Source organism: Marinobacter litoralis (assembly GCF_016427555.1).
In the GTDB taxonomy this organism is placed as follows: domain Bacteria; phylum Pseudomonadota; class Gammaproteobacteria; order Pseudomonadales; family Oleiphilaceae; genus Marinobacter; species Marinobacter litoralis_A.
Genome location: NZ_JAELVS010000001.1, coordinates 1035666 through 1151008, shown reverse-complemented (window position 1 = coordinate 1151008; position 115343 = coordinate 1035666). Strand labels below are relative to the sequence as shown.

Sequence of the window (115343 nt, the reverse complement as noted above, 5' to 3'; positions counted from 1 at the left end):
TGGAAGCTATCAAGAGCGGTAAGTACGACCTGATCGTGTGCAATTACGCCAACGGCGACATGGTTGGCCACACCGGCAAGCTGGATGCGGCCATCAAAGCGGCCGAATGCCTCGACCAGTGCGTTCAGCGCGTGGTTGAAGCCCTGGACGAAGTCGGTGGTGAAGCACTGATCACGGCCGACCATGGCAACTGCGAGCAGATGACTGACCCTAACTCCGGTCAGGTTCACACTTCTCACACCATTGGCCCCGTACCGCTGGTCTACACCGGCCCGCGCGCCATCACCCTGAAAGACGATGGCAGCCTGAGCGACATCGCGCCCACACTGCTGACGCTGATGGGCGATAAAGCGCCGGAAGAGATGACAGGCCAAAATCTGGCTGAAATAGGCTGATTGGTATAACGGCGAGTATTTTGAAACGTCTTATTGTATTGGCGCTGGCCCTCTCTTTGGGGGCTGCGCCTTTATCTGCCGAGCAAGACGTCACGCCCGAACAGGTTGAAGCGCTGAAGAAGCGCATCGCCAACATAGATGAGTGGCTGGCCGATGCCGAAGAAGACCGCTCCAAACTGGAACAGCAGCTCGCCAACACCGAGCGAAACATCAGTAAACTCACCCGGGAACGCCGGGAACTGCGCCAGCAAGCTGCCGAGCAGAAATCCCGCCTGCAGGCGTTAAAGAAGCAAGAAGCCGAACTCACCAACACCCTGAACGTTCAGCGCCAAGGCCTGATGAAACAAATCCGGGCCGCCTGGATGGAAGGCGAAGCCCCTGCCCTGAAGGTCTTACTGAACGAAACCGAGCCGGGCAATCTTGCCCGCACCATGACCTATTACGAGTATCTGAGCAAAGATACCGTTGAGCGACTGGAAGCCTTCCAGAAGAGTCTTCGTGAACTCAAAGCAGCGCGTGCGGAAGTACAGGCCACACGGGTAGAGCTGGCCAACACCGAAGCCAGCCTTGAACAGCGCCAAAACCGTCTTGCCGAGAGTCGCAAAGAGCGAAGCAAAACCCTGGTAGCCCTAAAAGCCGACATCAAAGAACGTCGCAGCGAAAAGAAGACCTTGGAAGCCGATCAGGAACGGCTCGAAAAACTGCTGAAGGAAGTGCAGGAGGCCATCGCCAACATCCCGTCTCCCAACGAGTCGCGACCGTTCGAGTCACAACGCAGCAAACTGGGCTGGCCCGTGCAGGGCACAGTCGCCAGCCAATACGGCGCCCTGTACGCCGATGGCAAACTGCGCCGCAACGGCATGATCATCAACACCCGGGAAGAAGCCGAAATAACCGCGGTACACCATGGCCGGGTTGTTTTTGCCAACTGGCTGCGCGGCTTTGGCTTGATGACCATCATCGATCACGGCGATGGTTACATGACTCTGTACGGGCACAGCAGTAGCTTGTTCACGTCCCCCGGTGACTGGGTTACCCCGGGCCAAACCATTGCTTTGGCGGGTCGTACCGGAGGCACCCAGGACCCGGCGCTTTATTTTGAAGTGCGTAAAAACGGTAAACCGGTCAATCCGCGCACCTGGCTGAACAAACTTTAAGCTGAGAACTGAAAGGCTGACAAACGTTCTTGTGAACGCCATACTGTGGCAAACAACTTTCCCGCCCAACTATTGGAAACAAAACAGGATATGTGAATGAAACGGGTCCCAAGCTCTCTCCAGATTTCACCATTACGCTCTCTCGCACTCGTGGCCACCTGTTTTTTTACCCTTCCCGGACTGGCGTTTGCTCAAGACAACGACACCCAGCCTCATGAGGTAATACAAGGGCTGCAAGACGGGCAACGAGTTGAACTGAAATTACCGGACCCGGAAAAACAGCTACCACTGGAAGATCTGCGCAAATTCACCGAAGTTTTTGCCCGTATCAAGGGCGCCTACGTTGAAGAAGTCTCCGACCGCGAGCTGCTTGAAAGCGCGATCAAAGGCATGCTTTCCGACCTGGACCCGCACTCAACCTATCTCGCCCCGAAAGACTACGAAGAGCTTGAAGAAAGCACCTCCGGCGAGTTTGGCGGATTGGGTATTGAAGTGGGCATGGAAAATGGCTTCGTCAAGGTGATCTCACCCATCGACGACACACCAGCCCAGAAGGCCGGGGTACAAGCTGGCGACTTAATCATCAAACTCGACGAAAAGCCGGTGAAAGGCATGTCGCTGGAAGAAGCCGTTAATCTGATGCGCGGCAAGCCCGGCACAGTACTCACCTTGACGATCATGCGTGACGGCCAGAGCGCACCGATCGAAATTGATGTCACCCGCAACATCATCAAAGTCACCAGCGTGAAATCCCGCATGCTGGAGAGCGGTTACGGCTACGTTCGCATTACCCAATTCCAGGCTGAAACCGGCCGCCAGTTCCGGCAGGCTCTAAGCAATCTGGAAGAGGATTTTGGCAGCGATCTTAAAGGCCTTGTCATCGACCTGCGCAACAACCCCGGCGGGGTACTCCAAGCCGCCGTTGAGGCCTCGGATGCTTTGCTCGACAGCGGCCTGATTGTCTACACAGAAGGCCGAATTCAAAGCTCCCGTCTGAGATTCAGCGCCAAGAAAGGCGACCTGATGGAAGGTACTCCGATTGTCGTTCTGATTAATGGCGGCTCCGCTTCAGCTTCGGAAATTTTGGCCGGCGCGCTGCAAGACCACAAACGCGCGGTTGTGATGGGCACCCAGTCCTTCGGCAAAGGCAGCGTGCAAACCATCATCCCATTGGATGAAACCCACGCCATCAAGATGACCACTGCGCGCTACTTCACACCAGACGGCCGCTCGATTCAGGCGAAAGGCATCACACCGGACATTGAAGTCCGGCCTGCAGAGCTGACCGAACTGGACAGCCGCCCGTTCTTTACCGAAGCGGACTTAAGTGGCCACTTGGAGGGCGAAGATGAAGGCAAAGCCCGCCAGCAGCGTGAGGAAAATGAGCAGGCACGGGCATCCTCGAAAAACCGGGATTACCAGCTACAGTCCGCTCTGAACCTGTTGAAAGGCATGAGCATTCTGTCTGACACCAGGGACAGCAAACAGTGAACAAGCGTGTCGTCAGCTTTTGGCTAGCAGCGGTATTGGCTCTCGGTTGCAGTACCGCATACAGCGCTGCACCCGCGGAAGCCTTGCCGCCAACCATCGCCATTATCATTGATGACGTAGGCCACAACCTGCATGAAGGCCAGCGATTGGTGCAGCTGGACCAGCCGCTGACCCTGGCGTTCCTGCCCTATCGCCGCCACACCGTGCGCCTTGCCAAAGAGGCCTTCTCTAATAACAAAGAAGTTATGCTGCACGCGCCCATGGCGAACACCCGCAATTTCGATCTGGGCCCGGGCGGACTAACCCCCGACATGGACGAAGCTGCAATAACCACCACACTCCGGCGCGCACTGCAGTCCATCCCCCATGTAACCGGTGTCAACAACCACATGGGCAGCCTGCTCACCCAGCAGATGCAGCCTATGGAATGGGTGATGAAAGAATTGAGCCGCTACCCGGTTTACTTTGTGGATAGTCGCACCATCGCCAGCTCCGTCGCCGGGAGCATGGCCAGCTCTTATCAAATCCCGAGCCTGACCCGCGACGTATTTCTGGACCACGAACAAACCGTAGAATTTGTGGATCAGCAATTCCAGCGGCTGATCGAAACCGCCAAGAGAAAAGGCACCGCTATCGGCATTGGCCATCCGCACACCGTCACTGTGGACTACCTGGAAAAGCATTTACCGGAACTGGATGAGCAAGGTATTGCTATTGCGACCGTCAGAGGTATTTGGGCAATTCGCAATAACAATCGGGAGATGTTTGCCGAAGGCGAAAAACAGGTCATTCGACCTGCTTACGCCAAGAGCAATTAATCGCGGACTTCGATGCCCTGAGCCTTCATAAAGGCTTTAGCTTCGGGAATGGTGTGCTGGCCAAAGTGGAAGATAGAGGCTGCCAATACGGCATCTGCGCCCCCCTGAGTAACGCCATCAGCCAAGTGCTGAAGCTCCCCCACTCCGCCCGAAGCAATCACCGGCACGGATACCGCATCGCTGATCGCACGAGTTAGACCTAGATCGAAACCGATCTTGGTGCCGTCACGATCCATACTGGTCAGCAACAGCTCACCCGCACCCATTTCGACCATCTTCACAGCCCATTCAACGGCATCCAAACCGGTCGGTTTGCGGCCACCGTGGGTGAAGATTTCCCAGCGAGGCTCTTCGCCTTCGCTACTGACCTGTTTGGCATCAATGGCAACCACTATGCACTGACGGCCGAATCGTTCTGCCGCTTCGCGCACAAACTCCGGATTGAACACCGCAGCCGTATTAATCGACACCTTGTCGGCACCGGCGTTCAGCAGGTTACGAATGTCATCAACGGTGCGAACGCCGCCACCCACGGTCAGCGGGATGAATACTTCAGCCGCCATCCGTTCTACAGTCTCGTAGGTGGTGTCGCGGCTTTCGTGACTGGCGGTGATATCCAGAAAGGTGATCTCGTCAGCACCCTGCTCGTTGTAGCGCCGTGCCACTTCAACCGGATCGCCGGCATCGCGGATATCCACAAAGTTCACGCCTTTAACCACGCGGCCTTTATCGACATCCAGGCAGGGAATGATGCGTTTTGCCAATGCCATGATGCTTCCTCAGTTGTTCAAGCTGTCGCAGTAGGCTTGGGCTTCTGCCACATCCAACGTGCCTTCGTAGATAGCACGGCCGGTGATGGCGCCCAGAATGCCTTTATCTGCCATAGGGGCCAAGCGCTTGAGGTCATCCATGTTGGTGACACCACCGGAGGCAATCACCGGAATGCCGCCCTGCTCTGCCAGTGCAGCCGTGGCTTCCACGTTCACACCCTGCATCATTCCGTCTCGGGCAATGTCGGTGTATACGATGGAGTCTACGCCGTCGTTGGCGAAACGCTTGGCCAGATCAACCGCCATGACCTCGGAAACTTCCGCCCAGCCATCCGTCGCTACGCGGCCGTCTTTGGCATCCAGCCCCACAATGATGTGGCCGGGGAAACGCTTGCACATTTCGGTAACAAACTCGGGTTCTTTCACCGCTTTGGTACCAATGATCACCCATTGAACGCCTGCTTTGAGATAGGCCTCGATGGTTTCGGCTGAACGGATGCCGCCACCAATCTGGATAGGCAGGTCCGGGTATTTCTTGGCAATGGCTTTAACGATCTCACCGTTAACCGGCTCGCCGGCAAAGGCGCCATTAAGGTCAACCAGATGCAAGCGACGGGCGCCGGCTTCCACCCATTTGGTGGCCATATCTACCGGATCGTCTCCGAACACGGTGGAGTCGTCCATGCGGCCCTGGCGCAGTCTTACGCATTTGCCGTCTTTCAGATCGATTGCGGGGATAATCAGCATGTCTCGTTCCCAGCCCGCTTTCAGCGGTTTCCAGTCCAATTTGTGAAGTTTTCAAGCAACTGCAGCCCCGCCCGTGCGCTTTTCTCGGGGTGGAACTGCACTGCAAAGATGTTGTCTTTCGCCACGGCAGCCGCCAGATCGACACCGTAATGGGTGCGGCCAGCCATGTGGGCATTGCCCTCGGCTTCGGCGTAGTAACTGTGCACGAAGTAGAAGCGGTCACCGTCCGGGATGTTGTGCCAAAGCGGGTGATCCATGGCCTGGTGTACCTGGTTCCAGCCCATATGAGGCACTTTCAGGCGCTCACCGTTTTCGGTCAGATTGTCACCGAAGTAACGCACCTCTGAAGGAAACAGGCCAATGCCTTCCACGCCACCGTTTTCTTCACTTCGAGCCATCAGCGCTTGCATACCCACGCAAATGCCCAGAAAAGGGCGATCCTGAGAGACTTCTTTCACCAGCTTATCCACTTCCAAGCGGCGAATTTCAGCCATGCAGTCACGAATGGCACCAACGCCGGGCAGGATCACCCGGTCGGCTTCGCGTATCTGGGCTGCATTGTCGGTAACCAATACGGTGCAATCCGGGGCAACGTGTTCCACGGCCTTGCGCGCAGAGTGCAGATTGCCCATGCCGTAGTCGATGATGGCGACGGTCTTCATGGTGGTTCAGATTCCTGTTGGCAACCGGATTACAGAGCGCCTTTGGTAGACGGCATGATGCCCGCCATGCGCTCGTCCATCTCAATGGTCATGCGCAAGGCACGGCCGAAAGCTTTGTACACGGTTTCAATCTGGTGGTGGGTGTTCTTACCCTTCAGATTGTCGATGTGCACGGTTGTCATGGAATGGTTCACGAATCCGCGGAAGAATTCTTCAAACAGATCTACGTCGAATCCACCCACCACCGCACGGGTGTAGGGAACGTTCATGCACAGGCCGGGGCGGCCTGACAGATCAATCACAACGCGGGACAAAGCTTCATCCAGCGGCACGTAGGCGTGGCCGTAACGGCGAATACCTTTTTTATCGCCTACAGCCTGCTTAAAGGCCTGCCCCAAGGTAATACCGATATCTTCCACAGTGTGGTGGTCGTCAATGTAGGTATCGCCTTTGCAGGTGATATCCAGGTCGATCAAGCCATGGCGAGCGATCTGGTCCATCATGTGTTCTAGGAAGGGCACGCCTGTGTCGAAACAAGCTTTGCCGGTACCGTCGAGATTGATCTCAACGGTGATCTGGGTTTCAAGGGTATTTCGCTCTACCCGAGCCTTACGTTCAGCCATGGAGACTCCGTTGTAAAAACTGGCTTGCTACCGAAAACTTTGATGTTTACGGATTATACCGATTTACACAACAGGAGTCCCGCAATGAGCTGTATCGCCAAAATCAGGCTTAGAACGCGTTTTTCAGGTTGTTCATGTAGGTGTCTACCAAGCTGTTAAATTCGTGCTTGATGACAGGGCTGATAGCAAGTTTTAGCAGGCTTGGCAGAGGGACAGTTAGCGCCGCGCTGGTTTGAAAACGAAGGCCAGTGGTATTCGCATCTTTGGCAGTAATCACCCAAGAGCCGCTCACAACACCATTGCCTTCACCCTTGACGGGCTCCCAGGTGATCTTGCCGGCATCTTTGTCCGCAAAATATTTACACGCGTAAACGGTTTGAATGGCGTGTTTATCCACACCGACTTTTTCCATTTCCCAACGATAGGCGTTGTCACCCAGATCGACCAGCTTTTCTACTTTCGGGAAATGACTGACCGATTCGGGAACATCTGCCAGCAGGTCGAATACTTCGTCATAGCTTGCCTGAATTTCCAGTTCACGGTTCAGCTCGATTGAAACAGTGATAGCCACATCCGACTCCTTGTTATGCTTATTTGCGTGACAGAGCATTTTCCCCGGCACGTTTGCGGTGTATTTTGAACCAAGACTACCGCTTTGTCATATTCCTGCACTGTTAATTTGCTAACCCTGCGTTATCCTTTGGGTAATTCATTCGTAATACATCAGGCAACTCCCTTGATCGGGGGAAAAGGAAATCATGCAATGAAAGTCATACGCTACGCGCTCTATGCCGTTATCGGCCTTGTCGTCCTAGCTGTCGCAGCCGTTGCTATCGCTGTGGCGGTCATTAACCCCAATGACTACAAGCCCCAAATCGAAGCGGCAGTCGAGAAGCAAACCAATCTGGACCTCATCCTTGAAGGCGATATTGGCTGGTCATTCATTCCCCTCGGCCTGGAACTGAATAAAGTAGAAGCGACACTCGAAGGTGAGCGCTTTGTTGCTCTGGAGCAGTTGATCGCCCAGATCGACTTTTGGTCGCTGATCACCATGTCGCCGCAAGTAAACACCTTCGTTCTAAATGGCCTCGACGCGCACTTCGAAGTGAATGAGCAAGGCGAAGGCAATTGGGCGCGGATCATGAAAGAGAAGCCCGTCGGCGCCGAAGCACCAGAACAAGCAGACACCCCGGAAACAACGGCAGCCTCTGAAGAAACTGCAGAGGACAGCGAAGGCGGCGAAGCGCTTAACTTCAATGTAGAGAATGTTGAGATCAGCGACGCACGCGTTCACTACAATGACCTGAGCACAGGGCAGTCCGTAGTTCTGGAGGACTTCTCGGTATTGGCCAGCAACATTACTTTAGGTTCCGAGTTCCCGCTGGACATTCAGTTCAAAGTGGAAACAGCACAACCAATACTGGCCGTAGATGGCAGCATCAGCGCCAAGCTGAAAGCAAACCAAGCGCTCAACGAATTCACCATGTCTGGCCTGAACGCCGTATTCGACATGAACGGCGAGCCATTTGGCGGCAAGTCTGTCACTGCGGAACTGGCTGGTTCTCTGGCGGCCAACCTTGAGGACGAAACCGCATCACTGAACGATTTCACCGCCTCCCTGGCCAACCTGAAATTAAGCACAAACCTCAACGTAAAAGGTTTTGATGACAAGCCGGCTTTGAACGGCAGCCTGGCCGTCTCAGAGTTTTCCCTGAAAGAACTCCTGAGCAATCTCGGCCAACCCGCCATTGCAACCACCGACCCGGATGTACTGGAAGCCATCGCGCTTTCGACCAATCTTGGCGGCAAGCCGGGCACGGTGGCATTGAGCGACCTGAAGATCACCCTGGACGACACGAATTTCAACGGTAACGGCAGCTACACCCTGAGTAACGGCGGCCTGGTATTTAATCTGAAAGGCGACAAACTGAATGCAGACCGCTATTTGCCGCCAGCCCCCGAGGGCGATGCTGCCGCCGAAGCGCAAAGCGAAACACCGGCCGCAGAAACCGCCTCAGTCAAACAACCGGAAACAGATCTTCTACCACTGGAAACCCTGCGCTCGTTGCTGCTGGACATCAATTTTGATTTGGGTGAACTGATTGTCAGCAACCTGACCATCAACGAAATCAAAGCCAGCACCACCGCGAAAGACGGTTTGCTGAAGGTCGATGAATTCAGCGGCAAACTGTATTACGGCTCCTTTGGCGCCAACGTCACCATTGACGCCCGCACAGACAACCCGAAGTGGAACATCCGCTCTGACGTTAACAACGTGCAAACGCTGCCCCTACTGACGGATTTGGCAGAGGTAGACATGCTGTCTGGTGGCGCCAACCTCAATCTCGCTGTAAATACGACTGGCAATCGCATCTCCGCATTGCGCAACAACGCCAAAGGTGAAATCAGCTTCAATCTGGCCGAAGGTGAATTCCGGCAAATGAACCTGACCCGCATGGCGTGCCAGGGCATCGCGCTGGTCAATCAGGAGCAGCTGTCCACGTCCGACTGGGGCTCAACTACGCCGTTCAACGACATGCACGGCACCCTGAAGATTGACGGCAACACGCTGAACAATACCGATCTGGTGGCCGAACTGGCAGGTATGCGCTTAGAAGGCGACGGGACCGTTGAACTGGAGCAAAGCGAACTCGATTACGAAGTCGGGCTCCGCATTGTGGGTGACATCCACCGCGACCAAGCGTGCCGTACCACCGAGTATGTTAAGGACGTCGTAATTCCGGTTGAATGCCGCGGCAATTTCGCCGAGGACCCGGCCGGTCTGTGCTCCTTTGACGGTTCTCGTTTCCGCGACGCTTTAAAAGACATTGCCGCCAACGCTGCCCGCGCGAAAGCGAAAGAAGAAATCGACCGGGCCAAGGAAAAGGCGCAAGAAAAAGTGGACGAAGCCAAGCAGAAAGCAAAGGACAAAGTTGACGAAAAACTTAAGGAAAAGCTGGGCGAAGAAGGCAGCAAAGTGAAAGATGCGCTCAAGGGTCTGTTCAACTAATGCCCGACCTTTTCGCCAACAAACTGCTCGATTGGTACGACAACCACGGCAGGCACAACCTGCCGTGGCACCACAACCGCAACGCTTACCGGGTCTGGGTTTCTGAAATCATGCTTCAGCAAACCCAGGTCGCGACCGTTATCCCCTACTTTGAAGCCTTCATGGCCAGCTTCCCTGACGTGCAGGCACTCGCCGCAGCCCCCGTTGACGACGTGCTCAGCCATTGGTCCGGCCTTGGCTACTACGCCCGCGCCCGGAACCTGCACAAAGCAGCCAAGCAGGTCGTTAGCGAGTTCGGTGGTGAGTTCCCTCAAGATCAGGAAACACTGGAATCCCTCACCGGCATCGGCCGCTCAACCGCCGCTGCCATTCTGGCCCAAGCTTTCGGCAAACGCGCCGCGATTCTGGACGGCAACGTAAAACGGGTGCTGGCCCGCTACCACGCCGTACCCGGCTGGCCGGGGCAAAGCGCTGTCCTCAAGCAACTGTGGGAGCACGCTGAAACCCACACACCCAACGAACGTGTGCGGGATTACACCCAGGGCATAATGGACCTAGGTGCCATGGTGTGCACCCGCAGCAAACCTAAGTGCGACAACTGCCCTCTCAACGGTGGGTGCGCTGCCTACGCAGAAAGCGAAACCCAACTATACCCCGGCTCCAAACCGAAAAAGCAGAAGCCGGAAAGAACCACGTGGATGCTGATCTTTGAAGATAGCGAAGGGCGCATTTTGCTGGAACGCCGCCCTCCCAGCGGCATCTGGGGCGGGCTATGGAGCCTTCCCGAGCTGGATCCGGCATACGGTGCAGAAGAACTGCAAGAAGCCTGCGAAAGGGAGCTAGGACTCGTGTGCCGCGACCCAGAGCTGATCAGCGGTTTTCGCCACACCTTCAGCCACTATCACCTCCACATACAGCCGGCCCGCTTGCCAGTATCTGGCAGCGCCGGAATCGCGGATTCAGAAAGCCAGCGCTGGCTACACCGCGACGAAGCACTCGCGCTAGGCCTGCCCGCGCCCATTCGCAGCCTGCTGACTGAGCCGGAGCAAAGCGCCCTGCTCTGACGCGATCTGGTATCATGCTCAAAGCCACACACTCGACACAGGAGCCATCATGAGCCGCACTGTATTCTGCCGAAAGTACCAGAAGGAAATGGAAGGCCTGTCTATGCCTCCAATGCCCGGCCCAAAGGGGCAGGATATCTTTGAAAACGTATCCAAAGCAGCCTGGGACGAATGGCAGAATCAGCAGACCATGCTGATCAACGAAAAGCACCTGAATCTGATGGACGTGAACAACCGCAAATACCTGCAAGCGCAGATGGACCACTTCTTTAATAACGAGCCTTTCGACAAGGCCGAAGGGTACGTACCGCCAGAAAAGTGAGGAATTTGGTCAAGGCCTGATCAACTGCGGAAATATTAAGAAATTTTTGCTCGCCGGCCTTGACTCCCAACCCCTAAACCGGTTTAATAGCGCCCCGTTGGAGCACATAGCTCAACACGCCCGGATAGCTCAGTCGGTAGAGCAGAGGATTGAAAATCCTCGTGTCGGTGGTTCGATTCCGCCTCCGGGCACCACTAATTTCAACGATCAAGCCCGCTTTTTAGCGGGCTTTTTCGTGTCTAGACAATAATTTTTGCCACGAAGTACGCTGCCCAACATCTATCCCATCAAAAAATGGCCCGGGATCCAATAGATGCCGAGCCGCCCGAAGAACCTGGTTCAAAATTATTACTTATGAGCTCTTCGCCTAGCCATACCAAGCCCTAACAACCCTAGGCCGACCAAAGCCAGCGTGCTTGGCTCCGGCACTTTAGTGGTCGGCTGCCCATTGTAGTAGATAGAGGCGTGAGACAAATTTTTATCTGTGGCCCATCTTCCGGAAAGCGGATCATTCACAGATAGATCAAGTAAAAACGCCCCGAATCCATTTCCCGCCTTGAGCGTAATCACAATATTGCTTAGACCTGCGAGCGTATCGATCGCCCAATTTCCAGATTTGCTACCGTTTACCGGTGCAGTTAAAAACTCAATCACACCATCACCGTCGGGGCCATCGTTTTTATCCGAGAGTACCCACCCTGTCATTCCAAAAAGTGAATAATTTGCATCAATTTGGTTGGTGTCATTGCCAGTAGTACAGGCTTTTGCCGCTGCGTCGGACAGCGAATAGCTAGTTCCGCTGGCGCTGCACGCCATCAACGCGGCCTGTGCTGGACTGCCTGCTATCAAAAGCCATGCAAGAGAACTTGCAGCCATTAGTCGAATTGTAGCTGTCATTATCGTTACCCCTTTATGAATCTAATGAAGATTCCTTCATTACGATTTGAGGCAATTATTGATCCACAGTGGGCAATATCACAGTAATACACGGGCTTAAAAAACAGCTCTATTGATTCACTTATACAAAGTGTAAAGTTTACTGACAAATTAGAGGCGAGGCGCGAAGCTCTTTATATCGGCTCACCCAACTCAGCCTTCGCCGGTGGTTACTGGAGCAAACAGGGAGATCGCGAGAACCCCTTTATCAGCATGCGCTCCTGTAGAAAACGGTCAGGCCGCAGAGCACACTCTATTACGCCCTCCGGTTTTCGCTTTATACAGTGCCTAGTCAGCCCGATTGGCGGCGTCTTCGACCGACTCCGTCGCGCTGCTGACTTGCGCGACACCCAGACTGACGGTCACTCGAATACTCACATCATCGCCGGCTTGAACGGCATGGTTTCCAACCCCCTCCCGAATACGCTCAGCACAACTCTCAGCTTCGCTGTGATCGGCGCCGGGCAACAGGATCATAAACTCCTCGCCGCCAAAACGCGCAATCAAATCTTTGGCTCTACTGAATTTCTGGAGGTTATCTGCGACAGCCTTCAAAACAAGGTCGCCGGCATGATGTCCGTACGTATCGTTCACTGATTTGAAGTGATCGATATCCAAGGCAATCACCGACAGCGGCTGCCCCAGAACAGTTGCTCGCTCGGCCATCGAATTGGCCTCAGCCATAAAGTACCGGCGATTATAAAGTTGGGTCAGTGGATCCGTAGCCGCCTGCCGTTTGAGCTCGTCCTGCTGGGCACGGATATCCTCCAGCACTTTGATTCGGTATGAAATGATGAATGCCAGCGTTATCGCTTCCAGCACAATACCAATTCCTACCCCATGGCTGTTGAGGTAATTTGGCTCGACACGGCAGCAAAGTATTCCGTTACGATTCAAGCAAAAAGGAAGGCTCCGGCAACCAACCCGCCAGCCCCAGAAAGTGAAACACAATGGTCAAGCTACCGAACACCAACACCAGCGCGATCGCCAGCTGGCCACCCGGAGCCATGAAGCCACTGCGACCGCCGTCGAGGGTTCTGGATTTTAGAGCCAGCAAAGCCGGAACAATGCAGGCCCAGACCGCCGCAGCCGCACCAGCATAGCCGATGGCCAGCACAAAACCGAACGGGAAAAACAGCGACAACAATAGTGGCGGAATGAAGGTGACGGCCCAGGTTTTGGTGCGACCCTTTCGGTCATTGCTGAAGCCCAGCAGATCGGCCATGTAATCAAAGGTCCCCAGACCGACACCAACGAATGAGGACAGAATGGCCGCCGTCGAGAAGGCACTGATGGTGGTCGCCACCCGTTCAGAATCGATGGCATAGCCAAGGGCCGCCAGCAGGACATCGACATCGCCACCCTGGGCGACAACCGGGCCGAAATCCGCCCTCGGCAGGTTACCGAAAATACTGAGCAGCCATACCAGGTAGAAAGTCAGGGCCACCAGGGTTCCTCCCAGAATCGCCTTCTGGGCTTTGCGCTCTTCACCGTAATAAGCTCGCATGGAGGCCACCGAATGGTGATAACCAAAGGAGGTCAGGGCAACCGGCAGCATGGCCATGGCGAAAGGCGCGTAGCGTCCATCGGGGTTAGCGGAATCGAACAAAACACCGAGATCAATGCGCACCGCCAGGCCCGACACCCCCAACACAAAGCTCACCAGCATGAAGGTCACCAGCACCACGGACAGCCGATCCACCGCTCGGGTTGAATGCCAGACCATCAGAGAAAACAGCAACACAAAAATGACCGACGCCAACTTGCTGCCGACACCCGTCATGCTTTGCAGAATCAGGCCAGACGAGGTGATGTAGGCATACAGCAGAATTCCACCCACAAAATAGACCGTCAGATTACTGAAGGCATTCACCCGCGTGCCCAGCAGAGATTTAGTCACCGTGTTAAACGACGCCCGCAGATCGAAGTGCTTGAACGCTTCCAGAAGCATCCAGCCGGAGAGGGTCATCACCAACATGGTCAGCACCAGGGCCAGACTGGACCAGATGGTCCAGGCTCCGGCACCGGAACTGGGCAAGCCCAGCATGCCAGCACCCACGCACACACTGGCGATAATACTTGCACCGCCAATAAGTGACGGTACTGGTTGTGATTTTACTTGCTTTGCCACTTAGCCCCCGCTATCAGGTAAAGGTTGCAAACGATTACTCGTGCACCGGTTTCGGTGCTACAAGCGGTGTCAGGAAACGGTCCAGATCATTCACCTCTTCCAGACACAGGCTGTGTTCCATGCCATAGTCTTGGTACTCGGGCTCGAAGCCTAACCCTTGCAAGGTCTGATAGGCCGCTTGTCCCAGTTGCTCCATCACGATCTGATCAAACCGGCCATGGCCGATAAAAATCGGCAGCTTGCGGTTTGCCTCGCTCAACTCGATGGAGTCTGCCGTGGCAAAGTAGGTGGATAGAGCAAACAATCCACCCAAACGCTCCGGATAACTCAGAGCCAATTCGTAGGCCACCGCACCGCCCTGAGAGAAGCCGCCCAGAATGATATTCTCACTGGCAACACCCCGCTCACGCTCGGCCTTGATCAGCTCGGCCACCCTATCCGCAGAGGCACGAAGCTGTTCGGCATCCACTTTTCGATCAACATCCATGGCAAGAATGTCGTACCAGGCGGGCATTACCATGCCACCGTTAATGGTGACCGGCAGTTCGGGCGCGTGGGGGAAGATAAAACGCACGGGGGTCTCACGGGCGAAGGCAAACTCCGGCACCACCGGCTCGAAGTCATGGCCACTGGCACCTAAGCCGTGTAGCCAAATAATGGTGTGTTTGGGCTCGGGACCGGTATCGATCTGCAATGCGCTCAACTTGGCCATGGGTTCTCCCGTCAAAATGGTAGATAAACCCTGCATCATACAGCTTCGATAATTTTCTACACCCGCAATCCGGTAGATTGGGCCGCCAAGCCGCTCTGGCGCTTCAGCTATCTGCGCGCTCATTAAGCCGGCGAGCGACCCAGCGATGATAAAGCGCCGCCAGGCAGGGACGAATTACAGGCAAGCCAATCAGCCAGGCCAGTGGCTTTAGCACCGGCACTCGGGACATCAGCAAGATGTAAGCATCCATTTCCTGATGGATGTTGCCCTCACTGTCTTTTACATGCAGTTCGCGCAGGGCCTTGTCCGGGTCTACACCCTGTGCTTTTAATTCCTCATCACGGCCGGTGATGTCCAGCCAACCCACGGAGTCGCCGCCCCGGCCGGCCAATTTTTCGTACCAGCGACGATCCCGAATACAGGTCGGGCAGGCACCGTCGTAAAACACCAACAACTTTTCTTTATCCTGAGCCATAGAACCCTCCTTTCGAGCGCACTTACTCAGTTAGTTGAAACTTCCAGCTCCCGTGCCACGGCTTTGGGCCCCCCCCAAGCTAGCATTACCGATCCTATCGAGCATACCAACATACTCGCCACGATGGGCAGCAGAGCCTCGCCGCTGACCGACGAAGACACCGCGCTGACGATGCCCGCAATGGTGAATTGCGAAGCTCCCAGCATCGCGGACGCCGTGCCACCAAGGTGCGGGAAGAACTCCAGCGCGTTGGCCATGTTATTGGGTACGATCCCGCCCTGGCAGCCAATGGCCGCAATAAAGCAGGCAGCCACCGCCCAGAACGGGCCATCGAGCACAACCACCGTCACCAGCAACAACAGCGCAGTGCATTGCAGCAGCACCTGAGCCCTGAGCAGAACCACCGAGGTGAATCGGCGAAGCAGCGGTCGGTTGGCTAAATTCATCATCGCCATCAGCACGATGTTGGCGGCGAACAACATGGCAAACGAGCTGTTCGATACACCAAACCATTCCTGATAGATGAAAGAGGAATGGGTAATAAACAGCATCATCGCACTGAAGCAAAGCACCTGAATCCCCACGAAACGCATGGTCGTTTTGTGGCGCAGCACCAGCATGTAATTAGTCACCAGCGTTTTAACCGGCGTAAACGTTCTTGGCCTTGGCTTGAGTCTCGGAAACAACGCCAGCTTCAACACCACCGCCAGGAACACGCTATACGCCGCCAGCACCAGGAAGATCCAGTTCCAATGCCCCAATGCCAGCATGGCAGCCCCCAGGGCCGGAGCCGCCGCAGGCGCTATAAACATGATCAAGCCGATCAAGCCGAACAATCGGGCCGCATCTTGCCCGCCAACCTGATCCCGCACGATTGCCGGTACGGATACCGCGCAGAAAGCGCCCCCAAAACCCTGCACCACCCGCCAGAACACCATCTCGCTCAAACCATCCGACAGCGCCACCATCACCGACGCCACGGCAAACACCGCCAAACCAAACAACAATATGTGCCGGCGACCGTACCGGTCTGACAAGGGCCCCCCCACCAGCTGCGCCAACCCCATGGTGGCGACGTAGGCACTCAGGGTTAGCCCCACACCCGCGTGGGGAACCGCAAAATCGCGGGCAATGCTTGGGAAAGCCGGCAAATACGCATCCAGAGCCAAGGGGCCCAGCGCGACCGTCATGCCAAGCAGTAAAGCGAGTTGAAAATGGGACAAGATCTATCTCCTTTTGTTAGGTAGATAGCTAATGACAACCGGCGATAAATCTCAATGCGCGCTTACCGAGGGGCGATCAGTCCAGCACGCAGTGGTTGCTGTATAACTGGCTGACCTTGCGCCGCTTTTGCCTCAGACTGTTGCCCCGATCATTACTGTATCCGGCTCTCAACTGCACCTGTATTCGATCGAGCTGAGCACGGTATTTGTCGCACTGGGAGGCTTTTATCTGCCCTTCTTTCGTTGCCTTGGCATAGCGTTGTTTGTTTTTAGTCTGCAACATACGTTCAACCGACTGCCGACTCTGGCGAACTTTTTCGGATTGGCGAATGTTCTCACTTAACGGCACGGTGACGGGCTTGCGCACCGTAATGGCAGAGTGACGCTCAAGATTCGGTGGTGTATCGGAGAAATGGATCGATCCGCGAGCATCGGTCCAGCGGTATATTTCAGCTTGGGCGGACATCGCCGCCAGCAGGCACAGCAATGCTACTGCAATCCTTGGCATGGTTTCACATCCTGTGAAGTTTGTAGTTGGATGCCCGGCTGCCTATCCAACCGGACCAAACTTGCAACAATACCGAAAAATACTTCCGAACTCCGGCACAGAGTTATCGATCCAGCAATTCAATCCAATGATTCACCGGCACCTGCGCTTTGGTCTCGAGGTGTAACTGGCACCCGATATTCGCCGTTACGATACGTTCCGGATTATCCACCGTCAGCGCCTTAAGCTTGTTGTCGAGCAGCTTCTGACTCATTTCCGGCTGGGTGATCGAGTAGGTGCCCGCCGAGCCACAGCACAAGTGCGTATCCTGAGTAGCGGCCAACTCAACACCCGCTTTTCTTAGCACTTGTTCAACCACTCCGCTTTGCTTCATCGCGTGTTGCAAGGTACAGGGACAATGGAACGCCACTTTCCCCTGCCCTGCCGGAACCCTCAAAAGATCCAGGTTTTCATTTAACAGAAACGCCCCAAGGTCTACGCACAACTCACTCACGCGCTCGGCTTTGCCAGCGTAGACAGGATCGTCTTTAAGCAGGTGGCCATAATCCTGAACCATAGCCCCGCAACCGGACGCGGTCATCACGATGGCTTCGGCGCCCGCCTCGATGGCTGGCCACCAGGCATCAATATTTCGGCGCATTTGTTCCAGCCCGCGTTCGTGTTCAGACAAATGATAATTCACCGCGCCACAGCAGCCTGCTTCCTGCGCCTCCACCAGCGACACGCCCAATCTATCCAGAACCCGAGCGGCAGCAGCATTGGTATTCGGTGCGGCAGCCGGTTGCGCACAGCCCGCCAGCGCCAACACCAATCGTGGATGGTTCGAAACCGGCCAAGGGCTTGGCGAGCGGCGCGGCGGTATTTTGGACCGCAACTTACCCGGCACTACGGGCCGAACGGCCTGCCCTAGGCGCAGCAATAGGCCAAACAGCCGACGTTCCGGTAATACACGAGTCAAAGCCCAACGCAGCCACCTCTGGCCAGGTGGGCGCGGCAATTCTTTTTCCAGCAAGCCACGGCTAATATCCACCAACCGGCCGTATTGAACGCCCGAGGGGCAGGTTGTTTCGCAGCTTCGGCAGGTCAGACAACGGTCGAGATGCTCACGGGTTTTTTCGGTAACTTCGGCCCCTTCCAGAAACATCTTCATCAGATAAATGCGGCCCCTGGGGCCGTCTCGCTCATCGTTGAGCTCCTGATAGGTTGGGCAGGTGGCGGTGCAGAAACCGCAATGCACGCAGGCCCGCAGAATCTCTTCGGCCTCCTGACCTTCGGAGGTATTGGCGAACTGTTGAACCAGATTTGTTTGCATAATTACAACCAACTGTAGAGGCGGCCGGGGTTGAACACCCCGTCGGGATCAAAAGATTGTTTCACGCGGCGCTGGATGACTTTTAATGCCGCCGGCTGGCTGTGAATTACCTCGCCGGCGCGATCACCACCTCGGAACAAACTGACTTGCCCGCCAGCTGCTTTGGCAATGGGCTCCAGATCGCCCAACTTTGCCTCCCCGCGATACCAGCGCTGCGCCCCCGCCCAATCAATCATCCATTGGCCTTCCATAACCGGCAAATTGGCGGCAGAACCTACCGAGAACCGCCACAGAGGAGCGTCCCTATCGGCAAAGAAAGCATGCCTCATATCCTGTAGCTGCCGCCAAAACTGCTCACCACCCTCCATGATGGAGCCTTGCCATTGCTCTGCAGTGGCCTCAACCGCAGAGCGGGCGCCCGCCAGTCTCAGATACACCTTGCCATCTAGCCAACAGGCGCCGGTAATGGGCTTGGGTTCGCCGGCTCGTCGGTTCATGTAACTCACGGCCTCCTCCATAGCCATGTCCTGAACCAAGGTGACGGTCTCAGCTGGTTTTGGCATCACCTTCATACTGATTTCCGTGATCACACCCAGAGTGCCCATGGCTCCGGCTTGCAGGCGCGAGACATCGTAGCCCGCAACATTTTTCATCACCTGCCCGCCGAACCGTAAATGCTCACCTTTGCCATTCAATAAGCGAACACCCAGCACCTGATCCCGCACGGAACCGGCCCAAGGCCGGGACGGGCCAGAAAGATTGCACGCCAGGGTGCCGCCAATGGTGGATGCCTCTCCGAAATGGGGTGGCTCAAAATGCAGGCACTGGCCTTGCTCGGCTAAGATCGCTTCTATTTCCGCCAAAGTGGTACCAGCCCGCACGGTGAGCACCAGTTCCACCGGATGGTATTCAACAAGGCCAGTGTGCTCAGCAAGACTCAGCGTGCCTGCATCCGGATCGGCGGTGCGGCCCATGAAGGCTTTGGTACCGCCACCGACAATATTGAGTTTCCGGTTATTGCTGCGGGCGTGCTGCACCTGCTCTTGAAGCAGGTCGATTTGATCAGCCATGATGCGCTCCCGCTTGCTCGTGCCTTTGTTGTTTGTGTTCAAGAGAGCGGTATTCCTGACAGAACTTAAGCGTGGGTACACCCTTGCCGGGGTTCAGAATACCCAGCGGATCAAATGCCGCTTTTACATCGTGGAATTGCTGCAACTCCTGGTCATTGAATTGCACGGCCATTTGCCGGATTTTCTCCACACCCACTCCATGCTCACCGGTAATGCAGCCACCCACGGCCACGCACAATTCCAGGATTTTGCTGCCGAAGGCTTCGGTTCTCTCAAATTCACCCGGCGCATTGGCATCGAAAAGAATCAACGGGTGAAGGTTGCCGTCACCGGCATGGAACACATTCGCTATCCGCAAACCGAACTCTTCCGACATCTTTTCCATTTCGAGCAGGACCTTGGCCAGATGCCGGCGCGGGATGGTGCCATCCATGCAGTAATAGTCCGGTGATATCCGGCCTACCGCCGGAAACGCGGATTTTCGACCTTTCCACAACAAGGCCCGTTCTTGTTCATTTTTGGAAGTGCGTATTGAGGTAGCACCTAACTCGCGGAATAGTGCCTCAGCCTCGGCAATGTGCTCACTCACCTCTTCCTCGGTGCCATCCACTTCGCACAACAACAGTGCCTTGGCCTCTCGGGGATACCCTGCACCGCAGAAGTCATCGGCGGCAATAATGGCGTGGCTGTCCATCATTTCCAGACCGCCCGGAATTATGCCGTGGTTGATTACGCCGCCAACTGCGTCGCCGGCTTTTGCGATACTGTCGAACCCGGCCATGATCACCCGAGCAACTTCGGGAACCGGCAACAGCTTCACTTTCACTTCGGTGACCACACCCAGCAAACCTTCAGAGCCGGTCAGTAAGGCCAGCAAATCCATACCGCAACTATCCAGGCTGTCGCTTCCCAGAGTTATACGCTCGCCTTCGGCGGTAATGACTTCCGCACTGAGCAGGTTGTGCACGGTTAGCCCGTATTTGAGGCAATGCACGCCGCCCGCGTTCTCCGCCACATTGCCGCCAATGGTGCACGCAATCTGCGAGGATGGGTCTGGCCCGTAATAAAGGCCATAAGGCGCAGCCTGTTCACTGATCGCCAGATTGCGCACACCGGGCTGCAAGCGTGCCGTGCGGCTGAGCGGATCAATGTCGAGAATCCGGTTAAACTTGGCCAGCGACAAAACCACGCCCTCTTTATGTGGCATGGCTCCGGCACTCAATCCTGTGCCCGCTCCACGAGCCACCACCGGCACCTCATGCTCATGGCAAATGCGCATCACCCGTTGAACCTGCTCGACGGTTTCGGGCAACACCACGATTAAAGGGAGCGTCCGGTACATCGCCAGACCATCGCATTCGTAGGGTTTGAGCGTTTCGTCATCAGTGATCACGAATTCGGGCTCTATAAAGGAACGAAACAGCTCCGCCAATTGCGCTTTGTTTGCCTTTGCTTTGCTCATCATCTGCTCTTTTATTGTTTTGCGCGCCAGCCTAAACAGTAGCCGAAACCTGTTCGGGTACAAGCCGACCAAAGCCCAAGACCACTACATACAAGCGACCCCGAACCGAAACACTTGCATTGATGAACGAATCCGCCAAAATGAACGACACGTTACAGCCTCAACTTTCACGAAAATCCAACAAAATGGTGTTGATTTCCGCGGCGACAGTCCGTAAAACATGCGCCTTTGAACGACAGCCCCCAGGAGTCACCCCATGGCGGATGCAGCGCCTCTGATTTGTAGGGACATTCACAAAACCTTTAACGACCTCGAAGTTCTCAAGGGTATTTCTCTTGAGACCCGTAAAGGCGACGTCGTGTCTCTGATTGGCAGCTCCGGCTCTGGCAAGAGCACTTTCCTGCGCTGCATCAACCTGCTGGAGACACCCACCTCGGGCGACATCATCGTTCATGGTGACCCCGTTCGATTCAAACACAATCGCAAAGGCGAGCGGATCCCTGCCAGTAACCGTCAGGTGGAGTTGATTCGTGCGCGTCTGTCGATGGTATTCCAGGGTTTTAATCTGTGGTCACACATGACGGTGCTGGAAAACATCATTGAAGCACCGGTCAACGTGCTTAAGGTGCCCAAGAAAGAAGCCATCGAGCGCGCCGAAGCGTATTTGAACAAGGTCGGCATTTACGAGCGCAAAGATTATTACCCGGCGCAGATGTCGGGTGGTCAGCAGCAGCGGGCCGCAATAGCCCGGGCCTTGGCAATGGAGCCAGAGGTGATGTTGTTTGACGAGCCTACGTCGGCCCTGGACCCGGAGTTGGTTGGCGAGGTACTGAAAGTAATGCAGAGCCTGGCCGAGGAAGGCCGAACCATGATCGTGGTCACTCACGAAATGGCGTTTGCGAGGGATGTGTCGAGCCAGGTGCTGTTTTTGCATCAGGGCGTGATTGAAGAGCAAGGTACGCCGGAGAAGGTGTTTGATCATCCGGAATCTGAACGTATGCAGCAATTTCTTGCTCCCAAGTTCTGAGCACCGATGCTATCTTGAAATCGGAACCAGAATCGAAAACTTCCATAAAAAATAAAGCCAGAATGGCAAACGAGTGGAGAAGTGACACATGAAAAAATTATTGATTGCAGCAAGTTGCGCTATGGCAATGTTCGCAGGCGGCGCACAGGCTCAAGATCTTCGCATTGCTTTTGACGTACCTTACGAGCCGTTTGAATACAAAGACGAAAACGGCGAACTGACCGGTTTTGAAGTAGAGCTGGCCAGCGCCATGTGTAAAGAGCTGGAAGCAAACTGCGAGTTCGTCATTCAGGCATGGGACGGTATGATCCCGGGCCTGCTCGCTCGTAAATTCGATTTGATCATGTCGTCCATGTCGATCACCGAAGAACGCGCCAAGCGCGTGTTGTTCTCGGACCCGTACTACATCACCCCGGGCGGATGGTTCGGACCTGAGTCGTTCAACACCGATGTGACCGACCTGGAAGCCATGGACGGTAAAACCGTGGGCGTTCAGCGCGGCACCACCATGGACACCTACGTTACTGAAAACATGCACAGCGCCGTCACCATCAAACGTTACACGACCGCTGAAGACATGGTTCTCGACCTGGAAGGTCAGCGTATTGATGTAGCCTTTGTTGATTACCCGGTTGGCGAGCAAACCATTCTGAACCGCGACGGTTACAAAGAAGTGGGCGAGCCTGTAAAGCTGGGTGAAGGTGTAGGTGTTGCCATGCGTAAGCGTGACGCCAAGCTGGCCAAAGAGATTAATGCCGCTCTGAAGACTCTGAAAGAGAACGGCACTTACGACTCCATCATGGCCAAGTACTTCAACTACGACATCAAGATTTAAACCACTCCGGGAGCGGCCTGCGGGCTGCTCCCAGCATTCCGGATTCTCTCATGCTTGACCTGAAAGGCTATGGCCCCGCCCTCGCAGAAGGTGCCGTGGTTACCATTGAGCTGGCATTCCTGTCGTTGGCACTGGCGGTCACCCTTGGCCTGCTGGGCGCCTCAGCCAAGCTGTCTGGCAACCGCGTACTGAACGGCATCGCAACCACTTACACCACTCTGATTCGCGGCGTGCCCGATTTGGTGATGATGCTGCTGTTTTATTATGGCGGCCAGGTGGCGGTAAATGCCCTTTCAGATTATTTGTGGGAAACCCGGGAAATCGATTTCTTTTTTCAGTTTGACCCGTTCATTTCAGGCGTGGTCACTATCGGCCTGATTTTCGGCGCTTACATGACGGAAACCTTCCGCGGTGCGTTTCTGGCGGTGAATGTGGGCCAGATTGAAGCGGCGAAGGCTTATGGCTTTACCCGCTGGCATACGTTTCGCCGGGTGATGATCCCGCAGATGATGCGCCATGCTCTGCCGGGCATCGGGAACAACTGGCAAGTGCTACTGAAGACCACGGCGCTGGTGTCCATCATCGGTCTTACCGACATGGTGCGTGTCGCCGAGGAAGCCGCCAAGGCGGAGCGGATGCCGTTCCATTTCTTTATTCCTGTTGCAGCGGTTTATCTGGCGCTGACGGCAGGCACTGAGTTGTTCATCCGGTGGCTTGATAAGCGAGCCAACGTCGGCGTGGTTCAGGGGAATTAAGCGATGCCTGATTTTATTGTCGAGTGGCTGAATTCCAACGAAATTTTCACTGCGCTGACGCTGATGGAATACTGGGACGGGTTGGTTACTACCGTTCACCTGGTGTTTTTGTCTTTGGTCATTGGGCTGATTGTGGCAGTGCCTTTGGCGATTCTTCGTACGGTGAAGAATCCGTTTGTTTCTGGCCCTATCTGGCTGTACACCTATTTGTTCCGGGGTACGCCGTTGCTGATTCAGCTGTATATTATTTACTACGGTGTGGCGCAGATTCCGGGTATTCAGGAAACGTTTTGGTGGGAGATTTTCAAGGAGCCGCTTTACCCTGCTCTGCTGGCGTTTACGTTGAATACGGCGGCCTATACTACTGAGATTATTCGCGGTGCCATTTTGTCTACGCCGAATGGCGAGATTGAGGCGGCGAAGGCATACGGTATGAATTGGTTCTTGCGGATGCGGCGGATTATTCTTCCGAGTGCTGCGCGCCGGGCGGTGCAGGCGTATTCGAATGAGGTTATTTTTATGCTTCATGCGAGTGCGATTGCGAGTATCGTGACGATTGTGGATCTTACCGGGGCGGCTCGAAATATTTACTCTCGGTTTTATGCGCCGTTTGATGCGTTTATTTTTGTGGCGCTGATTTATTTGGCTTTGACGTTCATTCTGGTTTTCGCGTTTCGTAAACTGGAAAACCATTTGTTGCGGCATCAGCGGCCGGCTAACTCTTAGCACCAAAACTTGGGTGCCCGGCCAGTTAGCATGAGGGCTCTTCCGGGAACCGCTACGAGCACATCCATGTGCGCTTCTCTCAGGCCATCCTTGGCCTTCGACATTCCCGAAAGAGCCCTCATGCTAACTGCCCCCGAACATTCTTCGGGGAGTCAGATTTCGCTAAGCCGGTAATGGAGGGGTTATGAGCACTCAGACACACCTTTTCGGCACTTCTCCCGACTGGCTTTCGCATACCCTTTCCCACGTTTCTTCCGGTCTTCCTGAAACCACCTCGAAACTTGCCGACGGCACCCACATCGCCCGAATCGCCAATGGCGTGCTTTGGCTTACACCGCCGGTTGAACGGGACAACCCGAACCGCGAGGCCTTGATTGTTTCGGCGGGGATTCATGGCAACGAGACGGCGCCGATTGAGGTGCTGAACGGGCTGGTGTCGGAGTTGCTCGCGGGTGTGTGGCGGCTGGCTTGTCCGTTATTGCTGATTCTCGGCAATCCCCCTGCCATGGTGGCAGGGAAACGGTTTTTGGATGTGAACATGAACCGGTTGTTTAATGGCGCGCACGGGAAGCCCGAGTATGCAGATTTGCCGGAAGCGAAGCGCGCCCGGTTTCTCGAGGAGGTTTGTCGGGCATTTGCCACCAAACACTCCGGCCTTGCGCTCAGCCACTATGATTTACACACCGCGATACGACCATCCAGACAGGAGCGGTTTGCTTTGTATCCGTTTGTGGCGGGGCGTTCGGTTTCGGCCGAGCAATGTGCCTTTTTGTTGGAGGCCGAGGTAGAGGCGCTGTTGCTGCAGCATAAAGAATCTACGGTGTTTTCTTCTTTTTCAGCCAGCCAGCTGAGCGCCGAGAGTTTTACGGTTGAGCTGGGGAAGGTTCGGCCTTTTGGTCAGAATGATCTGCAGCGTTTTAGCGGTATCGAGCAAGCGTTGCGGCGTCGGTTTTGCGGTGCGCCCGCGCCCGAGGCTCAGAACCCGACCCAGCTGACGGTGTTTGAGGTGGTGCATGAGGTGCTGAATACCGGCCCGGGGTTTAGGTTTTATGTGCAGGATGATGTGTCGAATTTCACCTTGTACCCGCCAAACACGATGATTTGGGAAGATGGCAAGACTTGTTACCGTGTTGGCGCGGAGCCCGAGGGGATTGTGTTTCCGAATCGGGATGTGCCGGTGGGGCAGCGAGTTGGTTTGATGGTTCGAGCACAGACGAAACGCCAGGCAGGGTAGCGGACCACCACCCTGCCTGATGTCATTATGCCGGGGCGTTTTCGGGTTCCGCTACCGGCAAGTAGATAAGTTTGGTGCAGACCGCGGGAATCACCAGCAAGGTCAGTACCGTCGAGGCCAGCAAGCCCGAGATGATCGCCCAGGCCATGGGTGGCCATAGCGTGGAGCTGGAGAGTGCCAGCGGCAGCAACCCGGCCACGGTGGTGGCGGTGGTCAGCAGGATTGGCCGGGTGCGGCGCTCTACGGCGGTTCGCACGGCATCTTTGATTGCCCTGCCCTTTTCCAGCTCGCGATCCATTACGTCCAGCAAAACGATGGCGTTGTTGACCACGATGCCTACCAAGGCAATAACCCCCAGCAGCGATTGAAAGCCGAAGGGCGAGCCAGACAATACCAACCCGGGGAATATTCCCACTGTTGCCAAGGGCACGGTCAGCAGGATGATGCCGACACGGCGGAACGAGTTGAACTGCAGCAGCAGGAAGAACAGCAGCAACAGCATGCCTATGGGTGCGGCAGTGAGTAGCGCGCTGTTGGCATCGTTGGACCCTTCAGCGTCACCGCCCATTTCCAGACGTGTTCCGGGTGGCAAGGGGTTATCCGCCAACGCAGCGTTCAATCCGTCCAGCGCCTGGCTGAAGCTGTAGCCTTTGGTGAGATTGGCCGTCACCGCGTTCACTCGGACGCCGTTGCGCAGGTATCGTGCGGCCGGCTCCCAGGTGGTTTCAACGGTTGCCACCGCAGACAACGGAATGGCATCGCCGCGATTGTTGTAGATGTTCACCGACAGCAATCTCGACAACGACAACAAGGTGCCTTCCCGTGAGCGCAGCACGATGGGGATTGGGTCTTCTTCCTGACGATAGCGTTCCGCCATGGCGCCAAAGCTCTGGCCGTACAGGCTTTGTGCAACGTCGGCACGGGTCAGGCCGTAGCGGGCTGCGGTGGCGTCGTCCACGTTTATCGCGATGCTCGGCACACCGATGTCCAGATCGTGGCGCACGTCTACAGTACCTTCAACATCCCGAAGAATTGAATAGATCTGTTCCGTTGCCAAAACTCGGGTATCGTCATCCGCGTGATAGACACGTACTTCAACCGGCGCGGTGCGTGGTGGTCCCTGCCCCAGAATCCCGACAGAGATATCCAGTTCAGGCAGGTTTTGGGCAACCTCGCTGCGAATTTTCCTAACCAAATCGGTAGTGTCTGCCAATGTAGGTGTGCGTACCACCAAGCGGGCGCGGTTCGGTGATTGCGGTGCGCGCTGCAGGTTGTAGTAGAAGCTTGGGCCGGTAAAGCCGACAAAGCGGTGTACTTCCAATGCTTCAGGCTGTGTGCGGATGGCCCGTTCGAGATTCTCGGCGACTTCCGCCGTGCGGGCCTGGTCGGTGCCTTCCGGCATGTACATCTCGACGATCACCCGAGGCCGGTCAGCATTCGGGAAAAACTGCTGAGCCATAAACGGCGTTAAGCCGACACTGATCGCAACGAGCACAGCGCCAAAAGCAATCAATTTTTTCGGGTGTTTGAACACCAAACCACCGAGGAAGCGAGCGAGCCCAACCAGTCGATCTTCACCTACATTCTTGCGAGCTTTGAGGAAGCGTATCGCCAGCAGAGGCACCGCCGAGATCGCCAGCAGATAACTGACCGACAACGTCAGCATAATCATAACGGGAACACCGCGGGTGAAGTCGGCCGCGCCGCCTTTCGCCATCAACAGCGGAGCAAAGGCTGCCAGCGTGGTACCAGTGGAGGCGCCCAGCGGCCCCGCCAGTTCACCAACCGCTTTCTTCAAGGCATCCAACCGGCGCATGCCGGCATCCAGATAGCCCTGAATGCTTTCAACAATGACGATGGCGTTATCGATGAGGATACCGAGCGAGATCACCATACCGATCACGGCAATCTGGTGCAGCACGCCGCCACCGAGATCGTATAGCCCAACACTGATCATGGCCACCATCGGCAGGATGGAGGCCACCAACAGCCCCATACGAATGCCCATGCCGGTAAACACCACCGCCACGATGATCAGCACCGAGAACACCAGGCTCCAGGCCAGATTATCCAAGCGGTCTGAAACCTTGTCGGGCTGGAAGAACATTTCCCGAAGCTCGTAAGGCTCAAAGTCAGGTTGAATCTCGCTCAGCCTGTCGCGAATTCGCTCACCGAAGCGAATGGCGTCTGTGTTGCCTTCTTCCATGATCAGCGACACCAGAACGACCCGCTCGCCATCAAACCAGGTTTCGGGCTGGCGCGGCTCAACCGGCCCACGCCAGACTTCGGCTGCAGCGGCGAGAGGCACCTGAGAACCGTCTGGCAGTTCAATAGGGGTCGCGCGGATGGCTTCGATGTCGCTGAATTCGGAATTCGGCAAAACAGACAGGCGCTTGCCATCCACCACCACAAAACCACCGGGCGTGGTCTGGTTACGCTGCGACAGAGTTTGCAGCACGCGTTGTGGTGAAATACCCAGCCGGAACAGTGCTGCGTCGTCTAATGCCAGTGTGATTTGCTCGTCCACATCGCCTTCAAGCTCGATGCGTGAAACACCCTGTATGTCCGAGAGGTTCTGCTTGAGGCGTTCCGCCGCTTTCGACAGTTCCGTTATAGAGGGGGATCCGCCTACCGCCAGCACCACGGCCGGGATATCAATCAGCCGGTCGTCCAGGCTCATCTGCCCCACGCCGTCGGGGAAATCCTGTTTGGCACGCTCCATCGCCTGACGTACGCGATCCCACGCGGCATCGGTGTCGTAGATACGGTCCAGCAGCTTGATTCTCGCCAAGGCTACACCGGTTCGGGCGGTGCCCTGACTGAAATCAACCTCTTCAACCTGCCGCAGTTCATCGGTCAACGGCCGTAGCACCAACCGCTCAACCGCTTCGGCGCTTGCTCCCGGGTAATTCACCGAAATCATACCGGCGCGATATGGAAAAGACGGATCTTCCTGGCGGGGCATGGTGCTGTAGGCAGCGATGCCCAACAGGCAAAGCATGGTAACCACCATGCCCAACAGCCGCTGATAGCTGAGAAGGCTACGAGTCATTAGCGCACCTCCACGGTGTCGCCATCCACCAATCGTGTCATGCCGGCATACACCACCTGGTCACCGGGCTGAAGCTCTCCGGGGTGCACCATCACTCGCTCACCGATCACACGATCTACTTTCACCGGTACCCGGTGCGCTACGCCATCGCTCACCCGATAAACACTGGTGCCGGTCGCATCACGTACCACCGCCAGCATGGGCACGGTTACGGCGGACTCCCGAACCGGTGTAACGCCCACTTCAACCGGTTCGCCGGATGACAACGAATTCGCGGGCAAACTAACCAATACCGGATGCAGCTCTCCACGAATTGAACTGCCTTGGGCGATTTCAATAACCGTACCGGTTTCCGGCGAGCGGTTACGATCCTGCACGGGCCAGACCGGCAGCTCCATGCCCACACGCACATGACTCAGCAAATGCGCTGGCACTCGTATCTCAACTTCGCGGCCCAATGGTGAAGACAATCGCATCACCGGCTGCCCCGCCGAGACAAATTCATCGCGCTCAACCAGTAACGCTTCCACCTGCCCGGCAAACGGTGCTTTCAACACACTTTCTTCAAGCAAATGGGTGGCTTCGGATAAAGCCGCCTGAGCTGTGGCCATGCTGGCTCGCAGCGAATCCCGGCGAGCTGCAATTTGTTCCAGATTTTGCTCGGACACCACACCGCGCTTGTGCAAGCGGGCTGAACGCTCCCACTCTCGCTGGGCTTGATTGAACTGGGTTTTGAGTTCTTGAAGCTTGGCTTTGGCAGAGTCCTGAGCCGGCTGCAAAGCAGGGTTGTACAGCTTGGCCAAGGTATCACCGGGCTCCACCATCTGGCCCAGCTCAACCGGCCGTTCTTTGAGTGTGCCGCTCACCTGAAACGTGAGCGTGGCGCGCTGGGCTGCACGAACAATGCCTGAAAAACGCAGCGGAATTTCCTCCACCTGACCACCGGTGACGTCTGCAACACGAACCGATACCACTGCGGATGTTTCTGCCGCTTCACTGCTCCCGCCACGACACCCGGTTAAAGACAGCATCACAAGCACGAGGGTAACAACGGTAAATGGGAGAGATCGTTTTATGGGAGACATGAACAGACAGCCCCTTTCCCTGAATGGTTAGTGGTGGGCTTGCCAATCCACGAGTTACAAGCAGCCCTACTTTCACGACATAATGTCATTCTTTGACAATTTGTCAATAATAGGTTTTCATCGATACTAAGCCACCGCACAGCCAGCCCCGAGGAATCCGTTAGCCATGAATGAGCCGTTGAAATCACGCCGGGAAAAGGAAAAACAGGCACGATACGACGCCATACTGGATGCAGCTGAAACCGTTTTCTCCGATAAAGGCTACGACCGCACGTCGATGGACGACATTGCCCGCAATGCCAACCTGAGCCGGGCACTTTTGTATGTGTATTTCAAAGATAAAGCGGCTATTCAAATGGGGATCATGCAGCGGGCGGGACAAAATCTGGTTGAGCGTTTCAAAGCTTCCCATTGCCCCAACGACACAGGGATAGCGCAGATTCGCGCCATGGGAGAAGCCTATTACCAATTCTACCGGGAAGAGCCGGAGTACTTTGCCGCGCTCACCAAAGCATCCACCGTGATTGCCGACGTGGATGAAGCCCAGGCAGCAGAAATGCTTTGTTCGCGGGATGAGCTGATCAGGCTCATGGTGGCCGCTCTTCATAAAGGCCTGGAAGACGGCACCATGAGTAAAGAGCGTATTACCGACCCGACCCAGACAGCTCTTTACTTACGCGGTGCCTTGCACGGCGTGATCATGCTATGCGAAGGCGAAAGCATGCCTTCCGACACGCTGATCCAGCACACCATGGACATGCTCTCTCACTCCATCGAAACCCCGTAAGGGGTTTCTCCTAACGCTGAAAATCGTAGATAGAGCCCAGCTGCAGAATACCGGTGAGTTCGTCCAGTGCCTGCCGGACTTCATTCAGTAACTGTGGGTCTGCGAGGTCTTGCTGAACCAGCCGATCGCGGTAATGGCTTTCCACCCAGGATGTCAGCCGGGCGTAGAGTTCGTCGGTTAGCACAGCCCCCTGATTGATTGCGTGGCGCTCTTCGTCATTAAGAACCACCCGCAAGCGCAGGCACGCGGGCCCACCACCGTTGCGCATGGACTGCTTCACATCCATCACTTCAACCGAAGTAATCGGGCCATCGGACGCCACCAGCTCATCCAGATACCGGCTAACCGAAGCAACCTCCCGACACTCTCCCGGCACCACCAGTAACATGCCGTCCGGACTGTTCAACAACTGGCTATTAAACAGATACGAAGACACAGCATCTTCCAGAGGCACTTGCTGAGCGCTTACTTTGATGGCTTCCAGCTCGGCGCCCAACAAACGCTCGCGAATCTCCGCTAATACCCGCTCTTCATTGAGAAACGCCAACTCGTGGTAAAACAAGCAGTTGCCATTCCCTACCGCGATTACATCGTTGTGGAACACCCCTGCATCAATCGCCGCCGGGTTTTGCTGAGCAAACACCAGATTCGCATCAGCCAAACCGTGCAACCGCGCGACCGCCTGAGAAGCTTCAAGCGTTTGCCGTGCCGGGTACTTTACCGGAGCTGGCGCTTGTTGATTAAACGCTTCCTGCCCGTATACGAACAATTCAACACCCGGTTCACCATAATGCCCACACAAACGCGAATGGTTGGCGGCGCCTTCATCGCCAAAGTGACTGACGGACGGCAATGCCGGATGATGCGCAAAATACTGCTCGTCCTGGAAAATGGCCTTCAAGGCACGCCCTGTAACGGCATGCTCGATTGAGCGATGGAACTTGGCACTGAGATTAGCCGGTGTGAAATGCACCCGATGGTCGGCGGCATCCGCGCTGGGTGAAACCGTAGCGGCATTTGCCGTCCACATGGTGGACGCCGACGACACCGCCGCTAAAATAGCCGGTGCCTGCTTGGCGGCTGCTCTCAGAATCTGGGCATCGCTGCCCTCGAAACCCAGCGAGCGTAAAGTAGGCAGATGAGGCCGCTCATGGGGCGGCAACACACCCTGCATATACCCTCGGTCAGCCAGCGCTTTCATTTTCGCCAACCCTTGCAGTGCCGCCTGTTTGGGGTTGGATTCCGCATTCACATTCGATTTGGACGCGACATTCCCCCAAGACAACCCGGCGTAGTTATGAGTTGGGCCAACCAGCCCGTCAAAATTCGCCTCAACTGCGTGTTTTGCCATCGTTAAGCCCTATCGAGTCTTCCAGGTGAATAGGAGAGAGGCCACCATCTTTTAGAGGCGCCAGGCGAGCGGTATCGCCGTTTTTAAGCTTCAAAGCGTCAGCCATCGCCTGCGGAATGGTGATGGTATCCTGCCCGATACAACTCATCGGCACAGTGGTCAACCGGAAGTCACTGAACGATCGATTGGACACCATTACCCGGTGTTCTGCAGGGACATCGAGCTCAAGAGGCGAGTTGTCCACAACCACTTCACGATTCAATGAATCCCGCACGGTTCGTATGGTATGAACAAAGGCTTCGACTACGGGGCCACCATCAAAAATATCGACCAAGCCATTAAAGTTGAACCCTTCGGCTTCGAGCATTTTCAGGGCCGGACGCGTGTTCTCGTGCACCTGACTGATCACCGCTCGGGCGGAATCCGGTAGCAATGACAGATAGATGGGGTACTGAGGCATCAATTCGGCAATAAACGATTTGTTACCCAGGCCGGACAGGCGATCAGCTTCGGCAAACTCCATGTCGAAAAACTTGCTGCCCAGCGCATTCCAGAGAGGGCTCTGCCCATCTTTATCAGACACGCCGCGCATTTCGGCAAATACCTTGTCCGAAAAAAACTCGCGAAAATCATCCAGAAACATGAAACGGCAGCGGGACAGCAACAAACCATTTCCGCCACCTTTGTAACCGTCCGCGAGCAATAGCGAACAGATTTCGGTGGTGTCGGTCATGTCGCTGGTAATGTGAAGGGTGGGCGTGCGAACGTGCACGCCCAGCTCGCGGGAAGCGTTAACCGTGAGGCTCAGACGGTAGTTATAGAACACTTCATCCAGCCCGACCCGGGCTTCAATACCACTGATGCCCACCATCCGTTGCGCTTCGGTATCCTCCAGCGCAAACAGATAAAGCGCCTCTTCCGGCTGACATCGCTTGCTAAACGAATCGACTGCCCTGTCGATTTTGCCTTGAAGCAATTCCCGATCGGCCGGCAGGGTGGTTAGCCCTTTGCCGGCGGTTTGAGCCATGGCGTACAGATCTTCAAGATCCGCTGGTTGCATCGGGCGAACAATCAGCATACTGCTCCCTCCCTCTGTTGTTCAGAGTGTGGGCGGCCCTGGCGTCAAGCCACCATTTATTGTTATTGCGCCAGCTTTTTCACTGCGGTTTCAAAACGCTCGAGCGCGTCATCAATGTCGGTCTCGGGAATGATCAGTGACGGAGCCAAACGCACAACGTCTGCGCCTGCCACCAGTACCATCACGCCCTCTTCCAGCCCGGCCGCCAAGAAGTCTTTGGCGCGACCTTTCCACTGATCGGTCAGCACACAGCCCAGCAACAAGCCGGCACCACGAACTTCACAAAAAACGCCGTAGCGCTCACCGATGGCCAACATACCCTGCCGCAACTTTTCAGAACGCTCGCTCACGCCTTTCAGGATCTCTGGCTGACTGACCGTGTCGATCACCTTTTGAGCTACCGCGCAAGCCAAAGCGTTGCCACCGTAGGTGCTACCGTGAGTACCCACAGCCAGACTCGCCCCCACCTTGGCGGTGGTCAGCATGGCCGCAACCGGGAAGCCGCCGCCCAAGCCTTTGGCGCTGGTCAGAATGTCTGGAATCACGCCGTACATTTCATAGGCGTACAAATGCCCGGTACGACCAACACCTGTCTGTACTTCATCAAAGATAAGCAGCGCATCGTTTTCATCACACAGCTTACGCAAGCCCTTCAGAAACTCCGGGTCTGCTGGAACTACGCCGCTTTCCCCCTGAATGGGCTCGATGACCACGGCACAGGTTTTCTCTTTGGAGATAAGGGCTTTGACCGAATCCAGATCGTTGAAGTCTGCGTGGTGAATGCCACCCGGTGCCGGCTCAAAACCTTCGAGATATTTCTGCTGGCCGCCCACGCTTACCGTAAACAAGGTACGGCCGTGGAAGGCATTTTTGAAGGAAATAATTTCGTGCTTGTCCGGGCTGAAATGATCCCACGCGTAACGACGGGCCAGCTTGAAGGCGGCTTCGTTGGCTTCGGCACCGGAGTTTGCAAAGAACACGCGCTCTGCGAAGGTGTGATCACACAAGGTCTTCGCCAAACGCAGCGCCGGCTCGTTGGTCATGACGTTAGACAGGTGCCAGATTTTCTCCGACTGCTCCTGCAGCGCCCCCAGCAACCCCGGGTGCGCATGCCCGAGACTGGTCACCGCAATGCCGCCCTGAAGATCCAGAAACTCGCGACCTTCCTGATCCCACACGCGGGAGCCCTCACCTCGCACCGGGATAATATTTCCGGGGGCATAATTGGGCACCATTACTTCATCAAACAATTCGCGGGAAACAGGTTCTTTGTTCATGGATTTCTCTCAGTGACTCATTACTAAGTGACAGGTTTAATCCAACCATAATACGCCTCTGAACGTATAAGAACAGCCCATTGCGAGATCGCCGTGCCTGCACGGCTTTAGCTGCTTAGACGTTGGTCTATCCCATGCATTTTTTGTTTGAAATGTGACCGATACGTTACTAAGTTGGAGTTGGTCCAACAAAAACAAATATGTGGAGACAACAACAATGCAGAACAATAAATTGCGAATGGCAATTCGTGCGACAGCGGCTGTGACAGTGCTGGGATTGGCTTCTCAGGCGCAGGCAATCAGCTTCACTGCCGGCGATTACGATGTAAGTGTGTACGGATACGCACGCATGAATGCCAGCTACGATATCGACAACAATCAAGCGCTAAGCACCCGCTCTGGATCCTACAGCGGCCTTGCATCAGACGATGGAAAAGATGGGCACTTCGGCGCTGACGCTGTGCAGAGCCGCCTTGGTGTCAAAACGGTTTCACCGCAAGGCGTCGCCATTACCGTCGAAGGTGACTTCCGGCCAGGAAATCTCCGTTTGCGTCACGCCTTCGGTAGCTATAACGGCGTGTTGATGGGGCAAACCTGGTCGAACTTCTCTAGTTTCGTAGGTAACACCGCAACGCTGGATTTTGACTCACTTCCCGGCCTGGCAGGTTATCAAGCCCGTACAACTCAGGCGCGCTACACGTCCGGCCCGCTGTCGATTGCACTTGAACAACCGAACAGCTCAATTATTGCTGCAGGTTTGGACGACGACGGAGATCCCGCAGTTCTGGATGTTGACGGCAAGGACAGCATGCCAGCTTTCACCGCGCGGATTGAAGATTCCAATGACGGCATGAGCTATTCTGCAGCGCTTCTGGCTCATCAGGTGGGCTATGACTCCGGTAGTAACGATGAAAGCTCCTTTGGTTTCGCCACCTTCGTTGCAGCAAAAATGATGCTGACCGACATGATCTCTCTACAGGGCACACTTTCTTATAGCGATGGCGCCAACAGCTATCTATACCGTTCTGGGGACAACTTTGGTGCGCCTAGTGCCTATGTTGACAGTAGTGGCGACGTAGAAACAATTTCCGGTTACGGCGGGTCTATTGGTGCAGGGGTCGATCTCGGCGGTGGCCGCAGCATTAATATCGGCTACGGCATGGTTGAAGTAGACTGGGACGATGCTGAAGATGAAGCGGCGGATGCCGGTTTTGCGGGCATTCTCGGTGGCCAAAGCGAAACCAACTCTGCCGTCATGGCCAACTACAAATGGACTCCGGTCAAAAACGTAATGATGGGCGTTGAATATCAGTTCCTGAAGCGCGAAAACGTAGACGGCTCTGATGGCGATGCGAACCGACTCCTGTTTGCAGCGCAATATAACTTCTAAAGACTCCTTGTAGACGTTAACTCTCCTTTAACCCCGGCTTCCGCCGGGGTTTTTTCGTTCTGGTTTGGTGCGCGGCGCCCCAAACTTGCTCAGAATTTCGCTTCCTCAACACCACTAAACCCAGAAAAACCATAAATTTCAGACAGCTAAGCTCAACATAAAATTTGGCACAGCTCATGCAATATCTCTTGTGAAGGCAGCCGGAAATGCGCCTGCCCCGATCAATCAGCCAAAACTTCACGAGGTGTCATCATGAAACCAGCCAAAGACCAAAGTCTGCTGTTCGAACTGACCCAGCCTGCCGAGGCCTACGCCATGCAGGATCTGCACAACTACTTTGATTGGATGTTTTTCGCAAACTGATTGCTCACACACACAAAAGCCGGGCTACCTTTCGGGTAACCCGGCTTTTGCACTTTGCCTTAACATCAATCAGAAGAACGCCTGAATGCCTGTCTGCGCGCGGCCCAGTATCAACGCGTGCACGTCGTGGGTGCCTTCGTAGGTGTTGACCACTTCCAGGTTCACCAGATGGCGGGCAATGCCAAACTCGTCGCTAATGCCGTTACCGCCCAGCATGTCTCTGGCCAGTCGGGCAATTTCAAGAGCTTTACCACAGGAGTTACGCTTCATGATCGAGGTAATCTCCACCGCAGCCGTACCCTCGTCTTTCATTCGGCCCAGGCGCAAGGCACCCTGCAACCCCAGGGTGATCTCCGCCTGCATATCCGCCAGCTTTTTCTGAATCAGCTGATTGGCTGCCAATGGGCGACCAAACTGCTTACGGTCCAGCACATACTGACGCGCGGTGTGCCAGCAATCCTCCGCCGCTCCCAGCGCCCCCCAGGAAATGCCGTAGCGAGCGGAATCCAGGCAAGTGAACGGGCCTTTTAAGCCCCGAACCTTCGGAAAGGCGTTTTCTTCCGGCACGAAGACGTCGTCCATAACGATTTCGCCGGTAATGGAGGCGCGCAGCCCAACCTTTCCGTGAATAACCGGCGCGCTCAGGCCTTCCCAGCCCTTCTCCAATACAAAGCCGCGAATCTTGCCGTCGTCGTCTTTGCCCCAGACCACGAACACATCCGCAATCGGGCTGTTGGTGATCCACATTTTACTGCCCGTCAGCCGGTAGCCTCCATCGACCTTTCGAGCGCGGGTGGCCATGCTGCCGGGGTCCGAGCCATGATCCGGCTCGGTCAGGCCGAAGCAGCCGATCCATTCACCGGAGGCCAGTTTGGGGAGGTATTTCTGACGGGTTGCTTCATTGCCAAATTCGTAGATAGGCACCATGACCAGCGAGGATTGCACACTCATCATGGAACGATAGCCGGAATCGACTCGCTCGATTTCGCGGGCGACCAAGCCGTAGCTGACGTAATTCAGGCCACTGCCACCGTATTGCTCGGGTATGGTGGCACCCAATAAACCACTGGCGCCCATTTCCCTGAATATCTCGGGATCGGTGTGTTCGTGACGAAAGGCATCCACCACGCGAGGGCGGAGTTTCTGATCTGCGAATTGGCGGGCGCTGTCGCGCACCATTCGCTCCTCATCAGAGAGTTGCTGATCCAGCAGAAGCGGATCTTCCCAATTGAAGCTTGCTTTGTTGGCCATAGTGTATTGTCCACCAAAAACGGAATGTCTTGCCAAGCATTGCCGCTTCAACCCGATCAGATTGAAGCGGCAACAGGCCAAGACTACAGCAACAAGGTGCGGATATCCCCAAGCAACTGCGTGAGCAGGCTGGTGAATCGTGCTGCGTCCGCACCGTTCACTGCCCGGTGGTCGTATGACAACGACAGTGGCAGCATCAATCGTGGCTGGAACTCGTTGCCATCCCACACCGGCTTCATGGCTGCTTTAGACACGCCCAGAATCGCCACCTCCGGCGTGTTCACAATCGGCGTAAAGGCGGTTCCGCCGATGCCACCCAAGCTGGTGATGGTGAAGCAAGCGCCCTGCATTTCAGCCGGTTTCAACTGCTTGTCTCTGGCCTTCTGTGCCAGCTCGGCGCTTTCCGCCGCCAGTTCCCACAGGCCTTTCTGGTCTACGTCCCGGATCACCGGCACCATCAAACCGTGTGGCGTATCCACCGCAATACCGATGTGGATGTACTTCTTGCGCACCACTTCCTTACGGTCCATATCCAGCGACACGTTGAACTGGGGCAGCTCAGCCAATGCCGCAGCACAGGCTTTCAGCAAGAACGGCAGCGGTGTCATTTTCACGCCACGCTTTTCGCCGGCCGCTTTTTGCGCTTTGCGGAAGGCTTCCATTTCGGTGATATCGGCATCGTCAAACTGGGTCACGTGGGGCACGTTCAGCCAGCTGCGCTGCATGTTGTTCGCCGTAGTGAACATCATGCGGGACATGCCTTCGCGCTCAACCTCACCGAACTTGCTGAAGTCCGGTAGTTTGACTGCGGGGATACCGCTGCCGCCACCCACCGAGGAGCCCTGCTGCACCTGCTGTAGCTGGCCCTTCACGTAATCCTGGACATCGTCTTTCAGGATACGGCTCTTCGGGCCAGAACCCTTGATGCGAGTAAGGTCTGCACCCAATTCCCGGGCCAGTTTCCGAACCGCGGGGCCGGCATGCACCTTGGCCCCCGGTGAAGGTGGTGCGTAGGTGGCACTTTGCGCCGAGCTGTCTTCTGCTTTTTCAGGCTTGGCATCGGATTTGGCGTCTGCCTCGTCTGCGCTTTCTTTAGCTGGCGCTTTCTCTTCTTCGGCTTCAGTTTCGTCCGATTCCCCACCTTCGTCTTCGACCACCAGATCCAGCAGGTCAGCGCCTTCAGACAACTTGTCGCCCTCTTTAACCAGCAATTTACTCACTTTGCCAGCGAAGGGAGACGGGATCTCCATGGTGGCTTTGTCTGACTCCACGGTTACCAGTGGGTCATCTACTGCAACCGTGTCGCCCTCGGAGACGTTAATCTCGATAACCGGAATGTCTTCCATACCGTCTAATGACGGCACTTTCACTCGCTCCGTTCGAGAGCCACCCGATTGTTTCTTCGGAGCCGGCTTGCTGTCTTCGGACTTGGCTTCAGACTTCTCTTCCGAGTCGGATTTGCCTTCAGCCTCCGCACTCCCGGAATCCTCTTCCTCGTCGTCTGAATCGCCGGAGTCATCGCTGGCAACGAGCATACCAACCACGTCGCCTTCTTTGATTTTGTCGCCGACCTTGGCGGTGATCTTGCTGATTTTACCGGCTGCCGGGGACGGCAATTCTACCGTCGCCTTGTCGGTTTCAACCGTCAGAATCGGATCTTCTTCCTGTACTGTATCCCCTTCACTGGCGATGATTTCGATCACTTCGACTTCATCTGCACCGCCGAGATCGGGAACTTTAATTTCCTGTTCACTCATAGCGGTCTCCTTAGCTGTGCGCCGGGTTCGGTTTGTTGCGATCGATACCGTACTTGCGCATGGCTTCGAGTACCTGCTTCTTGTCGATCTCACCGTCTTTAGCCAACGCTGCCAACGCGTCAACCGTGACGTAGTAACGGTCTACCTCGAAGAAGTTACGAAGCTTTTCACGGGTATCACTGCGGCCGAAACCATCGGTGCCCAACGTCATGTAGGTGGCCGGGATGTATGCCCGCAGCTGTTCGGAATGCAGTTTGATGTAGTCGGTCGATGAAATAACCGGCCCCTTCTGCTTTTCCAGACACTGGGTCACGTAGGCCTTGCGGGGTTTGTCATCCGGGTGCAGGGCATTCCAGCGCTCAACGTGCTGACCGTCGCGGGCCAGTTCGTTGTAGCTGGTTACGCTCCAGATATCCGATGCGACTCCCCAATCCTCCTTCAGCAGCTGAGCTGCCTCGCGTACTTCATTGAAGATGGCACCAGAGCCCATAAGCTGAACCCGAGGCGTTTTTTTCTTGCCCTTGGTTTCAACGGATTCAAACAGGTACATGCCTTTGATGATGCCTTCTTCACATCCCTTGGGCATTGCTGGCTGTGCGTAGTTTTCGTTTTCCACGGTCAGGTAGTAGAAGACGTTTTTGTCTTCTTCAAACATCTCCTTCATGCCGTGGTGGATCACCACCGCCATCTCGTAACCGTAGGCCGGGTCGTAGGCTTTACAGTTCGGAATGGTGTTGGCCAGTACATGGCTGTGACCATCCTGATGCTGCAAACCTTCACCGTTCAGCGTGGTTCGCCCTGCGGTACCACCAATCAGGAAGCCCCGCGCCTGCATATCCCCAGAGGCCCAGGCCAGGTCGCCCACACGCTGGAAACCGAACATGGAATAGAACACGTAGAACGGAATCAGCGGGAAGCTATTGTTGCTGTATGACGTAGCGGCAGCCATCCAGGCGGCCATCGCGCCCGCTTCGTTGATGCCTTCCTGCAGGATCTGGCCCTGCTTGGCTTCGCGGTAGTACATGATCTGGTCACGGTCCTGAGGCACATACTTCTGCCCCTCAGACGTGTAGATACCCAACTGGCGGAACATGCCTTCCATACCAAAGGTACGGGCTTCATCAGGCACAATCGGCACCACACGCTTGCCTACACGCTTGTCTTTAACCAGAGCGCCCAGCAGACGCACGAACGCCATAGTCGTAGAAATCTCACGATCACCCGAGCCTTCCAGCACGGCTTTGAAAATATCCAGATCGGGAATCTGCAGCGGCTGGCATTCTTTGTTACGTTTCGGGTAGAAGCCACCCAGCTCTTGGCGCCTCTTCTTCATGTAGACCAGTTCGGGGCTATCCGGTGCCGGACGGTAATAGGGTACGTCTTCCAGCTCCTCGTCTTTCAGCGGCACGCCGAAACGGTCCCGGAACGCCTTGAGGGTATCCAGATCCAATTTCTTCAATGAATGCGCGGTGTTCTGGGCTTCACCCGCAGCGCCAAATCCGTAGCCTTTGATGGTGTGGGCCAGAATAACCGTGGGCTTGCCGTTGTTCTGGTGCACGGCGCGATGATAAGCCGCGTAGACTTTGTAAGGGTCGTGACCGCCACGGTTCAGCTTGGCGATGTCGTCATCCGACAGGCTTTCAACCAGCTTGCTCAGTTCCGGGTATTTTCCGAAGAACTCTTTGCGAGTCGCGGCCGGGCCTTTGAACGCGTAGTTCTGCAGATCGCCATCGCACACCTCATCCATGGCGCGCTGCATGATGCCGTCTTCATCTTGCTCAAACAGCGGATCCCACATGCGGCCCCACACGACCTTAATGACGTTCCAGCCGGCGCCGCGGAAAACGCCTTCCAGCTCCTGCATGATCTTGCCGTTACCCCGAACCGGGCCGTCCAGACGCTGCAGGTTGCAGTTCACCACGAAGATGAGATTGTCGAGTTTTTCGCGGCCAGCTTTGGAGATACAACCCAGAGTTTCAGGCTCGTCACACTCACCGTCACCAAGGAAGCTCCACACCTTCCGGTCGCCCATGTCGATCAGTTCGCGACTGTGCAGATACTTCATTACATGCGCTTGGTAGATGGACTGAATCGGCCCCAGCCCCATAGAGACTGTCGGGAACTGCCAGTAGTCAGGCATTAACCAGGGGTGCGGGTAGGACGACAAGCCTTCGCCGCCGGTTTCTTCCCGGTATTTATCCAATTGCTCTTCGGTAAACCGACCTTCCAGAAATGAGCGGGCGTAAATTCCCGGCGCTGCGTGCCCCTGGAAATACACCAGATCAGAGTCGCGGTTCTCGTCACCACCGTGGAAGAAGTAGTTAAAGCCCACGTCATACAATGTGGCGGCAGAAGAGAAGGTGGAAATGTGACCGCCCAGATCACCGGGACGTTTGTTGGCGCGCACCACCATGGCCATGGCGTTCCAGCGAATCAGGGAACGGATACGGCGCTCCATAAACAGGTCGCCCGGCATGCGCGCTTCCTGAGTGACGGGGATCGTATTTCTAAATGGTGTGGTGATGGAATACGGCAGTTCGGTGCCGTCTCGGCTGGCGCGCTCGGAAAGGCGCTCCAGAATGTATTTAACTCGGTCTATACCTTCATTCTCGATCAGAGATTCCAGTGCATCTAACCATTCTCTGGTCTCAATGGGATCATCATCCTGGTACATCTAACCCTCCCCTGAACCTAACGAATGCAGCGTGTGCCACGATCAGCAGCCGATCACGTTGCGAAATTGGAAACTGCGATAACTGGCAGCTTTATTATTGAAGTATCAGCTTGCGAGAAATGCTGAGTGGCCAGCGTGACTTCCCTCAAGCATAGAACAGCTTTCATTATTTTCCTGCGCCAGGCCGTTGTTGTAGCTCGTGCCGATACGGCTATGGCGAGCTATAGAAACGACGCAGTGATCAGATTTGCTCGGCGCAGCAAAAACTACGTACTTTTAGCAAAACAATCTCAAATTTTTTCGCCAAATCCGAGAATCCGGCGCAGACAGCCGCAAAAATTCTGTTTATTTACGTAATAATGACCAAATCACTTCACTAAAACAACATACCCCCGACCAAGGTCTGATACTCCCATTTCAGCTACAAACCTTCGCGTTACTAAAGATATTTCGTAAGATCCATGACCGATCGCACTCGGCAATACCGCTCAACCAAAGGCTTGCCGCCTCACACCAGACCGTCATCGGCAACCAAGCCCCGCTCAAAGAATAATTAGACCTGAAAATAATTTCAGAATTCTGTATAATTTTCGGCCCGTTTTTTATGCGATCACGAAGGTGCTTTAGCCTTCTTTTTACTTTTATTACCCAACAGAGGGCGATCTATGAACTCCATCGTCACCTTTCCTAACCGTATCCCGGTGCAGGAATTCGAAGAACGCCGATTCAAGGTGTTTACTGACCGTCAGCTCGACAAAATTGAAGCCATTCAGGATCTGCCTGAAGAAACCTTGTTTGAGATGAAGGTTGTGGCCAGCGTGCTGCCCTTCCGCGTCAATGAATACGTTATCGACGAGTTGATCAACTGGGACAACGTACCGAACGACCCGATTTACCAGCTTGTGTTCCCGCAGAAGGGTATGCTGAAGGACGAGCATTACGAACAGATGGCACAACTGCACCGGGATGGCGCAGACAAGAAAGAGATTCAGGCGCTTGCCAAGCAGATCCGTGACGACCTGAACCCGCACCCGGCCGGCCAAATGGAAATGAACATGCCGGAGCTGGATGGTGAAGTGCTGGACGGCGTGCAGCACAAGTACCGCGAAACCGTGTTGTTCTTCCCCTCCCAGGGCCAGACTTGCCACTCTTACTGCACCTTCTGCTTCCGCTGGGCACAGTTTGTCGGCGACAAAGACCTGAAAATGGCCAGCACCGATGCCGAGAAACTGCACGGCTACCTGCGGGAGCACACCGAAGTAACCGACCTGCTGGTGACAGGCGGTGACCCGATGGTCATGAAAACCAAAAACCTGGTTCAGTACCTGGAGCCTCTGCTGCAGCCGGAATTCGACCACGTTCAGACCATCCGCATCGGCACCAAAGCGTTGACCTTCTGGCCCTACCGCTTCGTCACCGACAAAGATGCCGACGAGCTGATCGAGTTGTTCGCCAAACTGGTTGACGCCGGCAAGCACGTAGCCATCATGGCGCACTACAACCATTGGCAGGAAATCACCACCGACATCGCGGAAGAAGCCATTCGCCGCATCCGCGCCACCGGCGCTGAAATCCGCGCGCAAGGCCCGCTGATCAAACACGTGAACGACAACGCGGATGACTGGGCCAAGCTTTGGAAGCGTGAGGTAAAGCTGGGCATCATCCCCTACTACATGTTTGTAGAACGGGACACCGGTGCCAAGAACTACTTTGAGGTGCCGCTAGCGGAAGCCTACAACATCTACCGCGAGGCCATGAAGCAGGTATCCGGCCTGGCCCGCACCGCCCGAGGCCCCAGCATGAGCGCCGGCCCCGGCAAGGTAGAAATCCAGGGCATTGCGGAAATCAAAGGCGAAAAAGTGTTTGTATTGCGCTTCCTGCAAGGCCGCAACCCGGACTGGGTACAGCGCCCGTTCTTCGCCAAATACAGCGAAACCGCCACCTGGCTACACGAGCTGGAGCCAGCCTTCGGAGAGGAGAAGTTCTTCTTTGAAGATGAGTTTGAGCAGATGAAGAAGGGAAATAGCTAAGGCCATTGCCTGAAGCTGATATAAAGAGGCCAGATGGAGCAATCTATCTGGCCTTTTGCTGCAACCTCAATGCATCAACGTATACAACTTCCTCCGATACGTCCGCACATCCGCATTGTTATTACCCAGTTTTTCAAACAACTCCACCAAGGTCGTCTTGGCCACCCCATCCTTGTAATTGCTGTCCGCCTGCATTAACCGGATCAGCAAATCCATCGCCTCGGCATTCTGCTCTTGCAACACTTTGTGCAGTGCCAACTGATGCAAAGCCTCCGGGTCTTTCGGGTTGGCTTCCAGCGTTTGTTCCAAACCGTCGATAGCCGGCAACTCGCTCGACTGCTTCAAAAACTTCACGCGGGCCGCCAACTGTTTGGCTTTGGTCTGCATTTTCTCTTCTGGCGGCAAGTTTTCCAGCACCTGTTCGGCAGTTTCCACGTCGCCCTGTTCCGCTTTCAGCTGGGCCAGATCAATCAATACGTCCAGATTTTCCGGGTCCTTCTGGTTCATTTCCGTCAGGATCGCCAGAGCTCCGTCCAGATCGCCCGCCTCCCACAGCGCATGAGCTTTCTCGTACGGATCTTCAGCCGGCGCTTCCACGTGTTTCTCCAGCACCTTGCGAATCTCGCTTTCCGGCTGGGCACCGTTGAAACCATCCACAGCCTGGCCGTCTTTCACCAGAATAACGGTGGGCAAGCTGCGCACGCCCAGGGAAGAGGTCAGCTCTTGCTGCTCATCGGCATTCACTTTGGCCAGCAGGAAATTGCCCTGATATTCGTCCGCCAGCTTTTCCAGTATCGGCATCAGCTGCTTGCACGGTGCACACCAATCCGCCCAGACATCCACCAGGATCGGCGTTTTGGCGGAGGCTTCCATCACCTCCTGCGGAAAGTTGTCCATGGTGGCATCAAAGATATAGGGTGAAGCAGTCATAAAGTTACCCGGTTATAAGGATGTTAGATGGCTCTGGTATGGGGGCTCGGGAATTAAAAATCAAGCCAGCTTGAAAATCCTGCCATCGCCGTTACATAGAATAGTAAACACTCACGCCTTTAGAGCGAAACGGTATGAATGACGAGAACCGCAAAGACTCCCTGGACGAATTTGAAGAAGACGTGACCGAATACATCGGCAAAGAAGACAACAACAAGGCACTCGCACTGCCCCATCAAGCCCGGCCGCAACGGATGTACGTGCTGCCAGTGACCAACCGGCCTTTCTTTCCGGCGCAGGTACAACCGGTGATGGTCAACGAAGATCCGTGGCACGAAACCCTGAAGCGGGTGGCGGAAACCGACCACAAAATGTTGGGCATTTGCTTTGTTGAAGACACGGAAAGCGAATCCGGTGTGCCCACCAGCGACGAGCTGGAGGTTATGGGCTGCGCGGTTCGCGTTCACCAGGCCCAGCGCGAGAACGGCAAAGTGCAGTTCATCGCCCAAGGCCTGCATCGGTTCAAAATCGTGCAATGGCTACGCCGTCGCCCGCCCTATCTGGTGGAGGTCGAATATCCTGACGAGCCGGAAGAGCCGGCCGACGAGCTCAAGGCCTACACGCTGGCCATCATCGGTGCCATCAAAGAGCTGCTGCGCACCAATCCGCTATACGGGGAAGACGTAAAGCAGTACCTGTCTCGCTTCGGCCCGGACGACAGCTCACCGCTGGCCGATTTCGGTGCGTCTATGACGAGCGCGCCCGGGCAGGAACTGCAGGATGTTCTGGACACTGTGCCTTTGCTTCGCCGCATGGAGCGGGTGCTCCTGCTGATGCGCAAAGAACTGGAAGTGGCTCGCCTGCAGTCTGAAATCAACGAAGAAGTAAACGAGAAGGTGCAAAAGCACCAGCGTGAATTCTTCCTGCGCGAGCAACTGAAAGTTATTCAGCGCGAACTGGGCATCGCCAAAGATGATAAAACCGCCGATGCAGAGCGCTTCGAGGCGCGGATGGCCAAACTGAATCCGCCAGAAGCTGTGCAGGAACGTTTCGATGAAGAAATCCAGAAACTGCAGATTCTCGAGCAAGGCTCGCCGGAATACGGTGTGACCCGAAATTATCTCGACTGGATCACGCAAGTGCCTTGGGGGAAATACTCCGAAGACCACTTCGACCTCGCGGCGGCACGCAAGATATTGGACCGGGACCACGACGGTCTTAACGATGTCAAAGACCGCATCGTCGAGTTCCTCGCCGAAGGCTCGTTCAAGGGTGAAATGAGTGGTTCCATTCTGTTGTTGGTAGGCCCACCCGGCGTGGGCAAAACCTCTATCGGTCACTCGGTGGCAGATGCGTTGGGCCGCGAGTTCTACCGCTTCAGTGTTGGCGGTATGCGCGACGAAGCCGAAATCAAAGGCCACCGCCGCACCTACATCGGCGCAATGCCCGGCAAGTTTGTGCAAGCCCTGAAAGACACGAAAGTGGCCAACCCGGTGATCATGCTGGATGAGATCGACAAAATCGGCTCCTCTTTCCAGGGCGATCCGGCGTCAGCGCTGCTGGAAACCCTGGATCCGGAACAAAATAAAGAATTCTTGGATCATTACCTCGATGTGCGCATGGACTTGTCCAAGGTACTGTTCATCTGCACCGCCAACCAGCTAGATACCATTCCCCGCCCCCTACTGGACCGGATGGATGTCATTCGGCTGTCTGGCTATATCGGTGAAGAAAAGCTCGCCATCGCCAAGCATTACCTGATCCCGCGCTTGCTCAAACGAGCAGGCTTACTGAAAAAACAGCTAAACATCTCGGATGCCGCCGTTCGGCAAGTGATTGAAGGTTATGCCCGGGAAGCCGGCGTGCGCAGCCTGGAAAAACTGCTGCACAAAATCATTCGCAAAGGCATTGTGAAACTGCTGGAAAACCCGGACGAACCGGTGCGAGTTGGTGTGGGCGATTTGACCACCTATCTCGGACAACCGGCTTTCCGCAAAGAGAAGTCCCTGAAAGGCACCGGCGTTGTCACCGGCTTGGCGTGGACCGCAATGGGCGGAGCGACGCTAAGCATCGAAGCCTCCCGCGTTCATACCAACCACCGGGGCTTCAAGCTGACCGGGCAACTGGGCGACGTGATGCGCGAGTCCGCAGAAATTGCCTACAGCTACGTGGCCTCCAACCTGAAGCGATTCAAAGGCGACCCGACTTTTTTCGAAAAGTCGTTCGTCCACCTGCACGTGCCCGAAGGTGCAACACCGAAGGACGGCCCCAGTGCCGGTATCACCATGGCCACGGCGTTGGTTTCTATCGCTCGCAGAGAAGCTCCGCAGCAGAACATTGCCATGACTGGCGAACTGACACTTACAGGGCAGGTGCTGCCCGTTGGCGGGATTCGTGAAAAAGTGATTGCCGCAAGACGACAGAAGATCAGTAATCTGATTCTGCCGGAGGCGAACCGGTGGGACTACGAAGAGTTGCCGGATTATCTCAAAGAAGGGTTAACCGTGAACTTTGCCAAAAACTACACCGATGTGTTTCAGGTGTGTTTTGGCAATAAGCCGAAGAGTGGGTCTAGCGTTCACTAGTTCCCGTGAATTCGGAGAACGGGGGTCTGTCCTCGTAGGGACAGACCCCTCGCCATCTTCAGGCCTTTTCCTTCCAGCCATCATCCCTCAATACCGACCCCACCGTCAGAACCGGCGAAGCGTCAATATCATCAGCGTCCATCATATGAGCCACACGCTGCAACGATGACAAAATCATCGTCTGCTCCCACTCGGCCAGATTCTGGAACTTCTCAATGAAGTCTTCCTGCAACGGGTTCGGCGCACGGGCCAACAGATCGGCCCCTTCTTCGGTTAAATGAGCATGTACCTTGCGCTTATCCTTCGTGCTGCGCACACGATAAACCAGCTTACGGAGTTCAAGGCGGTCGAGAATGGTGGTTACCGTTGCCTGACTGAGACTGACATTCTCGGCAATCGTACCGATTGTCACCTCGCCCAGGTCACGAATGGTGCGCATAATCAGCAGCTGAGGGCCGGTCAACCCGGCATGCTTACTCAACCGTTTCGAATGCAAATCCGTTGCCCGGATAACCCGCCGAAGCGCCACCAACACCTGCTCGTAACTATCCAAAACTCGACTCCCAAGCCGTTTATTTATACCTCTAACTATTAGAGGTCTTCACTCGCTTTGATGCAAGTGCGAATATTACCTAGCCCAGCCCGCCACCCGACATTATTTCTAACAGTCACTGTGCTAAGGTCATTCACCGATACTGTTCTCCTTACTGAAAAACGGACACATTTAATGATCAAGCACTATCTTGTATTCATCCTCGCCCTTATTTTTACCGGACATCTCCATGCACAAGGGCAAGAGCTTGGTCCAGACAAAGAGCTGACAGAGGAAGACCTGGAAGAAAGCATCAAAACACTGGAAAAACCGATGTACACCCCCTTCGTGGAGCTTTACCTGCTCGACGAAACCAAAGCACTTCGCCAAGACATGCAGAACACCCGCGCCGAGCTCATAGAGAAGGTCGTGGAAAAAGAACTGTCGGTGGCCGATAAATCCATGTCTTATGCCGCTGATACCGTCACCTACTTCTTCTACCTGATTGCCGGTGCCACTTCCATTCTGGTTGTTATCGGCTGGAACTCGATTCGGGACATGCGCCACCAGCTCACCGGCCTGGCAGAAGAGCGGGTCAACGAATTGGTGGTGGAATACGAAAAACGCCTGAAAGCGATCGAAGAGCAGTTGCAGCAAAAGTCCGAGATCATTCACCAGAACCAGGCCGAAATCGAACTGACCAACGAAGTGCATGCGCTCTGGCTGAAAGCCAGCCAGGAAACCTCGCAGCAGAATAAGATCAACACCTACGACCAGATTCTGGAACTGCGCCCTGACGACGTTGAAGCGCTGAGCTACAAAGCCGATGCCGTGCTCGAAATACAAGAACCGCTCTGGGCCATCAGTCTTTGCAACCGGGCCCTGAAACTGGCACCGGACAATGGCCATGCGCTTTACCAGCTGGCCTGCGCCTTTGCCGAGATCGGCCGCTGGGAAGATGCTGTTGCAAACCTATCCAAAGCCATCGAGATCTCAGAAGCCTACCGGGACGATGCCTCGGTTGACCCAAGCTTCGAGCAATTACACGACCACGAAAATTTCAAAAATCTGGTTTACATCGATGGCGACGACCCGGAAGATGCCTAAAAGCGCACATGTATCGCGGCCATACACGCATTTGCTTGACAAGGCCTGGGCTGTGGTGTTTCTTAACTCATTGTGAACATAAGAATAACCCTGACACACAGGAAAAAAACACGATGAACATTTCCGCAAAAAAACTCGCCACCGCTGTGAGCGCGTCGGTCGCTCTGATGGTCGCTGGCCAGGCTAGCGCAGATATCAAAATTGGCATTGCAGGCCCGATGACCGGCCCGGTCGCTCAGTACGGTGACATGCAGTTCTCCGGTGCCCGCATGGCTATCGAACAAATCAATGCCAACGGCGGTGTGATGGGCGAAGACCTGGTTGCCGTTGAAGTTGATGACGTTTGTGACCCAAAGCAAGCCGTTACCGTTGCCAACCGGCTGGTGAACGAAGGGGTTCAGTACGTTATCGGCCACCTCTGCTCCAGCTCGACCCAGCCTGCCTCCGACATTTATGAAGACGAAGGCATCCTGATGATCACCCCGGCTTCCACCAGCCCGGAAATCACCGAACGCGGCTATGAGCTGGTGTTCCGCACCATCGGCCTGGACAGCATGCAGGGCCCGGTTGCCGGTAACTACATTGCCAGCCAGAAACCGGAGCGGGTTGCGGTTGTTCACGATAAGCAGCAGTACGGTGAAGGCATTGCCACGGCGGTTCGTGACACCCTGAAAAACGCCGGCATCGAAGTTGCGATGTTCGAAGGCATCACCGCCGGCGACAAAGATTTCTCGTCGCTGGTCACGAAAATCAAGCAAGCCGACGTGGACTTCGTCTACTACGGCGGCTATCACCCTGAACTTGGTTTGATTCTGCGCCAGGCTCGCCAGAATGATGTCACCGCGAAGTTCATGGGCCCCGAAGGCGTTGGCAACAAAGATATCAATACCATTGCCGGTGAGGCCGCTGAAGGCTTGCTGGTCACTCTACCGCCCAGCTTTGACGAGAAAGCCGAGAACCAGGAGCTGGTCAAAGCCTTCAAAGACAAGGGCGAAGACCCGTCTGGCCCGTTCGTTCTGCCTTCTTACACCGCTGTTCAGCTGGTCGCTGAAGGCATCAAACAAGCCGATTCCTCTGATCCATTTGACGTTGCCGCCGCTCTGCGCGCCAACAGCTTTGACACTCCGATCGGAACCGTTCAATACGACAAGGCCGGGGACCTCAAGTCCTTCGAATTTGTGGTGTACGAATGGCACTCTGACGGCAGCAAGACTCCGGCACAGTAAGCCCACCCCTCTTTCAGAGGTATGAATAGAAGCACCTTCCCACCGCGATCCGGGGGAAGGTGCTTTTCTGGCCGTATGCATTCGGAGCTCCCTCAGCATGCAAGACCTCCTGTATTTTTCCCAACAGCTCGTTAACGGGCTCACGATCGGAAGCACTTACGCCCTGATCGCCATCGGCTATACGATGGTTTACGGCATTATCGGCATGATCAACTTCGCCCACGGCGAAATCTACATGATCGGCGCTTACACGGCGCTTATTGCCATTACCGGCTTGGCCACGCTTGGCATTGCCTGGTTACCTGTGATTTTATTGGTTGCGCTGATTTGCGCGGTGATCGTTTCCAGCTCCATGGGCTGGGCCGTTGAACGGGTCGCTTATCGCCCGGTTCGTGGACGACACCGGCTGATCCCGCTGATATCCGCCATCGGTATGTCGATCTTCCTGCAGAACTATGTGCACTTGGCTCAAGGTTCACGCAACATCGGCTTCCCGGCACTGATCGACGACGGTTTCCGGTTTGGCGCACCTGAAAGCTTCCAGCTTTCGCTCTCTTACATGCAAATCACCATTTTTATCACCACACTGGTCTGCATGACGTTGCTGTCTTTGTTTATCTCACGCTCACGCATCGGGCGGGCCTGCCGGGCGGTGTCTCAGGATCTTGGCATGGCCAACCTGCTGGGCATCGATACCAACCGGATCATTTCCGCGACCTTTGTCATCGGCGCATCGCTGGCGGCTGTTGCCGGTTTGTTACTGGGCATGTACTACGGCTCGGTTGACCCGTTGTTTGGCTTTATCGCCGGCTTGAAAGCCTTTACCGCGGCGGTACTGGGCGGTATTGGCAGCATTCCCGGCGCCATGCTGGGCGGCTTGATACTCGGTGTCTCGGAAAGCATGACCTCCGGGTATCTGAGCGGCGAATACAAAGACGTTGTTTCGTTCAGCTTGCTGATCCTGATTCTGCTGTTCAAACCCACCGGCCTGCTTGGCAAACCGGAGGTTGAGAAGATCTGATGGCAACACACAACCTGAAGCATGCGCTGTTCTGCGCAATCGTCACCGTCGTTATCGCCTACCCGATCCTCGGCTTGAACCTTGTGGCCCAGGGCACCGAAATCGGGATTGAAGGCGCAACCCCAACTACCGTCATCTCGATATTTCTGGCCGCCGGTATCGTGTTTTTCTTCCAGCTGTTCCGTGACAGCATCATGGGCAACCTGGGTAAACTGCCCAAGCTGAATCCGCTTAGCGGGCGCGAACCTATGCCAGCAGAGAAACGGGCAAAAGTAGAGGCCTGGGTGCTTACGGGCATTATCGTGCTGGCCCTGTTCTGGCCGTTCGTGGTGTCGCGGGGCGCGGTCGATCTGGCCACACTGGTGCTTATCTACATCATGCTGGCTTTGGGCCTGAACGTGGTAGTCGGTCTGGCCGGTCTGCTCGACCTTGGCTACGTCGCCTTCTATGCCGTCGGCGCCTACACCTTCGCCCTGCTATACCACTACTTCGGCTTCACCTTCTGGATGGCCTTGCCGGTTGGTGCCTTGCTGGCCGCAACCTTCGGTATGGTCCTCGGGTTCCCGGTATTAAGGTTGCGAGGCGATTATCTCGCCATTGTGACGCTGGGCTTTGGCGAGATTATCCGCATCCTTTTGAACAACTGGACGGCGGTGACCGGCGGCCCTAACGGTATCGGCGGCATCCCTGACCCGACCTTGTTCGGCATGGAATTCGGGCGCCGAGTCAAAGAAGAAGGCAATACTTCCTTCCACGAAACCTTTGGCATCGCCTACAGCGGTGAGCACAAGGTGATTTTCCTGTACCTGATCGCCCTGGTGCTCGCGGTCATTACTGCCCTGGTGATTCGCCGCCTGATGCGCATGCCGGTTGGTCGGGCCTGGGAAGCTCTTCGGGAAGACGAAATTGCCGCCCGCTCTCTTGGCTTGAGCCGCACCGCCGTGAAGCTTTCTGCGTTCACCATCGGTGCCTTCTTCGCCGGATTTGCCGGCACCGTGTTCGCGTCCAAACAGGGGTTCATCAGCCCGGAATCCTTCGTCTTCCTGGAATCCGCCATCATTCTGGCCATTGTGGTGCTCGGCGGGATGGGGTCCCAGATCGGAGTCATTCTCGCGGCCATCGCCGTCACTATCCTGCCGGAACTCGCGCGTGAGTTCTCAGACTTCCGAATGCTTGTCTTCGGGGCCGCCATGGTTCTGATGATGGTATGGCGGCCTCAGGGTCTGATGCCTATGCGTCGAATTCCCATTGCACTGAAACGGCAGGAGTGACAGGTATGCTAGAAGTACACGATCTGTCCATGCGCTTCGGCGGTCTGCTGGCCGTGGATGGCGTCAATCTGGACGTTCAGAACCATGAAATCGTCTCGGTGATCGGCCCCAACGGTGCCGGTAAAACCACCGTGTTCAACTGCGTGAGCGGATTCTACAAACCCACTGGCGGCAAGATTCTGTTTCAAGGTAAACAGGTACAAGGCAAGCCGGACTACAAGATCTCGCGGCTCGGCATGGTGCGCACCTTCCAGCACGTTCGGTTGTTTAATCAAATGTCGGTGGTCGAGAACCTGTTGGTCGCTCAGCACCGTCACCTCAACACCAATTTGCTTTCAGGACTGCTAAAAACGCCGGACTATCGATCCCGGGAAACACGTTCGCTGGACAAAGCAGCGTATTGGCTGGAACGGGTTGGCCTGCTGGAACTTGCCAACCGTGAAGCCGGCAACCTGGCCTACGGCCAGCAACGTCGTCTGGAGATTGCCCGCTGCATGGTCACCGAGCCCAAGCTGCTGATGCTTGACGAGCCCGCCGCCGGCCTCAACCCGGCTGAAACCAAAGATCTCAATCAGCTGATCATGAGCCTGAAAGAGGACTACAACGTGTCAGTACTGCTCATCGAGCACGACATGAGCCTCGTAATGGACATTTCCGACCGGATTACCGTGATCAACCAGGGCCGCCCTCTGGCCAGCGGTACCCCCGACGAAGTTCGCCAGAACGACGACGTGATCAAAGCTTATCTGGGCGAGGCCTGAGGAAAAACCATGCTAGTACTGGAAAACGTTCATACGCACTACGGAAAAATCGAGGCCTTGCACGGGGTCTCGGTTGAAGTGAACAAGGGGGAAATTGTTTCGTTGATTGGCGCCAACGGTGCCGGTAAAACCACTTTGCTGATGACGGTTTGCGGTAATCCGCAGGCCAGTTCCGGGCGCATTATTCTGGAAGGAAAGGACATCACACACGATGCCACTTCCAACATTATGCGCTCCGGCATCGCTATCGTGCCCGAAGGCCGGCGGGTCTTCTCCGGCCTGACGGTCGAAGAAAACCTGCATATGGGGGGATTCTTCAACACAAAAGCCGAGATTCGAAAAAGCCAGGATCACGTTTACGAGTTGTTCCCCCGGCTCAAAGAGCGGGAAAACCAACGTGCCGGCACCATGTCAGGCGGTGAACAGCAAATGCTGGCCATTGGTCGGGCCTTGATGAGTAAACCCAAGATGATCATCCTGGACGAGCCATCCCTGGGGTTGGCACCGATCATCATCCAGCAGATATTCGAGATTATCGGCCACTTACGAGACGAGGGAATTACCGTGTTTCTGGTTGAGCAGAACGCTCATCAAGCACTGAACCTGGCCGACCGGGGCTATGTCCTTGAAACCGGAAAGATTCGGCTGCACGACACCGGCAAGAACTTGCTGAGCAACCCGGAAGTTCGGGAGGCGTATCTGGGGGGATGATATTCTCCCATCAAAAAAGCCGGAGTAAGGGTTAACCCGCTCCGGCTTTTTCACCAATCACAAAGCTTATTTGATGCTTCGGATTGTACCTTTGTAACCTTCAACTTTTACGTCGATGGTGCCAAAGAAGCCGTAGCCTTCCTGCTTGATGGTGTAGCGAGGTGCTACGATCACATCAGCGCCGGACTCGGTAATGGCGTTGTAAGCTGCTGCAGACTTCACTCTTTCAGTCAAAGAAGCGCCGCCCAGTGAAAGCAGAGAACCGCCACCGTTAGCACCGTAAGCAACACCGTCAGCGTATTCCTTGTCAGCACCCAGAGTCAGCAGACCAAACAGCTGAGTAACAGAAGATTCGCCAGTGATTTTTTCGCCAACTTCGATGTCAGCTTTTACGTCTGTGGCAACAGCACCGGTCAGGGGCAGAGAAGGGGCACTGGTGTTCAGTGAGCTACAACCAGTCAGCGCGCCGGCCATTACAAGGCTTGAGGCAATAAGCAGTTTTTTCACAATCATGTCTCCATGTGTCTTTATAGGTCGCCATCTTGGCCGGCGGCACTATACGCAACTCAACCTCATATGACAACTCAATATAACAATTCAGTTTATAAGCGAATTAGCAATAAGAACCCGTTCATAAAATCGAGCTAAGTACCTCGCACCACTTGCGTTTTTCCAAACTTGTGTATACTTACGTGAACGGCTTGCGGCCGGCTTACGCCCCGCGGGCCGTTCTCATCAAATAAATGATCAGCCTTACGTTTCGGCGTTTTGTGACGAGAGAAAAACCACACAAGGAGTGGATAATGAAAAAACTGATCGCAGGTGCAATTCTTCTAGGTGCTTCTTCTATGGCCTTCGCGCAGCCGGGCTGTGGTGTTGGCGCCATGATCTGGAAGGGACAGTCCGGCATTGCTCCACACGTGCTGGCGGCAACCACCAACGGAACCTTTGGTAACCAGACCTTTGGTATGACCACCGGTACTTTGGGTTGCTCCACCAACCAGTCAGTGCAATCTATGGCCATGTACATGGACAGCAACATCGACAAGGTTGCTCGTGACATGTCCCGAGGCTCCGGCGAAAACCTGGACACCCTCGCCGTTCTTCTTGGCGTAGAAGAAGCGGACCGCGCTGATTTCCGTCAGGTACTTCAGGACAACTTCGCAACCATCTTCCCGAACTCTGAAACCACTTCTGGCGAAGCGGTAGACGCCATTGTGGCCCTGCTTGAGCAGAACAAATCTCTGAGCAAGTACGTAGCGGCCTAATCGCCGAGCCCCGAAGGATTGAACCTGCGCCACGGATGGCGCACTATCCTTTCTTCACTCAACCCGGAAGTACCAACCACCCATGGGCTACCTCTTGCGCACTGGGCAGGCCGCTTTATGGCTTGCTGGCACCTTGGCTACCCACAATGCCTTCGCTTCAACCCCCGAGAACCTCTACGAACACCCGGTTTGGCTGACACTCGGTCATTACCACGAAAACCGTTTTGATTCCGGCTACACCAGTCAGGCCGACGATCCTGCGTTTTTCCTGAGCGAGGATGGCAAAACCAATCCAAAAACAGAACTCATGGCGACGCTTGCCGCCATACAACAGCCCGGCGAAGGTGACGATCACGCCCGCTGCCGCTTCCCTGCCCGGGATGCCTGGCTGCGTGAACAGCTCGATTTACCCGAGGAACCGGTCAGTTGCCCGGCGTACGAGGGCTGGTTTGACACATTAAACACCGAGAAGGTCACATTGGTATTCGCTGCTTCGTATCTGAACAGCCCATCGTCCATGTTTGGCCATACCTTTCTGCGGCTGGATCCGCCTCAAGACGACAACGAAACCGACCTGCTATTGGCAAATACCATTTCCTACGCCGCCGACGCCGCCGAGCACGACAGCGAATTGTTGTTCGCCTACCGCGGCATCTTTGGCGGCTATCCGGGGATCACCTCCATCAAGCCCTATTACGAGATGATCCGCCTGTACAACGACATCGAGCACCGTGACTTGTGGGAATACACCCTGAACCTGAGTCAGCACGAAGTAGACACCATGCTTGCCCACACCTGGGAAATTCAGGACAAAAACTTCGACTATTATTTCTTTGACGAAAACTGTGCGTACCGCTTGCTCGCACTGATTGACGTGGCCCGCCCGGGAACAGACCTTCTAGAGGAAGTAAGTACTCACGCAATCCCTTCCGACACAGTACGCTGGGTACGCGATAAAGATCTGGTTGAAAGTATCCACTACCGTCCGTCCGCCGCGACAGCGGTTAGCCACAGCCTGGAATCTCTGCCCGATGAACACCAAACCATCGCCGCAGCAATCGCCAACGGCTACGTGAAGGTAGGCGATCCGGAGGTACAACAACTGCCTGCCGGCGATAAAGCCCGGCTGCTGGATGCCACCTACGACTACGTGCGCTACCAGAGCGAAGCCGACAACTGGCCGAGAGAGTTTGCTGCACCGTTGTCGCACCAGCTATTGGTTAGTCGAAGCCGCATCGACAACGCCAAACCGATCCCCCCGGTGAAAGAACCGACCGTGCGAGACGACCAGGGCCACGACACATTCAGGCTCAGCCTGAGTTCCGGCCAACTGGCTCACAACGAATTCACTGAACTGACCATCCGGCCGGCCTATCACGACATTGTTGATCCCCCCGAAGGCTACCGAACCGGTGCGCAGCTGCAATTCCTGCGACTGGATGCACGGCTCTATCACGACAACGATGAACTGCAGGTCGAACAAATCACCGGCGTCGAAATACGCTCCTTGAGCCCCCGCAACCAGTTCTTCTCGCCCACGTCCTGGCAAGTCGGCTTCGGCGGCCGCCGCACCGACACCGGAACCCAGCGGGTGCTTGCGCCTTATCTGGAAGGCGGAGCCGGAGGCAGCTGGAGCCTTGGCGATAACAGCCAAGTGTTCGCCATGGCCACGGCTGATCTTGAAATCGACGACGACATCCGCCGCGGCTACGACTTCGCCCCCGGCGCCGATTTTGGCGTGCTGCACCAAAGCCCCAGCGTCAGCTTACTCGCCGGCATCAAAACCAAAGCCTGGATCGTCAGCAGCCAACACCGCCAAGACCAGCTCTACCTGAAAGCCAACTACCACATCGGCCGCGAATTCAGCCTATTCACCGAATTCACCCGAGAAGACCACTTCGACAGGTACCAAAGCACATGGCAGGCAGGCATCCACGCGTACTTCTGAATCCCAAAGCGCTCACCAGCGTTTTCTTGATATTTCTGGCGCTGCTGCAAACCGGTTGCAGCAGTGTTTTCTTCTATCCAAACAACACCACCTACATCACCCCGGACCGACTCGAACTGGACTACGAAAACGTCTTCCTAAACACCCCCGACGGCGAAACCCTGCACGGCTGGTGGCTGCCCGCAAAAACCGACGCCCCGCCAAAAGGCACCATCTACTACCTCCACGGCAACGCCCAAAACGTAAGCGCTCACATACTCAACGTTGCCTGGCTACCACCGGAAGGCTACAACGTCTTCACCCTGGACTACCGAGGCTACGGCCAATCCACCGGCGCACCCGACATCGAAGGCGCCCTACACGACGTCGAAACCGGCTTACGCTGGCTAGCCGAACACCACACCGACCAACCCCTATTCCTCCTGGGCCAAAGCCTCGGCGGAGCACTCGGCATCGCCCTTGCCAGCGAATGGATTCAACGCAACGAACAACCCGAACTCAAAGGCGTCATCCTCGACGGCACCTTCTCCGGCTTCCGCTACATCGCCCGGGAAAAACTCAACAACTTCTGGCTAACCTGGCCCTTCCAATACCCCCTGAGCTGGACCATCCCCGACGACTACGAAGGTACCGATCGAATTGCAGGCATAGCGCCCGTGCCGGTGATGATCATCCACAGCATCCGAGACGGCATCATCCCGTTCCACCACGGCACAAGGCTCTACGATGCCGCTGAACAACCCAAAGAATTCCTCCAGACGGACACCCCTCACGCAGCCACATTCGTGATTCCTGCGTACCGTGAGGCGATTCTGGAGTTTATGGAGAAATGAAGTGCCACGATAAGTGCACTTGCTAGGCAGCAGTGGCAGCCACACGGAGTCAGATGCGGAGGTTGGATGAGCCCTTCCCAAAAGTCTTGAGGGCCAAGGACGGCCCGAAAGAAGCGCACATGGATGTGCTCGTAGCGTCTTTTGGGAAGGGCTCATCCGACCTCAGCACGACACCCAAGCTAAACCGCATAGAAACGAAAAAACCCGCCAAAAGGCGGGTTTTCTCAAGACAAACCAGAAACCTTAGTCAGCGAATTCAGTTGCCTGCTCGCCTTCCTTAACTTCCTTCATGGACAGCTTAACGCGGCCACGATTGTCCACATCCAGAACCTTAACCAGAACTTCCTGACCTTCGCTCAGCTCATCAGTCACGTTCTCGATACGACGCTCAGAGATCTGGGAAATGTGCACCAGACCATCCTTGCCAGGCAGAATGTTCACAAACGCACCGAAGTCCACAATCCGCTCAACACGGCCCTTGTAGATAGCGCCCACTTCAATCTCAGCCGTGATTTCCTTAACACGATTCATCGCCGCCTGAGCCGCTTCACCGTTCTCGGCGTAGATCTTCACGTTACCGTCGTCATCCAGATCGATAGACGCACCGGTCTCATCACAGATGGAACGAATAGTCGCGCCACCCTTACCGATCACGTCACGGATCTTGTCCGGATGGATCTTGATCGTGGTGATGCTCGGCGCACGATCAGACAGCTTGGAACGTGGCTCAGAGATAACCTTGTTCATCTCGTCCAGGATGTGCAAACGCGCAGCCTGTGCCTGCTCCAGAGCGATCTCCATGATCTCGTCAGTGATACCGTTGATCTTGATATCCATCTGCAGCGCAGTGATACCTTCTTTGGTACCGGCAACCTTGAAGTCCATATCGCCAAGGTGATCTTCGTCACCCAGGATGTCGGTCAGAACAGCAAACTTCTCGCCTTCTTTAACAAGCCCCATCGCGATACCGGCAACCGGTGCCTTGATCGGAACACCCGCGTCCATCAGCGCAAGGCTGGAACCACATACGGAAGCCATAGAGCTGGAACCGTTGGACTCAGTGATCTCTGAAACCGAACGAATCGCGTACGGGAATTCTTCAATCGTCGGCATAACCGCCAGAACACCACGCTTGGCCAAACGACCGTGGCCCACTTCACGACGACCCGGAGTACCTACACGGCCGGCTTCACCGACAGAGTACGGAGGGAAGTTGTAGTGGAACATGAACGGGTCTTTGCGCTCGCCTTCCAGTGCGTCGATGGTCTGAACGTCACGGGTGGTACCCAGAGTGGTGGTCACGATGGCCTGAGTTTCACCACGGGTGAACAGCGCAGAACCGTGAACAGAAGGCAGAATGCCCACTTCCACTTCAATCGGACGAACGGTTTTGTTGTCACGACCGTCGATACGCGGCTTGCCATCGATAACCTGCTGACGAACAACAGACTTCTCAACCTTGCCGAAGTACTTCTTAACCAGGTCAGCAGAAGGCTCGCCTTCTTCTTCACCAGCCAGTTTTTCTACCGCGGCGGCTTTAATTTCACCCAAGCGCTCGTAGCGGGCCATCTTGTCACGGATGGTGTAGGCTTCTTCGATCTGACCAACAAACTCCGCTTTGATCGCGTCCAGCAGTCCGGTGTCTTCCGGCTCTGGCTGCCAATCCCAACGCGGCTTGCCGTTCTCGGCAGCGAATTCTTTGATGGCGTTGATAGCGGCCTGCATTTCCTGATGGGCGTAAAGCACGCCGCCCAGCATCTGGTCTTCAGAAAGACCTTTAGCCTCGGACTCAACCATCAATACGGCTTCGTCAGTACCGGCAACAACCATGTCCAGAAGAGACGTTTCCAGCTCTTCGAAAGACGGGTTCAGGAAGTAACCTTTGTCGTTGGTAAAACCAACGCGCGCAGCGCCGATCGGGCCGTCAAAAGGAATACCGGAAATAGCCAGGGCAGCAGAAGCGGCCAGCATGGCGGCGATGTCCGGGTCCTGCTTCTTGTCAGTAGACATAACCGTCAGAATCAACTGAACTTCGTTCATGAAGCCGGTCGGGAACAGAGGACGGATAGGACGGTCGATCAGACGCGAGGTCAGAGTTTCTTTCTCGGAAGGACGACCTTCACGCTTGAAGAAACCACCGGGGATTTTACCCGCCGCGTAAGTCTTCTCGGAGTAGTTAACGGTCAGCGGGAAGAAAGGCTGGCCCGGCTTCGCTTCACGGACACCAACAACGGTACCCAGAACGGAGGTATCACCACAAGTAACCACAACGGAACCCGTTGCTTGACGCGCTACGCGACCGGTTTCCAGTGTGAAGGTGTGCCCACCCATTTCAAATGTTTTCGTACGTGGTTGCAGATCCACAATTTACTCCTGCTTTTCAACTGTTTAATACGTAGCTGATGAATGATTCATCATAGCCCGTGTTTTCCATTTATGCCGCAGCAGTCTGAACTGTGAACCAAAAGGCAACCCGTCTGAAAGCTAACAGGCTGTCGCAAAAACCCGGCAACGCCCCGGCTTTTCGACAACCTGCTTTCAATATCGGCTTTCCATTACGACAGGGAAAATCCTTTGGTGTCACGGACAAATCAACTGCAGCAGATGACCATCTGGTTGCCATACCGGCAAGCGCAGACAGCGGAGGAGAAAACTCGGCTGACCACGGGAAACCCCGGGCCAGCCTTCAGGTCACTAAATCCGATTAGCGACGCAGACCCAAACGCTTGATCAACTCAAGGTAACGGTCAGCATTCTTACGCTTCAGGTAGTCCAGCAGCTTACGACGCTGGTTTACCATACGGATAAGACCACGGCGGGAATGGTGATCCTGCTTGTTGGCCTTGAAGTGATCCTGCAGCTTGTTGATGTTAGCGGTCAGCAGAGCCACCTGAACTTCAGGGGAACCGGTATCGCCTTCACCTTGCTGAAAATCGGTAACGATTTGAGCTTTCTCACTGGCAGAAAGTGCCATATTACACCTCATTGTTTGCGATGCTGAAAAATCCGGCCGAACCGCGCATCTCTACAGCCCGGCTACACAGCGGCAGCTTACCTGCCGTTGTTCTTGACCAGACGACGAGGCACCAGCACGGTGTCTTCGCCTTCCGGTTGAGCTTCTGCCAGCCCGACAAAGGAATGATTGCCGTATACGCGCACAAAACCTTCAAAGGGCTGACCGGATATTCTAACTGGTTGCCCGTTCAATATCGATACCAGCGCCGGGCCTGAAAGCCGGTGTTCCGGGAACATAGTCAACGCGCTTTCGGGCGGCAACAACAACCCGTCAAGGCTTTCGTCACGCTCACGCATGGCCTCCAACGTTTCGATATTCTGAACGTTATCAAGGGTGTAACCTGCCGCCAAAGTACGGCGCAAAGCTACTACATGAGCACCACAACCTAACTCTTGGCCGATATCTTCGACTAATGAGCGGATGTACGTACCCTTGGTGCAGGTTACCGCCAGATCGAGCTCATTGTCACGAACCGCAAGCAGCTTCAACTCATAGATGGTAACAGGACGCGCCGGGCGTTCGATTTCGATGCCTTCCCGGGCGTATTCATACAGAGGCTTACCCTGATGTTTAAGCGCGGAATACATCGACGGAACTTGCTGAATGTCGCCCCGGAAGTTTTCCAGAACGGCTTCTACATCGGCTTCTGTAAGAGAGGGAACGGTTTTTTCTTCAACCACCGCGCCTTCGGAATCCCCGGTCTCTGTACGAACACCTAAACGGGCCGTGGTGATATAGGCCTTATCGCTGTCCAACATCGTCTGGGAAAACTTGGTGGCCTCACCGAAGCACAAAGGCAATACGCCAGTGGCCAACGGATCAAGCGCACCGGTATGGCCCGCTTTTGCGGCCCCATACAGGCGTTTTACCTGCTGAAGAATACCGTTAGAGGTGACCCCCTGGGGTTTATCGATCACCAGGATGCCATTTACATCACGGCCTTTACGTCTTCGACTCAAGCGTCTCGCTCCGAACTGTCCGTGTCAGTTTCGTCGCTGTCGTCCTGCCCAACGGCAGGCTGATCACCCACAGCTTCCCGAATCAAACGATCCAGTTTGCGGCTGTGGCCAAGCAGACTGTCGAAGTGGAACCGCAGCATGGGCACAACGCGCAACTTCATCGCACGCGCCACTTGGCCTCGCAAAAATCCGGACGCTTTATTCAGCACTTTCAGGGATTCCTGAACTTCCGGAGATTGCTCGGTCAGCTCTTCGGTCGACAACAGCGAAACGTAGATATCGGCATAGCCCAGATCACGGCTGACTTTGACATCGTTCACCGTGATCATACCAACGCGAGGGTCTTTGACCTCGCGCTGGATGATCTGGGCCAGCTCACGTTGCATCTGATCGCCAATGCGATCGATGCGGCTGTAATCCCGTGCCATTAGGCCCCCGTAGACTCGAGCTGACGTTCAACGCGAACGCGATCAAACACTTCGATCTGGTCGCCCACTTTCACATCGTAACCCTTAACACCGATACCGCATTCCATACCGTTACGTACTTCTTGTACGTCGTCTTTGAAGCGGCGCAGGGATTCCAGCTCACCTTCAAAGATCACCACGTTGTCACGCAGTACGCGGATCGGCTTGTTGCGGTATACATTACCCTCGGTAACCATACAGCCGGCAACCTGACCGAACTTCGGTGAACGGAATACATCACGCACATCGGCAATACCGACGATGTCTTCGCGGAATTCTGGCTTCAGCATGCCGGTCAGAGCCGCTTTAACGTCATCCAGCATGTTATAGATGATGCTGTAGTAACGCAGATCCAGACCTTCCTTCTCCACCAGACGCTTCGCAGCGGTATCGGCACGAACGTTAAAGCCGAAGATCACCGCGTTGGTGGCCATGGCCAGGCTGATATCGGTTTCAGCGATACCGCCGACACCGGAGGACACAACCTTAACCTGAACTTCGTCGTTACCCATGTCGCGCAAGGCTTTGGTGATGGCCTCGAGGGTACCGCGCACGTCGGTTTTCAGAACAACGTTGAGGGTCTTAACCTCATCCTTGCCCATGTTTTCGAACATATTCTCAAGCTTGGCGGCTTGCTGACGCTGCAGGCGGTTTTCACGCTCGCGGGTCTGACGCAATTCGGCCAGTTCTTTCGCCTTCTTCTCGTCAGATACGGCGTAGAACTCATCACCGGCATCCGGCGTGCCGTTCAAGCCCAAGATCTCAACCGGGATAGAAGGGCCGGCAGACTTAACCTGCTTGCCAGCTTCGTTGGTCATGGCACGAACCTTACCGAAGAAGGAACCCGCAACAACCATTTCACCCTGGCGCAGGGTACCGTTCTGAACCAGAACGGTCGCAACAGAACCACGACCACGCTCAAGGCTGGACTCAACCACAACGCCTTTTGCCGACGCGTCTGGAGACGCTTCAAGCTCAAGAACCTCAGCCTGCAGCAGAACCGCTTCTAGCAAGCTGTCGATACCGGAACCGGTATGCGCCGATACAGGTACAAACTGGACATCACCGCCCCAGTCTTCCGGAATAACATCCAGAGCTGCCAGTTCAGTTTTAATGCGATCCGGGTCCGCTTCTTCCTTGTCCATCTTGTTGATGGCAACAACCAAAGGAACACCGGCCGACTTGGCGTGTTCAACCGCCTCTTTCGTCTGTGGCATTACACCGTCATCAGCTGCGACAACCAGAATGACGATATCGGTGCACTGGGCACCACGAGCACGCATCGCCGTGAAGGCTGCGTGGCCCGGGGTATCCAGGAAGGACACCATGCCGTGATCGGTTTCAACGTGGTAAGCACCAATGTGCTGGGTAATACCACCGGATTCGCCAGCCGCCACTTTGGTGCGACGAATGTAATCAAGCAGCGAGGTTTTACCGTGGTCAACGTGACCCATCACGCTCACAACCGGAGCACGCTTGATCTTCTCTTTGCCTTCGTCCTGATCGGTGATGTTGCTCAGCACTTCTTCTTCAAGCGCGTCATCACTGATACTCACCGGCTTGTGACCCAACTCTTCAGTCACCAGGATCGCAGTTTCCTGATCCAGAGGCTGGTTGATGGTGGCCATCACACCCATACCCATCAGAGTCTTGATGACATCAGCGGCTTTAACAGCCATACGCTGGGCGAGATCACCAACAGTGATCGTTTCTGGAATCTGTACTTCTCTTACCATGGGCTTGGTTGGCCTCTCGAAAGCATGACGCTTTTCTTTCGTTTTCTTTTTGGCCCGTAGCTGTTTGCGAGGAACAGTATCGTCATCCTCGGAAATCACCAGAGGCTCCTCTGGTCGGCTACGTGGACCGCGATGGCCAGCCTGTTTCTTCTTAGGCTTGCCTTCATCATCATCGCCGCGCTCACGCCCTTTCTCTTTCTTTTTCTTCGGCTTGCGATCTCGCCCGTCGTCTTCTGGCGGAGGCATTGGAATGTCCTCTGGCGCAGTTTCAACGGCCGGCTCTGGCTCTTTCGCTTCAGGCGCCTGGGGCGCTTCTGCCGCTTCAGCCTGCTCTTTCGGTGCCTCAGCTTCTGGCTGGACTGGCGCTTGCTCCGCAGCCACTGGTGCCGCTTCTTGCTGCGCAGGCTCTTGCGCTACCGGTTGTTCTACTGGCGCTTCCGGTTTAGGCGCTTCAGCTTCCGGCTCGGGCTGCAGTTCTGCACGCTTGATGTACGTACGACGCTTGCGCACTTCCACATTTACTGTTTTCGCTTTACCCGCTTTCAACGTGGTGGTTGTCTTGCGCTTGAGCGTAATCTTCCGCGGCTCTGCTTCGCCATCGCCGTGGCTCTTTCTCAGATAATCCAGCAACTGCTGTTTCTCATCGCTAGACACAGCATCGTTTTCGCTACGGGCTTTCAGCCCGGCTTCAACGATCTGCTTCAGCAAACGATCCACGGGAGCGCCTACATCTGCGGCCAGTTGTTTTACCGTTACATCAGTCATACTGGTCCTCCTCTCCCGAATCAGGCCTGGTCTTCAAACCAGGGTGCACGTGCCGTCATAATCAATTGACCTGCACGCTCTTCATCAACACCTTCGATCTCAAGCAGATCATCAACTGATTGCTCTGCGAGATCTTCCATCGTGCGAACGCCCATACCGGCAAGCTTGAACGCCAGTGCCCGCTCCATACCTTCCATTTCCAGCAGGTCTTCCGCAGGCTCGGCACCTTCAAGGGCCTCTTCACCGGCCAAGGCCTGATTCAGCAGGGCATCTTTGGCACGCTTACGAAGTTCCGTCACGGTGTCTTCATCCAGACCATCGATGGCCAGCATTTCTTCCATCGGTACGTAGGCCACTTCTTCAATAGAAGAAAAGCCTTCTTCGATCAGGACACTTGCAAACTCTTCATCAACATCAAGGTGCTTGGTGAAGTGTTCAAGCAAACGGCCAAGCTCTTGTTCCTGGCGCTCGCCCGCTTCTTCTTCAGTCATGACGTTCAATGTCCAGCCGGTCAGCTCGGTGGCCAAACGAACGTTCTGTCCGTTTCGACCAATGGCCTGGGCCAGATTGTCTTCAGCCACGGCTACGTCCATGGTGTGACGGTCTTCGTCCATCACAATGGAGGCCACTTCTGCCGGAGCCATGGCATTGATAACCAGCTGTGCCGGGTTGTCGTCCCAAAGAACGATATCAACGCGCTCGCCGCCCAACTCATTGGAAACAGCCTGAACACGGGAACCCCGCATGCCCACACACGCGCCGACCGGGTCGATACGACGGTCGTTGGTTTTCACAGCAATTTTTGCGCGCGAACCGGGATCACGGGCAGCGCCACGGATCTCGATCAGCTCTTCGGCAATCTCTGGCACTTCGATGCGGAACAATTCGATCAGCATCTGGGCATCAGTACGGCTCAGGATCAATTGCGGACCACGATGATCAACGCGAATTTCCAGCAGCAGAGCGCGCACACGATCGCCCATGCGGAAGGTCTCTCGAGCAATCAGGTGTTCACGCGGCAGCAAAGCTTCAGCGTTGCTACCCAGATCCACAATCACGTTGTCCCGGGTCACTTTCTTTACGGTACCGGAAACCAGCTCACCTACGCGATCGCGGTAACTATCTACGATCTTGGAGCGCTCGGCTTCACGGACTTTCTGGAAAATAATCTGTTTGGCCGCTTGCGCACCGATACGACCGAAAGCAACTGACTCGGTTTGCTCTTCGTACATGTCGCCCGGCTGCAGAGACGGATCAATTTCTTCCGCTTCCTGCATGGTCAGCTCGGTACCCAGCGCGGGTACCGCGTCGTTGTCTACCACCAACCAACGGCGAAAGGTTTCGTACTCACCGGTACGGCGGTCGATAGAAACACGGATGTCCGCTTCTTCATCTTCATAACGCTTTTTGGCAGCAGTGGCGAGCGCAAGCTCGATGGCCTCAAAAATCACGTCCTTGTCGACGCCCTTCTCGTTCGAGACGGTCTCCACTACCAGCAAGATCTCTTTACTCATGCGATTGCCCTGCCTTCAAAATAATCAATACATCTAAGAATTCTTGAATACACTTATTCAAAAACCGGAACGATATTGGCTTTATCAATACTGTCGAACGGCAACAGGTATTCGTGATCGTCTACCACGATAACCACCTCGTCACCTTCCACACCTTTGATCAGGCCTTGGAACTTTCGGCGGCCCTCAAAAGCCATACGGAGCTTGAGCTGGACTTTATGCCCAACAAACGCCTGATAATGCTCAAGACGAAACAACGGGCGATCCATCCCCGGGGATGAAACCTCCAACGTATACTCACTCTGGATGGGATCTTCCACATCCATTACGCCACTGACTTGCCGACTTACCTTTTCGCAGTCTTCAATGCCAATACCGTTTTCGGCGTCATCGATAAACACCCGCAACATCGATTGATAGCCGCGAGAACGAAATTCGATACCCCAAAACTCATATCCGAGCCCCTCGACTACCGGGCGCAGTATCTCTTCGAGTTGATTAAGCTTGGCTGACAAGTGTCGCCGCCTCCGTCTTGAGAATTTTCAATGTACAAAAACAAAAAAAGGGCTGTTGAGCAGCCCTTTTATGCACTAGGGCCCTTGCGCCAGGCCCCTTAATCAAAAAGCCCCTTAGAACGGGGCTTTTTGTTGCAAGAATTCGCAGAAAGCCAAACCCAAAACGGCTAACTGCCGACAGACACCTGGCCTGCCTGGAAGTCAGGATGAAACACTGACTCCAATATCCGCGGAAGTATAGAGATACGAAGCGGATCGGTCAAGGACTGACCAAACAAAGACGGCCTGGATAAACCAAGCCGTCTTTGTTGAAAATTGGTGCCCAGGGCCGGACTCGAACCGGCACAGCTCTCGCTACCACCCCCTCAAGATGGCGTGTCTACCAATTTCACCACCTGGGCAAAAACTCTATCACTCGAGCTCGGGAAGCTCGTTTTCTTTCGTGTCGCTGCTGGCGCCTTCATCCAGAGCCGGAACCTGCTCTGCAGAGGACTCCTGAAGCACCGGGATACCGGCTTCACCAGCCACTTCCGCGCGCTGCTTGGCGAAAATCGCCAACGAAAAACTTGTCACAAAAAACACAACCGCCATCAAGGTGGTTACACGGGTCAAAAAGCTGCCACTACCCTGACTACCAAAAACGGTCTGGGAAGCACCGCCACCGAACGCCGCGCCGGCATCCGCACCCTTGCCCTGCTGGATCAAGACGACACCAACCAGCGCCACGGCGATAACGACGTGAACAACAACTACCAGTGTTTCGATCCAATCCATACAGACTCTCGTATTCGTTTCGACTTAGTTACCCGCCGGGAAAGACCGGCAAATACTAATAAACTCGTCAGCCTTAAGGGAAGCTCCACCTATAAGACCACCATCGATATCGGGCTCTGAAAACAGAGCGGCTGCATTATCCGCTTTTACACTGCCGCCGTAAAGTACCGAAACCTCTTCTGCGGGTGCGCCCATTGTTTTCAGGACGTTTCGAATCTCCGCATGCATCGCCTGGGCATCTTCAGCCGTAGCCGTTTTGCCCGTACCTATAGCCCATACAGGCTCATAAGCTACGACAATTCCTTGCCACTGATCACCTGCAACTCCGGCCAGACCGCTTCTGACCTGCTCGGCAACCACACGCTCAGCCTCTCCGGCTTCCCGCTGCTCCAGCGTTTCACCGACACAAAGCATCGCTGTCAAACCGCTTTCCAGCACGCGCGCAACCTTGCGAGCTGCAACATCATCGCCTTCACCAAACAGCTGACGACGCTCGGAATGACCCACCAGCACAAAACTGCAGCCAAGGTCTTTCGCCATATCCGCAGACACTTCACCCGTGTAGGCTCCGGATTGCCATTCACTGACGTTCTGCACACCGACGGCAAGCTTGCCATCGGACTGCTGCTGAACCAGGGGGACGTAAGGCGCTGGAGGAATGACGACCACCTCTGCAGCGTCATCCAGCCCGACCGCACGATCACAAATCACGCCGACCAGTTGCTGCACAAGGTCTTTCGACCCGTTCATCTTCCAGTTTCCGGCTACAATTTTACGGCGCATATGAACTCTCAAATGTCCCGAGCGTAAGCGAGGGCGAACTATACAGCAGAGATTTCATCTGCACAACCGCCCCGTTTTGAATCAGGGGGTTGACTGCTCTACCACCTCTGCAAGGCTCTCAGCGACGCGAGCAATTTCAGCGGCATCTTTGCCTTCTGCCATGACCCGGATCAAAGGCTCAGTCCCTGAAGCTCGCAAGAGAATACGCCCGGAATCGCCAAGCGATTCTTCAGCCTCGCGCATGGCGCTGACGATATCGTCCCGACTCAGCGGGTCAAAGCGCTGGGCGACTTTCACATTGATCATGGTTTGCGGCAACTTGTTCATACCACTGCGCAGCTCTGACAACGTTTTTCCGGAGTTGCCAATCGCCAACAGCACTTGCAAGGCCGATATCACGCCATCGCCCGTACCGATGCAGTCGCGAATGACCATATGCCCGGAGCCTTCGCCGCCAACCAGCCAGTCATTGGCCAGCAACCGCTCCATCACGTAGCGATCGCCAACCTTTGCACGCTCAAACGGGATATCCAGCTCGTTTAGTGCCAACTCGACACCCAGATTGGTCATCAACGTGCCAACCACGCCACCTTCCAGACGCCCCTCAGCGCGCCGCTGGGATGCCAGAATATACAGCAGTTCGTCACCGTCCACTTCAGATCCGTCCCGATCGACCATGAGGACCCGGTCGCCGTCACCATCGAAAGCGATTCCCAAATCAGCACCCTTGTCGATAACCGTCTGTTTCAGGCTTTCAAGATGGGTAGAGCCAACGTTCAGGTTGATATTCAGCCCATCCGGCTCGGCACCAATTACGGTCAGCTTGGCACCCAGCTCGCGGAACACCTTTGGTGCCACGTGGTAAGTTGCGCCGTGGGCACAATCCAGCACCACATGCAGCCCTTCCAGCGTGAATTCGTTCGGAACGGTACTCTTACAGAATTCGACATAGCGGCCAGGCGCGTCATCGATCCGACTGACTTTACCCAACTCTTTCGGCTCGCAGACCTCAATCGGCTTATCCAGCCAGCGTTCGATCTCCGATTCCAGTGCATCATCCAACTTGGTGCCGGCAGCCGAGAAAAACTTGATACCGTTGTCATGGTGAGGATTGTGGGAGGCACTAATCACAATACCCGCCGACGCCCGGAACGTGCGCGTCAAATAGGCAATGGCCGGGGTCGGCATGGGACCAAGCAGTTTGACATCCACCCCTGCGGCAGAAAGCCCCGCCTCAAGCGCTGATTCAAACATATACCCTGACAACCGGGTGTCTTTACCGATCAACACACTGTTGCGCTGCCCGGCCTTTTTAAACGCTTGCCCGGCCGCCCAACCAAGATGAAGCATGAATTCCGGGGTGATGGGCCGTTCGCCAACACGCCCGCGAATGCCGTCGGTACCAAAATATTTCCGCTGGGACATTACCTTGCCTCCTTAATGGCCGTTACCACTTTAACGGCGTCCACCGTTTCCCTGACGTCATGCACCCGCAGAATGCTCGCGCCTTTCATGGCCGATATTGTCGCGGCTGCGAGGCTCGCAGACAACCTTTCGTTCACATCGCGGCCCGTGATGACTCCGAGCATCGATTTTCTCGAGATGCCAATCAACAGCGGATGGCCAAGCATGTGCATTTGCTCCAAGCCTGCCAACAACTGAACATTGTGCTCAACCGTCTTACCAAAACCGAACCCGGGATCAAGAATGATATTTTCCGGTAACACACCAGCCGCTTCGGCTACTCGCACCCGCTCCGTCAAAAACGAGCTGACTTCCCGCCGTACGTTCCGGTAGATCGGCGAATCCTGCATGGTGTCCGGCTCTCCCTGAATGTGCATCAAGCACACCGGAACTCCCGCTTCAGCAGCCACCTTAGGCGCACCCTTACGCTGAAGCGCCCGGACATCATTGATCAAACCAGCGCCGACCTTAACGGTTTCTGCCATCACTACCGGGTTACTGGTATCCACAGACACAACCACATCCAATTCCCGTGCTATGGCCTCTACCACGGGGCAAACCCGATCCAGCTCTTGTTGCGTCGAGACAGGCGCGGCGCCTGGACGCGTGGACTCACCACCAACGTCTACGAAAGTGGCTCCGTCAGCCACCATCTGTTTCGCTCGAAGGATGGCGGCGTCCACGCTGTTGAATTGGCCGCCATCGGAAAACGAATCGGGCGTGACATTGAGAATGCCCATAACATGACATTCAGACAGATTTCGTTGGCGGCCGGCAAAATTAACGATCATAGGGCAAATTCCGGAAAACTGTATCGAAGGGACAAAAACAAACGCCGCCCAGATTGTGGGCGGCGTCGGATATTACTTGCGACTTTCGTGCCGATCAGTGCTCGCCAGCCGGACGCCCGACTCCGGGCTGACCACCGTCACCCGATTCTTTGGGCTCCGGTGCCGGCTCGGCACTCTCTGGCGCACCACCTGCGGATGAACCGCCGTCACCCCAGCTCTTGGGCGGGCGAGGCTCGCGACCTTCCATGATGTCATCAATCTGAAAGCGATCGATGGTTTCATACTTCATCAACGCATGAGCCATCATATCGAGCTTCTCACGATTCTCGACCAGAATCTGCTTGGCGGTCTCGTAGCAGGTGTCCACGATGTTGCGCACTTCCTCGTCGATGCGCTGCGCCGTCTCGGGTGAATACACCGTGTGAGACTGGCCAGCCGAGCGACCCAGGAATGGCTCTTCGCTGTCTGTATCGTACTGCAGCGGCCCCAGTTTGTCGGAGAGCCCCCAGCGAGTCACCATATTGCGCGCAAGACTGGTCGCGCGCTCGATGTCGTTGGATGCACCCGTGGTGACACCATCCGCACCCAGCGTGAGCTCTTCCGCGATACGACCACCAAACAAGCTGCAAATTGAGCTGATCAGGTAACGCTTGGAATGGCTGTACTTATCCTCTTCGGGCAGGAACATGGTCACACCCAAGGCACGGCCACGAGGAATGATACTCACTTTGTAGACCGGATCGTGCTCGGGAACCAAGCGCCCCACAATCGCATGCCCTGCTTCGTGATAAGCCGTATTCAGCTTTTCTTTCTCATTCATCACCATGGACTTGCGCTCGGCGCCCATCATGATCTTGTCTTTCGCCAGCTCCAGCTCTTCCATGGAAACCAGACGCAGATTGCGGCGAGCCGCAAACAACGCAGCTTCGTTCACCAGGTTCGCCAAATCAGCGCCGGAGAATCCGGGTGTACCGCGTGCGATCACAGCCGGATCGATACCGTCTGCCAGTGGCACTTTTTTCATGTGCACTTTCAGGATCTGCTCGCGCCCTTTGATGTCGGGCAAGCTGACAACCACCTGACGGTCGAATCGACCGGGGCGCAACAAGGCCGGGTCCAGTACGTCCGGACGGTTGGTTGCGGCAATTACGATAACGCCTTCGTTGCCTTCAAAGCCGTCCATTTCGACCAGCAGCTGGTTCAGGGTCTGCTCACGTTCATCGTGACCACCACCCATACCGGCACCACGATGGCGACCGACCGCGTCAATCTCATCGATGAAGATAATGCAGGGGCTCTGCTTTTTGGCCTGTTCGAACATGTCCCGGACACGTGACGCACCAACACCCACAAACATCTCGACGAAGTCTGAACCCGAGATGGAGAAGAACGGCACTTTGGCTTCGCCGGCAATGGCTTTCGCCAACAGCGTTTTACCTGTACCCGGAGGGCCAACCATCAGAACGCCCTTGGGGATACGGCCGCCCAGACGCTGGAATTTGCTGGGGTCGCGCAGGAAGTCAACCAGCTCTTTGACGTCTTCTTTGGCCTCTTCAACGCCGGCTACGTCACCGAACGTTGTTTTGATCTGATCTTCACTGAGCAGACGGGCTTTACTCTTACCAAAGGACATCGGCCCTTTGCCGCCGCCACCGCCTTGCATCTGGCGCATGAAGAACATAAACAGCGCAATGATGATCAGAATCGGGAACGCGGCCACCAACAATTGAGTCCACAGGCTCTGGCGCTCAGGCTCTTTACCAATTACCTCTACTTGATTGGCAAGCAGATCGTCCATCAGCTTGTTGTCTGGCACTTGAGGACGAACGGTCTGAAACTGAGAGCCATCGCCTCGAACACCTTGAATTTCCAGCCCATCGACCGTCACCTGACGAACCTGCCCTTGCTGGACCATTTCGACAAACTGGGAATAATTAACTTGTTGCCCGCTGGTGGTGGGCGTGAAATTCTGAAACACCATCAGCAGCACAGCGGCTATTACTAGCCAGAGAACTAAATTTTTTGCCATATCGTTCAAGGATCATCACCTGTGAATTGCAGAGCCGCGGCCTGACCGCCTACCCTTTTCGAACACCTTACACCAAATGTACGTTCGTAAACCAGAAGTGGCCTATCCGTAAAAGACACAGAGTTCGGGAAATCGTTCCCGACCACTAAACTTACGAACGCCCCTGTAAGTGATTACAGCCATTCTTAGAGGGCCTCTATCTGTTACAATCATTCCATTATACTTCGTTGTCAGCATTTAAGCCGCTGACCTTTTGTTAATAGCATTGATAAAGAGATTACATCATGAGCTTGTCACCGGAACAGCGCCGGGAGTACCGGGCCATCGCCCACAACCTGAAGCCCGTCATCATTGTCGGCGACAAAGGCCTGTCCGAAGGACTTCAAGACGAACTGGACCGAGCCCTGAACGACCACGAACTGATCAAGATCAAAGTGGCCAGCCAGGATCGGGAAGCCCGCCAGGAAGCCATCGAGGCTCTGTGCAAAAGCGCCAAAGCCGAGCTTGTGCAGACCATCGGCAAAATTGCTGTGATTCTGCGCCGCTCGAAAAAGCCGAACCCGAAGCTTTCAAACCTGATCAGAAATAAATAAGCATTCGGCCACAAAAAAGCCGGCCCGAGGTTCCCCTCCGGCCGGCTTTTCTTTGCCTGCAGTACCTTAGATGTACTGCACTTCGGCAATTTCGTACTCAACAGTGCCTGAAGGGATGCGGATGGCCACCACATCACCTTCACTTTTACCGATCAAAGCCCGCGCGATCGGCGACGAGACCGAGAGCTTGCCAGCCTTGATGTCGGCTTCGTCTTCGCCAACAATCTGGTAAGTCACCTCTTCATCGGTATCCATGTTCACCAACTCGACCGTGGTCCCGAAAATCACCTTTCCGGTATTTTCCATGGCGGTCACGTCGATGACCTGAGCCACTGACAGCTTGCCTTCAATTTCCTGAATGCGGCCTTCAATGAAGCTCTGCTGCTCACGCGCAGCATGGTATTCAGCATTTTCTTTCAAATCGCCGTGTTCGCGGGCATCAGAAATCGCCTGAATAACCCGCGGACGATCTTCGGATTTCAGCTTCTTCAGCTCCTCACGCAAGCGAGCTTCGCCCAGCTTGGTCATAGGAACTCTATCATTAGACATATCGTTACTTCCCTGCGTGCAAGTCCTGGAGGCGACGAACAGCGCGCTCCGGACCAAACTTAATGGCTCGGCAGTAGGCTTCGCCACCTGCCAGAGTCGTCGTATAGGTTACCTTGCTCTGCAGCGCCGACTGACGGATTTGCGACGAGTCAGAGATGGCCTTGCGGCCTTCGGTGGTATTGATAATCAGCTGTACTTCGCCGTTCTTGATTGCATCCACAATGTGCGGACGGCCTTCACGTACCTTGTTGACGTGCTCAACGGCAATGCCCGCTTCTTCAAGCGCTTTTGCGGTGCCTGTGGTTGCAACGATCTTGAAGCCGGCGTCGATCAGTTCACGGGCCACTTCAATGGCGCCCGGCTTATCGACATTTCTCACCGACATGAACGCGGTGCCTTCAGTCGGCAATTTATCGCCAACGGCCAAAGATGCCTTGGCGAAAGCTTCATCAAAGCTGTCACCCAGCCCCATGACTTCACCGGTGGATTTCATTTCCGGCCCGAGAATCGGGTCAACCGACGGGAACTTGTTGAACGGGAACACAGACTCTTTCACCGCGTAGTAAGTCGGTACGATTTCCTGCGTGAATTCCAGTTCTTTCAGAGTCTTGCCGGACATCACCCGAGCCGCAACGGCGGCCAGAGACAAGCCAATGGCTTTGGACACGAACGGCACGGTACGGGAGGCGCGTGGGTTCACCTCGATCACGTAGATTTCGCCACCCTGCCAGGCCAGCTGCACGTTCATCAGGCCGATCACTTCCAGCTCGATGGCCATCTTCTTGACGGCTTCGCGCATGGCATCCTGAACGTCGGCCGGCAAGCTATACGGCGGCAGTGAACACGCGGAGTCACCGGAGTGAATACCCGCCTGCTCGATGTGCTGCATGATGCCGCCGATCACCACATCGGTGCCGTCAGAGATGGCGTCGATATCCACCTCAATGGCCGCATTCAGGAAGTGATCCAGCAGTACCGGGCTGTCGTTAGACACCAACACAGCACTTTGCATATAGCGAACCAGTTCGGTTTCGTCGTAGACGATTTCCATGGCACGACCGCCCAGAACGTAGGACGGACGAACCACCAGCGGATAACCGATCTCGCGAGCGGCCACAATGCCTTCTTCGTGGCTGCGTACGGTGGCGTTCTCCGGCTGCTTCAGACCTAAGCGCTGGATCATCTGCTGGAAACGCTCACGGTCTTCGGCACGGTCAATCGCATCCGGGCTGGTACCGATAATCGGCACACCGGCCGCTTCCAGGCCGCGCGCCAGTTTCAGCGGTGTTTGACCACCGTACTGAACGATCACGCCCTTCGGCTTTTCAACATCAATGATTTCCAGAACATCTTCCAGAGTGATCGGCTCGAAGTACAAGCGATCCGAGGTGTCGTAGTCGGTAGACACGGTCTCCGGGTTGCAGTTGATCATGATGGTTTCATAGCCGTCTTCGCGCATTGCAAACGCGGCGTGAACACAGCAGTAATCAAACTCGATGCCCTGGCCAATCCGGTTAGGCCCACCACCGATAACCACGATCTTTTCACGATCCGACGGATCCGCCTCGCACTCTTCTTCATAGGTGGAGTACATGTAAGCGGTGTCTGAGGCGAATTCGGCGGCACAGGTGTCCACGCGTTTATAGACCGGGCGCACACCGAGATCGTGGCGCAGCTTGCGCATGCTTGCTTCTGAGATACCGAGCAGCTTGGCCAAACGCGCGTCAGAGAAACCTTTGCGCTTCAGACGGAATAAGGTGGCATGATCGATATCCGCCTTGCCTGCGGTCTTCAGGGCCGTTTCTTCTTTGATCAGGTCTTCAATCTGCACCAGATACCAAGGATCTACCTTGGTGTGCTTGAAAACTTCATCAACTGTCATGCCAGCGCGGAAGGCATCACCGATGTACCAGATGCGCTCAGCGCCCGGTACGTTCAGCTCGGTGGTCAGAGTTTCGCGGGAGTTTTCTGAATCCAGATCTTCCAGCTTCTCGTCGAAACCTTCGGAACCCACTTCCAGACCACGCAATGCTTTCTGCACCGATTCCTGGAAGGTCCGGCCAATGGCCATGACTTCGCCCACGGATTTCATCTGAGTGGTCAGTCGGGCGTCTGCCTGCGGGAACTTCTCGAAAGTAAAGCGAGGAATCTTGGTGACCACGTAATCGATGCTCGGCTCAAACGAGGCCGGAGTGACACCACCGGTGATTTCGTTCTGCAATTCATCGAGGGTGTAACCAATCGCCAGCTTGGCGGCCACTTTGGCAATCGGGAAACCGGTTGCTTTGGAAGCCAGCGCCGAAGAACGGGATACCCGCGGGTTCATCTCGATGACAACCATACGGCCGGTGTTGGGGTTAATACCGAACTGAACGTTGGAACCACCCGTCTCAACGCCGATTTCACGCAGCACCGCCAGGGAGGCGTTCCGCATGATCTGGTATTCTTTGTCGGTCAGGGTCTGAGCCGGGGCAACGGTGATGGAGTCACCGGTGTGCACGCCCATGGCGTCAAAGTTTTCGATGGCACAGACGATGATGCAGTTGTCGTTTTTGTCACGAACAACTTCCATCTCGTACTCTTTCCAGCCGATCAGGGATTCGTCGATCAGCAGTTCGTTGGTCGGAGAGAGATCCAGACCGCGAGTACAGATTTCTTCAAATTCGTCTTTGTTATAGGCGATACCGCCACCGGAACCACCCATGGTGAACGACGGACGAATGATGCACGGGAAGCCGATTTCTTTGGAGATTTCCCAGGCTTCTTCCATGGAATGGGCAATGGATGCACGCGGGCACTCAAGGCCAATTTTCTTCATGGCCTGATCGAAGCGGTTACGATCTTCGGCTTTGTCGATGGTGTCAGCGTTCGCGCCGATCATTTCAACGCCGTGCTTTTCGAGAACGCCGTATTTTTCCAGGTCCAGCGCGCAGTTCAGCGCGGTCTGGCCGCCCATGGTCGGCAGCAGCGCGTCCGGCTTTTCTTTCTCGATGATTTTTTCGACGGTTTTCCAGTTGATGGGCTCGATGTAGGTGGCATCGGCCATGACCGGGTCCGTCATGATGGTAGCCGGGTTGGAGTTCACCAGAATTACCCGGTAGCCCTCTTCGCGCAGGGCTTTACAAGCCTGGGCTCCGGAGTAGTCGAACTCGCACGCCTGCCCGATCACGATGGGGCCTGCGCCCAGGATCAGGATGCTTTTGATGTCGGTACGTTTTGGCATGTCTTGGTAAACCTGTCAGCAACTTTTGAATTCTTGCAGCGCAGAACGCAGCGCCTGTCGTTATCCGTGGTGACCCTGCGTTAAGCGGATCGCGCTTCCATCAACTGGATAAACTCGTCAAACAGGGGGGCTACATCGCCGGGGCCGGGGCTGGCTTCAGGGTGACCCTGGAAGCTGTAGGCCGGCTTATCGGTCAGGCGAAGTCCCTGCAACGTTCCGTCGAACAATGACTTGTGGGTGGCCCGAATGTTCGCAGGCAATGTGGACGCGTCCACCGCAAAACCGTGGTTCTGACTGGTAATCATGACGACACCGCTGTCGAGATCTTGCACAGGGTGGTTCGCACCATGATGGCCGTGGTTCATCTTCATGGTTTTGGCACCGCTGGCCAAAGCCAATAGCTGGTGACCCAGGCAGATACCGAATACCGGGATGCTGGTACCCAGCACTTCTTTTATGGCGCTGATGGCGTAATCGCAGGGCTCTGGATCGCCAGGGCCGTTAGACAGGAAGATTCCGTCCGGATTCATGGCGAGCACTTCCGAAGCCGGAGTTTGCGCCGGTACAACGGTGATGTCACAACCACGGGATGCGAGCATGCGCAAAATGTTGTATTTGACGCCATAGTCCCAGGCGACCACTTTAAACTTGGCATCCGCTTGCTCACCATAGCCGTTGGCTAGGTCCCATTCGGCCTGCTTCCATTGGTAGGATTTTTGGCAAGTCACTTCTTTCGCCAAATCCATGCCTTTCAGGCCGGGGAAGGCTTTCGCCAGCTCAAGAGCACGCTCAGCTGTGGCGTTTTCGCCGGCCAGAATGGCTCCGTTCTGGGAACCTTTGTCCCGGAGAATGCGGGTCAGGCGGCGTGTATCGATGTCAGCAATACCAACGATGTTGTTGCTTCGCAGGTAATCTTCCAAACTACCCTGACTGCGCCAGCTGCTGGCGATCAGCGGCAGATCACGAATGATCAAGCCTGCGGCGTGTACGCGGTCGGATTCCACGTCTTCTTCGTTAACGCCGGTGTTGCCGATGTGGGGATACGTCAAGGTGACGATTTGGCGCGAGTAGGACGGGTCGGTCAGGATTTCCTGGTAGCCGGTCATTGCGGTATTGAATACCACTTCGCCGCTGGTTTCTCCGTCTGCGCCGATGGCGGTGCCGTAAAACAGGCTTCCGTCTGCGAGTGCAAGGATTGCTGGTGTACTCAAGGCTTGTATCCTCATCGAGTGGCGTAAGTTCGTCACGAACAGGAACGCAAGCGCAAAGTCAGGTTGCAAAAAAGCGAGACTGAGTGGTGGCTCGGTCCCGCTTTTCTAGAAACTTTTCAAAGGTACGCTTGGTGCAAAAAAATCGACTTATTCTACGAATTTTGTCGCTTTTTGTCCATCGCGAATTACGGCTTGGCTTGATATAGGCAAACTTCAACTCCAACAAACTCGAACTCCGGCAGCGGCTTGCACGCTTGCCTTCCGGAAACCGCTACAAGCACATCCCTGTGCGCTTCTCTTCGGCCATCCATGGCCTACGACATTTCCGGAAGGCAAGCGTGCAAGCCACCGCCTCCGAGTTAGCCTGCCAAATCTACCGAAGGATCAACCCTTCAGATTCAGCACATCCTGCATGTCGTACAAGCCTGCCGGCTTATCTTTCAACCACAGGGCAGCGCGCATCGCACCTTTAGCGAACGTCATGCGACTGCTGGCTTTGTGAGTCACTTCGATGCGCTCGCCTTCGGTGGCGAACAGCACGGTGTGATCACCCACAACATCGCCGGCGCGGATGGTTTCGAAGCCGATTTCTTTTCGGGTGCGTTCACCGGTGAAGCCTTCACGACCATAGACCGCACACTCTTTGAGATCACGCCCCAGTGCGTCGGCAACGACTTCGCCCATGCGCAGTGCGGTACCGGAAGGTGCGTCTTTTTTGTGGCGGTGATGGGCTTCGATGATTTCTACGTCGTAGTCGTCACCCAGTGTTGCCGCTGCCGTTTTGAGCAGGTTCAGCACCACGTTTACGCCCACGCTCATGTTGGGCGCGAACACAACGGGAACTGACTCAGCCGCTTGGGCAAGCTGCTGTTTTTCCGCGTCGGTCATACCGGTGGTGCCGATCACGAGCATTTTGCCATTGGCTTTGCAGAACTCGGCGTTTTCCAATGTCAGATCCGGGAAGGTGAAATCGACCAACACATCGAAGTCGTCTTTCACGTCCGCCAGACTGGCGGCAAGCTTCACGCCGGTTTTACCAATCCCCGTCATGTCGCCGGCATCTGCGCCGATAAGGCTACTATCTGGCTCGACAATCGCTGCACCCAGCTCAAGCCCTTCGGTGCCGTCCACTGCCTCGATCAACACTTTACCCATGCGCCCGGCGGCGCCAATGATTGCTACCCGCATCAGCTTTGTCCTCAGAATTTCATTTCGTCAAAGAAACTTTTCACACCCTCAAACCAAGAGGTTTTCTTCGGAGCATGCTCGGAACCGTTGGAATCGTCCAGTGTCTTCTGGAATTCGCCCAACAATTCTTTCTGGCGCTTGGTCAGATTTACCGGCGTCTCAACTATGACGCGGCACAGCAAATCACCAGCCGGACCGCCGCGTACCGGGCTTACACCCTTGTTGCGCAAGCGGAACAGTTTGCCGGTCTGGGTTTCGGCCGGGATTTTCAGTTTCACGCGGCCATCCAGTGTCGGCACTTCCAGCTCACCACCCAAGGCGGCATCCACGATGCTGATGGGCACCTCACAATACAGGTTGCGGCCATCACGGGTGAAGATTGCATGTTCACGCACCGCCACCTGCACGTACAGGTCACCGGGAGGACCACCATCCACACCCATTTCGCCTTCACCGGACAACCGAATACGATCACCAGTATCAACACCCGGCGGCACTTTCACCGACAGGGTTTTCTCTTGTCTTACGCGGCCTTGACCATGGCAAGCCTTACACGGGTTCTTGATGATCTGACCCGAACCACGGCACGTTGGGCAAGCCTGCTGCACAGTGAAGAAACCCTGCTGCATACGCACCTGCCCCATACCCTGACAGGTTCCACAGGTTTCCGGGCGGGAGCCTTTTTCAGCACCGCTACCTTCGCAGCTGTCACATTCCTTATGGCCTGGAATAGTAATTTTGACGTCTTTACCTTTGACCGCTTCTTCAAGATCCAGCTCCAGCGTGTAACGCAGATCGGAACCTCGGGTGTTGCGGGCGCGACCACCGCCACCACCGCCGAAGATGTCACCAAATACATCCCCGAAGATGTCTGAGAAGTTGCCACCACCGAAGCCGCCGCCACCGCCGGCCTGGCCGTCTACGCCAGCGTGTCCGAACTGGTCATAGGCTGCGCGCTTGTTGGCATCCATCAACACTTCGTAGGCTTCGCTGGCCTCTTTGAACTTGTCGTCGGCGTCTGCATCATCCGGGTTACGGTCGGGATGGTATTTCATCGCGAGCTTTCGGTACGCCCGCTTGATTTCTTTATCTTCCGCGCCCCGGGAGACCCCAAGTACTTCGTAATAATCGCGTTTGGCCATGCTTAAAATCCTGTTGCTATAACGCGGAAAACGCGGACATCGGCCCGCGCTTTCCAACTACCTGATGTACTTAGGATTTACTTCTTGTCGTCTTTGACTTCTTCAAACTCGGCATCGACGGCATCGTCGGCTGCCTGAGCTTCTTCGCCTTCCCGGCCGGCGGCTTGTTCAGCCTGATCCGCGTACATCTTCTGCGCAAGCTCGGAGGATACTTCGGTCAGCTTCTGAGTCTTGGCTTCGATATCGTCTTTATCGCTGCCAGTCAGAGCTTCCTCAAGATCCTTGATCGCAGCTTCGATAGACTCTTTCTCGCTATCGCTTACCTTGTCGCCAGCTTCGCTCAGGGTCTTGCGCACAGCGTGAACCATGCCGTCACCCTGGTTGCGAGCCTGAATCAGCTCTTCGAACTTGCGATCTTCCTCAGCGTTCGCTTCGGCGTCTTGTACCATTTTTTCGATTTCATCATCATTCAGGCCAGAAGAAGCCTTGATGACGATGGACTGCTCTTTGCCTGTTGCCTTGTCTTTCGCAGACACGTTCAGGATACCGTTGGCGTCGATATCGAAGGTAACTTCGATCTGCGGAACACCGCGCTGCGCCGGCGGGATGTCGGCCAGGTCAAAACGACCCAACGACTTGTTCTGCGCCGCCTGCTTACGCTCACCCTGAACAACGTGGATGGTCACTGCAGTCTGGTTGTCTTCCGCCGTGGAGAAAGTCTGGGACTTCTTGGTCGGAATCGTGGTGTTCTTGTCGATCAGCGGAGTTGCTACGCCACCCATGGTTTCGATACCGAGGGTCAGCGGAGTTACGTCCAGCAGCAGAACGTCTTTTACGTCACCAGACAGTACCGCACCCTGAATCGCAGCACCCATGGCTACCGCTTCATCCGGGTTCACGTCTTTACGCGGCTCTTTGCCAAAGAACTCTTTCACTTTTTCCTGAACCAGCGGCATACGAGTCTGACCACCAACCAGGATCACTTCATCAATTTCAGAAGCGCTCAGGCCAGAATCTTTCAGCGCCACTTTACACGGCTCAAGGCTGCGCTGAACCAGATCCTCTACCAGAGATTCCAGCTTGGCACGGGTCAGCTTGACGTTCATGTGCTTAGGACCGGTTGCGTCTGCAGTTACGTAAGGCAGGTTCACGTCGGTCTGCTGGCTGCTGGACAGTTCGATCTTGGCTTTTTCGGCCGCTTCTTTCAGACGCTGCATCGCCAGCGAGTCGCCACGCAGGTCGATACCGCTGTCTTTCTTGAACTGGTCCGCCAGGTATTCGATCACTTTCAGGTCGAAGTCTTCACCACCCAAGAAGGTGTCGCCGTTGGTGGCCAGAACTTCGAACTGGTGTTCGCCGTCTACGTCAGCGATTTCGATGATGGACAGGTCGAAGGTACCGCCACCCAGGTCATATACGGCTACAGTGCGGTCGCCGCTTTGCTTATCCATGCCATAGGCCAGAGCAGCTGCGGTCGGCTCGTTGATGATCCGCTTAACTTCCAGACCTGCGATCTTACCGGCGTCTTTGGTGGCCTGACGCTGGCTGTCGTTAAAGTACGCCGGCACGGTGATAACCGCTTCGGTAACTTTCTCGCCCAGATAGTCTTCAGCGGTCTTTTTCATTTTCTTCAAGACTTCAGCAGACACCTGCGGCGGTGCCATTTTCTGGCCCTTAACATCGACCCACGCATCGCCGTTGTCTGCCTTGGTAATCTTGTAAGGCACCATCTTGATGTCTTTCTGAACAACGTCGTCTTCAAAGCGACGACCAATCAGACGCTTGATGGCGTAAAGAGTGTTGTCGGGGTTGGTTACCGCCTGGCGCTTGGCTGACTGCCCAACCAGCGTTTCCCCATCATCGGTGTAGGCGATGATGGACGGGGTGGTGCGATCACCCTCGGCGTTCTCAATTACCTTCACCTTGTCGCCGTCCATTACGGCCACACAGGAGTTGGTGGTTCCGAGGTCAATACCGATAATCTTGCTCATACATTCACTCCAAATCTTGCTGAAATCTGTCCGGAGCACTTACACCCCGGCTGCTTCTGTTTAATGGCTATATTGGCGCTTTATTCGGCTTTTCAAGCCTGCTCGTCGATTTTTGGTGCACTTTCTGCCTTCGCCACCACCACCATGGCCGGACGAACCACGCGTCCGTTTAGCAGGTAACCTTTCTGCACAACCGCCACGACACTGTTGGGCTCGGCATCAGGCGCAGGCACCATCGACATGGCTTCATGCTGCTGTGGATCAAACGGTTCGCCAACCGGGTTCAACTGTTCAACGTTGAACTTTTTGAGGCTACCCAGGAACAGGCTCAAGGTCATCTCCACGCCCTGACGGATGGAAGCCACAAGCTCACCGGATTCTTCGTTCCCTTCGGTGCTCTCAACCGCCTTTTCCAGACTGTCGGCCACCGGCAACAGCTCTTTGACGAACTTTTCCAGAGCAAACTTGTGTGCTTTTTCAACATCCAGCTCTGCCCGACGACGAACATTCTGCATCTCAGCCTGAGCCCGCAAAGCCTGATCCTGGTACTCCTGTAGCTGTGCTTTCAGCGCATCCAGCTCAGAGACTTCACCAGCTTCAACCGGCTCTTCAGCAGCCTGCTCTTCTGCGTTCGCAGTCGCCTCTTCTACCTCTACCTGTTCTTCTACTTGCTCGTTGCGCTTATCGTCAGCACTCATGATCACTCCCAATACGTTTTCCAGCGCCCAAAGGCACGCGGCGAATAGAGCCCGCCGATCAAAACGGCGGGAAAATATGCTTTGCGAACCGATATGGGGTTCCGAGATTCAGATTCAACCTTTCCAACATCGGATTCTTTCGTTTTTTTGCCGACCAAAATTTGCAAACCCAAAAATCACTGTATATATTCACAGCAACTGTATAGGCGAACAGTATTCTTTTTTTGATTTCAGCAACCCTTACGGGGCCCAAGCAGAGGTATCGGCATGCTTACACAACTTACCGTTTCCAACTACGCCATCGCCGAACGCGTTGAGCTGCAATTCAACAAAGGCATGACAGCACTGACCGGCGAAACCGGTGCTGGCAAATCCATTGTTCTGGATGCCTTGGGCCTGGCCATGGGCGGTCGCGCCGACGCTGGTGCTGTGCGCCACGGCGCCAAGCGTGCCGACATCACCGCCAGCTTCGACATCTCCAATATCCCCGAGGCGGGCAAATGGCTTGAAAGTCACGATCTGGATGAGAAAAGCGAATGCATACTGCGCCGCACCATCAGTAAGGACGGCCGCTCCAAAGCTTTCATCAACGGCCAACCTTCGCCACTGTCACAACTGAAAGAACTGGGCGGGCTGCTGATGGACATCCACAGCCAGCATCAACACCAGTCCCTGCTTCGCAAAGATACTCACCGCAAACTACTGGATGAGTTTGCGGGCGCTGAACAGCTTGCCGAGCAGACAAAAACGGCCTGGAAAAACTGGCACCAAACCCAGCAGAAACTCATCCAGCGCCAGCAAAACGCCGACGAAACCGAAGCCAAGCTGCAATTGTTGCGGTATCAGGTAGAAGAACTGGACCGCCTGGCACTGGAAGAGGGTGAACAGGAAGCGCTCGAACAGGAACAAACAAAGCTCAGCCAGGCCGACGCTATTCTGCACAGCAGTCATCAAGCGGCGCAGCTGTGCACTGAGGAAGAATCCAGTGCCGCAAACAGTCTCCGCCATGCGCTGCAATTGTTGGAACAAATGCCTGTAGAAGTGCCGGAGTTGGCCGACACCCTGCAGATGCTTAACGAAGCCCAAATTCAGATTTCCGAAGCAGGCGATAACTTGCGGCGCTTTGTTGATGATTATGAGGCAGACCCGGCAAGGCTTGCGGAAGTTGAAGAGCGCTTGAGCGCTGTTTATCAGATGGCGCGCAAACACCGCATCGGGCCGGAAGAACTGCCTGACCTGCACCAGCGCCTTCGTGATGAACTGGAAGAACTGGACGGCGGCGCAGGCAGCCTGGAGCAACTCGAGGCAGAACTTGAACAATACAAAGCCGAATTTGACGCAGTTGCAACACAACTGTCGGCCAAGCGAGCGCAGGCCGCTGCCGAATTAGACCAACGAATCGCCCACGAACTGGCACAATTGAGCATGCCTTCCGTACAGTTTGTCACGCACTTGAACCGTGACAAAGACGGCGAGCCGGCACCCCATGGCCTGGAGGACATTGAGTTTCTGGTTAGCGCCAACCCCGGGCAACCGGCCCGGCCATTGGCAAAAGTCGCCTCTGGTGGTGAATTATCCCGAATCAGCCTGGCCATTCAGGTTGTGGTTGCTCAAACCTCGACAACACCAACATTGGTATTCGACGAAGTCGACGTTGGCATTGGTGGTGGCACTGCTGAAGTGGTTGGTCGCCTGCTGAGATCGCTAGGGGCCAATGGACAGGTGCTCTGCGTGACTCACCTGCCCCAGGTAGCTGCACAAAGCCATCAGCACCTATTCGTGAGCAAATTTACCGAGAAAGAAGCGACATTCTCCCGAATCGAAACGCTGAACGACCAGGGCAGAATAGATGAGGTGGCCCGCATGCTGGGCGGCGTGGATATGACCGAACAAACAATCGCACACGCTAAAGAGATGGTTGTGAAAGGTCAGGCAACCCATCACTGAGTAGAGAATCCCCTCTCGATTCGAGAGTTTTCGGGGCCCGCTTATGCCGGCCCCTTTTTTATTGCTTCTATTTACTTACTTGTCGCCAGATTTGATCGGCTTAACGTACAAGATCAGGCTGTGCTCTACGATCTCGTAGCCGTGCTCTGCAGCAATTTTCTTCTGGCGCTCTTCAATCACTTCATCGACAAACTCGACAACTTCGCCGGTCTCGGTACACACCATGTGGTCATGGTGGTCTTCACCCGCCATTTCGAACACGGCATGGCCGCCTTCAAAATTGTGGCGAAGAATCAGCCCGGCAGTTTCGAATTGAGTCAGCACCCGGTATACGGTTGCCAATCCCACGTCGTCGCCTTGGTCTAACAGTTTTTTATAGACGTCCTCGGCACTCAAATGATGCTCTTTAGCATTCTCAAGGATATTGAAGATCTTAACTCTCGGAAGAGTTACCTTAAGACCGACTTTTCGTAATTCGGTGTTTTCAGATGACATGCTAGTATTCACTCTTTGGTGTGCCTTACGGCTTCCGGTATGATGAAGCCGCCGTTCAACGGTTAGCCCGTTTCACTCCTGCTCCAGGCAGGCGAACTCAAGATAGAGGATTTCCCTAAGCGATGCAAAAGCTCACCGCTATCGTTCTTATTAGCATTATATCTCTGGCGGGATGTGTTTTCCCGGGCGTTTACAAAATCAACGTCCAACAGGGCAACATTGTCACTGACGAGGAGCTGGCAAGCTTGTCGGAAGGCATGCAACGGAGCCAGGTGCATGCATTGCTGGGAACCCCGTTGATGCTGAACCCGGTAGACCCCTCACAGGAATACTACATCTATACCTTCCAGCGCCGTGGCGGCGACATCGAAGAGCAGCGCATTGTTGTGTACTACGATGGCAACACCTACCGCTCTCACGACGCCAAATTGCTGGAAGAAACCCCCGCGTACTAAGCGCTCAAGCTTTTTTCTTGGCTCGGTTTAGCCGGGCCTGCTTGGGATCTATGATCAAAGGCCGGTAAAGCTCCACACGATCACCCTCGTGCAAGACATGGCTCTCCGGCTTTTTGATAACCTTGCCAAAAACACCCATATCAATGTCGTCAGGGTTGATCTCAGGGAACACGTCCACTATGCCAGATGCTTTTACCGCGTCGAGCGCCGTGGTGCCTTCCGGCACAGCGACTTCCAGAATCTGTTGTTTATCGGGCCGGGCGTAGGCCACCTCAACTCGCATCAGCAAAGCTCCCCTGCTTTATACACTTCATCGGCGCGGCGACAGAAAGCGTCCACCATGGTGTTCGCGGCCTGATTTAACACCGGGCCGAATGTCATACGAGCCAGCGACCCGGAAAACTCGAACTCCAGACTCAAAATCACCTTACAGGCGTTGGAATCCAGTGACCGAAAATGCCAGCGCCCGGTCAGGTTCTTAAGCGGCCCTTCCACCAGCTTCATTTCAATGGATTCCGGCATTAGCAGCTGGTTACAGGTTGTCAGGGTGTGCCGAACACCACCTTTGGCGATTTCCAGAGACGCCATGATTTCCTGATCGGTTTGCTTGTGCACCTCGGCCCCGGCACACCATGGCAAAAATTCGGGGTAACGGGCTATGTCATTAACCAAGTGGAACATACGCTCCGCTGAGTGCATGACCAGCGCTGTTTTGTCTATCTGATGGGCCATAAAACCGGAATTCCTACCTGTCAATGTATTCGCGCCAAACTGAACCAGGCCGTTCTGCTAAACGCTATGATAAAGGATATCTTCGTCGCTGGGAGCTGCTGACTCTTGATTTACGTCTTCACGGGCGCTCGCTTTCGTCGAGGTTGTTACGTTCGCACCCTCATCAACCCCGCTTTCCGGCGTGGCATCCGAGCCTGGCTCTGGCGCTGCAGGTTCTTCAGCCACCGAACTTTGACCAGTCGAGCACCAGACTGCGGCACTGCCATTTTCGCACAGGTTTGCCAATGATACTGCCGTGTACTGGATTCCGATCCACGCCACCACCAGCGGTAGAATCAGGCGCATTGACCAAAGCCAAGCCTTGCGAAACCACACGGGTGCATCGCCCAGCATACCGGCTGAATACCGCTTGGTTAGCCCCCAGCCGGCAAAGGTTGCGACCAGGATGCCGACCAAAGGAATCAACACGCCACCGGCAACCAACTCAACCCAGCGATAGGTTGTGGCGCCCGCAAGCCGGTATTCAGACCATACGTTGAACGAAAACAAAGAGGCCAATCCGGCAAGCCAAACAGCGGCCCCCACAATAATGACCGACCAGGTTCTAGGTGCCCCTGTCCATTCCCTGAACCAAGCGACGACCGATTCCAACAATGCTATCGATGTTGCCCAAACCACCAACATAACCGCCAGGAACACCGCGGTAATAACAACCTGACTGAACGGAGCCGGGGCGAGCGTAACCGGCAACGAAACAAACAGCAGGCCAAACCCGTGTTGCCCGTCCAGACTGCCGCTGCCCGATGCCACCGAGAACATCATCACACCCACGACGATGGCAATGAGCGTATCCATCAGCACGACCGCCAACAACGAACGCTTCAGCCTGGTATGGGAGGTGCTATAGGCTCCGAAGATGGCCCAAACACCCACCCCTAAGCCCAAGGTGAAAAAGGCGTGGAAGAATGCCGCCTGAAGACTTTCCAGACCAAACTGCGCCGGGCGCAGAACCAATATACTATCAATGCCCGAGGCCAGTTGCCCCTGCGTTACGGCCACCGCGAAGAGCCCGAACATCAACACCAGACCGCCCGGGACAATCATCCGCAAGGACCGCTCGACTCCGCTCACCACGCCCCGAGCTGACACCCAAACCACCAACAACAAAAAGAAAGCATGCCAGCCCATAAACTCCCGGTAACGCCCGGAGCTCGACACCAGTTCCGCCAAAAGCCCCGTGGCCTCAGCGGTATCGGCACTACCGAAACTGTCCGTCGCACCAAAGAAAATATAAGCGACAACAATTCCGCCAAACACCGCGGTAAACGAAAGCACTAAGAACGACGCAAGAATGCTTAACGGCCCAGCCAACCGCCACACCGATGAACCACCGGCCGTCTTAACCAACCCATCCATCGCCAACACCATGCCGTGGCGGGAGTGACGGCCAATTGCCGCTTCAGTCACCATCAGGGGCAGCGTGACCACCAACAGGCAAACCAGATACGCCAACACAAACAACCCGCCACCATGAACGCTGGCCAGATAGGGAAATTGCCACAGATTGGCGAGCCCGACGGTTGCGCCCACCGAGGCCCAGAAGAAGGTTGATTTTCGGGTAAACGACCCGATAGATGTCTGATACTTACTCGACATTGTGATCCCTAATGTCAAAAGGCCCGTTATTGTAGCCGACACTGTGGCCCGGGTACGAATGCCAACAGGCCATGTAAGGCCAAATCGTGACCCGTCTGGCCCGACTGGGCTACAATGCCGGTTTTGCCGGCGACCAGACACTTGGCCAGCAAATTCATTTTTCAGATTCCGAGAAGGTTTCATGAGCAAGAGAAAGCCTGGTATGCCCAGCAGCACCATCGCCCTCAACAAAAAGGCGAAACATGAATACCATATAGAGCAACGCTTCGAGGCGGGCATTGCCCTGCTCGGCTGGGAAGTTAAATCCCTGCGAGCCGGCAAAGGCCAGATCACCGATGCCTACGTGTTGCTGAAAGACGGCGAAGCGTTTTTGCTGGGTGCTCACTTCCAGCCTCTGACAGCCGCCTCTACGCACGTGATCGCGGACCCGACCCGAACGCGAAAGCTGCTTTTGCACGCCAAAGAGCTGGCAAAACTGATCGGGGAAACCAGTCAGGCGGGGCATACGTGCGTACCTTTGGCGCTGTACTGGAAGGGCAACAAGGTAAAATGTGAAATTGCTCTGGTGAAAGGCAAAAAACTATTCGACAAACGCGCCACCGAGAAAGAGCGTGACTGGAACCGTCAGAAGCAACGGATTATGCGGGAAAACGCCGGCTGATCGTAGAAACCGCAACAAACAAGCCTTGAAGTTAAGCACGGCGCCCACATATACTGTGGATAAGGGGACGACATGGCTTCGACGCTGGTGGCGAACCCTTGGGTGCATGTCGAGATGGCAGCGAATCTCGTAAATCCAAAGCTGCAATGCAATAGTCGCAAACGACGAAAACTACGCACTAGCAGCGTAAGCTGCTAGTCGTCCTGACCGGGTCGCCCGTAGCCCGGAAGCAACATCTCAGGACGTCATCGCTTACGGGACGCTCCGTTATCCAGAGTTCACTGGCTAACGGCTAAGATTTAAAGAACTCGCCTCCTGCACCCTGGCCTTCGGGTCGCTTGAGGTTAAATCAATAGAAGGACATAAACATGTAGATCTCAAGGCATAGTGCTGGCGGACGCGGGTTCAATTCCCGCCGTCTCCACCAAATAACCAGAGAAAAGCCCCTGATTTCAGGGGCTTTTTTCGTTTTTAACTTCATAAAGCCCAAGCACATCAAGAGCTCCGAACCGGAGCTTTCTTTCGTCTCAGGATCCGTTTATGTCCAGCCAAGCGAAGCAGTCCCAGAAACTTCTGCTGTTCCGCCTGTTCGGTTCTCGGCTTTTCGGTATCGGTACGTTGAAAATCCGCGAAATACTGCCCTTTCCTCGCCTGACCAAGCTGCCCCACAGCCACCATGCTGTTATCGGTACGGCAACGTTCCGGGGTTCTGCAGTGCCGGTGATCGACATGTCGGCCGCTGTCGGTTTCCCGGCCCTCACCAAAGAGGAGCAGGAGACAGCTTCCATCATTGTGACCGACATCCAACGGCAGGAAATCGGTTTTCTGGTGCGCGGCGTTCAGCAAATAATTGAGACGGACTGGAAGAGCGTGATGCCGCCTCCTAAGGCGCTTGGCACTAACGTCTTTATTACAGGCCTGCTCGATGTGGGCGGCGACATTATTCAGCTCTTGGATTTGGAGCTTTTGTTGGCCAAGGTATACCCGGAGTCTCTCAACACTCAAGAGGTGACGCTCTCGGATGTGCAGGGCGAAACTCTCAGTTCCCTGAATATTCTGCTGGTCGACGACTCCCAGGTCGCCCGTAAGCAACTATCCGATGTCCTCGATAGCAAAGGCATTCACTACCATGTCACCAGCAATGGTAGTGAGGCGCTTAAAATATTGCTCAAAGAACACGATTCGGGGCATCCGATCGACATACTGGTGAGCGATATCGAGATGCCCGGGCTGGACGGTTACGAGCTAACGTTCAATGTGCGGGACAACTCCTCACTCGAACAGCCTTACATTATTCTGCACACGTCTCTGAACAGCGAGATGAGCCTCAGCTACGCCAATCAAGTCGGAGCCAACGAAGCCCTAACCAAGTTTGATGCCGAGGAATTACTGCAAGCCATGCTGCGGGGAGCTAGCTCCTAGACCTTCCGCGCCGATACGCAATCGGCGTCATCCCGGTCCATCGTATGAAACTGCGCGTAAACGCACTGTGCTCCGAATAACCCAGTACCAGCGCAATATCGACCAGCCCTAAGTTGGTTTCCCGCAAATAGCGCTCAGCAATTTCGCGACGCACTGCCGCAACTTCTTTCAGAAAACTGGTGCCTTCCGATGCTAATTGTCGTTGCAACGTGCGCGTAGACACCCCCATATTGGCGGCAACGGTGCCAATATCCGGCTGTTGGTCCGACAACAACCGCCCTATCCGCCGGCGCACGTCATCGACCAACGGCGATTTCAATGGCAAGCGGGCCAAGAGCGCATCGGCCTGAGCTTCCAGCATCGTCAGCATCGCGGGGTCCGAGGTTCGTAGCGGATGGCCCAAGCTGTCGGCCGCTATACGGAGTACGGTTTCTGGCTGTTCGAACCTGACCGGACAACCGAAGTACTCGGTGTAGGCGTCAATATTCGCGGGCGTGGCATTTATAAAATCCACCCTCTTCGGCACAAGGCCCGAAAACGTCAGGCGTCGGATGAAATTAACCAGCGCCGTAACGGCCGTTTCGTCCACCAACGCCCCCGGACGGCCATGGTCCGCATCCCAAACCAGCTCCATCGCCTGCTCATCCTGACGGACGATCAGCGGAGTCACGTCGTAGATCAGTCGCTGGTAGCGATGGAAGTGGGCAATGGCTTCCCCGAGGTTTTCAGAAGCCATAATCACATAGCCGAGCACCCCCGCATGGCGCGGTATGATGGTTTGCCCGAGGTGCAGCCCCAGCTGTGGATCATCCAAATGCTGCGCGGCGCACTCAAGCAACTGCCGCCAGAGCTCTATCGGTATATCTGCATTTAATAGGGAGTCCTGCGGCGGCCTCGGCACCGGCAAAAGCGCGTCGGCATCGATACCACGCTGGTCAAGATACTCATAAAGCGCAAGGGCAAAGCTGGCCGGAATGGATCGGCGGTGAACGGTCATATCACTCTCGACATCGCGGGGCTGGCGTAAAGTGTTAAAAACATGGCAGCCTGTGTCAAGCAGGCGACGGGAGAGCTTGTCATCGTTGTCATTAAAAATCCGTCGAACAATGATGACCGGTCCGGTCACGGGGAACATCGATGCTAATAATGGTAACGGGTGCCGCATGCGGCATAGGCGCATGCATCATTGAACAAGCGATTCAGAGCGGCCACAGCGTCATCGCCGCCGACATGAACGCCGAGGGGCTCGCCAAGCGCTGGGCAAACCAAAGCGCGGTGCGCTGCGAAATCCTCGACGTTCGGGACAACGATCAATGGCAGGCATTATTCCAGCGCCTTGCTTCTGATCAGGCGAAAGTAGACGTGCTAATCAATGGAGCCGGGGTGCTTCGCAGCGGCCGTACCGGTGACCTGGACAGCAAAGACATCGATCTGACGCTGGACGTGAACGTGAAAGGCGTGATTTTTGGCACCAACGCAGCTGCCGCGCACATGCTATCCAGCGGCCATCGCGGCCATATTATTAACATCGGCTCACTGGCTTCCTTGTGCGCGGTTCCGGGTAATGCGGTTTACGCCACCAGTAAATTTGCCGTGCGCGGTTTTAGCATTGCCGCGGCTGGTGACCTTCGTCGTCACGGTATTGCGGTGTCACTGGTCGGCCCTGGCCCGGTCAAAACCGCCATGCTGGAACAGCAGCGTGGCGACGAAAATTCCGCACTGACCTTCGCCAGCAGCCGCGCGCTAACGCCTGAAGACGTCGCCCAAGCCGTACTCGGGCCGGTTCTGAAAAAACAACCTTTGGAATACTTCCTGCCCTGGCAAGACAAGCTGCTGGGCCGGCTTTCCAATGCGGTGCCAACCTTTTTTCTGCGCATGACGCGACGCGCCATGGAACGTGGCCGCAAAAACTTTGAATCCGACAACTTCCGCTGAGAACAACAAGAGATAACCGATGACACTTTTCAAACAGATCACCGACTTTGACAGTTCACGCAGTGCCTACGGCCAGCAAGCTCGCGTTGAAGACACCCGCGCCGCCGCAGAAGGTTTCCGGAAGACCATGCTGGCAGGCCCCAAAGCGCGCTACTTCCGGTCGTTTGATCTCGTGAAGGTGCCTTACCCCGCCCGTTATGGGTTGCGCAACGCTTTCTCTCGCGAACGGCTCGTAGAGTACGTGCATATCCAGAACCGCGTTTTTGTGGTGCAGTTTGATACTGAGGAAGGCGTAAAGACCATGCTGGTGTCGCCATCCGACTACGAGCGCAACGGCGAAACGCCGTTTTTCCGGCGACTGCAGGACAACACGCCAAGTCTTTTCACCAACATGATTGTGGACCGGCAAACCACCGCGCCGGCGGTTGTTTCCAGCCTAGGCCTGAAGCCGGAGGACATCGACTACATCACCTACGACCACCTGCATACTCAGGATGTGCGCCGCTGGCTGGGTACCGATCAGGAGCAGGCGGTATTCCCCAATGCCAAGTTGCTGGTGCACTGGCGGGAGTGGGAATCTGCCCAGGATTTAAATCCATACCAAGCAGACTGGTATTGCCCGTCAGGCATTGCCGGAGTGCCCGAAGACAAGGTCATCAAATTTGACGGCTCGATCATGCTGGGCGATGGCGTCGCGCTGGTGCACACGCCGGGGCACACCGAGGGCAATCACTCCATTGTTGTTCACACCGATGAAGGCCTGTGGGTCACCAGCGAGAACGGTGTCAGCGTGGACTCTTACGCTCCGCACCTTTCGGCCGCCAGCGGCGTAGCGAAATACGCCAAAACAATCGGAACCGAGGTCATCATCAACGGCAATACCCTCGAAAATTCAATTGACCAGTACATTTCCATGGTTCAGGAAAAAACCATTGCCGGCCCGTCCCGGCGCGACCCTCGTTTTCCGAACATCTTCCCGTCATCCGAGATGACCCCATTCTGGGCATTTCCGGGTGCCAAGCCCGCGTTCTATGTGGGCGAAGCCCGTCACGGAAAACTGCACATCCCTGCATGAGACAAAGCTCTCTGGCGGTCTGTCCTTTTCTGTGTGGGATTACCAACCACACTGAAATGAGCCAAAAGCTGCACGGGATGCAGCTTTTGGCTTTCGTGACATGCGTATAGAAAAAGTACGGATAGGCATTGGTATTCGACAGCCATTTATGGCACTGTCCCGCGCCAAGTTTTTAAGATGCATTAAAAAAGGTTTATTTTATGGCTCAGGGTAACCAAAAATCAGGTGGAGACTATTCGATAGCTCAACTTGGTGACCCGGTAGTACTTACGCTCAGTGTTGGCTTTATTGCGCTGTTTGTGGGTTTTTCTTTGTTTGACCTCAAAGGCGTTGCTGACGCAATCGGTAGCGGCTTCACCTGGACCGCACGAGTGTTCGGCAGTTACTTCCAGATGTTACTTCTGGCCACCTTCTTTATTGCAATCGGCCTGGCCTGCACACCGGCGGCAGCAGCCAAGATCGGTAACCTTGACCGCCCGGAAATGAGCACCTTCCGCTGGCTATCCATCATCATGTGCACACTGCTGGCCGGCGGTGGCGTATTCTTTGCAGCTGGCGAGCCTGTGTACCACTTCGTTGTCACGCCTCCGGCGTTTGACACCGAGCCCGGCACCATCGAGGCCGTCTCCAGCGCCATGGCTCAATCGTTCATGCACTGGGGCTTTTTGGCCTGGGCTGTACTCGGTACCTTGGCCGCCATCGTGCTGGCGCATACCCACTACGTGAAGGGCAAACCCCTGCAGCCGCGCACTCTGCTGTACCCCGTATTCGGTGAACGCATCATGAGCGGATGGATTGGCAGTGTTATCGATGCTTTCTGCGTGATTGCCATCGTAGCCGGCACCGTGGGCCCGATTGGCTTCCTGGCGACTCAGATGAGTTTTGGCCTCAGCGAACTGTTCGGTCTTACCGATGGTTTGGGTACACAAATGGCCATTCTGGCTGCTCTCGCCGCCATTTACGTAACCTCAGCCGTTACCGGTGTACACCGCGGCATCCAGTTTTTGAGCCGCATGAACGTTTTCCTGGCACTGGCAATTGCCGCCATCATTTTTGTCTTTGGCCCCACCTTGTTCTACACCAACACCTACATGCAAAGCATGGGGCAGTACGTGTCGTCCTTCCTCGACATGGCGACCATGACAGCAGATACCGCACCTAACTGGTGGATGAAGTGGTGGACTGTGTTCTTCTTCGCCTGGTTCATCGGCTATGCGCCGCTGATGGCGATCTTCGTTGCCCGTATTTCCCGCGGCCGAAGCATTCGGGAAATGATTCTCGCCGTGGCGGTGATGGCCCCGATTGCGACCACCATCTGGTTCACCCTGCTCGGCGGTTCCGGTATCTACTACCAGATGACGGGTGTGATTGATCTGGCTGAAGCCCTGAACAACTTCCGTTTTGACGTAGCCACATTGACGGTTGCGCAAGCTTTGCCTGGCGGCGGATTCATGGCACTGGCCATTCTGATTCTGACCACGATTTTTGTAGCAACTACCGGCGACTCCATGAGTTACTCCATTGCGGTAGTCAGCTCTGGTCACGACCAGCCGAAAACGTTCGTGCGTGCTTTCTGGGGCATTGCAATGGCGACCATGGCCGGCATTCTGCTGTACATGGGTGCAGGTCAGATCAGCGTGCTGCAGCAATTCATCGTGATCACGGCCATTCCTGTGTCACTGATTTTGCTGCCCTCACTGTGGCTCGGCCCGAAAGCCGCCTACGCCATGGCTCGCGAGCAGAACCTGATTGCGGAAAAAGTGGTGCTAAAGCACAGCTAAACACCGTTGCAACACGGCGCGGCCGGGTTTACCCGGCCACGCCGTTTTATTTCTCCCCGCCCCTGAGACTCTTCAGCAAAAACGCATCCATAATCTGCGCCGCCGGCGACAACGTGCAGTTACTGGCCTTCACCAACCCTATTCTGCGAACCACATCAGGCTCCTGCAGCGGTATAAAGCTCAGATTCTGGTTATTTTCGGGGAAAGCGAGTTGCGGCAAGGTGGTGATGCCCGCGCCCGCTTCCAACATTGCGATCAACGAAATCATATTGGAAATATAGAACGCGCTGTTTTCGACCAGTGCTGACGCTTCGGTGCCCATCAAAAGCCGGGACGTGCCGTTTCGAATCAACTTTTCACCCTGCAGACTGCGCCAATCTATCGATGACCGGTTCGCCAACGGGTGGCTCCGGTGACACACCACGCCCACCTTGTCTTCAAACAAATGCGTGTAATCGAGCTCGTCTTCACCTTGCCACAGACTAGTGATCCCCAGATCCACCTCACCATGCGCCACCATCTGGCACACGTAATGGGCATTTTCGTCGTGCAAACTGATGGTTAGATTCGGAAATTGATCGATAAATTCCGCCAGCAAGGGCGGCATAATGCGCGTGGCCACAGATGGCACGGTTGCGATGTGAACATGCCCCTGTTTGCCATCAGCCTGGTTCACCAGATCTTTTACCAACCGGCCGTGCTGACCCAATAACTCGCGAAACCGTGGCAAACAGAACTTGCCAAAAGGCGTCAACTGGCCCTTACCGCCGCGCTCAAAAATGTTTTGCCCCAAACGCTGTTCAAGCTCTCGAACCGCCATCGACAGCGCCGGCTGCGAACGGAAAACACGTTTGGCCGCCGCATTGAAACCACCTTCGTCTACAACCGCAATCACATAGCGGAGTTGCTGAATTTTCAGCTCTGGCAACATGGCAACACCCTATAAGGAAACCTTATCAATCCATCTCAATTATTGATTATCCTTATTATGGCATCTTGACTAGCATGAATGCATCGAAATCAAGGAGGCTCTCATGACTACTTCTCATCCGCTTTACATCAATGGCCAGTGGGTTACCGGCACCAAGACCATCACCAACGTAAATCCGTCTGATCTGAGCGACACGATCGGCGAGTTTGATCAGGCCAGTGCCGACCAGACCAGCGACGCTATTAATGCGGCCCAGAGCGGCTTCGCTCAGTGGAGCAAAAGCGGCTTGGAGCAGCGTTATAAAGTGCTGATGGCCATCGGCGACGAACTGATTGCCCGCCAGGACGAGCTGGGTGAACTTCTGTCCCGGGAAGAAGGCAAGCCTCTGGCGGAAGGCAAAGGCGAAGTGTACCGCTCTGGCCAGTTCTTCCATTATTACGCCGCCGAGGTGCTGCGCCAGATTGACGAACGCGCTGAGTCGGTTCGCCCGGGCGTTGAAATCGACATTCGCCGCGAACCGTTGGGCGTGGTGGGCATCATCAGCCCCTGGAACTTCCCGATGGCCACCGCGGTTTGGAAAATCGCGCCGGCTTTGGCGTTTGGTAACGCGGTGGTGTTCAAACCTGCCAACCTGGTACCGGCCAGTGCCTGGGCACTCACAGAGATCATCAGCAAGCAGGATCTGCCTGCGGGCACCTTTAACCTGGTGATGGGTTCTGGCGGTGAAACTGGCGAAACCCTGATCAACAGCCCGAAAGTGCAAGCGATCACCTTCACCGGTTCCTTGGACGTAGGCCGTCGGGTTGCGGCAGCTACCGTGGGCAATCTGGTCAAATGTCAGCTGGAAATGGGCTCCAAAAACGCGCTGATCGTACTGGACGATGCCGATCTGGATCTGGCGGTTGAAGCAGCCTTTAACGGCGCTTACTCCGGCAGTGGGCAGAAGTGTACGGCGTCTTCACGCCTGATCGTAACCGATGCCGTTCATGATGAATTCGTGTCCAAACTGAAGGCACGGCTGGAACTGGCAAAAGTCGGCCACGCATTGGAAGACGGCGTACAGATCGGCCCCATTGCAGATCAGCGCCAACTGGAATCCAACCTGGCGTGGATTGAGCGGGCGAAAGCCGATGGTGCCACTCTCGCCTTCGGGGGTTCGCGTGTCGAAGCAGAAACCGATGGCTACTACATGGCCCCCACGCTGTTCACCGACACCACCAACGACATGGCCATCAACCGGGATGAAATCTTCGGCCCCATTGCCTGTGTCATCCGGGTGCCTGATTACGAAACGGCGCTGGCCACCCTGAACGATACCCAGTACGGCCTGACCGCCGGCATCATCACCAACTCCCTGAAGATTGTCTCGGATTTCAAAGCCCGGGCGCAAACCGGCTGCGTAATGGTGAACTTGCCGACGGCTGGTACCGATTACCACGTGCCCTTTGGCGGCCGCAAAAACTCCAGCTTCGGCCCCCGCGAGCAAGGCCAGTACGCCCGCGAGTTCTACACCGTTGTCAAAACCTGCTACGTGCGGGCCTGATCAAAGGAGAAGCACCATGCTGACTATCGATGGACTGCAATACTCCAACTGGTCCCGGGAGATTTTTGAGCAAATGCACGCAGGCGGTGTGTCGGCGGTGCACGCTACCTTGGTGTACCACGAAAACACCCGCGAGACGCTGTCACGCTTCGGCGACTGGAATCGCCGCTTCGAACAGCACAGCGATCTGATCATGCCGGTGTACGAGGCAGAAGACATCCGGCGGGCACAAGAATCCAATCGTGTGGGCGTATTCTTCGGCGCGCAAAACTGCTCACCCATTGAAGACGACATCGACATGATCGAAGTCATGCGCAGGCTCGGTTTGATGATCATGCAGCTGACCTACAACAACCAAAGCCTTTTGGCTGCAGGTTGTTACGAAGCGGAAGACAGCGGCGTGAGCCGGTTTGGCCGCCAGGCCATCGCGGAAATGAACCGGGTGGGCATGATCATCGACATGTCCCACAGTTCGGAACGTTCGACACTAGACGCCATCGAACTATCAAGCCGGCCGGTGATTATTTCCCACGCCAACCCGTCCTCGTTTCATCCGGCGAAGCGTAATAAGTCAGATACGGTGCTGAAGGCCATCTCGGAAAGTGGCGGGTTACTCGGTTTCTCGGTGTACCCGTTTCACCTGAAAGACGGGCCCGACTGCACGCTGGAAAGCTTCTGCAACATGGTGGCCGACACCGCGGAACTGATGGGTATTGATCACATCGGGATTGGCACCGATTTGTGCCAGGGCCAGCCCCAATCCGTTCTGGACTGGATGCGCAATGGCCGCTGGTCCAAGGAAATGGATTTTGGCGAAGGCAACAAAAACAACGCGGGTTGGCCCAGGCCACTGTCGTGGTTCAAAGACAACCGGGATTTCCCAGCCATTATTGAAGGCCTGCGCCGTAAAGGTTTCAGCGAAGAAGACGTGGAAAAGATCATGGGCCTTAACTGGCTGCGGCAACTGGAAATGGGCACCCGGGCTCTTACCTGAGCCCTCGGGGGTGCTTAATGCCCGGCACCCTGTAAACGGATAAGCGCTAAAACAAAAAAGGTACGCGTGATGAAAAACAACAACATCAAGTCAGGCGGAGACTACTCCATAGCCCAACTTGGCGATCCGGTGGTACTGACCCTCAGCGTTGGCTTTATCGTGCTGTTCGTCGGATTTTCTCTGTTTGATCTCAAAGCTGTTGCGGAGGTGATCGGCGAAGGGTTTGGCTGGACGGCGAAAGTCTTCGGCACCTACTTCCAACTGTTGCTATTGGCCACCTTCTTCATTGCCATCGGCGTGGCCTGCACACCGGCTGCCCGAGCCAGAATTGGCAACATGGAGCAGCCCGAGATGAGCACCTTTCGCTGGCTCTCCATCATCATGTGTACCTTGCTGGCCGGAGGCGGCGTTTTCTTCGCTGCCGGCGAGCCCATTTACCATTATGTGGTCACCCCGCCGGCGTTCAGCTCTGAACCCGGCACCGCCGCAGCCATCCCCAACGCCATGGCACAGTCGTTCATGCACTGGGGCTTCCTCGCCTGGGCCGTTCTGGGTACGTTGGCCGCGATTGTTCTGGCTCACGCGCACTACGTGAAAGACAAACCGCTGCAACCGCGCACCCTGCTCTACCCGGTGTTTGGCGAACACATCATGAGCGGCTGGCTGGGAAGCGTTGTCGATGCTTGCTGTGTGATCGCAGTAGTGGCTGGCACCGTTGGCCCCATCGGTTTTCTGGCGACACAAATGAGCTTTGGGCTCAGTGAACTGTTCGGGCTGGCCGACGGTTTGGTGACACAAATGGCGATTCTCATTGCGCTCGCCATTATCTACGTGACCTCGGCGGTGACCGGCATCCATCGCGGCATCCAGTTCCTGAGCCGCATGAACGTGTTTCTGGCCCTGGCGGTCGCAGCCATTATTTATGTGTTCGGCCCCACGCTGTTCCTCACCAACACCTACATCCAGGGGATGGGCCAGTACGTGTCTTCCTTCATGACCATGGCCACCATGACCGCCGAGACTGCGCCGGGCTGGTGGATGCAGTGGTGGACCGTGTTCTTCTTCGCCTGGTTTTTGGGTTATGCCCCGCTGATGGCGATTTTCGTGGCGCGGATTTCCCGGGGCCGGAGCATCCGCAGCATGATTCTGGCGGTCGCGGTGATGGCCCCCGTTGCCACCACCATCTGGTTTACCCTGCTCGGCGGCTCAGGCATCTATTACCAGTCAACCGGCGTGATCGACCTGGCGGACGCCTTGAATAACTTCCGCTTTGATGTCGCCACGCTGACTGTCGCGCAAGCACTTCCCGGCGGCGGTTTTATGGCGCTGGCCATCCTGATTCTGACAACCGTGTTCGTGGCCACTACCGGTGACTCCATGAGCTACTCCATCGCTGTCGTGAGCTCTGGCCACGACCAACCCAACACCTTTGTGCGGGCGTTCTGGGGCCTCGCCATGGCCGGCATGGCCGCCATCCTGCTGTTCATGGGGGCGGGCCAGATCAGCGTGCTGCAGCAATTCATTGTGCTAACCGCGATTCCGGTTTCACTCATTCTGCTGCCATCCCTGTGGCTTGGCCCCAAAGCGGCCTATGCCATGGCTCGCGAGCAGAATCTCATCCAACACTAGCTAGAATGAACAGTAGGCCAAACAGGCAAGGGTGACATCATGATTTCAGCAACCTCTTCATCCGTACCCAACAACTTACGCCCGGCCAGTGATGTGATGAAGCTGGAGCGACTGGGCAGCATGTTTGCCAGCCGGCTGAGCTTTGTCCGGTCGTTGATGCGCAAAATGATTGCGGAACGGTGGCAGGTGGTCAACACACAGTTTGATCTGGATGGCCAAGGCCACGGGCTGGCGGTATATCGCATCAGCACCCCGGAAAATTGCTACCACTGCGTAATTTTCTGCCGGGACCTGCCCGCAGAGCTGCGATCGGACCGGGTCATCGCCGAAGCCTGGGATGTCACCTTTGCCATGGTAGAAGGCGAAGTAGAAAACTCGTTGCTGGAACAAATGGAAGCCAATGTCCCGCTTCAAGAAGCGGGGCGGCAGCACCCGCGGGTATTGGTGCTTTCCCGGGCCAATAAAAGCCTGCGCAACTTCAGCCAGTTTGTCGAAGCCTTGTCCGCCGGCCAACAGCCCGATCCGGCCTGGCTGACGGCGGTCGGATATCTGTACCGCACCACAGCAGTTTACGGCAATGGCAAGTTCGGCATTGCCGATTTCGCCCGGCTGCAGCGGAACTCGGATTTCAACCGGCCGTTCGCGGCGCAAATGCTGGCCGTCTACGTGCTGCGTCAGTTCTCGATTGATCAGCTCAATCATCTGGCCCGAGCTAAAGCCCCCGATCAGGCGGTGCCTTTGCACCCGGAACTGGAGCGTTATCTGGGCATTGGCAATTCCACAGGTCTGGGTATGGCCCCTTTTCTGATCAACCACCCACAGCTGATCCAGCAGTGGGTGTATACCCGGGAGCGGGCGCTCGCCTATGTTCGGGAAAAACCCGCTACCGAACAAACACACGCCAAACTGCGAGAGTTGATGGCGCGCGCGCTCACGCACTTGCAACAAACTAAAACAGAAGATCCGGAACAAACCCTGCGCAACCAGAGCACTGCCAAATCCATCGCCGAAACCGTTGATTGGCTCGACCGAACGTTGGCACACCCCGGGCTGTATGAAGAGCTGATTTCCTGGGCCGAAGGCCAATGTTCTTTGGAGGCGCAGGAGCTCATCAACACTCTGTTGATTGAACTGTACCCGAACCTGGTGGACAAACTGGACGATGAACTCGGCTGCGAGGAATCGATGGACCTGCAGCCAGATATGAAAGCCCGGCAGCTGAAAGCGCTGATCGAACAAAAATTTGAATGGGCTCTGCACTACCGTGAGGACTGCCACGAAGACAATTATTGGTTCTGGTACCGCTCCATTGAAAAAGAAGAGCCCCGGCTTGGTGTTCGAGGGGCCGAGTCTGGTGCCGAGAAAGAGCTGGCTCTGGCCATTGGCCCGCGCATCAGCCGCTGCTATGCCAAGCTTGAGCCGTTTGTTGCCAACAATCCAAACGCCATGGTGGTGGAATTCCTGCTGGCTCACCCGGGCCAGAAAGATTGTGTGCGCCGCATTCAAACCATGGGCGAAACGCCGTATGGCGAGATTCGCGCCAACTTATGGCACCGGAATATGAAGCCGATGCACCTGTTGCGCACCAAGCTCTCGTTTTTTGGTGCCAGCCGTTTTGACCCGAAATCCGACCGTTGGGTGCGCATTACCCTGTTCCAGGGCGCGCCGCTAGCGCGGGAACTTTGCCGCCCGGGACGTTCACTGGAACAGCTGGACGACTGGGGTTTCCCGGTGGAACCGAACCTCGATACCAACCACGCTGTGCAAGGTGAACACCTATGAAAGTCTCGTTCAACGAACTGCAGGGACTGTCCCGAAAAGCCTTCATCGCCATTGGTTTTGACGAAGGCGACGCCAACGATGCCGCGGATATGGTGGCCTGGATGGAAGCTCATGGGTTAGATGGTGTCACTTCCCTGCGCAAGGGCCTGGATTTTCTGCTCAATGAAGACAAATCCCACCCGCCCAAGCTGATCTATCAGGATGCGGATTTATGTGTGGTGGATGCCGAGAACAAAACCGTGCTCGGCCACGCCAGCCTGGCGATTGAATTGGGATACGCCAAGTGCCGTGCCCGAGGGCTGTCGGTCACCAAGATACGCCATTGCCACAACCGCATGCTGATCGTGGGTTATTTGTCTCGCATCGCGCGACGCGGCATGAGCGTGACGGCGTTCTGGCGCAATTCCCACGAGCCACTGACCGAGATTATCGTGAGTTTTAAATCCGGCGAGGCCGAACCCGAGATTTGCATGTACGGGCTGCCGTCCATCCCCGACGATACCGAACCCAATAACGGCATCACGCTGGTGATGGTGAACCACGTGGACCTGCTACCCAACCTGAAACCCGACGCGCCGGCCAATGATCTGATTCTGCAAAATCAAGCCGCCATGCTCGACTGGCACGAACGGTCACTGGTGGACGGCATCGAGGTGGATCAGGAACTTTGGGATCGCCTCAAACTGCTGGCAACAAAGATGCTGGTGGAATCCTCGGAAGACTCACGCCAAGGCGCTGGCGCCGGCACCAACGACAACGATTAAGGAGCTCCTATGAACCCGTATCCGGTAACCACCAACCTGCCCGCCTCGAAATCCCCGCTTGCGTGGGCCACGGTCGGCAATGGCCTGTTGTTTACGGCCCAAATCCCCATTGATGCCGACGGCAAAGTGGTCGAAGGCGGCATTGAAGCCCAGATCACTCAAACGCTGGCCAACCTGAAACACACGCTGGAAAGTGCAGGCAGTCAGGTGTCCGACCTCACGCAGGTGGTGATCTACGTGACCGACCGTGAAGACCTGGCGACAGTGAACCGCGTGTACGCCGACTTCGTGTCTGAGCCTTATCCGAACCGCGCTGCCATCATCGTTTCAGGCTTTGCCCGAGAGGAAATGCTGGTCGAGATTGTTGCTTATGCGGTCGTTCCCTAACCGCGAGACTGATCATTATTTGCGCAACCCCAAAGCTTATGCTTGTATAAATAGATCAGGCTTGCCGTAGGACGCTCGCGTTCGTTTGCCTGCCCGCAGCGGGGCCACAAGGCTCCGGGCATCTTGCGATCACTATTCAATGGGGTTGGCTCAGCTATGGCTTACGAAACAATTGATGGTCAAAAATACGAAAAAGAACTGCTGGAACTCGCGCGCAAGCACACTACGGGAAAGGGCGAAGGCAAACTGTCAAAAGACGAGGTGGCGGATTTGTTCAAGTCGGCCCAGGATGGGCAGGGCGTAACCGACACTGAAAAAGCGACGCTGGGGTATATTCGGAATAACTTCGAGTTTACCGATGCGGCCGCCAAAGATTTCGACGCGGCTTTCGGCCAACTCTGATCAATCAAAACGGTATCTGCGCAACAAGCCCGATGCTTCCCTGCATCGGGCCTGGCAGAACGCCTCAGTTCAACTGAAGCGTCTTCAGGGTGCGCTCACGAACGGAGTTCAGGAGCTCTTCGTTTTCCACCAATGACTGACCGTAAGACGGCACCAGCGTTCTCATGCGCTCCTGCCACTCTTGGGTCTGCATTTTTTCGGGGAAACAGCGCTCCAGCACGTTCAACATCGCGTTTGCCGCCGTGGACGCGCCCGGAGATGCGCCCAGCAAGGCTGCCAGAGAACCGTCTTTTGCGGCCACAATCTCCGTACCGAACTCGAGCTTGCCACCGCCTTCTTTGGTTTGCTTGATGATCTGCACGCGCTGGCCGGCCATCTGCAAGGTCCAATCCTCTTCCTTCGCATCCGGGAAGAAGTTGCGCAACGCTTCCACACGGTCTGCGTGAGACTGGAACACTTCCCCAATCAAATAGCGGGTCAGGTCCATGTTGCTCTTACCAACCGACAGCATCGGGCGCAGGTTGGTGGCCCGAACCGAGCCGAACAGATCAAACATGGAGCCCTGCTTGAGGAATCGGGTGGTAAAGCCTGCAAAAGGCCCGAAAAGCAAAGCCGGCTCGCCGTTAATAATACGGGTATCCAGATGCGGAACCGACATGGGGGGCGCACCAATCGGCGCTTTGCCATACACCTTGGAGTGGTGCTGGTTAACAATTTCCGGCTTCTGGCACACCAGCCACTGGCCACTGACCGGGAAGCCACCGTATCCGCGCGCTTCATCAATGCCGGACTTTTGCAACAGCGGCAGCGCGCCACCACCGGCGCCCAGGAAGACGAAACCGGCTTCCAGCTTGGTGGTTTCGCCGGTTTTCTGGTTTTTGACACGCAGTTTCCAACGGCCGTTGTCGCGCTGATCGATGTAGTAAACCGGTGAGTTGACCATCAACTCAAAGTTAGGCTGGGCTTCCAGCCACTTGACCATGCTCCGGGTCAGAGAGCCAAAATCCACATCCGAGCCATGTTTGATGCGAGTCGCCGCGACTTTTTCCATCGGATTGCGGTTGCCCACCACCAATGGCATCCACTCTTCCAGTTCCTTCGGACTCTCGGTGTACTCCATTTCCCGGAACAGGTGATGGTCTTTCAGGCGCTCATAGCGGCGTTTCAGAAAAGCCACGTTTTCTTCGCCCCAGACAAAGCTCTGGTGCGGCGTGCGGTTAATAAAAGAGGTCGGTTCGGGCAGAATGCCCTGCTCAACGAGGTAAGACCAAAGCTGCAACGATACTTCGAACTGCGCGTTGATCTGCAGCGCTCGCGCGATTTCTACGTCGCCATCGTCCGTTTCAGGTGTGTAGTTCAGTTCACAGTAACCCGCATGGCCCGTGCCTGCGTTGTTCCATCCATCTGTGCTCTCGTGAGCAACGTGGTCCAGGCGCTCCAGCATGACAATATCCAGAGACGGATCAAGCTGCTTGAGCATCACGCCGAGGGTTGCGCTCATGACGCCCCCACCGACCAGCACTACATCTGCCTGTCTAACGGCCATTGATTCCCACCTTAGCTAGTGTTGAGCTTGGAACCGCTCCACGATCAGCAAAGCGGTCTGTCGAAAGCCGTCACTGCGCGAGGTAAAGGGCGCAGCCTTGTGCTTCCTGTCGAATTTGCGCGCATTATCCCGTTTTTTGCCGAAATAATAAATTGCGTTTGCCAACTGCATGCAAATTGCTTTGGAACATGTCAGCCGGGCTGAAGATTGTTACAAGGCGCGATTCTCTCGCCTTTTGTTAACAATAACAGCGCCACTTTAGTCTGATACTGAGCGCATGTTAATGCGGATCATTGCTTATATCCGAAAATCCTGCACTTCCGGGGCTGACCTGAAATACAGACTTGCTGTATCTTGTGCGCCATCCATACTTTGCCCGCAGTACGCGCGCAGTGATCTGACATTTGAATCGAGGTTTTTCTATGTTAATGGCTATTGGCGCCATTATTCTGGGGCTGATTTTACTGGTCTGGAGTGCGGACAAATTCGTTGAAGGTGCGGCAGCTACAGCCAAGCATTTAGGCATGCCCGCCTTGCTGATCGGTATGGTGATCATCGGTTTTGGCACCTCCGCACCGGAACTTGCCGTGTCGGCCATGGCCGCTTCCGATGGCAACCCCGGCCTGGCACTCGGTAACGGCTACGGTTCAAACATCACCAACATTGCACTGATCGTGGGCCTCACCGCCCTGATTGCGCCCATTGCGGTGCACTCGCAGGTCATCCGCAAGGAGCTTCCTTTGCTGGTGGTGTTGACACTGATCGCGGGCGTTCAGTTATTGGATGGCGAGCTGTCGCGGCTGGATGGCTGGGTTTTGCTGGCGGTGTTCGCCGCGGTCATGGGCTGGTCGATCTATCAGGGCTATCAAGGTAAAGAGGATCCGCTCGCGGAGGGCGTAGACTCCGAGCTGATTAGCCATCCCATGCCGATGAAACACGCGATTATCTGGCTGGTGGTCGGGCTGATTTTACTCGTCGCAAGCTCCCGTATGCTGGTCTGGGGTGCGGTCAGCATCGCACAGGCTCTGGGCATCAGTGATCTGGTGATCGGCCTGACCATTGTTGCCATTGGCACCTCGCTGCCCGAGCTGGCTTCTGCCATCGCCGCGGTGAAAAAGAACGAGCATGATCTCATTCTCGGCAATATTCTGGGCTCTGGTATCTTCAACACCTTGGCAGTGGTGGGGCTGGCAGCCGCTATTCAACCTCTGTCGGTTGACCCCGAAGTGCTGTATCGGGACTGGACCCTGATGCTCGGTTTGACCCTCGCATTGCTGGTGATGGGTTTCGGCATCACTGGCTGGCGAAAGCTGATCTCACGAGTCGATGGTGTTCTGCTGGTAACCGTCTACGTGGCTTACACGGGCTACCTGTTGTCCACAGTGGTTGCTGCCGCCTGATTCCTCTTATGGGTAACGGCGAGCCCTACTCGGGCTCACCGTCACCCAGTAACTCCAGCATGCGCGCCCTTACCTGCTCCATCACCTCCGGCAGTTCGTCTTTGCTCTTGCCGGCCGTATCAATGGCGGCACCTACCCTGACATCCACCGGCTGGCCCAGATTAATCTGAAGACTCCGCGCCGGCAGAACCTTGTGCACACCTCGAATGGCCACCGGCACGATGACCGCTTCGGTATCAAAGGCCAAATGAAAGCAGCCTTTCTTGAAAGGCAACAGCCGACCATCCGGAGAACGGGTACCCTCGGGTGCAGCCCAAAGCACAATGCCGCTTTCCATCATCGCTCTGGCTTTTTGCAAATCTCTGACAGCCTCGGCGCGGTTAGAGCGGTTGATCCACGGAAATTCCGCCGCCGCCATAGCCTGCCCGAGCAGAGGAATACGAGACAATTCCTGCTTCGACAGCATTCGAATCGAGCCCGGCAGCGATACAAAACTGATGGGTATGTCGTAATGGCTGGCATGGGTGCACATGATGATGTAGCGGCGGCCATCGTTGAAATCCGGCACTTCGCCCCGAACCGTCAGACTGGCCCGAACCAATTTCAGCAAGGTTGCCGACCACTCCCGGCAATACTTATCCACAATCGGCCGGTTCAGTTTGCCGAACAACGCACGCAGCAAAATCAACAGCGAGTAGATGGCGGTCAAACCCACTGATCCCAATACCACCGCGATGCGGCGCAACAACGTTGCTGATTCGGTTAGGGGACTCAATTTCAGACGATTCATCAGATACACCTTTCCCGTAGGCAAACAGCGAATACATACGCCTGATTATATCGGCTCGGCTATTTTCGGGATAACGCACAAAGGTCTTAGCTGAGGCAGGAAACAGCTCTGTTGCGAGGGCATGCCATGCCGGCAGCGCCGAAGCACTGCCGAAGATGCAATTACTCGTTTTCGTGAAATACCATGGAAATGGAATTCAGACAATATCGTTGCCCGGTGGGCGGCGGGCCGTCCGGAAACACGTGCCCTTGATGGCTGTCGCAGCGGGCACATCGAATTTCCGTGCGGGTCATGCCCAGGCTGGTGTCTTCGATATAACGAAGGTGGTCGGGGTCAAACGGCTGGAAGAAACTCGGCCAGCCGGTGCCTGAATCAAACTTGGCATCGGAGCCGAATAACGGGAGATCACACAGACGGCAGTGGTAAACGCCGGTTTTTTTGTTATCCAGCAAGGTACCGCAAAACGGGTGTTCGGTGCCGTGATCCAGCAGCACCCGCTTTTCTTCGGCGCTCAGTCCGGCAGCCTTCTCTTCAACCTCGGCTTTGCTCAAAGGCGTTACGTCATAGCCTGCGGCAGACTTACTCATAGGGTTCTCCTCACGCGAGGTCAGGGTCATCCTGACTGAATTCGGGTTTAAGTCGGTCAGGCCAGGCAGCGGCCAGCTTATCCATTTTCGGTGCGGCAACGGCCATAATGTACGGCTGCCAAGGGTTACGGGCAGCAAAGTTCTGATGATGGGCCTCTGCCGGATAGAAGGCGTCAAGAGGTTCCACCGTTGTCACAACCGGCGCGGAATAGACGCCCGACTCATTCAGTTGTTGAATGTAAGCTTCGGTTAGGGCTTTTTGCGCTTCGGTTTCATAAAACACGGCTGACCGATACTGGGTACCCACATCGTTCCCCTGTCGGTTCAGCTGCGTTGGGTCATGAGCTACCGAGAAAAACACCCTCAACAATTCGCCAAAACCGACTTTAGCCGGGTCGTAGTGCACATCGATGACTTCCGCATGTCCGGTTGATCCTGTGCAGACAGCTTCGTAATTGGCCGTTTCAGCTGAGCCTCCTGCGTAACCGGATTCCACCCGGGTTACGCCGTCGATGGCGAGGAATACCGCTTCGACACACCAGAAGCAGCCTCCGGCCAAAACAACATGAGCGCTGCCTTCGCTTTCCTGTAATTCATGGTCCGGCGTCGGAAACCGGCTACGGGGCACATTCAGCCCCGGGATGTTGCATGCTTCGCTCATCATCTTATCCTTTCATCAAAAAAAGACTACACCCAGTATGGCACTTACCGGGGCAAGGCCCCAAACGGGCCAGCGCAGGACAGCTAACGCCAGCCAAAACAGCAGAGCCATTGCAAAATCCACCGAACCTTCCACAGCAGAGGTCCACACCGGGTCGTACAGTGCAGCCAGAAGCAGGCCAACCACACCGGCGTTAACACCCGCAAGCGCCGCACGTGCCGTTGAATGCTTTCGTACCCAGCGCCACAATGGCAGACCGGCAAACACCAAAAGGGTTCCGGGCAAAAACACTGCCAGTACCGCAGTCACCGCACCCGGCATACCCGCTTCGACCCCGCCTAGAAACGCGGAAAAGGTAAACAACGGGCCTGGTACTGCCTGCGCCGCCCCGTAACCTGCCAGGAAGGTATCCGCAGGCATCTGCCCGGTTTCGACAAACCCCTCCTGCAGCCAAGGCAAGACCACATGCCCACCGCCAAACACCAGTGCTCCGGCTTTATACAGCTCTGCCCCAACCCAGGCCAAAGACCCCGGGGTCAACGGCAGAAACGAAAACACCAACAGGCAGGCAAATAACGCTGCAAACAGCCAGGGCTTGCGAACCTGTAACCCGACCGTCATCGGCTCAACCGCCTTGCCTGAGCTCAGGCTCAAACTCACTCCAGCCAACCCCGCCAGTGCCAACAGTAAGAGTTGCACCCAGGCCGTACCAACCCACAACAAGGCACTCGCCACCAGCAGTGCGATCACCCGTCGTGGCTGATCGGGACAGAGTGTTCGCCCCATCTGCCAGACAGCCTGCGCGACCACGGCAACAACAAAGAGTTTCAACCCGTGCACCCAACCACCGGAACCGGCTTCTGGCCAGAACGTAAGCCCGAACGCGAACAAAGTCATTAACAGCGCTGACGGCAGGGTGAATCCCAACCAAGCGGCCAAGGCGCCCCGGTAGCGCCCGCGCAGCAATCCAATGGTCAAGCCTACCTGACTGGACGCAGGCCCGGGCAGCAGCTGACACAACGCCACGACCTCACCAAAGGCCTCAGCGGACAGCCATTTTCGCCGGGCAACAAACTCGTCGTGAAAAAAACCAAGGTGCGCAGCCGGCCCCCCAAATGAGGTCAGCCCCAAACGCAGAAATATTTTGAAAATCTGCCAGCCCGACTCAGAATCAGACGAGACTGCTTCTGTCATTGCCCATCTCCCGATAGCTTCCGGATACATCTTCGATAAACATGAACATTGTATCGCGACAGTTGCAGATGCCCAGCGACCAACCATAATGACATCAGGGGTCAGCATAAGGTCCCACTCGGCATCAGGGAATCAGCATGACAGCGAAGGTTCGCGAACCCAAGAATCAGGAAGAGCTATTACTCTACCGTCTGAGCCTGCGACTAGGGCCGGTTCACGCCCGCCAGCGCCTGGGTATCGAGCAGGAGTCGGAAGCCCTGCTGTTGGGCCGGGATAAGCGCTCGTTTCATCTGGAAAACCTTGCTAACGCCCCGCGATTGATCCGTTTTTGCCTCAAAGCCATTGGCCTGTATGGCCGGGCACAGGCCAACAGCCGCAAACTTCGCACCGTCTCTAATACATTCACCGTTGCTAACCTGCCGCCTGCATTTGAGGGCTTTCGGATTCTCCACCTGACCGATCTGCACGTGGACATGGACGAACAGAACCTGCAGGCCGTTATCCGGCAGATTCAATCCGTGGACTACGATATCTGCGTGCTCACCGGCGATTATCGCCAGCTCACCTGGGGGCCGATTGAAGCGTCTCTGGAAGGCATGGCCAGCCTGCGCGAATCCATCCGGGGCGAGGCCTACGCGGTACTGGGAAACCATGACAGTGTGCGTATGGTGCCTGCGCTGGAAGACATGGGCTATCGATTGCTGTTGAACGAGATGACACCGCTGGAACGCTGCGGAGACACTCTTTATTTGGCGGGCATTGACGACGCCCATTACTACAAGGCCCACAACCTGCACAAAGCCGGCGATGACATTCCGGTCGGTGGCGTGAGCCTGTTACTCAGCCATACCCCTGAAGTCTGGCGTGAGGCGGCCCATGCCGGTTACGACCTGTTCCTGTGCGGCCATACCCACGGCGGCCAGCTCTGTTTGCCCGGCGGTATTCCTGTGACACTGGATTCCGATTGCCCTCGCCATCTCGGGCGGGGATTCTGGCGTGTGAACGGTATGCAGGGCTATACCTCGCCAGGAGCCGGCACGTCAGTTTTGAATGTTCGCCTGAATTGCCCGCCGGAGATCACGCTGCATACTCTGACGCGAGGGCCGGGCTAGGCTTCAGTGTGGCTGCTTGCGGATACCCAAGCGGTAAAGCAGAGGTGAGAACAGCATGTTGGATAAAGCGAAAAGAACCGCAATTGCCGCAATTTCCCAAAATGGTAGCGGAAACCAGAACCAGGCCATGAGCATGGGTAACGCGGCCTCCGGGAGCTGATCAAGCCACACCGCCCGGGCACTGGAATCCATACCAATCCGCCTTTTCACGAAGCTGCTGAGCAGATCCCCGAACAAAGACAATGCGCCAAACAGGGCACCAAACAGCCACCCAAGATCCAACCAGAGTGCAAACAATGCGCACGCTAACGTGCCAGAGACAAGGCCTCGCCAGGTTTTACTCGGCCCGAGCAGCGGCCGGCCATCTGACCACGTCCGGCCGGCATCCACCGGCCAGTCCGTATTATTCGGCAGCAGCCGGGCCACAACCACCGGAACCCCGTTGGCCAGCACCAACAACACAAAGAGTTCCAGCGATAACAACAAGAACTCACCTCCGGCCATGTTTGCTCAGGCAAGACCTCCACGGGTCAATTTCAGTGGGTCCATGAGCTCTTCCAGCCGCTCACGACTCAATCCACTTCGTTCTTCGGCCACGTCGATCACCGGGCGCCCGGTGCTGTAGGCCTCTTTGGCAATCTCGGATGCCAGGGCGTAGCCAATCTCCGGATTCAGCGCCGTCACCAGCACCGGGTTACGGCTGACCCCATCACTCAAATGGTCGGCATTGACGGTAAAGCCCTGAATCGATTTATCCGCCAGAATACCCGCGGCACCCGTCATCAGCTGAATCATGTCCAACAGGTTTCCCGCCACCAGCGGCAGCATGACATTGAGCTGGAAATTACCGGACTGGCCGGCGATGGCCACAGCGGCGTCCAACCCCATCACCTGAGCCGAAGCCATGGCCACGGATTCCGGGATTACCGGGTTCACCTTGCCGGGCATAATGCTGCTGCCCGGCTGCAACGCCGGCAGGCTGATTTCAGCCAAGCCATGAATAGGACCGCTGTTCATCCAGCGCAGATCGTTCGCAATTTTGGTAAGTACCACCGCCACGCCCCGCAGTTGGGCCGACAACGACAAAGGTGCATCCACCGCGCTGATGCCGACAAACTTGTGCTCGAGGGATTTGAACGAAAAGCCGGTATTCGTTTTCAGAAACTTGACAAATTGCTTGGCAAACTCCGACGCAGCATTCACACCGGTGCCCACCGCCGTTCCGCCCTGCGGCAAATACGCCAAGTCATCAAGCACTGATTCCAGACGCTTTTCAGCCGCTGCCAGTTGTTCACGCCAGGTTCTCAACTCCTGGCCGAGCGTCACCGGCATGGCATCCATCAGATGGGTTCTGCCGGTTTTCACCTGCTTGCTGAATTCCGCTTCGCGTTCGTAAATCACACCCTGAAGGTGCGACAGCGCCGGCAGCAACTGGCCTTTGACCGCCAGCAATGAGCTCACATGGATGGCGGTTGGTATCACATCATTAGAGCTTTGGCTCATGTTGACGTGATCGTTCGGATGAATCTCGTGCCCCTGCTTGGCGGCAATCGAGGCGAGGACCTCGTTCAGATTCATATTGGTACTGGTGCCCGACCCGGTCTGGTAGCGGTCGATCGGGAACTGGTCGGCGTACTCGCCCAGGATCAGCTTCTCGCAAGCATCGGCAATGGCATCACGACGCTCCCCGTCCAGCAGTCCCAGTGACGCATTGGCCTGGGCAGCAGCACGCTTAACCTGCGCCAGGGCTTTGATAAAGCTCGCGGGCATGGGCTGGCCGCTCACGGGAAAGTTATCAATGGCCCGCTGGGTCTGTGCTCCCCAAAGCGCATTGGCGGGAACCATCACCTCACCCAAGCTGTCCTTTTCCACACGGTAATCGCTCATCACACCCTCCCTCTTTATGCTGTGCCATTCTTTATCTGCACACGAGCCTGAACTTAGCCTCCGCGTGCCGGTGACTTTAACCGGACATGGTCGCAAATACCGGTGACTTGCTCAAAGTTGAGAATCAAGGTGTGCACCGTCAAGGTGTATGTATCGTGCAGATGAAATTTGAAACGTCGCTGCTTCTCCCCCTGCAGAAACGCATCGTACTCTCGTACCAGCTCCCGCACATCGCCACCTTCATTCTGGCTCCAGGTAGCGTTGTACGGGCCCAGCACGGCGCCGCCAGCAAGGCAGACGGTGACTTCGTGGTTGGTGAGACTGCTGTTCTCCGTTGACATATGCCGCTCCTACAAATGATGCTTTCTATCAGTGTAGTCGCTATGCAGCCTCGAATAAGATTACTGCCCGCACGACGAACCGCCCGTCAGGTGGACAACGTTGTGACGAAACTGGTGAGCAACGCTCTCAAACGATTCGGTTTAACGGGTTTATTCAAGACAGGCAGATACTGCGCCCGTAACAGGGTCCGAACCTCATCGCTTCGATCTGCCGTAACGATCGCGCCGGGCACATCCTGCCCCAGATACTTTCGCACTTGATGAATGGCATCAAATCCCGTCTTTTCATCGTCCAGATGGTAATCCGCCAGGATAGCTTTAGGGCATTTTCCGGTTCGGGCAAGTTCCGACAACGCCTCATCCCGGCCTTGTACAGCCATGACTTCGCAGCCCCAGCGCTCCAAGAGCGCCTGCATACTTTCGAGCACCGAAGGCTCATTATCGATGACCAATACCAAAGCGCCATCAAAGCCTTCACGCAATGCAGAGAAGGCAGCTGGCTGCCGAGTCTTTTCAAACCGGGCCGCGGTGGTTAGCGGCAGCGTCAACGTGAAACGCGAGCCCCGGCCTAACGCGGACACCACATCGATTTGACACCCCAACACACCCACCATACGCTCCACAATAGCCAGCCCAAGGCCCGCGCCTTGGCGCCCACCAGCACCGTTCGGCAGCACCTGATGGAACTCGGCAAAAATATCCTTAAGTTTTTCGGGCGCGATCCCCACACCGGTGTCCCAGACTTCCAGCCGCACACATTCACTCCGAACCCTCACAGCTAACAAAACGCCGCCTTGCTGCGTATAGCGGAACGCGTTGCTTAAAAGGTTCCGGATAATGCGAGCCAGCATGCGCTGATCGGTGCGCACCACAGCAGAGGTGCTTCGGATACGAAACTCCAGCCCCGAGTTGGTGGCCACGGCGACAAACTCTTCCCCCAGATCCCGCACCAGCTCGTCGATATCGAGATGAATGAAGTCTGGGTTCATTGCCTGCTGGTCCAACTTGGAGATATCGAGGAGATCCGCCAGCAGCTCTTCTGCCCCCTCCAACGCTCGGTGCGCTTGCCGAACCATACGCCCTTCTTTCTCCGGCAGGGAGCTTTCCTGAAGCGCCGACACCATCAAACGCGCGGCATTCAATGGCTGCAGCAGATCGTGGCTGGCCGCTGCCAGATACTTGTCTTTGCTACGATTGGCCTCTTCCGCGGATTCCTTGGCAACCACCAGTTCCTTCTCTATTTTTTCACGCTCTTCAATCTGATACCGCAAATCAACGTTGGCGTTCTGCAACGCTTCGGTGCGTTCCAGAACCCGATGTTCCAGCTCTGCATTTAACTGTTCGAGCCTTTGGCGGGCATGAACTCGCTCAGAAATATCAGCAACGAAGGTTTCAACAACTTCCGGCCCCAGGTCGGGCCGCCGCAACATGGTAATAGCTACATCCACCGGACTCTGGTCCGCGCGCCGAAACCGGGTTTCCCGCGCATTCAGACTGCCCCGGTCCAGTAGCTCCTGACGAAGCACGTCAAATTCCGAAGCGCTAAAGAACAGCTGCTCCCTCAAACGGATAATACGATTTTGCAGCTGCTCCGCGCTGTCGTATCCACAGATGCGTGCCATGGCAGGATTACAGGCCAAAAAACCGCCTCTGAGGTTGGCTTGAAAAATGCCGTGGAGCGCATTCTCGAACAGCCACTTGTACCGGTTCCGTTCCTGTTCGAGTTCGTCAATTCGCTGTTGCAACGCAGGGTAGTAATTTTTCCGGACAGATTGACGCCCTAAACCCAGCAAATCCCCTATGCCGTACTCGTTCGGATCATTGTCAGAGGGCTTCTTCATAGACCACCTGAACGTCCCTCAGGGACGACTTGCGCGGATTGGTCAGTATGCAGGGGTCCTTTAGTGCATAACCTGACAGATAAGGAATGTCAGACACGCTCACGCCCAACTCTTGCAATCGTGCCTCCAAACCCAGCGTTTTCTTGAGCTCGATAATTCTGGCCATCAAACGCTTTTTGACCAGCGCATTGGCCATACCACGGGTATCGATATCCATCGCCTCAGCCACTCG

Annotated in this window: 103 protein-coding genes, 2 tRNA genes and 1 other RNA gene (2 of these 106 cut by a window edge); 44 read left to right on the top strand and 62 right to left on the bottom strand. The window is 55.6% G+C overall.

Annotation, left to right across the window (positions count from 1 at the left end):
* The 4 genes from gpmM to JAO79_RS05220 all read left to right on the top strand — a co-directional run.
* A protein-coding gene (gpmM, locus tag JAO79_RS05235) for a 2,3-bisphosphoglycerate-independent phosphoglycerate mutase (RefSeq protein ID WP_199006060.1) crosses the window boundary here: on the top strand, positions 1 to 395 show its end. It extends 1153 nt beyond the left edge of the window; only the last 395 of its 1548 coding nucleotides appear in the window; the start codon falls outside the window, past its left edge; its stop codon occupies positions 393 to 395.
* Positions 396 to 412: 17 nt separating this feature from the next.
* On the top strand, positions 413 to 1552 hold the full coding sequence (locus JAO79_RS05230) for a murein hydrolase activator EnvC family protein (protein ID WP_413785050.1): 1140 nt from the start codon (positions 413 to 415) through the stop codon (positions 1550 to 1552).
* A gap of 96 nt (positions 1553 to 1648) precedes the next feature.
* Positions 1649 to 3043 carry a S41 family peptidase gene (locus tag JAO79_RS05225; protein WP_265091607.1) on the top strand — a complete coding sequence of 465 codons (1395 nt, stop codon included), beginning with the start codon at positions 1649 to 1651 and terminating at the stop codon, positions 3041 to 3043.
* A gap of 35 nt (positions 3044 to 3078) precedes the next feature.
* Positions 3079 to 3861, top strand: a complete 783-nt coding sequence (locus tag JAO79_RS05220) for a divergent polysaccharide deacetylase family protein (protein WP_265091634.1) — start codon at positions 3079 to 3081, stop codon at positions 3859 to 3861.
* Here the strand turns inward: JAO79_RS05220 and hisF are convergent.
* The 5 genes from hisF to JAO79_RS05195 all read right to left on the bottom strand — a co-directional run bounded on the left by hisF (position 3858) and on the right by JAO79_RS05195 (position 7234).
* Positions 3858 to 4631, bottom strand: a complete 774-nt coding sequence (gene hisF, locus JAO79_RS05215) for an imidazole glycerol phosphate synthase subunit HisF (RefSeq protein ID WP_199006058.1) — start codon at positions 4629 to 4631, stop codon at positions 3858 to 3860. The genes JAO79_RS05220 and hisF overlap by 4 nt on opposite strands.
* Positions 4632 to 4640: 9 nt before the next feature.
* The gene (gene hisA, locus JAO79_RS05210; RefSeq protein WP_199006057.1) at positions 4641 to 5378 is read right to left on the bottom strand and encodes a 1-(5-phosphoribosyl)-5-[(5-phosphoribosylamino)methylideneamino]imidazole-4-carboxamide isomerase; all 738 of its coding nucleotides are present in this window, start codon (positions 5376 to 5378) and stop codon (positions 4641 to 4643) included.
* A 20-nt stretch (positions 5379 to 5398) separates the two neighbouring features.
* The gene (gene hisH / locus JAO79_RS05205; protein WP_199006056.1) at positions 5399 to 6040 is read right to left on the bottom strand and encodes an imidazole glycerol phosphate synthase subunit HisH; all 642 of its coding nucleotides are present in this window, start codon (positions 6038 to 6040) and stop codon (positions 5399 to 5401) included.
* A gap of 29 nt (positions 6041 to 6069) precedes the next feature.
* On the bottom strand, positions 6070 to 6663 hold the full coding sequence (gene hisB / locus JAO79_RS05200; protein ID WP_199006055.1) for an imidazoleglycerol-phosphate dehydratase HisB: 594 nt from the start codon (positions 6661 to 6663) through the stop codon (positions 6070 to 6072).
* A 109-nt stretch (positions 6664 to 6772) separates the two neighbouring features.
* Complete coding sequence (locus JAO79_RS05195; protein ID WP_199006054.1) at positions 6773 to 7234, bottom strand: SRPBCC family protein; 462 nt, start codon at positions 7232 to 7234, stop codon at positions 6773 to 6775.
* Between the two features lie 192 nt (positions 7235 to 7426).
* Here JAO79_RS05195 and JAO79_RS05190 point away from each other — a divergent pair, with 192 nt between their 5' ends.
* The 4 genes from JAO79_RS05190 to JAO79_RS05175 all read left to right on the top strand — a co-directional run bounded on the left by JAO79_RS05190 (position 7427) and on the right by JAO79_RS05175 (position 11253).
* A complete protein-coding gene (locus JAO79_RS05190; RefSeq protein ID WP_199006053.1) occupies positions 7427 to 9673 on the top strand; it encodes an AsmA family protein in 2247 nt (748 codons plus the stop codon).
* On the top strand, positions 9673 to 10737 hold the full coding sequence (mutY, locus tag JAO79_RS05185; RefSeq protein ID WP_199006052.1) for an A/G-specific adenine glycosylase: 1065 nt from the start codon (positions 9673 to 9675) through the stop codon (positions 10735 to 10737). Before JAO79_RS05190 ends, mutY begins: the two co-directional genes overlap by 1 nt.
* A gap of 49 nt (positions 10738 to 10786) precedes the next feature.
* A complete protein-coding gene (locus JAO79_RS05180; RefSeq protein ID WP_199006051.1) occupies positions 10787 to 11059 on the top strand; it encodes an oxidative damage protection protein in 273 nt (90 codons plus the stop codon).
* 118 nt (positions 11060 to 11177) lie between these two features.
* Positions 11178 to 11253: transfer RNA gene (locus JAO79_RS05175), tRNA-Phe, on the top strand.
* 154 nt (positions 11254 to 11407) lie between these two features.
* Here JAO79_RS05175 and JAO79_RS05170 read toward each other — a convergent pair.
* The 10 genes from JAO79_RS05170 to JAO79_RS05125 all read right to left on the bottom strand — a co-directional run bounded on the left by JAO79_RS05170 (position 11408) and on the right by JAO79_RS05125 (position 20891).
* Positions 11408 to 11956 (bottom strand): PEP-CTERM sorting domain-containing protein, encoded by a 549-nt coding sequence (locus tag JAO79_RS05170; RefSeq protein WP_199006050.1) that lies wholly within the window; start codon positions 11954 to 11956, stop codon positions 11408 to 11410.
* 327 nt (positions 11957 to 12283) lie between these two features.
* A complete protein-coding gene (locus JAO79_RS05165) occupies positions 12284 to 12817 on the bottom strand; it encodes a GGDEF domain-containing protein (RefSeq protein ID WP_320158939.1) in 534 nt (177 codons plus the stop codon).
* 64 nt (positions 12818 to 12881) lie between these two features.
* The gene (locus JAO79_RS05160) at positions 12882 to 14126 is read right to left on the bottom strand and encodes an aromatic amino acid transporter (RefSeq protein ID WP_199006048.1); all 1245 of its coding nucleotides are present in this window, start codon (positions 14124 to 14126) and stop codon (positions 12882 to 12884) included.
* 34 nt (positions 14127 to 14160) lie between these two features.
* On the bottom strand, positions 14161 to 14838 hold the full coding sequence (locus JAO79_RS05155; protein ID WP_199006047.1) for an alpha/beta hydrolase: 678 nt from the start codon (positions 14836 to 14838) through the stop codon (positions 14161 to 14163).
* A 103-nt stretch (positions 14839 to 14941) separates the two neighbouring features.
* Entirely contained in the window at positions 14942 to 15313 is a 372-nt protein-coding gene (locus tag JAO79_RS05150) for a thiol-disulfide oxidoreductase DCC family protein (protein WP_199006046.1), read from the bottom strand.
* A 26-nt stretch (positions 15314 to 15339) separates the two neighbouring features.
* Positions 15340 to 16536 (bottom strand): multidrug effflux MFS transporter, encoded by a 1197-nt coding sequence (locus JAO79_RS05145; RefSeq protein WP_199006045.1) that lies wholly within the window; start codon positions 16534 to 16536, stop codon positions 15340 to 15342.
* A gap of 76 nt (positions 16537 to 16612) precedes the next feature.
* Positions 16613 to 17044 carry a DUF4124 domain-containing protein gene (locus JAO79_RS05140; protein WP_199006044.1) on the bottom strand — a complete coding sequence of 144 codons (432 nt, stop codon included), beginning with the start codon at positions 17042 to 17044 and terminating at the stop codon, positions 16613 to 16615.
* 103 nt (positions 17045 to 17147) lie between these two features.
* A complete protein-coding gene (gene glcF, locus JAO79_RS05135; RefSeq protein WP_199006043.1) occupies positions 17148 to 18356 on the bottom strand; it encodes a glycolate oxidase subunit GlcF in 1209 nt (402 codons plus the stop codon).
* 2 nt (positions 18357 to 18358) lie between these two features.
* A complete protein-coding gene (gene glcE, locus JAO79_RS05130; protein WP_199006042.1) occupies positions 18359 to 19426 on the bottom strand; it encodes a glycolate oxidase subunit GlcE in 1068 nt (355 codons plus the stop codon).
* Positions 19419 to 20891: an FAD-linked oxidase C-terminal domain-containing protein gene (locus tag JAO79_RS05125; protein ID WP_199006041.1), complete on the bottom strand. Its 1473-nt coding sequence runs from the start codon at positions 20889 to 20891 to the stop codon at positions 19419 to 19421. The genes glcE and JAO79_RS05125 overlap by 8 nt, the downstream gene beginning before the upstream one ends.
* Before the next feature lie 253 nt (positions 20892 to 21144).
* On the opposite strand from JAO79_RS05125, the gene JAO79_RS05120 reads away from it, so the two are divergent.
* The 5 genes from JAO79_RS05120 (at position 21145) to JAO79_RS05100 (ending at position 25465) form a co-directional block, all read left to right on the top strand.
* Positions 21145 to 21915: an ABC transporter ATP-binding protein gene (locus tag JAO79_RS05120; RefSeq protein WP_199006040.1), complete on the top strand. Its 771-nt coding sequence runs from the start codon at positions 21145 to 21147 to the stop codon at positions 21913 to 21915.
* A gap of 88 nt (positions 21916 to 22003) precedes the next feature.
* On the top strand, positions 22004 to 22750 hold the full coding sequence (locus tag JAO79_RS05115) for a transporter substrate-binding domain-containing protein (RefSeq protein WP_199006039.1): 747 nt from the start codon (positions 22004 to 22006) through the stop codon (positions 22748 to 22750).
* Between the two features lie 50 nt (positions 22751 to 22800).
* Positions 22801 to 23505: an ABC transporter permease gene (locus JAO79_RS05110; protein WP_199006038.1), complete on the top strand. Its 705-nt coding sequence runs from the start codon at positions 22801 to 22803 to the stop codon at positions 23503 to 23505.
* 3 nt (positions 23506 to 23508) lie between these two features.
* Complete coding sequence (locus tag JAO79_RS05105; RefSeq protein WP_199006037.1) at positions 23509 to 24231, top strand: ABC transporter permease; 723 nt, start codon at positions 23509 to 23511, stop codon at positions 24229 to 24231.
* A 184-nt stretch (positions 24232 to 24415) separates the two neighbouring features.
* Entirely contained in the window at positions 24416 to 25465 is a 1050-nt protein-coding gene (locus JAO79_RS05100) for a succinylglutamate desuccinylase (RefSeq protein ID WP_199006036.1), read from the top strand.
* Positions 25466 to 25490: 25 nt separating this feature from the next.
* Here the strand turns inward: JAO79_RS05100 and JAO79_RS05095 are convergent, their stop codons facing one another.
* Complete coding sequence (locus tag JAO79_RS05095; RefSeq protein WP_199006035.1) at positions 25491 to 28517, bottom strand: efflux RND transporter permease subunit; 3027 nt, start codon at positions 28515 to 28517, stop codon at positions 25491 to 25493.
* Positions 28517 to 29602: an efflux RND transporter periplasmic adaptor subunit gene (locus tag JAO79_RS05090; RefSeq protein ID WP_199006034.1), complete on the bottom strand. Its 1086-nt coding sequence runs from the start codon at positions 29600 to 29602 to the stop codon at positions 28517 to 28519. Before JAO79_RS05090 ends, JAO79_RS05095 begins: the two co-directional genes overlap by 1 nt.
* Positions 29603 to 29768: 166 nt before the next feature.
* Between JAO79_RS05090 and JAO79_RS05085 the strand changes: the two genes are divergently transcribed.
* Positions 29769 to 30389, top strand: coding sequence for a TetR/AcrR family transcriptional regulator (locus JAO79_RS05085; protein WP_199006033.1), 621 nt, complete (start codon positions 29769 to 29771; stop codon positions 30387 to 30389).
* 10 nt (positions 30390 to 30399) lie between these two features.
* Here JAO79_RS05085 and astB read toward each other — a convergent pair whose 3' ends face one another.
* The 3 genes from astB to JAO79_RS05070 all read right to left on the bottom strand — a co-directional run bounded on the left by astB (position 30400) and on the right by JAO79_RS05070 (position 34095).
* Positions 30400 to 31740: an N-succinylarginine dihydrolase gene (gene astB / locus JAO79_RS05080; RefSeq protein WP_199006032.1), complete on the bottom strand. Its 1341-nt coding sequence runs from the start codon at positions 31738 to 31740 to the stop codon at positions 30400 to 30402.
* Positions 31721 to 32818 carry an arginine N-succinyltransferase gene (gene astA, locus JAO79_RS05075; protein WP_199006031.1) on the bottom strand — a complete coding sequence of 366 codons (1098 nt, stop codon included), beginning with the start codon at positions 32816 to 32818 and terminating at the stop codon, positions 31721 to 31723. The genes astB and astA overlap by 20 nt, the downstream gene beginning before the upstream one ends.
* 62 nt (positions 32819 to 32880) lie before the next feature.
* Positions 32881 to 34095 carry an aspartate aminotransferase family protein gene (locus JAO79_RS05070; RefSeq protein WP_199006030.1) on the bottom strand — a complete coding sequence of 405 codons (1215 nt, stop codon included), beginning with the start codon at positions 34093 to 34095 and terminating at the stop codon, positions 32881 to 32883.
* A 217-nt stretch (positions 34096 to 34312) separates the two neighbouring features.
* On the opposite strand from JAO79_RS05070, the gene JAO79_RS05065 reads away from it, so the two are divergent.
* A complete protein-coding gene (locus tag JAO79_RS05065; protein WP_199006029.1) occupies positions 34313 to 35485 on the top strand; it encodes a DcaP family trimeric outer membrane transporter in 1173 nt (390 codons plus the stop codon).
* A gap of 432 nt (positions 35486 to 35917) precedes the next feature.
* On the opposite strand, the gene JAO79_RS05060 is transcribed toward JAO79_RS05065, so the two are convergent.
* The 3 genes from JAO79_RS05060 to aceE form a co-directional block, all read right to left on the bottom strand.
* Complete coding sequence (locus JAO79_RS05060; protein ID WP_199006028.1) at positions 35918 to 37099, bottom strand: acyl-CoA dehydrogenase; 1182 nt, start codon at positions 37097 to 37099, stop codon at positions 35918 to 35920.
* Between the two features lie 83 nt (positions 37100 to 37182).
* Positions 37183 to 38856: a dihydrolipoyllysine-residue acetyltransferase gene (gene aceF, locus JAO79_RS05055; RefSeq protein WP_199006027.1), complete on the bottom strand. Its 1674-nt coding sequence runs from the start codon at positions 38854 to 38856 to the stop codon at positions 37183 to 37185.
* A gap of 10 nt (positions 38857 to 38866) precedes the next feature.
* Entirely contained in the window at positions 38867 to 41530 is a 2664-nt protein-coding gene (gene aceE, locus JAO79_RS05050) for a pyruvate dehydrogenase (acetyl-transferring), homodimeric type (RefSeq protein WP_199006026.1), read from the bottom strand.
* Between the two features lie 665 nt (positions 41531 to 42195).
* On the opposite strand from aceE, the gene JAO79_RS05045 reads away from it, so the two are divergent.
* Positions 42196 to 43560, top strand: a complete 1365-nt coding sequence (locus JAO79_RS05045) for a KamA family radical SAM protein (RefSeq protein ID WP_199006025.1) — start codon at positions 42196 to 42198, stop codon at positions 43558 to 43560.
* Between the two features lie 66 nt (positions 43561 to 43626).
* On the opposite strand, the gene trxA is transcribed toward JAO79_RS05045, so the two are convergent.
* On the bottom strand, positions 43627 to 44490 hold the full coding sequence (gene trxA, locus JAO79_RS05040; RefSeq protein ID WP_199006024.1) for a thioredoxin: 864 nt from the start codon (positions 44488 to 44490) through the stop codon (positions 43627 to 43629).
* Positions 44491 to 44624: 134 nt separating this feature from the next.
* Here trxA and lon point away from each other — a divergent pair, with 134 nt between their 5' ends.
* Positions 44625 to 47075: an endopeptidase La gene (lon, locus tag JAO79_RS05035; RefSeq protein ID WP_199006023.1), complete on the top strand. Its 2451-nt coding sequence runs from the start codon at positions 44625 to 44627 to the stop codon at positions 47073 to 47075.
* A gap of 58 nt (positions 47076 to 47133) precedes the next feature.
* Here the strand turns inward: lon and JAO79_RS05030 are convergent, their stop codons facing one another.
* The gene (locus tag JAO79_RS05030) at positions 47134 to 47628 is read right to left on the bottom strand and encodes a MarR family winged helix-turn-helix transcriptional regulator (protein WP_199006022.1); all 495 of its coding nucleotides are present in this window, start codon (positions 47626 to 47628) and stop codon (positions 47134 to 47136) included.
* Positions 47629 to 47802: 174 nt separating this feature from the next.
* On the opposite strand from JAO79_RS05030, the gene JAO79_RS05025 reads away from it, so the two are divergent.
* From JAO79_RS05025 to JAO79_RS05000, 6 genes are all read left to right on the top strand, one after another.
* Positions 47803 to 48714, top strand: a complete 912-nt coding sequence (locus tag JAO79_RS05025) for a tetratricopeptide repeat protein (protein ID WP_199006021.1) — start codon at positions 47803 to 47805, stop codon at positions 48712 to 48714.
* Between the two features lie 113 nt (positions 48715 to 48827).
* Positions 48828 to 49940: a branched-chain amino acid ABC transporter substrate-binding protein gene (locus JAO79_RS05020; RefSeq protein ID WP_199006020.1), complete on the top strand. Its 1113-nt coding sequence runs from the start codon at positions 48828 to 48830 to the stop codon at positions 49938 to 49940.
* A 97-nt stretch (positions 49941 to 50037) separates the two neighbouring features.
* A complete protein-coding gene (gene livH, locus JAO79_RS05015; protein ID WP_199006019.1) occupies positions 50038 to 50961 on the top strand; it encodes a high-affinity branched-chain amino acid ABC transporter permease LivH in 924 nt (307 codons plus the stop codon).
* On the top strand, positions 50961 to 52232 hold the full coding sequence (locus JAO79_RS05010) for a high-affinity branched-chain amino acid ABC transporter permease LivM (RefSeq protein WP_199006018.1): 1272 nt from the start codon (positions 50961 to 50963) through the stop codon (positions 52230 to 52232). Before livH ends, JAO79_RS05010 begins: the two co-directional genes overlap by 1 nt.
* A 5-nt stretch (positions 52233 to 52237) precedes the next feature.
* Positions 52238 to 52993 (top strand): high-affinity branched-chain amino acid ABC transporter ATP-binding protein LivG, encoded by a 756-nt coding sequence (livG, locus tag JAO79_RS05005; protein ID WP_199006017.1) that lies wholly within the window; start codon positions 52238 to 52240, stop codon positions 52991 to 52993.
* A gap of 9 nt (positions 52994 to 53002) precedes the next feature.
* Complete coding sequence (locus JAO79_RS05000; RefSeq protein ID WP_199006016.1) at positions 53003 to 53704, top strand: ABC transporter ATP-binding protein; 702 nt, start codon at positions 53003 to 53005, stop codon at positions 53702 to 53704.
* A 66-nt stretch (positions 53705 to 53770) separates the two neighbouring features.
* Here the strand turns inward: JAO79_RS05000 and JAO79_RS04995 are convergent, their stop codons facing one another.
* Positions 53771 to 54217, bottom strand: coding sequence for a hypothetical protein (locus JAO79_RS04995; protein WP_227664325.1), 447 nt, complete (start codon positions 54215 to 54217; stop codon positions 53771 to 53773).
* A gap of 290 nt (positions 54218 to 54507) precedes the next feature.
* Here JAO79_RS04995 and JAO79_RS04990 point away from each other — a divergent pair, with 290 nt between their 5' ends.
* The 3 genes from JAO79_RS04990 to JAO79_RS04980 all read left to right on the top strand — a co-directional run bounded on the left by JAO79_RS04990 (position 54508) and on the right by JAO79_RS04980 (position 57753).
* Positions 54508 to 54972, top strand: coding sequence for a DUF3015 domain-containing protein (locus JAO79_RS04990; RefSeq protein ID WP_114334522.1), 465 nt, complete (start codon positions 54508 to 54510; stop codon positions 54970 to 54972).
* 82 nt (positions 54973 to 55054) lie between these two features.
* Complete coding sequence (locus JAO79_RS04985) at positions 55055 to 56920, top strand: DUF4105 domain-containing protein (protein ID WP_199006014.1); 1866 nt, start codon at positions 55055 to 55057, stop codon at positions 56918 to 56920.
* Positions 56890 to 57753: an alpha/beta hydrolase gene (locus JAO79_RS04980; RefSeq protein ID WP_199006013.1), complete on the top strand. Its 864-nt coding sequence runs from the start codon at positions 56890 to 56892 to the stop codon at positions 57751 to 57753. Before JAO79_RS04985 ends, JAO79_RS04980 begins: the two co-directional genes overlap by 31 nt.
* Positions 57754 to 57996: 243 nt before the next feature.
* On the opposite strand, the gene pnp is transcribed toward JAO79_RS04980, so the two are convergent.
* The 13 genes from pnp to ftsH all read right to left on the bottom strand — a co-directional run bounded on the left by pnp (position 57997) and on the right by ftsH (position 72575).
* A complete protein-coding gene (pnp, locus tag JAO79_RS04975) occupies positions 57997 to 60111 on the bottom strand; it encodes a polyribonucleotide nucleotidyltransferase (protein WP_227664430.1) in 2115 nt (704 codons plus the stop codon).
* Positions 60112 to 60457: 346 nt separating this feature from the next.
* Positions 60458 to 60727: a 30S ribosomal protein S15 gene (gene rpsO, locus JAO79_RS04970; protein ID WP_199006012.1), complete on the bottom strand. Its 270-nt coding sequence runs from the start codon at positions 60725 to 60727 to the stop codon at positions 60458 to 60460.
* Between the two features lie 77 nt (positions 60728 to 60804).
* Positions 60805 to 61728, bottom strand: a complete 924-nt coding sequence (truB, locus tag JAO79_RS04965; protein WP_199006011.1) for a tRNA pseudouridine(55) synthase TruB — start codon at positions 61726 to 61728, stop codon at positions 60805 to 60807.
* Complete coding sequence (rbfA, locus tag JAO79_RS04960; protein ID WP_199006010.1) at positions 61725 to 62156, bottom strand: 30S ribosome-binding factor RbfA; 432 nt, start codon at positions 62154 to 62156, stop codon at positions 61725 to 61727. Before rbfA ends, truB begins: the two co-directional genes overlap by 4 nt.
* Positions 62156 to 64696: a translation initiation factor IF-2 gene (infB, locus tag JAO79_RS04955; RefSeq protein ID WP_199006009.1), complete on the bottom strand. Its 2541-nt coding sequence runs from the start codon at positions 64694 to 64696 to the stop codon at positions 62156 to 62158. Before infB ends, rbfA begins: the two co-directional genes overlap by 1 nt.
* A 20-nt stretch (positions 64697 to 64716) precedes the next feature.
* Positions 64717 to 66210: a transcription termination factor NusA gene (nusA, locus tag JAO79_RS04950; protein ID WP_199006008.1), complete on the bottom strand. Its 1494-nt coding sequence runs from the start codon at positions 66208 to 66210 to the stop codon at positions 64717 to 64719.
* A 53-nt stretch (positions 66211 to 66263) separates the two neighbouring features.
* Complete coding sequence (gene rimP / locus JAO79_RS04945; RefSeq protein ID WP_114334531.1) at positions 66264 to 66725, bottom strand: ribosome maturation factor RimP; 462 nt, start codon at positions 66723 to 66725, stop codon at positions 66264 to 66266.
* Between the two features lie 316 nt (positions 66726 to 67041).
* Positions 67042 to 67126: transfer RNA gene (locus JAO79_RS04940), tRNA-Leu, on the bottom strand.
* Between the two features lie 10 nt (positions 67127 to 67136).
* Entirely contained in the window at positions 67137 to 67499 is a 363-nt protein-coding gene (gene secG, locus JAO79_RS04935; RefSeq protein ID WP_199006007.1) for a preprotein translocase subunit SecG, read from the bottom strand.
* A 24-nt stretch (positions 67500 to 67523) separates the two neighbouring features.
* Positions 67524 to 68282, bottom strand: coding sequence for a triose-phosphate isomerase (gene tpiA, locus JAO79_RS04930; RefSeq protein ID WP_199006006.1), 759 nt, complete (start codon positions 68280 to 68282; stop codon positions 67524 to 67526).
* Between the two features lie 81 nt (positions 68283 to 68363).
* On the bottom strand, positions 68364 to 69707 hold the full coding sequence (gene glmM, locus JAO79_RS04925; RefSeq protein WP_199006005.1) for a phosphoglucosamine mutase: 1344 nt from the start codon (positions 69705 to 69707) through the stop codon (positions 68364 to 68366).
* A complete protein-coding gene (gene folP, locus JAO79_RS04920; protein ID WP_199006004.1) occupies positions 69707 to 70537 on the bottom strand; it encodes a dihydropteroate synthase in 831 nt (276 codons plus the stop codon). Before folP ends, glmM begins: the two co-directional genes overlap by 1 nt.
* 94 nt (positions 70538 to 70631) lie before the next feature.
* The gene (gene ftsH / locus JAO79_RS04915; protein ID WP_265091605.1) at positions 70632 to 72575 is read right to left on the bottom strand and encodes an ATP-dependent zinc metalloprotease FtsH; all 1944 of its coding nucleotides are present in this window, start codon (positions 72573 to 72575) and stop codon (positions 70632 to 70634) included.
* A 275-nt stretch (positions 72576 to 72850) separates the two neighbouring features.
* Between ftsH and yhbY the strand changes: the two genes are divergently transcribed.
* On the top strand, positions 72851 to 73159 hold the full coding sequence (gene yhbY, locus JAO79_RS04910) for a ribosome assembly RNA-binding protein YhbY (RefSeq protein WP_199006002.1): 309 nt from the start codon (positions 72851 to 72853) through the stop codon (positions 73157 to 73159).
* A 66-nt stretch (positions 73160 to 73225) separates the two neighbouring features.
* Here the strand turns inward: yhbY and greA are convergent, their stop codons facing one another.
* From greA to grpE, 7 genes are all read right to left on the bottom strand, one after another.
* Positions 73226 to 73708, bottom strand: a complete 483-nt coding sequence (gene greA / locus JAO79_RS04905) for a transcription elongation factor GreA (protein ID WP_114334537.1) — start codon at positions 73706 to 73708, stop codon at positions 73226 to 73228.
* Positions 73709 to 73712: 4 nt separating this feature from the next.
* Positions 73713 to 76931: a carbamoyl-phosphate synthase large subunit gene (gene carB / locus JAO79_RS04900; protein WP_199006001.1), complete on the bottom strand. Its 3219-nt coding sequence runs from the start codon at positions 76929 to 76931 to the stop codon at positions 73713 to 73715.
* Between the two features lie 80 nt (positions 76932 to 77011).
* A complete protein-coding gene (carA, locus tag JAO79_RS04895) occupies positions 77012 to 78142 on the bottom strand; it encodes a glutamine-hydrolyzing carbamoyl-phosphate synthase small subunit (RefSeq protein WP_227664324.1) in 1131 nt (376 codons plus the stop codon).
* A 384-nt stretch (positions 78143 to 78526) separates the two neighbouring features.
* Positions 78527 to 79330, bottom strand: a complete 804-nt coding sequence (gene dapB, locus JAO79_RS04890) for a 4-hydroxy-tetrahydrodipicolinate reductase (protein WP_199006000.1) — start codon at positions 79328 to 79330, stop codon at positions 78527 to 78529.
* An 11-nt stretch (positions 79331 to 79341) separates the two neighbouring features.
* On the bottom strand, positions 79342 to 80472 hold the full coding sequence (dnaJ, locus tag JAO79_RS04885; RefSeq protein WP_199005999.1) for a molecular chaperone DnaJ: 1131 nt from the start codon (positions 80470 to 80472) through the stop codon (positions 79342 to 79344).
* A 77-nt stretch (positions 80473 to 80549) separates the two neighbouring features.
* Entirely contained in the window at positions 80550 to 82463 is a 1914-nt protein-coding gene (gene dnaK, locus JAO79_RS04880) for a molecular chaperone DnaK (protein WP_199005998.1), read from the bottom strand.
* 92 nt (positions 82464 to 82555) lie between these two features.
* Complete coding sequence (gene grpE / locus JAO79_RS04875; RefSeq protein WP_199005997.1) at positions 82556 to 83161, bottom strand: nucleotide exchange factor GrpE; 606 nt, start codon at positions 83159 to 83161, stop codon at positions 82556 to 82558.
* Between the two features lie 267 nt (positions 83162 to 83428).
* Between grpE and recN the strand changes: the two genes are divergently transcribed.
* The gene (gene recN, locus JAO79_RS04870; protein WP_199005996.1) at positions 83429 to 85108 is read left to right on the top strand and encodes a DNA repair protein RecN; all 1680 of its coding nucleotides are present in this window, start codon (positions 83429 to 83431) and stop codon (positions 85106 to 85108) included.
* Positions 85109 to 85183: 75 nt separating this feature from the next.
* Here recN and fur read toward each other — a convergent pair whose 3' ends face one another.
* Entirely contained in the window at positions 85184 to 85603 is a 420-nt protein-coding gene (gene fur, locus JAO79_RS04865) for a ferric iron uptake transcriptional regulator (protein ID WP_199005995.1), read from the bottom strand.
* Positions 85604 to 85725: 122 nt separating this feature from the next.
* Here fur and JAO79_RS04860 point away from each other — a divergent pair, with 122 nt between their 5' ends.
* On the top strand, positions 85726 to 86058 hold the full coding sequence (locus tag JAO79_RS04860) for an outer membrane protein assembly factor BamE (protein WP_199005994.1): 333 nt from the start codon (positions 85726 to 85728) through the stop codon (positions 86056 to 86058).
* A 4-nt stretch (positions 86059 to 86062) separates the two neighbouring features.
* Here the strand turns inward: JAO79_RS04860 and JAO79_RS04855 are convergent, their stop codons facing one another.
* From JAO79_RS04855 to JAO79_RS04845, 3 genes are read right to left on the bottom strand one after another with little or no spacing between them, the layout of a single operon-like run.
* Positions 86063 to 86341: an RnfH family protein gene (locus tag JAO79_RS04855; protein ID WP_199005993.1), complete on the bottom strand. Its 279-nt coding sequence runs from the start codon at positions 86339 to 86341 to the stop codon at positions 86063 to 86065.
* A complete protein-coding gene (locus tag JAO79_RS04850; RefSeq protein ID WP_199005992.1) occupies positions 86341 to 86790 on the bottom strand; it encodes a type II toxin-antitoxin system RatA family toxin in 450 nt (149 codons plus the stop codon). Before JAO79_RS04850 ends, JAO79_RS04855 begins: the two co-directional genes overlap by 1 nt.
* A gap of 57 nt (positions 86791 to 86847) precedes the next feature.
* The gene (locus JAO79_RS04845; RefSeq protein ID WP_199005991.1) at positions 86848 to 88446 is read right to left on the bottom strand and encodes a sodium-dependent transporter; all 1599 of its coding nucleotides are present in this window, start codon (positions 88444 to 88446) and stop codon (positions 86848 to 86850) included.
* Positions 88447 to 88627: 181 nt separating this feature from the next.
* Here JAO79_RS04845 and smpB point away from each other — a divergent pair, with 181 nt between their 5' ends.
* The 3 genes from smpB (at position 88628) to JAO79_RS04830 (ending at position 90529) form a co-directional block, all read left to right on the top strand.
* Positions 88628 to 89107, top strand: coding sequence for an SsrA-binding protein SmpB (gene smpB / locus JAO79_RS04840; RefSeq protein WP_199005990.1), 480 nt, complete (start codon positions 88628 to 88630; stop codon positions 89105 to 89107).
* Positions 89108 to 89170: 63 nt separating this feature from the next.
* Positions 89171 to 89534: a transfer-messenger RNA gene (gene ssrA / locus JAO79_RS04835) on the top strand.
* 113 nt (positions 89535 to 89647) lie between these two features.
* Positions 89648 to 90529, top strand: a complete 882-nt coding sequence (locus JAO79_RS04830) for a chemotaxis protein (protein ID WP_199005989.1) — start codon at positions 89648 to 89650, stop codon at positions 90527 to 90529.
* On the opposite strand, the gene JAO79_RS04825 is transcribed toward JAO79_RS04830, so the two are convergent.
* On the bottom strand, positions 90519 to 91526 hold the full coding sequence (locus JAO79_RS04825) for an AraC family transcriptional regulator (RefSeq protein WP_199005988.1): 1008 nt from the start codon (positions 91524 to 91526) through the stop codon (positions 90519 to 90521). The genes JAO79_RS04830 and JAO79_RS04825 overlap by 11 nt on opposite strands.
* 140 nt (positions 91527 to 91666) lie before the next feature.
* On the opposite strand from JAO79_RS04825, the gene JAO79_RS04820 reads away from it, so the two are divergent.
* The 3 genes from JAO79_RS04820 (at position 91667) to JAO79_RS04810 (ending at position 95320) form a co-directional block, all read left to right on the top strand.
* Entirely contained in the window at positions 91667 to 92464 is a 798-nt protein-coding gene (locus JAO79_RS04820) for an SDR family NAD(P)-dependent oxidoreductase (RefSeq protein ID WP_199005987.1), read from the top strand.
* A gap of 19 nt (positions 92465 to 92483) precedes the next feature.
* Positions 92484 to 93539, top strand: a complete 1056-nt coding sequence (locus JAO79_RS04815; protein ID WP_199005986.1) for a hypothetical protein — start codon at positions 92484 to 92486, stop codon at positions 93537 to 93539.
* Positions 93540 to 93739: 200 nt separating this feature from the next.
* The gene (locus JAO79_RS04810) at positions 93740 to 95320 is read left to right on the top strand and encodes a BCCT family transporter (protein WP_199005985.1); all 1581 of its coding nucleotides are present in this window, start codon (positions 93740 to 93742) and stop codon (positions 95318 to 95320) included.
* Between the two features lie 46 nt (positions 95321 to 95366).
* Here the strand turns inward: JAO79_RS04810 and JAO79_RS04805 are convergent, their stop codons facing one another.
* Entirely contained in the window at positions 95367 to 96251 is an 885-nt protein-coding gene (locus JAO79_RS04805; RefSeq protein ID WP_199005984.1) for a LysR family transcriptional regulator, read from the bottom strand.
* A gap of 103 nt (positions 96252 to 96354) precedes the next feature.
* Between JAO79_RS04805 and JAO79_RS04800 the strand changes: the two genes are divergently transcribed.
* The 7 genes from JAO79_RS04800 to JAO79_RS04770 all read left to right on the top strand — a co-directional run bounded on the left by JAO79_RS04800 (position 96355) and on the right by JAO79_RS04770 (position 103752).
* Positions 96355 to 97794: an aldehyde dehydrogenase family protein gene (locus JAO79_RS04800; RefSeq protein WP_199005983.1), complete on the top strand. Its 1440-nt coding sequence runs from the start codon at positions 96355 to 96357 to the stop codon at positions 97792 to 97794.
* 16 nt (positions 97795 to 97810) lie between these two features.
* On the top strand, positions 97811 to 98788 hold the full coding sequence (locus tag JAO79_RS04795) for a dipeptidase (RefSeq protein ID WP_199005982.1): 978 nt from the start codon (positions 97811 to 97813) through the stop codon (positions 98786 to 98788).
* 69 nt (positions 98789 to 98857) lie between these two features.
* Positions 98858 to 100417, top strand: coding sequence for a BCCT family transporter (locus JAO79_RS04790; RefSeq protein WP_199005981.1), 1560 nt, complete (start codon positions 98858 to 98860; stop codon positions 100415 to 100417).
* A 39-nt stretch (positions 100418 to 100456) separates the two neighbouring features.
* The gene (locus JAO79_RS04785; protein WP_199005980.1) at positions 100457 to 102199 is read left to right on the top strand and encodes a hypothetical protein; all 1743 of its coding nucleotides are present in this window, start codon (positions 100457 to 100459) and stop codon (positions 102197 to 102199) included.
* Positions 102196 to 102963: a DUF3726 domain-containing protein gene (locus JAO79_RS04780; protein WP_199005979.1), complete on the top strand. Its 768-nt coding sequence runs from the start codon at positions 102196 to 102198 to the stop codon at positions 102961 to 102963. The genes JAO79_RS04785 and JAO79_RS04780 overlap by 4 nt, the downstream gene beginning before the upstream one ends.
* 9 nt (positions 102964 to 102972) lie before the next feature.
* A complete protein-coding gene (locus JAO79_RS04775; protein ID WP_199005978.1) occupies positions 102973 to 103350 on the top strand; it encodes a RidA family protein in 378 nt (125 codons plus the stop codon).
* A 156-nt stretch (positions 103351 to 103506) separates the two neighbouring features.
* Positions 103507 to 103752, top strand: coding sequence for a hypothetical protein (locus JAO79_RS04770; RefSeq protein ID WP_114334563.1), 246 nt, complete (start codon positions 103507 to 103509; stop codon positions 103750 to 103752).
* 64 nt (positions 103753 to 103816) lie between these two features.
* Here the strand turns inward: JAO79_RS04770 and mqo are convergent, their stop codons facing one another.
* Positions 103817 to 105298 (bottom strand): malate dehydrogenase (quinone), encoded by a 1482-nt coding sequence (gene mqo, locus JAO79_RS04765; protein ID WP_199005977.1) that lies wholly within the window; start codon positions 105296 to 105298, stop codon positions 103817 to 103819.
* A 422-nt stretch (positions 105299 to 105720) separates the two neighbouring features.
* Here mqo and JAO79_RS04760 point away from each other — a divergent pair, with 422 nt between their 5' ends.
* Positions 105721 to 106698, top strand: coding sequence for a calcium/sodium antiporter (locus tag JAO79_RS04760; RefSeq protein ID WP_199005976.1), 978 nt, complete (start codon positions 105721 to 105723; stop codon positions 106696 to 106698).
* A gap of 25 nt (positions 106699 to 106723) precedes the next feature.
* On the opposite strand, the gene JAO79_RS04755 is transcribed toward JAO79_RS04760, so the two are convergent.
* From JAO79_RS04755 to chrA, 4 genes are all read right to left on the bottom strand, one after another.
* Positions 106724 to 107488, bottom strand: coding sequence for a lysophospholipid acyltransferase family protein (locus JAO79_RS04755; protein WP_199005975.1), 765 nt, complete (start codon positions 107486 to 107488; stop codon positions 106724 to 106726).
* A gap of 161 nt (positions 107489 to 107649) precedes the next feature.
* On the bottom strand, positions 107650 to 108075 hold the full coding sequence (gene msrB / locus JAO79_RS04750; protein ID WP_199005974.1) for a peptide-methionine (R)-S-oxide reductase MsrB: 426 nt from the start codon (positions 108073 to 108075) through the stop codon (positions 107650 to 107652).
* A 10-nt stretch (positions 108076 to 108085) separates the two neighbouring features.
* A complete protein-coding gene (gene msrA / locus JAO79_RS04745) occupies positions 108086 to 108736 on the bottom strand; it encodes a peptide-methionine (S)-S-oxide reductase MsrA (protein ID WP_199005973.1) in 651 nt (216 codons plus the stop codon).
* A 15-nt stretch (positions 108737 to 108751) separates the two neighbouring features.
* Positions 108752 to 109930, bottom strand: coding sequence for a chromate efflux transporter (gene chrA, locus JAO79_RS04740; protein ID WP_199005972.1), 1179 nt, complete (start codon positions 109928 to 109930; stop codon positions 108752 to 108754).
* Between the two features lie 137 nt (positions 109931 to 110067).
* Here chrA and JAO79_RS04735 point away from each other — a divergent pair, with 137 nt between their 5' ends.
* Positions 110068 to 111042, top strand: coding sequence for a metallophosphoesterase (locus tag JAO79_RS04735; protein ID WP_199005971.1), 975 nt, complete (start codon positions 110068 to 110070; stop codon positions 111040 to 111042).
* Between the two features lie 3 nt (positions 111043 to 111045).
* Here the strand turns inward: JAO79_RS04735 and JAO79_RS04730 are convergent, their stop codons facing one another.
* The 5 genes from JAO79_RS04730 to ercA all read right to left on the bottom strand — a co-directional run.
* Positions 111046 to 111546 (bottom strand): CDP-archaeol synthase, encoded by a 501-nt coding sequence (locus tag JAO79_RS04730; protein ID WP_227664323.1) that lies wholly within the window; start codon positions 111544 to 111546, stop codon positions 111046 to 111048.
* Between the two features lie 6 nt (positions 111547 to 111552).
* Positions 111553 to 112929 (bottom strand): class II fumarate hydratase, encoded by a 1377-nt coding sequence (locus tag JAO79_RS04725; protein WP_199005970.1) that lies wholly within the window; start codon positions 112927 to 112929, stop codon positions 111553 to 111555.
* A 53-nt stretch (positions 112930 to 112982) separates the two neighbouring features.
* Entirely contained in the window at positions 112983 to 113270 is a 288-nt protein-coding gene (locus tag JAO79_RS04720; protein WP_199005969.1) for a hypothetical protein, read from the bottom strand.
* Between the two features lie 86 nt (positions 113271 to 113356).
* On the bottom strand, positions 113357 to 115111 hold the full coding sequence (locus JAO79_RS04715; protein WP_199005968.1) for a NahK/ErcS family hybrid sensor histidine kinase/response regulator: 1755 nt from the start codon (positions 115109 to 115111) through the stop codon (positions 113357 to 113359).
* Positions 115095 to 115343 carry the 3' end of an alcohol dehydrogenase-like regulatory protein ErcA gene (ercA, locus tag JAO79_RS04710; protein WP_199005967.1) on the bottom strand. Its footprint extends 915 nt past the window's final position, so the window shows 249 of its 1164 coding nt (coding positions 916-1164); the start codon falls outside the window, past its right edge; its stop codon occupies positions 115095 to 115097. Before ercA ends, JAO79_RS04715 begins: the two co-directional genes overlap by 17 nt.

Coding starts and splice junctions, on each gene's coding strand:
- JAO79_RS05225 (WP_265091607.1), top strand. CDS start 1,649: ATGAAACGGGTCCCAAGCTCTCTCCAGATTTCACCATTACGCTCTCTC.
- hisF (WP_199006058.1), bottom strand. CDS start 4,631: ATGGCATTGGCAAAACGCATCATTCCCTGCCTGGATGTCGATAAAGGC.
- hisA (WP_199006057.1), bottom strand. CDS start 5,378: ATGCTGATTATCCCCGCAATCGATCTGAAAGACGGCAAATGCGTAAGA.
- hisH (WP_199006056.1), bottom strand. CDS start 6,040: ATGAAGACCGTCGCCATCATCGACTACGGCATGGGCAATCTGCACTCT.
- hisB (WP_199006055.1), bottom strand. CDS start 6,663: ATGGCTGAACGTAAGGCTCGGGTAGAGCGAAATACCCTTGAAACCCAG.
- JAO79_RS05190 (WP_199006053.1), top strand. CDS start 7,427: ATGAAAGTCATACGCTACGCGCTCTATGCCGTTATCGGCCTTGTCGTC.
- mutY (WP_199006052.1), top strand. CDS start 9,673: ATGCCCGACCTTTTCGCCAACAAACTGCTCGATTGGTACGACAACCAC.
- JAO79_RS05180 (WP_199006051.1), top strand. CDS start 10,787: ATGAGCCGCACTGTATTCTGCCGAAAGTACCAGAAGGAAATGGAAGGC.
- JAO79_RS05170 (WP_199006050.1), bottom strand. CDS start 11,956: ATGACAGCTACAATTCGACTAATGGCTGCAAGTTCTCTTGCATGGCTT.
- JAO79_RS05155 (WP_199006047.1), bottom strand. CDS start 14,838: ATGGCCAAGTTGAGCGCATTGCAGATCGATACCGGTCCCGAGCCCAAA.
- JAO79_RS05150 (WP_199006046.1), bottom strand. CDS start 15,313: ATGGCTCAGGATAAAGAAAAGTTGTTGGTGTTTTACGACGGTGCCTGC.
- JAO79_RS05140 (WP_199006044.1), bottom strand. CDS start 17,044: ATGCCAAGGATTGCAGTAGCATTGCTGTGCCTGCTGGCGGCGATGTCC.
- glcF (WP_199006043.1), bottom strand. CDS start 18,356: ATGCAAACAAATCTGGTTCAACAGTTCGCCAATACCTCCGAAGGTCAG.
- glcE (WP_199006042.1), bottom strand. CDS start 19,426: ATGGCTGATCAAATCGACCTGCTTCAAGAGCAGGTGCAGCACGCCCGC.
- JAO79_RS05125 (WP_199006041.1), bottom strand. CDS start 20,891: ATGATGAGCAAAGCAAAGGCAAACAAAGCGCAATTGGCGGAGCTGTTT.
- JAO79_RS05120 (WP_199006040.1), top strand. CDS start 21,145: ATGGCGGATGCAGCGCCTCTGATTTGTAGGGACATTCACAAAACCTTT.
- JAO79_RS05115 (WP_199006039.1), top strand. CDS start 22,004: ATGAAAAAATTATTGATTGCAGCAAGTTGCGCTATGGCAATGTTCGCA.
- JAO79_RS05110 (WP_199006038.1), top strand. CDS start 22,801: ATGCTTGACCTGAAAGGCTATGGCCCCGCCCTCGCAGAAGGTGCCGTG.
- JAO79_RS05105 (WP_199006037.1), top strand. CDS start 23,509: ATGCCTGATTTTATTGTCGAGTGGCTGAATTCCAACGAAATTTTCACT.
- JAO79_RS05100 (WP_199006036.1), top strand. CDS start 24,416: ATGAGCACTCAGACACACCTTTTCGGCACTTCTCCCGACTGGCTTTCG.
- JAO79_RS05095 (WP_199006035.1), bottom strand. CDS start 28,517: ATGACTCGTAGCCTTCTCAGCTATCAGCGGCTGTTGGGCATGGTGGTT.
- JAO79_RS05090 (WP_199006034.1), bottom strand. CDS start 29,602: ATGTCTCCCATAAAACGATCTCTCCCATTTACCGTTGTTACCCTCGTG.
- JAO79_RS05085 (WP_199006033.1), top strand. CDS start 29,769: ATGAATGAGCCGTTGAAATCACGCCGGGAAAAGGAAAAACAGGCACGA.
- astB (WP_199006032.1), bottom strand. CDS start 31,740: ATGGCAAAACACGCAGTTGAGGCGAATTTTGACGGGCTGGTTGGCCCA.
- astA (WP_199006031.1), bottom strand. CDS start 32,818: ATGCTGATTGTTCGCCCGATGCAACCAGCGGATCTTGAAGATCTGTAC.
- JAO79_RS05070 (WP_199006030.1), bottom strand. CDS start 34,095: ATGAACAAAGAACCTGTTTCCCGCGAATTGTTTGATGAAGTAATGGTG.
- JAO79_RS05065 (WP_199006029.1), top strand. CDS start 34,313: ATGCAGAACAATAAATTGCGAATGGCAATTCGTGCGACAGCGGCTGTG.
- JAO79_RS05060 (WP_199006028.1), bottom strand. CDS start 37,099: ATGGCCAACAAAGCAAGCTTCAATTGGGAAGATCCGCTTCTGCTGGAT.
- aceF (WP_199006027.1), bottom strand. CDS start 38,856: ATGAGTGAACAGGAAATTAAAGTTCCCGATCTCGGCGGTGCAGATGAA.
- aceE (WP_199006026.1), bottom strand. CDS start 41,530: ATGTACCAGGATGATGATCCCATTGAGACCAGAGAATGGTTAGATGCA.
- JAO79_RS05045 (WP_199006025.1), top strand. CDS start 42,196: ATGAACTCCATCGTCACCTTTCCTAACCGTATCCCGGTGCAGGAATTC.
- trxA (WP_199006024.1), bottom strand. CDS start 44,490: ATGACTGCTTCACCCTATATCTTTGATGCCACCATGGACAACTTTCCG.
- lon (WP_199006023.1), top strand. CDS start 44,625: ATGAATGACGAGAACCGCAAAGACTCCCTGGACGAATTTGAAGAAGAC.
- JAO79_RS05025 (WP_199006021.1), top strand. CDS start 47,803: ATGATCAAGCACTATCTTGTATTCATCCTCGCCCTTATTTTTACCGGA.
- JAO79_RS05020 (WP_199006020.1), top strand. CDS start 48,828: ATGAACATTTCCGCAAAAAAACTCGCCACCGCTGTGAGCGCGTCGGTC.
- livH (WP_199006019.1), top strand. CDS start 50,038: ATGCAAGACCTCCTGTATTTTTCCCAACAGCTCGTTAACGGGCTCACG.
- JAO79_RS05010 (WP_199006018.1), top strand. CDS start 50,961: ATGGCAACACACAACCTGAAGCATGCGCTGTTCTGCGCAATCGTCACC.
- livG (WP_199006017.1), top strand. CDS start 52,238: ATGCTAGAAGTACACGATCTGTCCATGCGCTTCGGCGGTCTGCTGGCC.
- JAO79_RS05000 (WP_199006016.1), top strand. CDS start 53,003: ATGCTAGTACTGGAAAACGTTCATACGCACTACGGAAAAATCGAGGCC.
- JAO79_RS04995 (WP_227664325.1), bottom strand. CDS start 54,217: ATGATTGTGAAAAAACTGCTTATTGCCTCAAGCCTTGTAATGGCCGGC.
- JAO79_RS04990 (WP_114334522.1), top strand. CDS start 54,508: ATGAAAAAACTGATCGCAGGTGCAATTCTTCTAGGTGCTTCTTCTATG.
- JAO79_RS04985 (WP_199006014.1), top strand. CDS start 55,055: ATGGGCTACCTCTTGCGCACTGGGCAGGCCGCTTTATGGCTTGCTGGC.
- JAO79_RS04980 (WP_199006013.1), top strand. CDS start 56,890: ATGGCAGGCAGGCATCCACGCGTACTTCTGAATCCCAAAGCGCTCACC.
- rpsO (WP_199006012.1), bottom strand. CDS start 60,727: ATGGCACTTTCTGCCAGTGAGAAAGCTCAAATCGTTACCGATTTTCAG.
- rbfA (WP_199006010.1), bottom strand. CDS start 62,156: ATGGCACGGGATTACAGCCGCATCGATCGCATTGGCGATCAGATGCAA.
- infB (WP_199006009.1), bottom strand. CDS start 64,696: ATGACTGATGTAACGGTAAAACAACTGGCCGCAGATGTAGGCGCTCCC.
- nusA (WP_199006008.1), bottom strand. CDS start 66,210: ATGAGTAAAGAGATCTTGCTGGTAGTGGAGACCGTCTCGAACGAGAAG.
- secG (WP_199006007.1), bottom strand. CDS start 67,499: ATGGATTGGATCGAAACACTGGTAGTTGTTGTTCACGTCGTTATCGCC.
- tpiA (WP_199006006.1), bottom strand. CDS start 68,282: ATGCGCCGTAAAATTGTAGCCGGAAACTGGAAGATGAACGGGTCGAAA.
- glmM (WP_199006005.1), bottom strand. CDS start 69,707: ATGTCCCAGCGGAAATATTTTGGTACCGACGGCATTCGCGGGCGTGTT.
- folP (WP_199006004.1), bottom strand. CDS start 70,537: ATGATCGTTAATTTTGCCGGCCGCCAACGAAATCTGTCTGAATGTCAT.
- yhbY (WP_199006002.1), top strand. CDS start 72,851: ATGAGCTTGTCACCGGAACAGCGCCGGGAGTACCGGGCCATCGCCCAC.
- greA (WP_114334537.1), bottom strand. CDS start 73,708: ATGTCTAATGATAGAGTTCCTATGACCAAGCTGGGCGAAGCTCGCTTG.
- carB (WP_199006001.1), bottom strand. CDS start 76,931: ATGCCAAAACGTACCGACATCAAAAGCATCCTGATCCTGGGCGCAGGC.
- dapB (WP_199006000.1), bottom strand. CDS start 79,330: ATGCGGGTAGCAATCATTGGCGCCGCCGGGCGCATGGGTAAAGTGTTG.
- dnaJ (WP_199005999.1), bottom strand. CDS start 80,472: ATGGCCAAACGCGATTATTACGAAGTACTTGGGGTCTCCCGGGGCGCG.
- dnaK (WP_199005998.1), bottom strand. CDS start 82,463: ATGAGCAAGATTATCGGTATTGACCTCGGAACCACCAACTCCTGTGTG.
- grpE (WP_199005997.1), bottom strand. CDS start 83,161: ATGAGTGCTGACGATAAGCGCAACGAGCAAGTAGAAGAACAGGTAGAG.
- recN (WP_199005996.1), top strand. CDS start 83,429: ATGCTTACACAACTTACCGTTTCCAACTACGCCATCGCCGAACGCGTT.
- fur (WP_199005995.1), bottom strand. CDS start 85,603: ATGTCATCTGAAAACACCGAATTACGAAAAGTCGGTCTTAAGGTAACT.
- JAO79_RS04860 (WP_199005994.1), top strand. CDS start 85,726: ATGCAAAAGCTCACCGCTATCGTTCTTATTAGCATTATATCTCTGGCG.
- JAO79_RS04855 (WP_199005993.1), bottom strand. CDS start 86,341: ATGCGAGTTGAGGTGGCCTACGCCCGGCCCGATAAACAACAGATTCTG.
- JAO79_RS04850 (WP_199005992.1), bottom strand. CDS start 86,790: ATGGCCCATCAGATAGACAAAACAGCGCTGGTCATGCACTCAGCGGAG.
- JAO79_RS04845 (WP_199005991.1), bottom strand. CDS start 88,446: ATGTCGAGTAAGTATCAGACATCTATCGGGTCGTTTACCCGAAAATCA.
- smpB (WP_199005990.1), top strand. CDS start 88,628: ATGAGCAAGAGAAAGCCTGGTATGCCCAGCAGCACCATCGCCCTCAAC.
- JAO79_RS04830 (WP_199005989.1), top strand. CDS start 89,648: ATGTCCAGCCAAGCGAAGCAGTCCCAGAAACTTCTGCTGTTCCGCCTG.
- JAO79_RS04825 (WP_199005988.1), bottom strand. CDS start 91,526: ATGACCGTTCACCGCCGATCCATTCCGGCCAGCTTTGCCCTTGCGCTT.
- JAO79_RS04820 (WP_199005987.1), top strand. CDS start 91,667: ATGCTAATAATGGTAACGGGTGCCGCATGCGGCATAGGCGCATGCATC.
- JAO79_RS04815 (WP_199005986.1), top strand. CDS start 92,484: ATGACACTTTTCAAACAGATCACCGACTTTGACAGTTCACGCAGTGCC.
- JAO79_RS04810 (WP_199005985.1), top strand. CDS start 93,740: ATGGCTCAGGGTAACCAAAAATCAGGTGGAGACTATTCGATAGCTCAA.
- JAO79_RS04805 (WP_199005984.1), bottom strand. CDS start 96,251: ATGTTGCCAGAGCTGAAAATTCAGCAACTCCGCTATGTGATTGCGGTT.
- JAO79_RS04800 (WP_199005983.1), top strand. CDS start 96,355: ATGACTACTTCTCATCCGCTTTACATCAATGGCCAGTGGGTTACCGGC.
- JAO79_RS04795 (WP_199005982.1), top strand. CDS start 97,811: ATGCTGACTATCGATGGACTGCAATACTCCAACTGGTCCCGGGAGATT.
- JAO79_RS04790 (WP_199005981.1), top strand. CDS start 98,858: ATGAAAAACAACAACATCAAGTCAGGCGGAGACTACTCCATAGCCCAA.
- JAO79_RS04785 (WP_199005980.1), top strand. CDS start 100,457: ATGATTTCAGCAACCTCTTCATCCGTACCCAACAACTTACGCCCGGCC.
- JAO79_RS04780 (WP_199005979.1), top strand. CDS start 102,196: ATGAAAGTCTCGTTCAACGAACTGCAGGGACTGTCCCGAAAAGCCTTC.
- JAO79_RS04775 (WP_199005978.1), top strand. CDS start 102,973: ATGAACCCGTATCCGGTAACCACCAACCTGCCCGCCTCGAAATCCCCG.
- JAO79_RS04770 (WP_114334563.1), top strand. CDS start 103,507: ATGGCTTACGAAACAATTGATGGTCAAAAATACGAAAAAGAACTGCTG.
- mqo (WP_199005977.1), bottom strand. CDS start 105,298: ATGGCCGTTAGACAGGCAGATGTAGTGCTGGTCGGTGGGGGCGTCATG.
- JAO79_RS04760 (WP_199005976.1), top strand. CDS start 105,721: ATGTTAATGGCTATTGGCGCCATTATTCTGGGGCTGATTTTACTGGTC.
- JAO79_RS04755 (WP_199005975.1), bottom strand. CDS start 107,488: ATGAATCGTCTGAAATTGAGTCCCCTAACCGAATCAGCAACGTTGTTG.
- msrB (WP_199005974.1), bottom strand. CDS start 108,075: ATGAGTAAGTCTGCCGCAGGCTATGACGTAACGCCTTTGAGCAAAGCC.
- msrA (WP_199005973.1), bottom strand. CDS start 108,736: ATGAGCGAAGCATGCAACATCCCGGGGCTGAATGTGCCCCGTAGCCGG.
- chrA (WP_199005972.1), bottom strand. CDS start 109,930: ATGACAGAAGCAGTCTCGTCTGATTCTGAGTCGGGCTGGCAGATTTTC.
- JAO79_RS04735 (WP_199005971.1), top strand. CDS start 110,068: ATGACAGCGAAGGTTCGCGAACCCAAGAATCAGGAAGAGCTATTACTC.
- JAO79_RS04730 (WP_227664323.1), bottom strand. CDS start 111,546: ATGGCCGGAGGTGAGTTCTTGTTGTTATCGCTGGAACTCTTTGTGTTG.
- JAO79_RS04725 (WP_199005970.1), bottom strand. CDS start 112,929: ATGAGCGATTACCGTGTGGAAAAGGACAGCTTGGGTGAGGTGATGGTT.
- JAO79_RS04720 (WP_199005969.1), bottom strand. CDS start 113,270: ATGTCAACGGAGAACAGCAGTCTCACCAACCACGAAGTCACCGTCTGC.
- JAO79_RS04715 (WP_199005968.1), bottom strand. CDS start 115,111: ATGAAGAAGCCCTCTGACAATGATCCGAACGAGTACGGCATAGGGGAT.